The 104,539-nt window shown below is 72.4% G+C and carries 101 protein-coding genes, 3 tRNA genes and 2 pseudogenes; 42 read left to right on the top strand and 64 right to left on the bottom strand.

The window, feature by feature from the left end:
- Nucleotides 1-199: 199 nt before the first annotated feature.
- The 5 genes from AB0C22_RS29175 to AB0C22_RS29195 all read right to left on the bottom strand — a co-directional run bounded on the left by AB0C22_RS29175 (nt 200) and on the right by AB0C22_RS29195 (nt 6,953).
- Complete coding sequence (locus tag AB0C22_RS29175; protein WP_357538133.1) at nt 200-3,394, bottom strand: UvrD-helicase domain-containing protein; 3,195 nt, start codon at nt 3,392-3,394, stop codon at nt 200-202.
- Nucleotides 3,395-3,521: 127 nt separating this feature from the next.
- Complete coding sequence (locus AB0C22_RS29180; protein WP_357538135.1) at nt 3,522-4,769, bottom strand: metallophosphoesterase; 1,248 nt, start codon at nt 4,767-4,769, stop codon at nt 3,522-3,524.
- Between the two features lie 12 nt (nt 4,770-4,781).
- A complete protein-coding gene (locus AB0C22_RS29185) occupies nt 4,782-5,027 on the bottom strand; it encodes a MoaD/ThiS family protein (RefSeq protein ID WP_088643614.1) in 246 nt (81 codons plus the stop codon).
- A gap of 1 nt (nt 5,028) precedes the next feature.
- The gene (gene moaA / locus AB0C22_RS29190; RefSeq protein WP_357538137.1) at nt 5,029-6,042 is read right to left on the bottom strand and encodes a GTP 3',8-cyclase MoaA; all 1,014 of its coding nucleotides are present in this window, start codon (nt 6,040-6,042) and stop codon (nt 5,029-5,031) included.
- Nucleotides 6,039-6,953: a fructosamine kinase family protein gene (locus tag AB0C22_RS29195; RefSeq protein ID WP_357538139.1), complete on the bottom strand. Its 915-nt coding sequence runs from the start codon at nt 6,951-6,953 to the stop codon at nt 6,039-6,041. Before AB0C22_RS29195 ends, moaA begins: the two co-directional genes overlap by 4 nt.
- A 153-nt stretch (nt 6,954-7,106) precedes the next feature.
- On the opposite strand from AB0C22_RS29195, the gene AB0C22_RS29200 reads away from it, so the two are divergent.
- Nucleotides 7,107-8,153: a DUF4192 domain-containing protein gene (locus AB0C22_RS29200; protein ID WP_357538141.1), complete on the top strand. Its 1,047-nt coding sequence runs from the start codon at nt 7,107-7,109 to the stop codon at nt 8,151-8,153.
- Between the two features lie 384 nt (nt 8,154-8,537).
- On the opposite strand, the gene AB0C22_RS29205 is transcribed toward AB0C22_RS29200, so the two are convergent.
- The 3 genes from AB0C22_RS29205 to AB0C22_RS29215 all read right to left on the bottom strand — a co-directional run bounded on the left by AB0C22_RS29205 (nt 8,538) and on the right by AB0C22_RS29215 (nt 9,804).
- Nucleotides 8,538-8,729 (bottom strand): DUF397 domain-containing protein, encoded by a 192-nt coding sequence (locus tag AB0C22_RS29205; protein ID WP_219465334.1) that lies wholly within the window; start codon nt 8,727-8,729, stop codon nt 8,538-8,540.
- A gap of 146 nt (nt 8,730-8,875) precedes the next feature.
- Entirely contained in the window at nt 8,876-9,070 is a 195-nt protein-coding gene (locus AB0C22_RS29210) for a DUF397 domain-containing protein (RefSeq protein ID WP_219465332.1), read from the bottom strand.
- Nucleotides 9,058-9,804 (bottom strand): helix-turn-helix transcriptional regulator, encoded by a 747-nt coding sequence (locus AB0C22_RS29215; RefSeq protein WP_219465330.1) that lies wholly within the window; start codon nt 9,802-9,804, stop codon nt 9,058-9,060. Before AB0C22_RS29215 ends, AB0C22_RS29210 begins: the two co-directional genes overlap by 13 nt.
- Nucleotides 9,805-10,218: 414 nt before the next feature.
- On the opposite strand from AB0C22_RS29215, the pseudogene AB0C22_RS29220 reads away from it, so the two are divergent.
- Nucleotides 10,219-10,398: pseudogene (locus tag AB0C22_RS29220) on the top strand (hypothetical protein); the annotation flags it as partial.
- Nucleotides 10,399-10,568: 170 nt separating this feature from the next.
- On the top strand, nt 10,569-10,823 hold the full coding sequence (locus AB0C22_RS29225; protein WP_219465329.1) for a flavin reductase: 255 nt from the start codon (nt 10,569-10,571) through the stop codon (nt 10,821-10,823).
- 291 nt (nt 10,824-11,114) lie between these two features.
- Here the strand turns inward: AB0C22_RS29225 and fdhD are convergent, their stop codons facing one another.
- Nucleotides 11,115-11,969: a formate dehydrogenase accessory sulfurtransferase FdhD gene (gene fdhD, locus AB0C22_RS29230; protein ID WP_219465327.1), complete on the bottom strand. Its 855-nt coding sequence runs from the start codon at nt 11,967-11,969 to the stop codon at nt 11,115-11,117.
- 221 nt (nt 11,970-12,190) lie between these two features.
- Between fdhD and AB0C22_RS29235 the strand changes: the two genes are divergently transcribed.
- The 3 genes from AB0C22_RS29235 (at nt 12,191) to AB0C22_RS29245 (ending at nt 14,564) form a co-directional block, all read left to right on the top strand.
- Complete coding sequence (locus tag AB0C22_RS29235) at nt 12,191-12,988, top strand: NTP transferase domain-containing protein (protein ID WP_357538145.1); 798 nt, start codon at nt 12,191-12,193, stop codon at nt 12,986-12,988.
- Complete coding sequence (locus tag AB0C22_RS29240) at nt 12,985-13,281, top strand: DUF6457 domain-containing protein (RefSeq protein ID WP_219465323.1); 297 nt, start codon at nt 12,985-12,987, stop codon at nt 13,279-13,281. The genes AB0C22_RS29235 and AB0C22_RS29240 overlap by 4 nt, the downstream gene beginning before the upstream one ends.
- 170 nt (nt 13,282-13,451) lie before the next feature.
- Nucleotides 13,452-14,564 (top strand): YbjN domain-containing protein, encoded by a 1,113-nt coding sequence (locus tag AB0C22_RS29245; protein WP_219465322.1) that lies wholly within the window; start codon nt 13,452-13,454, stop codon nt 14,562-14,564.
- A gap of 133 nt (nt 14,565-14,697) precedes the next feature.
- Here the strand turns inward: AB0C22_RS29245 and AB0C22_RS29250 are convergent, their stop codons facing one another.
- The gene (locus AB0C22_RS29250; RefSeq protein WP_208565114.1) at nt 14,698-15,156 is read right to left on the bottom strand and encodes an Lrp/AsnC family transcriptional regulator; all 459 of its coding nucleotides are present in this window, start codon (nt 15,154-15,156) and stop codon (nt 14,698-14,700) included.
- Between the two features lie 59 nt (nt 15,157-15,215).
- On the opposite strand from AB0C22_RS29250, the gene ddaH reads away from it, so the two are divergent.
- Nucleotides 15,216-16,049 (top strand): dimethylargininase, encoded by an 834-nt coding sequence (gene ddaH, locus AB0C22_RS29255; protein WP_357538147.1) that lies wholly within the window; start codon nt 15,216-15,218, stop codon nt 16,047-16,049.
- A 167-nt stretch (nt 16,050-16,216) separates the two neighbouring features.
- Here the strand turns inward: ddaH and AB0C22_RS29260 are convergent, their stop codons facing one another.
- Together AB0C22_RS29260 and AB0C22_RS29265 are read right to left on the bottom strand one after the other, a co-directional pair.
- Nucleotides 16,217-17,431, bottom strand: a complete 1,215-nt coding sequence (locus AB0C22_RS29260) for an ABC transporter substrate-binding protein (RefSeq protein ID WP_219465321.1) — start codon at nt 17,429-17,431, stop codon at nt 16,217-16,219.
- A gap of 29 nt (nt 17,432-17,460) precedes the next feature.
- Nucleotides 17,461-18,306, bottom strand: a complete 846-nt coding sequence (locus AB0C22_RS29265; protein WP_208565112.1) for an alpha/beta hydrolase — start codon at nt 18,304-18,306, stop codon at nt 17,461-17,463.
- Between the two features lie 149 nt (nt 18,307-18,455).
- Here AB0C22_RS29265 and AB0C22_RS29270 point away from each other — a divergent pair, with 149 nt between their 5' ends.
- The gene (locus AB0C22_RS29270) at nt 18,456-19,055 is read left to right on the top strand and encodes a bacterial proteasome activator family protein (RefSeq protein WP_208565111.1); all 600 of its coding nucleotides are present in this window, start codon (nt 18,456-18,458) and stop codon (nt 19,053-19,055) included.
- A 129-nt stretch (nt 19,056-19,184) separates the two neighbouring features.
- On the opposite strand, the gene AB0C22_RS29275 is transcribed toward AB0C22_RS29270, so the two are convergent.
- The 3 genes from AB0C22_RS29275 to AB0C22_RS29285 all read right to left on the bottom strand — a co-directional run bounded on the left by AB0C22_RS29275 (nt 19,185) and on the right by AB0C22_RS29285 (nt 21,814).
- Nucleotides 19,185-19,997, bottom strand: a complete 813-nt coding sequence (locus AB0C22_RS29275; RefSeq protein WP_219465319.1) for an HAD family hydrolase — start codon at nt 19,995-19,997, stop codon at nt 19,185-19,187.
- Nucleotides 19,997-20,818: an HAD family hydrolase gene (locus tag AB0C22_RS29280; RefSeq protein WP_208565109.1), complete on the bottom strand. Its 822-nt coding sequence runs from the start codon at nt 20,816-20,818 to the stop codon at nt 19,997-19,999. The genes AB0C22_RS29275 and AB0C22_RS29280 overlap by 1 nt, the downstream gene beginning before the upstream one ends.
- A 285-nt stretch (nt 20,819-21,103) precedes the next feature.
- Complete coding sequence (locus AB0C22_RS29285; protein ID WP_219465318.1) at nt 21,104-21,814, bottom strand: hypothetical protein; 711 nt, start codon at nt 21,812-21,814, stop codon at nt 21,104-21,106.
- A gap of 118 nt (nt 21,815-21,932) precedes the next feature.
- On the opposite strand from AB0C22_RS29285, the gene AB0C22_RS29290 reads away from it, so the two are divergent.
- The 3 genes from AB0C22_RS29290 to AB0C22_RS29300 all read left to right on the top strand — a co-directional run bounded on the left by AB0C22_RS29290 (nt 21,933) and on the right by AB0C22_RS29300 (nt 23,789).
- A complete protein-coding gene (locus AB0C22_RS29290; protein WP_208565107.1) occupies nt 21,933-22,364 on the top strand; it encodes an OsmC family protein in 432 nt (143 codons plus the stop codon).
- A 211-nt stretch (nt 22,365-22,575) separates the two neighbouring features.
- A complete protein-coding gene (locus tag AB0C22_RS29295) occupies nt 22,576-22,920 on the top strand; it encodes a metallopeptidase family protein (protein ID WP_208565790.1) in 345 nt (114 codons plus the stop codon).
- A gap of 149 nt (nt 22,921-23,069) precedes the next feature.
- Nucleotides 23,070-23,789 (top strand): AIM24 family protein, encoded by a 720-nt coding sequence (locus tag AB0C22_RS29300; RefSeq protein ID WP_208565106.1) that lies wholly within the window; start codon nt 23,070-23,072, stop codon nt 23,787-23,789.
- A gap of 79 nt (nt 23,790-23,868) precedes the next feature.
- On the opposite strand, the gene pheA is transcribed toward AB0C22_RS29300, so the two are convergent.
- From pheA to AB0C22_RS29320, 4 genes are all read right to left on the bottom strand, one after another.
- Entirely contained in the window at nt 23,869-24,825 is a 957-nt protein-coding gene (gene pheA, locus AB0C22_RS29305; protein ID WP_357538151.1) for a prephenate dehydratase, read from the bottom strand.
- Between the two features lie 10 nt (nt 24,826-24,835).
- Nucleotides 24,836-25,405 (bottom strand): hypothetical protein, encoded by a 570-nt coding sequence (locus AB0C22_RS29310; RefSeq protein WP_357538153.1) that lies wholly within the window; start codon nt 25,403-25,405, stop codon nt 24,836-24,838.
- A 52-nt stretch (nt 25,406-25,457) separates the two neighbouring features.
- Nucleotides 25,458-25,919 (bottom strand): hypothetical protein, encoded by a 462-nt coding sequence (locus AB0C22_RS29315; protein ID WP_208565103.1) that lies wholly within the window; start codon nt 25,917-25,919, stop codon nt 25,458-25,460.
- A 176-nt stretch (nt 25,920-26,095) separates the two neighbouring features.
- On the bottom strand, nt 26,096-26,833 hold the full coding sequence (locus tag AB0C22_RS29320) for a hypothetical protein (protein ID WP_219465316.1): 738 nt from the start codon (nt 26,831-26,833) through the stop codon (nt 26,096-26,098).
- 164 nt (nt 26,834-26,997) lie between these two features.
- Here AB0C22_RS29320 and AB0C22_RS29325 point away from each other — a divergent pair, with 164 nt between their 5' ends.
- On the top strand, nt 26,998-28,215 hold the full coding sequence (locus AB0C22_RS29325; protein WP_208565101.1) for an arginine deiminase: 1,218 nt from the start codon (nt 26,998-27,000) through the stop codon (nt 28,213-28,215).
- A gap of 50 nt (nt 28,216-28,265) precedes the next feature.
- Here the strand turns inward: AB0C22_RS29325 and AB0C22_RS29330 are convergent, their stop codons facing one another.
- The 12 genes and pseudogenes from AB0C22_RS29330 to AB0C22_RS29385 all read right to left on the bottom strand — a co-directional run.
- Nucleotides 28,266-29,147, bottom strand: a complete 882-nt coding sequence (locus tag AB0C22_RS29330) for a DUF5926 family protein (RefSeq protein ID WP_219465315.1) — start codon at nt 29,145-29,147, stop codon at nt 28,266-28,268.
- A 163-nt stretch (nt 29,148-29,310) separates the two neighbouring features.
- Nucleotides 29,311-29,724, bottom strand: a complete 414-nt coding sequence (locus AB0C22_RS29335; RefSeq protein WP_307799007.1) for an ATP-binding protein — start codon at nt 29,722-29,724, stop codon at nt 29,311-29,313.
- A gap of 94 nt (nt 29,725-29,818) precedes the next feature.
- Nucleotides 29,819-31,276, bottom strand: a complete 1,458-nt coding sequence (locus AB0C22_RS29340) for an ATP-binding protein (protein ID WP_208565098.1) — start codon at nt 31,274-31,276, stop codon at nt 29,819-29,821.
- Nucleotides 31,277-31,469: 193 nt separating this feature from the next.
- The gene (locus AB0C22_RS29345; protein ID WP_357538155.1) at nt 31,470-32,261 is read right to left on the bottom strand and encodes a glycerophosphodiester phosphodiesterase family protein; all 792 of its coding nucleotides are present in this window, start codon (nt 32,259-32,261) and stop codon (nt 31,470-31,472) included.
- Between the two features lie 10 nt (nt 32,262-32,271).
- A complete protein-coding gene (locus AB0C22_RS29350; protein WP_208565789.1) occupies nt 32,272-32,607 on the bottom strand; it encodes a rhodanese-like domain-containing protein in 336 nt (111 codons plus the stop codon).
- A 121-nt stretch (nt 32,608-32,728) separates the two neighbouring features.
- The gene (locus tag AB0C22_RS29355) at nt 32,729-33,670 is read right to left on the bottom strand and encodes an LCP family protein (protein WP_357538157.1); all 942 of its coding nucleotides are present in this window, start codon (nt 33,668-33,670) and stop codon (nt 32,729-32,731) included.
- Between the two features lie 196 nt (nt 33,671-33,866).
- Nucleotides 33,867-35,075: an LCP family protein gene (locus AB0C22_RS29360; protein WP_208565095.1), complete on the bottom strand. Its 1,209-nt coding sequence runs from the start codon at nt 35,073-35,075 to the stop codon at nt 33,867-33,869.
- Nucleotides 35,076-35,325: 250 nt separating this feature from the next.
- Complete coding sequence (locus AB0C22_RS29365) at nt 35,326-36,558, bottom strand: LCP family protein (RefSeq protein WP_219465310.1); 1,233 nt, start codon at nt 36,556-36,558, stop codon at nt 35,326-35,328.
- A 77-nt stretch (nt 36,559-36,635) separates the two neighbouring features.
- Nucleotides 36,636-37,613, bottom strand: a complete 978-nt coding sequence (locus tag AB0C22_RS29370; protein WP_219465308.1) for an NAD-dependent epimerase/dehydratase family protein — start codon at nt 37,611-37,613, stop codon at nt 36,636-36,638.
- A 186-nt stretch (nt 37,614-37,799) separates the two neighbouring features.
- On the bottom strand, nt 37,800-39,473 hold the full coding sequence (locus AB0C22_RS29375) for a cation acetate symporter (protein WP_219465307.1): 1,674 nt from the start codon (nt 39,471-39,473) through the stop codon (nt 37,800-37,802).
- Nucleotides 39,451-39,822, bottom strand: coding sequence for a DUF485 domain-containing protein (locus AB0C22_RS29380; protein WP_208565091.1), 372 nt, complete (start codon nt 39,820-39,822; stop codon nt 39,451-39,453). Before AB0C22_RS29380 ends, AB0C22_RS29375 begins: the two co-directional genes overlap by 23 nt.
- A gap of 333 nt (nt 39,823-40,155) precedes the next feature.
- A pseudogene (locus AB0C22_RS29385) lies at nt 40,156-40,686 on the bottom strand (flavin reductase family protein); the annotation flags it as partial.
- Between AB0C22_RS29385 and AB0C22_RS29390 the strand changes: the two are divergent.
- Both AB0C22_RS29390 and AB0C22_RS29395 read left to right on the top strand, forming a co-directional pair.
- On the top strand, nt 40,575-41,423 hold the full coding sequence (locus tag AB0C22_RS29390) for a DUF5753 domain-containing protein (protein ID WP_357538159.1): 849 nt from the start codon (nt 40,575-40,577) through the stop codon (nt 41,421-41,423). The pseudogene AB0C22_RS29385 and the gene AB0C22_RS29390 overlap by 112 nt on opposite strands.
- On the top strand, nt 41,420-41,620 hold the full coding sequence (locus AB0C22_RS29395; RefSeq protein ID WP_357538160.1) for a DUF397 domain-containing protein: 201 nt from the start codon (nt 41,420-41,422) through the stop codon (nt 41,618-41,620). Before AB0C22_RS29390 ends, AB0C22_RS29395 begins: the two co-directional genes overlap by 4 nt.
- Nucleotides 41,621-41,633: 13 nt before the next feature.
- Here the strand turns inward: AB0C22_RS29395 and AB0C22_RS29400 are convergent, their stop codons facing one another.
- The 5 genes from AB0C22_RS29400 to AB0C22_RS29420 form a co-directional block, all read right to left on the bottom strand.
- Nucleotides 41,634-42,152, bottom strand: coding sequence for an SRPBCC family protein (locus AB0C22_RS29400; protein WP_357538162.1), 519 nt, complete (start codon nt 42,150-42,152; stop codon nt 41,634-41,636).
- Nucleotides 42,152-43,840: an ABC transporter permease gene (locus AB0C22_RS29405; RefSeq protein WP_219465300.1), complete on the bottom strand. Its 1,689-nt coding sequence runs from the start codon at nt 43,838-43,840 to the stop codon at nt 42,152-42,154. The genes AB0C22_RS29400 and AB0C22_RS29405 overlap by 1 nt, the downstream gene beginning before the upstream one ends.
- Nucleotides 43,825-44,589: an ABC transporter ATP-binding protein gene (locus AB0C22_RS29410; protein WP_208565085.1), complete on the bottom strand. Its 765-nt coding sequence runs from the start codon at nt 44,587-44,589 to the stop codon at nt 43,825-43,827. Before AB0C22_RS29410 ends, AB0C22_RS29405 begins: the two co-directional genes overlap by 16 nt.
- Nucleotides 44,590-44,746: 157 nt before the next feature.
- The gene (locus tag AB0C22_RS29415) at nt 44,747-46,387 is read right to left on the bottom strand and encodes a cation acetate symporter (protein ID WP_357538164.1); all 1,641 of its coding nucleotides are present in this window, start codon (nt 46,385-46,387) and stop codon (nt 44,747-44,749) included.
- Between the two features lies 1 nt (nt 46,388).
- A complete protein-coding gene (locus AB0C22_RS29420) occupies nt 46,389-46,739 on the bottom strand; it encodes a hypothetical protein (RefSeq protein ID WP_208565788.1) in 351 nt (116 codons plus the stop codon).
- A 320-nt stretch (nt 46,740-47,059) separates the two neighbouring features.
- Here AB0C22_RS29420 and AB0C22_RS29425 point away from each other — a divergent pair, with 320 nt between their 5' ends.
- Nucleotides 47,060-48,445 carry a hypothetical protein gene (locus tag AB0C22_RS29425; protein WP_357538166.1) on the top strand — a complete coding sequence of 462 codons (1,386 nt, stop codon included), beginning with the start codon at nt 47,060-47,062 and terminating at the stop codon, nt 48,443-48,445.
- A gap of 289 nt (nt 48,446-48,734) precedes the next feature.
- Entirely contained in the window at nt 48,735-50,816 is a 2,082-nt protein-coding gene (locus tag AB0C22_RS29430; protein WP_357538168.1) for a choice-of-anchor D domain-containing protein, read from the top strand.
- Between the two features lie 235 nt (nt 50,817-51,051).
- On the opposite strand, the gene AB0C22_RS29435 is transcribed toward AB0C22_RS29430, so the two are convergent.
- The 4 genes from AB0C22_RS29435 to AB0C22_RS29450 all read right to left on the bottom strand — a co-directional run bounded on the left by AB0C22_RS29435 (nt 51,052) and on the right by AB0C22_RS29450 (nt 55,795).
- Entirely contained in the window at nt 51,052-51,813 is a 762-nt protein-coding gene (locus AB0C22_RS29435; RefSeq protein WP_088643667.1) for a LytTR family DNA-binding domain-containing protein, read from the bottom strand.
- A gap of 17 nt (nt 51,814-51,830) precedes the next feature.
- Nucleotides 51,831-53,054 (bottom strand): histidine kinase, encoded by a 1,224-nt coding sequence (locus AB0C22_RS29440; RefSeq protein ID WP_208565080.1) that lies wholly within the window; start codon nt 53,052-53,054, stop codon nt 51,831-51,833.
- Between the two features lie 40 nt (nt 53,055-53,094).
- On the bottom strand, nt 53,095-54,606 hold the full coding sequence (locus tag AB0C22_RS29445; protein ID WP_219465297.1) for a sugar transferase: 1,512 nt from the start codon (nt 54,604-54,606) through the stop codon (nt 53,095-53,097).
- A gap of 328 nt (nt 54,607-54,934) precedes the next feature.
- Nucleotides 54,935-55,795 (bottom strand): DNA-formamidopyrimidine glycosylase family protein, encoded by an 861-nt coding sequence (locus AB0C22_RS29450; RefSeq protein WP_357538171.1) that lies wholly within the window; start codon nt 55,793-55,795, stop codon nt 54,935-54,937.
- Nucleotides 55,796-55,931: 136 nt separating this feature from the next.
- Between AB0C22_RS29450 and AB0C22_RS29455 the strand changes: the two genes are divergently transcribed.
- From AB0C22_RS29455 to AB0C22_RS29465, 3 genes are all read left to right on the top strand, one after another.
- The gene (locus AB0C22_RS29455) at nt 55,932-57,206 is read left to right on the top strand and encodes a glycosyltransferase (protein ID WP_357538173.1); all 1,275 of its coding nucleotides are present in this window, start codon (nt 55,932-55,934) and stop codon (nt 57,204-57,206) included.
- A gap of 79 nt (nt 57,207-57,285) precedes the next feature.
- Nucleotides 57,286-57,570, top strand: a complete 285-nt coding sequence (locus AB0C22_RS29460) for a type II toxin-antitoxin system Phd/YefM family antitoxin (protein ID WP_308290950.1) — start codon at nt 57,286-57,288, stop codon at nt 57,568-57,570.
- Nucleotides 57,567-57,959 carry a type II toxin-antitoxin system VapC family toxin gene (locus AB0C22_RS29465; RefSeq protein WP_219465291.1) on the top strand — a complete coding sequence of 131 codons (393 nt, stop codon included), beginning with the start codon at nt 57,567-57,569 and terminating at the stop codon, nt 57,957-57,959. Before AB0C22_RS29460 ends, AB0C22_RS29465 begins: the two co-directional genes overlap by 4 nt.
- A 229-nt stretch (nt 57,960-58,188) precedes the next feature.
- On the opposite strand, the gene AB0C22_RS29470 is transcribed toward AB0C22_RS29465, so the two are convergent.
- Genes AB0C22_RS29470 through AB0C22_RS29480 form a run of 3 tightly spaced genes read right to left on the bottom strand, consistent with a single transcriptional unit; the run spans nt 58,189 to nt 59,763 of the window.
- Entirely contained in the window at nt 58,189-59,388 is a 1,200-nt protein-coding gene (locus AB0C22_RS29470) for a helix-turn-helix domain-containing protein (protein ID WP_308290949.1), read from the bottom strand.
- On the bottom strand, nt 59,375-59,545 hold the full coding sequence (locus AB0C22_RS29475; protein ID WP_219465289.1) for a hypothetical protein: 171 nt from the start codon (nt 59,543-59,545) through the stop codon (nt 59,375-59,377). The genes AB0C22_RS29470 and AB0C22_RS29475 overlap by 14 nt, the downstream gene beginning before the upstream one ends.
- Nucleotides 59,542-59,763, bottom strand: a complete 222-nt coding sequence (locus AB0C22_RS29480; RefSeq protein ID WP_219465286.1) for a hypothetical protein — start codon at nt 59,761-59,763, stop codon at nt 59,542-59,544. The genes AB0C22_RS29475 and AB0C22_RS29480 overlap by 4 nt, the downstream gene beginning before the upstream one ends.
- A 146-nt stretch (nt 59,764-59,909) precedes the next feature.
- On the opposite strand from AB0C22_RS29480, the gene AB0C22_RS29485 reads away from it, so the two are divergent.
- On the top strand, nt 59,910-60,788 hold the full coding sequence (locus tag AB0C22_RS29485) for a helix-turn-helix transcriptional regulator (RefSeq protein ID WP_308290948.1): 879 nt from the start codon (nt 59,910-59,912) through the stop codon (nt 60,786-60,788).
- Between the two features lie 14 nt (nt 60,789-60,802).
- On the top strand, nt 60,803-60,985 hold the full coding sequence (locus AB0C22_RS29490) for a DUF397 domain-containing protein (RefSeq protein ID WP_219465284.1): 183 nt from the start codon (nt 60,803-60,805) through the stop codon (nt 60,983-60,985).
- Nucleotides 60,986-61,240: 255 nt separating this feature from the next.
- On the opposite strand, the gene AB0C22_RS29495 is transcribed toward AB0C22_RS29490, so the two are convergent.
- The 4 genes from AB0C22_RS29495 to AB0C22_RS29510 all read right to left on the bottom strand — a co-directional run bounded on the left by AB0C22_RS29495 (nt 61,241) and on the right by AB0C22_RS29510 (nt 64,220).
- Nucleotides 61,241-61,645 (bottom strand): type II toxin-antitoxin system VapC family toxin, encoded by a 405-nt coding sequence (locus tag AB0C22_RS29495; protein WP_219465282.1) that lies wholly within the window; start codon nt 61,643-61,645, stop codon nt 61,241-61,243.
- The gene (locus AB0C22_RS29500; protein ID WP_088642370.1) at nt 61,642-61,839 is read right to left on the bottom strand and encodes a hypothetical protein; all 198 of its coding nucleotides are present in this window, start codon (nt 61,837-61,839) and stop codon (nt 61,642-61,644) included. The genes AB0C22_RS29495 and AB0C22_RS29500 overlap by 4 nt, the downstream gene beginning before the upstream one ends.
- A 268-nt stretch (nt 61,840-62,107) precedes the next feature.
- Nucleotides 62,108-62,917, bottom strand: a complete 810-nt coding sequence (locus AB0C22_RS29505) for a pectate lyase (RefSeq protein WP_219465280.1) — start codon at nt 62,915-62,917, stop codon at nt 62,108-62,110.
- Nucleotides 62,918-63,089: 172 nt separating this feature from the next.
- Complete coding sequence (locus AB0C22_RS29510) at nt 63,090-64,220, bottom strand: tetratricopeptide repeat protein (protein ID WP_357538178.1); 1,131 nt, start codon at nt 64,218-64,220, stop codon at nt 63,090-63,092.
- Between the two features lie 370 nt (nt 64,221-64,590).
- On the opposite strand from AB0C22_RS29510, the gene AB0C22_RS29515 reads away from it, so the two are divergent.
- Entirely contained in the window at nt 64,591-66,870 is a 2,280-nt protein-coding gene (locus AB0C22_RS29515) for a CHAT domain-containing protein (protein ID WP_357538180.1), read from the top strand.
- On the top strand, nt 66,860-67,957 hold the full coding sequence (locus AB0C22_RS29520) for a tetratricopeptide repeat protein (protein ID WP_357538182.1): 1,098 nt from the start codon (nt 66,860-66,862) through the stop codon (nt 67,955-67,957). Before AB0C22_RS29515 ends, AB0C22_RS29520 begins: the two co-directional genes overlap by 11 nt.
- A gap of 67 nt (nt 67,958-68,024) precedes the next feature.
- Here AB0C22_RS29520 and AB0C22_RS29525 read toward each other — a convergent pair whose 3' ends face one another.
- The 4 genes from AB0C22_RS29525 to AB0C22_RS29540 form a co-directional block, all read right to left on the bottom strand.
- Complete coding sequence (locus AB0C22_RS29525) at nt 68,025-68,744, bottom strand: CDP-alcohol phosphatidyltransferase family protein (RefSeq protein WP_357538184.1); 720 nt, start codon at nt 68,742-68,744, stop codon at nt 68,025-68,027.
- Nucleotides 68,719-69,786, bottom strand: a complete 1,068-nt coding sequence (locus AB0C22_RS29530; RefSeq protein ID WP_357538186.1) for an iron-containing alcohol dehydrogenase family protein — start codon at nt 69,784-69,786, stop codon at nt 68,719-68,721. The genes AB0C22_RS29525 and AB0C22_RS29530 overlap by 26 nt, the downstream gene beginning before the upstream one ends.
- Entirely contained in the window at nt 69,774-70,505 is a 732-nt protein-coding gene (locus AB0C22_RS29535; protein ID WP_204925428.1) for a phosphocholine cytidylyltransferase family protein, read from the bottom strand. The genes AB0C22_RS29530 and AB0C22_RS29535 overlap by 13 nt, the downstream gene beginning before the upstream one ends.
- Nucleotides 70,506-70,627: 122 nt before the next feature.
- Entirely contained in the window at nt 70,628-71,437 is an 810-nt protein-coding gene (locus AB0C22_RS29540) for a hypothetical protein (RefSeq protein ID WP_308290946.1), read from the bottom strand.
- A 256-nt stretch (nt 71,438-71,693) separates the two neighbouring features.
- Between AB0C22_RS29540 and AB0C22_RS29545 the strand changes: the two genes are divergently transcribed.
- Together AB0C22_RS29545 and corA are read left to right on the top strand one after the other, a co-directional pair.
- Nucleotides 71,694-72,788 (top strand): PLP-dependent aminotransferase family protein, encoded by a 1,095-nt coding sequence (locus AB0C22_RS29545; RefSeq protein ID WP_219465275.1) that lies wholly within the window; start codon nt 71,694-71,696, stop codon nt 72,786-72,788.
- 411 nt (nt 72,789-73,199) lie between these two features.
- Complete coding sequence (gene corA, locus AB0C22_RS29550; protein WP_219465274.1) at nt 73,200-74,348, top strand: magnesium/cobalt transporter CorA; 1,149 nt, start codon at nt 73,200-73,202, stop codon at nt 74,346-74,348.
- Nucleotides 74,349-74,429: 81 nt separating this feature from the next.
- Here corA and AB0C22_RS29555 read toward each other — a convergent pair whose 3' ends face one another.
- Together AB0C22_RS29555 and AB0C22_RS29560 are read right to left on the bottom strand one after the other, a co-directional pair.
- The gene (locus AB0C22_RS29555) at nt 74,430-75,356 is read right to left on the bottom strand and encodes a polysaccharide deacetylase family protein (RefSeq protein WP_219465273.1); all 927 of its coding nucleotides are present in this window, start codon (nt 75,354-75,356) and stop codon (nt 74,430-74,432) included.
- Between the two features lie 260 nt (nt 75,357-75,616).
- Nucleotides 75,617-76,468, bottom strand: a complete 852-nt coding sequence (locus tag AB0C22_RS29560; RefSeq protein ID WP_357538190.1) for a hypothetical protein — start codon at nt 76,466-76,468, stop codon at nt 75,617-75,619.
- An 84-nt stretch (nt 76,469-76,552) separates the two neighbouring features.
- On the opposite strand from AB0C22_RS29560, the gene AB0C22_RS29565 reads away from it, so the two are divergent.
- Both AB0C22_RS29565 and AB0C22_RS29570 read left to right on the top strand, forming a co-directional pair.
- Nucleotides 76,553-77,083 (top strand): peptidylprolyl isomerase, encoded by a 531-nt coding sequence (locus tag AB0C22_RS29565; protein WP_208565059.1) that lies wholly within the window; start codon nt 76,553-76,555, stop codon nt 77,081-77,083.
- A gap of 27 nt (nt 77,084-77,110) precedes the next feature.
- Nucleotides 77,111-78,058, top strand: a complete 948-nt coding sequence (locus AB0C22_RS29570; RefSeq protein WP_219465269.1) for a rhomboid family intramembrane serine protease — start codon at nt 77,111-77,113, stop codon at nt 78,056-78,058.
- A gap of 33 nt (nt 78,059-78,091) precedes the next feature.
- Here AB0C22_RS29570 and AB0C22_RS29575 read toward each other — a convergent pair whose 3' ends face one another.
- Nucleotides 78,092-78,517: a PH domain-containing protein gene (locus AB0C22_RS29575; protein ID WP_357019037.1), complete on the bottom strand. Its 426-nt coding sequence runs from the start codon at nt 78,515-78,517 to the stop codon at nt 78,092-78,094.
- Nucleotides 78,518-78,667: 150 nt separating this feature from the next.
- Here AB0C22_RS29575 and AB0C22_RS29580 point away from each other — a divergent pair, with 150 nt between their 5' ends.
- The 6 genes from AB0C22_RS29580 to AB0C22_RS29605 all read left to right on the top strand — a co-directional run bounded on the left by AB0C22_RS29580 (nt 78,668) and on the right by AB0C22_RS29605 (nt 84,509).
- Nucleotides 78,668-79,840 (top strand): acetyl-CoA C-acyltransferase, encoded by a 1,173-nt coding sequence (locus AB0C22_RS29580; RefSeq protein ID WP_208565055.1) that lies wholly within the window; start codon nt 78,668-78,670, stop codon nt 79,838-79,840.
- A 108-nt stretch (nt 79,841-79,948) separates the two neighbouring features.
- Nucleotides 79,949-80,953 (top strand): phosphotransferase, encoded by a 1,005-nt coding sequence (locus AB0C22_RS29585; RefSeq protein WP_357538194.1) that lies wholly within the window; start codon nt 79,949-79,951, stop codon nt 80,951-80,953.
- Between the two features lie 119 nt (nt 80,954-81,072).
- Entirely contained in the window at nt 81,073-81,585 is a 513-nt protein-coding gene (locus tag AB0C22_RS29590) for a hypothetical protein (RefSeq protein WP_208565053.1), read from the top strand.
- Between the two features lie 68 nt (nt 81,586-81,653).
- Complete coding sequence (locus AB0C22_RS29595) at nt 81,654-82,349, top strand: response regulator transcription factor (protein ID WP_208565052.1); 696 nt, start codon at nt 81,654-81,656, stop codon at nt 82,347-82,349.
- A complete protein-coding gene (locus AB0C22_RS29600; RefSeq protein ID WP_357538196.1) occupies nt 82,342-83,859 on the top strand; it encodes a HAMP domain-containing sensor histidine kinase in 1,518 nt (505 codons plus the stop codon). The genes AB0C22_RS29595 and AB0C22_RS29600 overlap by 8 nt, the downstream gene beginning before the upstream one ends.
- 56 nt (nt 83,860-83,915) lie before the next feature.
- Nucleotides 83,916-84,509: a hypothetical protein gene (locus AB0C22_RS29605; protein WP_219465259.1), complete on the top strand. Its 594-nt coding sequence runs from the start codon at nt 83,916-83,918 to the stop codon at nt 84,507-84,509.
- A 96-nt stretch (nt 84,510-84,605) separates the two neighbouring features.
- Here AB0C22_RS29605 and AB0C22_RS29610 read toward each other — a convergent pair whose 3' ends face one another.
- Complete coding sequence (locus AB0C22_RS29610) at nt 84,606-86,915, bottom strand: phospholipid carrier-dependent glycosyltransferase (RefSeq protein ID WP_357538198.1); 2,310 nt, start codon at nt 86,913-86,915, stop codon at nt 84,606-84,608.
- 155 nt (nt 86,916-87,070) lie between these two features.
- Between AB0C22_RS29610 and AB0C22_RS29615 the strand changes: the two genes are divergently transcribed.
- Nucleotides 87,071-87,775, top strand: a complete 705-nt coding sequence (locus AB0C22_RS29615) for a glycosyltransferase family 2 protein (RefSeq protein ID WP_219465255.1) — start codon at nt 87,071-87,073, stop codon at nt 87,773-87,775.
- Between the two features lie 57 nt (nt 87,776-87,832).
- Here the strand turns inward: AB0C22_RS29615 and AB0C22_RS29620 are convergent, their stop codons facing one another.
- Complete coding sequence (locus tag AB0C22_RS29620) at nt 87,833-88,732, bottom strand: transketolase (protein ID WP_219470463.1); 900 nt, start codon at nt 88,730-88,732, stop codon at nt 87,833-87,835.
- A gap of 2 nt (nt 88,733-88,734) precedes the next feature.
- Entirely contained in the window at nt 88,735-89,457 is a 723-nt protein-coding gene (locus tag AB0C22_RS29625) for a transketolase (RefSeq protein ID WP_219465253.1), read from the bottom strand.
- A 45-nt stretch (nt 89,458-89,502) separates the two neighbouring features.
- On the opposite strand from AB0C22_RS29625, the gene soxR reads away from it, so the two are divergent.
- Complete coding sequence (gene soxR / locus AB0C22_RS29630; protein ID WP_219470461.1) at nt 89,503-89,964, top strand: redox-sensitive transcriptional activator SoxR; 462 nt, start codon at nt 89,503-89,505, stop codon at nt 89,962-89,964.
- Between the two features lie 163 nt (nt 89,965-90,127).
- Here the strand turns inward: soxR and AB0C22_RS29635 are convergent, their stop codons facing one another.
- Entirely contained in the window at nt 90,128-91,105 is a 978-nt protein-coding gene (locus tag AB0C22_RS29635; protein ID WP_219465251.1) for an NAD(P)H-quinone oxidoreductase, read from the bottom strand.
- Nucleotides 91,106-91,431: 326 nt separating this feature from the next.
- On the opposite strand from AB0C22_RS29635, the gene AB0C22_RS29640 reads away from it, so the two are divergent.
- Nucleotides 91,432-91,518 (top strand) — tRNA-Ser (locus AB0C22_RS29640).
- Nucleotides 91,519-91,750: 232 nt separating this feature from the next.
- Here AB0C22_RS29640 and AB0C22_RS29645 read toward each other — a convergent pair.
- Both AB0C22_RS29645 and AB0C22_RS29650 read right to left on the bottom strand, forming a co-directional pair.
- A complete protein-coding gene (locus AB0C22_RS29645) occupies nt 91,751-92,185 on the bottom strand; it encodes a hypothetical protein (protein WP_357538201.1) in 435 nt (144 codons plus the stop codon).
- 1,271 nt (nt 92,186-93,456) lie between these two features.
- Nucleotides 93,457-93,837 (bottom strand): nuclear transport factor 2 family protein, encoded by a 381-nt coding sequence (locus AB0C22_RS29650; protein ID WP_219465244.1) that lies wholly within the window; start codon nt 93,835-93,837, stop codon nt 93,457-93,459.
- A gap of 145 nt (nt 93,838-93,982) precedes the next feature.
- Here AB0C22_RS29650 and AB0C22_RS29655 point away from each other — a divergent pair, with 145 nt between their 5' ends.
- Nucleotides 93,983-94,516: a YbhB/YbcL family Raf kinase inhibitor-like protein gene (locus tag AB0C22_RS29655; protein WP_357538203.1), complete on the top strand. Its 534-nt coding sequence runs from the start codon at nt 93,983-93,985 to the stop codon at nt 94,514-94,516.
- 51 nt (nt 94,517-94,567) lie between these two features.
- On the opposite strand, the gene AB0C22_RS29660 is transcribed toward AB0C22_RS29655, so the two are convergent.
- Entirely contained in the window at nt 94,568-95,278 is a 711-nt protein-coding gene (locus AB0C22_RS29660) for a methyltransferase domain-containing protein (protein WP_357538205.1), read from the bottom strand.
- 418 nt (nt 95,279-95,696) lie between these two features.
- Here AB0C22_RS29660 and AB0C22_RS29665 point away from each other — a divergent pair, with 418 nt between their 5' ends.
- Nucleotides 95,697-97,385: a hypothetical protein gene (locus tag AB0C22_RS29665; protein ID WP_357538211.1), complete on the top strand. Its 1,689-nt coding sequence runs from the start codon at nt 95,697-95,699 to the stop codon at nt 97,383-97,385.
- A gap of 15 nt (nt 97,386-97,400) precedes the next feature.
- Here the strand turns inward: AB0C22_RS29665 and AB0C22_RS29670 are convergent, their stop codons facing one another.
- The gene (locus AB0C22_RS29670) at nt 97,401-98,180 is read right to left on the bottom strand and encodes a hypothetical protein (protein ID WP_357538213.1); all 780 of its coding nucleotides are present in this window, start codon (nt 98,178-98,180) and stop codon (nt 97,401-97,403) included.
- Nucleotides 98,181-98,519: 339 nt separating this feature from the next.
- Between AB0C22_RS29670 and AB0C22_RS29675 the strand changes: the two genes are divergently transcribed.
- Nucleotides 98,520-100,022 (top strand): peptide deformylase, encoded by a 1,503-nt coding sequence (locus tag AB0C22_RS29675; protein WP_357538207.1) that lies wholly within the window; start codon nt 98,520-98,522, stop codon nt 100,020-100,022.
- Between the two features lie 99 nt (nt 100,023-100,121).
- On the opposite strand, the gene AB0C22_RS29680 is transcribed toward AB0C22_RS29675, so the two are convergent.
- Nucleotides 100,122-101,240, bottom strand: coding sequence for a globin domain-containing protein (locus AB0C22_RS29680; RefSeq protein WP_219465239.1), 1,119 nt, complete (start codon nt 101,238-101,240; stop codon nt 100,122-100,124).
- Between the two features lie 145 nt (nt 101,241-101,385).
- Here AB0C22_RS29680 and AB0C22_RS29685 point away from each other — a divergent pair, with 145 nt between their 5' ends.
- A complete protein-coding gene (locus tag AB0C22_RS29685; RefSeq protein ID WP_219465237.1) occupies nt 101,386-102,159 on the top strand; it encodes a CPBP family intramembrane glutamic endopeptidase in 774 nt (257 codons plus the stop codon).
- Between the two features lie 125 nt (nt 102,160-102,284).
- On the opposite strand, the gene AB0C22_RS29690 is transcribed toward AB0C22_RS29685, so the two are convergent.
- Nucleotides 102,285-103,301, bottom strand: coding sequence for a hypothetical protein (locus AB0C22_RS29690; protein ID WP_219465236.1), 1,017 nt, complete (start codon nt 103,299-103,301; stop codon nt 102,285-102,287).
- A 987-nt stretch (nt 103,302-104,288) separates the two neighbouring features.
- Here AB0C22_RS29690 and AB0C22_RS29695 point away from each other — a divergent pair.
- Together AB0C22_RS29695 and AB0C22_RS29700 are read left to right on the top strand one after the other, a co-directional pair.
- Nucleotides 104,289-104,379: transfer RNA gene (locus AB0C22_RS29695), tRNA-Ser, on the top strand.
- Between the two features lie 35 nt (nt 104,380-104,414).
- Nucleotides 104,415-104,487: transfer RNA gene (locus AB0C22_RS29700), tRNA-Arg, on the top strand.
- Nucleotides 104,488-104,539 lie beyond the last annotated feature (52 nt).

The following is a 104,539-nucleotide window of genomic DNA, read 5'->3' on the forward strand; positions in this document are numbered from 1 at the left end:
GATCAAACGCTGCCTCAAGCGCTACATCGCCCGAGACCTCTACCGACGCCTCGAAAACCCACCCCACCCACTTGACACGCCATAGGAGCGTCCGGCCTGTCGGGCCGGCTGGGGCGGGCGGGCAGCAACGTCACGCATCAAGCGGTATCAGCGCGGGCGGATACCGCTGCGGCGACCCCGTAGGTCGGTCGACGGACAGTCAGATCAGGCGGAGCTGCCGGTCCTTGGGTCGGCGTGGCTCGGCCTCGCCGAACCGTTCGAACAGCCCCGGGTCGACGACGTCCAGGAACGGCGACGGTCGGCAGTCGCGTTCGGTACCGTGCCGGACCCGGCGGGCGGCGTGGCTGACGTAGAGCCGGTCCTGGGCGCGGGTCAACCCGACGAAGAACAGCCGACGTTCCTCGGCGATCGCGTCGTCGTCCGGTGTCGAGCCGGGCCAGCGCAGCGGCAGCAGACCGTCCTCCACGCCGACCAGGAAGACCACCGGGAACTCCAGCCCCTTCGCGGCGTGCAGGGTGAGCAGGGTGACCGCTTCGGCGCGCGGGTCCAGTGCGTCCACCTCGGCCCCGGTGGCGAGCTGGGAGAGGAAGAGTTCCAGGTCGTCGCCGCAGCGTCGGGCCAGCGGGGTGAGCAGGTCGACGGCGGTCCGGACGTCCTCGGGGCGGACGGTGCCGGCGGCGTCCAGGGTGGGGGCGGCGAACCGTTCGGCGAGCACCTGGCCGGCGAGCCGGACCCGGGCGGGCAGCCCACCGGCGGGACCGTCGGCGTGCCGCAGTTCCCGGGCGATCGCGAGGACACCGGGCCGGTCCCGGAGCCGGTCGTGGGACCGCTTCTGCACCGGGATGTTGGCCCTGGCCAGCGCGTCCACGATCGGGGCGGCCTGCGCGTCGGTGCGGTAGAGCACCGCGATGTCGGAGAAGGACAGGCTGGTGGACCGGCCGTCGATGCGCCCCGAGTCCAACGACCGGTGGGAGAGGCCGCCGACCAGGTCGTCGACGGTGCGTACCACGAAATCGGCCTCGTCGGCGACGGACGCCGCCGGGTAGCGGCCGACCAGCGGGGCCTCCGGGTCGAGCCGGGCCGGGTCGAGCCGGCGGCCCCGGACCAGCGACGACGGCGCGATGGCCTGGACGGCGGCGGCCAGGATCGGCGCGGACGAGCGGTAGTTGCGGTTGAGCCGGACCAGCCGGGCGTCGGTGAAGTCCTCGGAGAACCGCAGGAAGTAGCCGACGTCGGCACCCCGGAACGAGTAGATAGCCTGGTCCGGGTCGCCGATCGCGCAGATGTTGCCGTCGGCGGGGCTGAGCAGGCGCAGCAGGTCGTACTGGACGGGGTCGACGTCCTGGTACTCGTCGACGAAGATCCACCGCCAGCGTTCCCGGTATTCCCGGACCAGCTTCTTGTCGCCCTTGAGCAGTGCGACCGGCAGGGTCAGCAACTCGTCCAGGTCGACCAGGTCCTGCTTACGCAGCAACGCCGTGTAGCGGGCCGGGTCGTCGCCGGCCTCCGTCCGGGCGGCCGACCGCTCGGCGTCGTCGGCGATCCGGAACCCCTCCGGCAGGCCGGCCGCGGCGGCGTTCTCCCGCAGGATGGCCAGCCCGAGCGAGTGGAAGGTGCCGACGGTGACGTCCTCGGCGACCGGGCCGAGCAGCCCGTCGAGCCGGTGCCGCAGCTCCTCGGCGGCCCGCCGGGTGAAGGTGATCGCCAGGCACTGCTCGGGGAAGACGTTCAGCTCGGCGCAGAGGTAGGCGATCCGGTGGGTCAGCGTGCGGGTCTTGCCGGTGCCCGGCCCGGCCACGATCAGCAGCGGGCCGCCGGGCGCGGAGGCGGCCACCCGCTGCATTGCGTCCAACCGGTCGAGCAGGCCGGTACCGACCTCCTCCATCCCGGCGAGCATCGGCTCGAACGGCTCGTGCGGCGAGGGGGTCGAGGCGATCGGTGGCGGTGGCGGGGTCGGCGCGGGCTTCGGCTTCGGCTCGGCCTTCGCCGCCGCCGGCCGCTTGGCCTTCGGTTTCGCCGCCGGCTCCGTCGGCCTGCGCTGCGCCGGCACCGGTACGTCGAAGAGCGTCTCCTGCCCCGACCCACCGGCCCCGCCCAGCTCGGCCGGGTCGAAGAGGGTGATCACGCCGTACTCGCCGTCGTAGCCGGGGACCCGGCGCACGTCGCCCCGGCGCAACCGGCCGATGCCCTCGGCGAGCAACTCCCCGCCGACCCGGCCGATCTCGTCGACCGGGGTACGGGTGAGGATCTCCAACTCCGGGCCGAGCGCGGCGACCAGCTCGTTGAGCTTGCCTTCGACCTTCTTGGACCGGGGCCCCACCTTGTTGATCTCACCGAGGATCTCGGCCAGCGGCACCAGGTGGGTCACCTCGCGGGCGTGCTCGGGGCGGTGCCCGTCCGGCCGGTCGGCCAGCTCCTCGATCCGGCTGAGCACCCCCACGGTCAACGGCTTGCCGCACTCCGGGCAGCGCCCGCCGGCCGCCCTGGTCCGCTCCGGCGACCAGTTGACGCCGCAGAGCCGGTGCCCGTCGGCGTGGTACTTGCCCTCCTCGGGGAAGAACTCGATCGTCCCGGCCAGCCCGTCACCGGTCCGCAGCGCGTCCCGGATGGCGAAGTAGTCGCGGGCCGACGAGAAGACGGTGGCCTCCCGGGCCAGGGCCGGCGGGGAGTGCGCGTCGGAGTTGGAGACCAGCCGGTAACGGTCCAGGCTGCCGACCCGCCAGTTCATCGCCGGGTCGGAGGAGAGCCCGGTCTCCACCGCGAAGACGTGCTCGGCCAGGTCGGCGTAGCAGTCGGCGATCGCGTCGAAGCCGGACTTCGAGCCGAGCGCGGAGAACCACGGTGTCCAGATGTGCGCCGGCACCAGGTAGCCGTCTTCACTGGCGTCGAGGGTGATCTCCAGCAGGTCCCGGGAGTCCAGGCCGAGGATCGGCCGGCCGTCCGAGCCGAGGTTGCCGATCCGGCCCAGCGCCGTGTTGAACCGGGCCACTGCGTCCAGGTCGGGCAGGTAGATCAGGTGGTGCACCTTGCGGGTCCGGTCGTCCCGCTTGTAGATGGTGGAGATCTCCACGCTCAGCATGAACCGGACCGGGTCGGCCTCCGCCGAGTCGGCCAGCCGGGGTGGCAGCCGCCGGGCGATGTCCGCCTCGGCCTCCGGGCCGAGCCGGTACAGGCCAGGCTCGGCCGGTTGCAGGGTTTCCCGCAGGTGGTCGTACCAGGCGGGGTGGGTGAAGTCGCCGGTGCCGAGCACCCCGATGCCCTTGCGTCGGGCCCACCAACCGAGGTTGGGCAGGGTGAGATCGCGGCTGCACGCGCGGGAGTACTTCGAGTGGATGTGCAGGTCCGCGACGAACGGCGGGACGCCACCAGGGGGAGCGGCGCTGAACGGAGGCACGCCGCATCCTGTCACGGCCGGTCCACTACCCGCCTGCCGCCACGCGTACGCGTGAGGAGGGCAATCCGGTGCTGGACTACCGCGGCCGGACGCGGTATGAGCCGGGCTCTCCGTCCATCCGGGCAGGTCACGGGGCGCGCAGTTCGACCAGGGTCACCTGCGGCGGTGCGCCGACCCGGACCGGGGGACCCCAGAAACCGGCCCCGTTGGTGACGTAGACCTTGGTGCCGTCGATTTCACCGAGCCCGGAGACCACCGGCTGTTGGAGCTTGACGGCCAGGTTGAACGGGGCGAGTTGACCGCCGTGGGTGTGCCCGGACAGTTGCAGGTCGACGCCGAACTTCGCCGCCTCGTGCACGGCGATCGGCTGGTGGGCGAGCAGCACCACGGGGCGGTTGACGTCCCGGCCGCCGAGCGCGGCGGTGAAGTCGGCAGGGCCGGCGACGCCGGTGCCGTCGGCGGTGACGTCGTTGATCCCGGCCAGGTCGAGCACCCCGCCCCGGGCCTGGATCTCCTGTCGCTCGTTCTGGAGCACCCGCAGGCCGAGCCGGTCGACCTCGGCCACCCATTCCTCGACCCCGGAGTAGTACTCGTGGTTGCCGGTGACGAAGAAACTGCCGTAGCGGGAACGCAGGTCACGCAGTGGCTCGGCGGCCTCGCCCAGCTCGGCGACCGAGCCGTCGACCAGGTCACCGACGACCGCGACCAGGTCGGCGTCCAACCGGTTGATCATCTCGACGATCCGCTCGGTGTGCACCCGACCGCGTAGCGGACCGAGGTGGATGTCCGACACGGTGGCGATGCGCAGCCCGTCCATGCTGCGGGGGAGCTTCGCCAGCGGGATGCGTACCCGGTCGAGCTGTGGCGGTCCCAGCGCGGTGCGGACCCCGTACCCGGTGATGCCGGCGGCGGTGAGCCCGGCGAAGATGGCGGCCCCCCGGGCGAGCAGCAACCGGCGGGACTCGTCGTGGTCCGGCCGGTCCACGGCCTCGGCGGCCGGCGGGTCGGCGCTGCCGGCCGCACCGACCAGCGCCGGTTCCGGGGCGGCGGTGGTGGCCTCGGCGGCGGTGCTGCGCCGTCGCAGCACCAGCCGGGTCACCGCCATCGGCACTTCCAGCACCACCAGCACGATCAGCAGGTAGAACATCACCGCGAGCCAGAGGTAACCGGGCCAGGCCAGCCAGAACGCCCCGGCGATCTGGGTGCCGGCCATGGTTGCCGGGACGAGCACCGCCAGGAGTAGGGCGACGACCGTGCCGACCCGGCGCCACCGGCCCGGTCCGGTGGTGTCCTTGACCAGCCGTTTCCACAGGTAGAAGTGGATCAGGCCGGTGACCAGGGCGAGCGTGCCCACGAACCCCAGAATCGCCAACACGGCAGCCCTTCCTCAGCCGCCCGCGAAGGGAGGCAGCACGTCGATCGTGGCCCCGGCCGGCAACGGCGTCTGCCGATCATGGCAGGCGACGCCGTCGACCAGGAAACTCGCCACCTGGAGCACCGCGGCCAGCCGGGGGCCGTGCCGGTGGGCGAGTTCACCGAGGAGTTCGTCCAGCGGCCGGCCGGCGGAGGCGGTCTCCTCGCTGCGGCCGGCGGCGGCCCGCGCCCCGGCGAAGTACCGGACGGTGAGGTCCACCTCAGCCTCCGATCGCCGACATGGGCCGGACGGGTTGCAGGAAGGTCGGGTCGTCGATGCCGTGCCCGGCCCGCTTGACCACCGTGGCGGCCTGCCAGCGGCGGGCGAGGTCGGCGTCGTCCGCGCCGGCCCGCAGCGCGCCCCGCAGGTCGGACTCCTCGGTGGCGAACAGGCAGTTGCGGAGCTGGCCGTCGGCGGTGAGCCGGGTGCGGTCGCAGTCGCCGCAGAACGGCCGGGTCACCGTGCCGATCACCCCGACCCGGGCCGGTCCGCCGCCGACCAGCCAGGTCTCGGCCGGGGCGGCGCCCCGGTGCGCCGGGTCGGGGGTGAGGGCGAAGTCGGCGGCCAGCGACGCCAGGATCTCGTCGGCGGTGACCATCGTGGCCCGGTCCCAGCCGTGCTGGGCGTCCAGCGGCATCTGCTCGATGAACCGCAGCTCGTAGCCGTGGTCGAGGGCGAACCGCAGCAGCGCCGGTGCCTCGTCGTCGTTGACCCCGCGCATCAGCACCGCGTTGATCTTCACCGGGGTGAGCCCGGCGGCGGCGGCCCCGGCCAGCCCGGCGAGCACGTCGGCCAGCCGGTCCCGCCGGGTCAACGCGGCGAACCGGGCCGCGTCCAGGGTGTCCAACGACACGTTCACCCGGTCCAGCCCGGCGTCGCGCAGCGCCGGGGCGAGCCGGTCCAGGCCGAGACCGTTGGTGGTCAACGAGATCCGGGGGCGGGGGGTGAGCGCGGCCACGGCGGCGACGATGCCGACCAGCCCCGGCCGGATCAGCGGCTCGCCCCCGGTGAACCGCACCTCGGTCACCCCGAGCCGCTGCACCGCGACCCCGACCAGCCGCACGATCTCCGCGTCGGTGAGCAGCTGCGGCCCGGCCAGCCAGGGCAGCCCTTCGGCCGGCATGCAGTAGGTGCAGCGCAGGTTGCACTTGTCGGTCAGCGACACGCGCAGGTCCCGGGCGATCCGGCCGTACCGGTCGACGAGGACGCCGGCGGTCGTCGGGGCGGCGGTCACCCGTCGACCGTAGCGCGGCCGACGCCCCGCAGCGCCGCTCGGGCGGCACCGACGACCGCATCGCGGTACGCCCCGCCGAACAACGCGGTGTGCACGAGCAGCAGGTGCAGTTGGTGCAGCGGCACCCGTTCCCGCCACCCGTCGGCCAGCGGCCACGCCTCCCGGTAGCCGGCCATGATCCGGTCGAGGTGCGGCGGACCACCGAAGAGCGCCAGCTGGGCCAGGTCCGTCTCCCGGTTACCGCCGTGCGCCGCCGGGTCGACCAGCCACACCCGGTCGTCCGCGCCCCAGAGCAGGTTGCCCGGCCACAGGTCGCCGTGCAGCCGGGCCGGCGGCTCGTCGCCGCCGAACTCGCCGACCCGCGCCACCACCTGCTCCACCAGCGCGGCGTCCGGGCCGTCGAGCGCACCGCCGTCGACCGACATCCGCAGGTACGGCAGGAGCCGCCGCCGGGCGAACCAGTCCGGCCACGGCCCGTCGTCGGGGGTGTTGTCCTGCCCGAGGGTGCCGATGAACCCGGGCCACGCCGCCCCGAACCGGTCGGCGCCGGCCCGGTGCGTGCCGGCCAGCTCCCGACCGAACCGCTCGGCCGCGTCGGGCGTCGGCTCGCCGGGGTCGACCCAGTCGAGCGCCAGCAGCTCCGGCAGCGCCACCACCACCTCCGGTACGGCCACCGCGCCGGCCTCGCGCAGCCAGCGCAACCCGGCGGCCTCGGTGTCGAAGAAGCCTTCCGGCACCGGTCGACCGGCCCGCTCCGGCCAGGTCTTGGCGAAGACCGAGTGGCCGTCGTCCAGGGTCAACCGCGAGGCCGCGCAGCTGTCCCCGCCGGCCACCGGGGTCTCCCGGATGCGCTGGTGGGTCAGGAAGGTGGGCAGGTGCTCCGGGTGCGCCCGCAGGTACGCCAGGTCCATGAGCGCAAGGTAGCCGCTCGGACCGACCCCGGTGGGCCGCGTCGCCTCCCGGATCGCGGTGACCTGCACGACTACCGTCCGTATCTGTGGATAACCCGCGTGTCGTCCACAGGGCCTGTCGAGGATGTTCCCGCCCGCCGCAGGCTGCCGGACATGAACGCGACCGACCGCCCCCGGCTCACCGTCCGCTCGCCCGCCGACCTGATCACCGCCGTGCCCTACCTGATCGGCTTCCACCCCGTCGACAGCATCGTGGTGGTGGCGATGCGGGGCCGACGGATCGTCTTCGCCGCCCGCGCCGACCTGCCCGAGTCGGGCACCGACCCGGCCCTGCCGGCGCGACATCTCGGCGACGTGATCGGCCGGCAGGACGCCGAATCCACCACGGTCATCGGTTTCGGCCCGCCCGAACGGGTCACCCCGGCGGTGGACGCCGTTCGGTCGGCGCTGGACGACATCGGGCTGCCCGTGCTCGACGCGCTGCGGGTGACCGACCGCCGCTACTGGTCGTACCTCTGCGAGGCGCCGGACTGCTGCCCACCCGACGGCACCCCGTACGACCCGGAGGCCAGCCAGGTCGCCGCCGCCGCGGTCTACGCCGGTCAGGTGGCCCTCCCCGACCGGGCGGCGCTCACCGCGCAGGTGGCCCCCGCCGAGGGCGTCGACCGGGTCGCCCTGCGCCGAGCCGGAGACCGCGCCGAACGACGCCTGCTGGGCCTGCTGGAGGCGGCCCCCGCCACCGACGAGTTCGGCGAACGGGCCATCCGCAGGGCCGGCGTGGCAGCGGTACGGCAGGCCCAACGTCGGCACCGGCGCGGCGACCGGCTCACCGACGACGAGCTGGCCTGGCTGACCCTGCTCCTGACCCACCTGCCGGTACGCGACCACGCGTGGGAACGCACCGACGGGCGCGAGGAGGACATCGCCTTCTGGAGCGAGGTGCTGCGCCGCACCGAGGAGGAGTTGGTCCCCGCCCCGGCCTGCCTGCTCGCCTTCGCCGCCTGGCGGGCCGGCCAGGGCGCGCTCGCCGCCGTGGCGCTGGAACGGGCGCTGAGCCTCCGCCCCGACTACACCCTCGCCCAGATCCTCGACGACCTGCTCCGGCGCGGTGTACCACCGTCCGACCTGGACGGATGGCCGGCCGTGACCGAGCCGGGAGTGCTGCGCCGCCGTCGTCGCCGACCCCGCCGGCCCCGCTGACTCGGCTGCGTTGTCTCAGCCGTGCTGAAACTCGGCTGTGCTGTCTCGGCCGTGCTGCGAGCGGCACGGCGCTTCGGCCTTCCCCTCTCGCCACCCGGGACTACGGCGTCCTGCCGGTCGGGGGTATGTGTTCGCCGAGATGAGTATGCCCAGCAGTCATATTCATGCCTCTGAGTCATAAGGCTGTCGGTGGCATGTTGTCGGGCAGCCACGGTCGACCGGTGACGACGGCGGCGAGACGGTGAATCTGGCCCGATCGTGGCGACGGACGCCCAGGCTCTCCATCGACCGGGTCGGGTAGGTCGGGGGCGGGAGACCGGGTCGTCCCCTGACGCGAAGTGCCTGCCCCAAGCCTCGGGGCAGGCACTTCGTCGGGCAGCTCGGTCAGGCGCGATCGGCCAACCCGGCGACGAACGTGCGCCACGAGGTCGGGGCGAACGTCAGGGCCGGCCCGTCCGGGTCCTTGGAGTCCCGCACCGCGACCGCGCCGGGAAGGTTGCCGGCAACCTCGACACAGTTCCCGCCGCTGGTCCCACTTCGGGTGGACTTCCGCCACTGCGCATCAGTCAGGTCCATTGGTCCGCCACCTCTCGCAGGTAATCGGCCAGGCTGCTGTTATCCCGGCTGATGGCTCTGGTTCCGCGTCATATCGCCTGACTCGGAAGGGAAAGAATGCTCCTGCGGTAGGCCGACGTGGGCCCGGTCCACGGTGGACCAAGGGGTCAAGCTCGATCAATCAGCCCGGCGACGAACATGTGCCATGCCGTCGGTGTGAACGTCAGGGCTGACCCATGTGGGTCCTTGGAGTCGCGGACCGCGACCGTTCCGGGAAGGTTGTCGGCGACCTCGACACAAGCTCCACCATTGGAGCTGCTGCGGCTGCTCTTACGCCAGCGCGCCCCGGTCAGCTCATCCATGATCGTGCCCTCAGAAATTCGATGGTCTGGTCGCGCGGCAACGCTACCGACCTGACTGTATCCCAGACCTCCCAAAGGGAAGCAACGTCCTTGGTGATGCGTCCTGCGGCCTGATCGTCCAGATAGCCGACCTCTTCACCCTCCGGTGTGTTCGCGATGATGAACGGTCCTGCCTGACCTGGATGAAGTCCGGCGCGTAGCGGCAGGACGTGGACCATCAGATTCGGTCGCTGGGCAAGCTCTACCAGGTGGTCCAACTGGGCATTCATGACGTCTGGGGTTCCCCGGCGTAGAGCCGCCTCGTCGATCACGAACACGAGCAAGGGCGGCCGTGCTCGGTTGAGCACGACCGCCTGCCGTTGTAGGCGAGATTCCACGTGATCTTCGGCATCGTCGGCGAGCGGGCCGCTGGCGATGATGGCGCGGGCGTAATCAGGGGTCTGGAGTACGCCTGGCAGGACGGCATTCTCGAACCACCGCAGGCCGGACGCCTCCCGCTCGATCTCGGCCCACGGTCTGAACCATGCCGGCTCGAGCTTCTTCAGAATGTCCGGCCAAAGTTCCTCAATGTCCTTACGCAGGATCTCGGCAACCTTGGCGCGGTGGCGCGTTTGGGGAATCCGTCCCTGGTTCACCCACCGGGCTGCCGTCTTCGGATCAACTCCGATCTGAGAGGCGAGGCTTTCGGCGGTCTCGCCAACCGCAGCCATCGCTCTCTGAACTGCCCGATTCATCCACGCTCCTCCGAGTGAACGTCCCGAATGTCTGCGGTACAGACTGCTACGCGGTGTCATCGATCCGCAACCCTGGGCAAGGTCTATTCGGGGCGGCGCTGTCGGTAGTGGTCGAGAGCTGGCGACGGCGTCTGCCGGAGGGGCCGTCCCGTGGGAGGGCGGGACGGCCCCTCCTCCACGTCGACGCAGAGGAGACCCCGTGCCCAGGGAGAAGCCGAAACCCGAGCAGAGCCCGAAGCCCGTACCCGACCCGACGCCCGTACCCGACCCCGGACCGCCCGCGCGCCCGATCGTGCCCGGACCGATCGGGCCGTTCGTTCCGCCGTACCGGGGGCCGGGGCGGATGACCGGCGTCGTGCCGACGCACCGCTGGGCGTTCAGCCGGAACCAGGGGCCACGGTGACTCCGCCGGAGATCAGGTCGGGAGACGTGCTGCACCTGTCGCGTACCGCCAGCGTGCAGTTCATCCGGCCGATCACGGTCCGCGTCATCCGGGTGCTGACCGACTGGCACACGTACGACGGGTGGGTGTGGATCGATGCGTACCAGCTGAATGCTGTCGGCGACGCGGTGCGGCGGCGGACCCTGTTCCTGATGCCGGCGGGTGCGCGCCGGCCCGCCCCGCAGTCGGACCGCGCCCCCACCCGGACCGTCCCGGCTCCCCCGGCCCGGCGAGGTGGGGCGACGGTCTCGCGGCGGGGGATGGCGGTCCCCCGGGACGCGCGGCCCGGCCGGGGGCGGGCGTCCCGGTCGGCGGGGACACCGTGACCGGGCCGCTGCCCGGCCGGCACACGCCGCTGCGGCCGATCTGGTTGTGCCGGGTCGATGCGAACCCGTGGCCGTGCGGGGCGGCGAAAATCGCCCTCCTCGCCAGGTACGACGGCGACCGGCCGGGCCTGCTCGCCCTGCTGGCCCGGTTGTCGACGGAGGCGACCGATCATCTGACGCAGCTCGACAACGGTCGCCAGATCGACGTGACCGACCGCTTCCTGAGCTGGGCCCGCCCGCCGGGTCGTTGATTCTCCCCGCCGGTCCGGGTCGGCGCAGCAGGCCGGCGCTGCGCGGGTTCCTCGCCGCCTCGATCGCGGTAGCGGGGCTCGGCTGTCCATCGATTGTGGAGAGTTGTTGCTGCCCTGGCGACAAGAAATCTCCACAATCCTCGCCCCACTCCCACCAACCCCGTGCCGGGCCGACCGCACCGCCGACGCCGCGCCAACCGCACCGCCGACGCCGTGCCGGGCCGACCGCAACGCCGACCCCGGTGGGGCCGCCGGTCGCGACACGGGCAGCGATCGGATCCCCATGAGAGATCAGGATGTGACGCGGTGCGCGCCGGTGTAGACGTTCATCGTCCGGCCGCGCAGGAAGCCCACCAGGGTCAGGCCCGCCTCGTCGGCCAGGTCGGCGGCCAGGGTGCTCGGGGCGGAGACCGCCGCCAGCAGCGGTACCCCGGCCATCCACGCCTTCTGGGTCAGCTCGAAACTCGCCCGGCCGGACACCATCAGCAGGTGCCCGGCGAGCGGCAGCCGCCGTTGCCGCACCGCCCAGCCGATCACCTTGTCCACGGCGTTGTGCCGGCCGACGTCCTCGCGCAGCACCACCAGCTCACCGTCGGGGGTGAACAGGCCCGCCGCGTGCAGGCCGCCGGTGCGGTCGAAGGCACGCTGCGCGGCGCGCAGTCGGTCCGGCAGCTCCGCCAGCAGCTTCGCCGGCACGGTGAGCGGGTCGTCCGCGACGGGAAAACGGGACCGGGTACGCACCGCGTCGATGCTGGCCTTGCCGCACACCCCGCAGGAACTGGTGGTGTAGAAGTTGCGTGTCGGGTCCGTCTCCGGTGCCGGCACACCGGGGGAGAGCACCACGTCGACCACGTTGTACGTGTTCGGTGTCTCCGCCCCGGAGCAGAGCTGGGCGGTGTGCACGTCGGCGTCGCTGCGGATCAGCCCCTCGGTCAGCAGGAAACCGATGGCCAGGTCGAGGTCGTCACCGGGGGTACGCATGGTCACCGCCAGCGGGCGGCGTCGACCCGGGCCACCCGGACCGACCCGGATCTCCAGCGGTTCCTCCACGGCGAGCGTGTCGGGCCGGCGCAGCGCCACCCGGGCGTCGTCCGCCGCGTCGAGGTCGATCCGGAGCACGCTCCGCCGGTCAGTGGCCCGTCCCATCCCGCCATCCTGCCCCGCCCACCCGGCCTCCCGCACGGTGACCACCCTGGCTGCGCGGTCGCATGCTCGGCCGGTGACCCCGTCGGCCTGCCGGGTGCCCGTCCGGCGGGGCACCCGGTGCCGGCGCCGGCGACCGTGGAACGCGACAGGATCGACCGATGAGGGCAGTGACCGGATCATGATGCCGGGCCGGGTGGGAGCCAAACCGCTACCGTGACCGGATGACGGCGTACGCGGCGGTGGTGCTGGCCGGTGGTGCGGCCCGCCGGATGGGTGGGCGGGACAAGCCGGCGGTGCCGGTGCACGGGCTGTCGATGCGCGACCGGGTGCTCGCCGCCGTTGCTGACGCCACGCCCCGGGTGCTGGTCGGGCCGGGCGGGTCGCTGCCGGTCGACGTGCTGGTGACCCGGGAGGAGCCGGCGGGCGGTGGCCCGGTGGCCGCGACGGCGGCCGGACTGGCCCTGCTCCACCCGGGTACGACGGTGGTCGCCCTGTTCGCCGCCGACCTGCCGCTGCTCACCCGCCCGGCCGTCGGCGTGCTACTCGACGCGCTCGCCGCCGAGTCCGGCCCGCAGGCACCGGACGGCGTCTGTCTCCTCGACGACCGGGGCCGGCGGCAACCGTTGTGCGGGGTGTGGCGGGTGCCGTCGCTACGTGCCGCGCTGGCCCGCGTGGCCGCCCGCCGATCCGAGGCCGCCAAGGCCGCCGGGAGTGTCGGGGCTGCCGGGGTCGCGGAGCTGCCCGGGACCGCCGGGGCTGCCAGGAACGCCGAGCTGCCCGGCAACGCCGAGCTGCCCGGCAACGCCGAGCTGCCCGGAAGGGCCGGCGGGACCGGGGGCGTCCGGGTTGTCGGGCGGGCCGGCGGCGGGGGAGCCGAAGCCCTCGCCGGGGCGTCGATGCGGGAACTCCTGGGTGAGCTGACCGTACGCGAGTTGGTCTGGTCCGCTGCCGGCCCGCCACCGTGGTTCGACTGCGACACTGACTCCGACATTCGCCGGGCGGAGGAGTGGACGCGATGACGGTGCTGGACGACTGGGTGACGGCGGCCTGCGCCGAGCTGGGTCTCGACCCGGCCGAGGTGTCGGTGCCGACCGTGCTGGACCTGGCCCGGGACGTCGCCCACCAGGTGCTGCGGCCGGGTGCGCCGGTCACCGCGTACCTGCTGGGGGTGGCGGTCGGGCGCGGTGCGGACCCGGCAGCGGCGGCGGCCCGGCTCAGCGGACTGGCCGCCCAGTGGCCGGTGGAGCTGGGCGGCGAGCGCCCCGACCGGCTGGCGTCCGAGGTCGGCCGGCAGGCACCGCCGGCACCCTGAGCGGCCCGGCAATGACCGTCGCGGCCGGCTGACCGGCCGCCCCACCGGTGATCCCGTCACGTCGTGATCTCTCGCCGCCACGATCGTCGGCGACGGTGTCCGATGCCGGTCGCGGTGGATTCGTTCTCCGGCCCGCCTGGGTAGGGTGACCTTGACGGACGGAGGCGATCATGACGGCGGACCACCCCTCGAAGCCGACCGGTGATCAGCCCGGCACCTCGCCGGCGCACCACGACCACCACGAGTCGGTCCTGCTGGACGAGCCGAGCACGGCCGATCTGCGGGCCAAGGTCACCGAGGCGTGGCGGGAGTTCGCCCGGGCGCTGGCCGCGCGGCTGCGTGAGCTGCCCGCCGGGGCGCAGCTCGAACTCACCCTGGACCCGACCGCCTCCGGCACGGGTGACGCGGTCTATTCGATCAGCGTGAGCATCGACGAGGGGGGCCGGATCTCCGCCCGGGCGGTGGGCAACGCCACCCTGCCGCAGGGCTTCCGGCTGGACCGTGCGGCGGTGGCCGACATGATCGCGCTCGGCTGGTCGCCGCCCGGCGTGGTGGCGGGCTCCGGCGAACACTTCGGCCTGGACGGGGTGGCCGACGACGCCAGCAAGCTGGCCGGGCTGCTCTCCCGCACCCTGCGGGACGTGTACGGCGCACCGCACCCGGCCTTCCTGGTCTATCTCAGCCAGGACGCCGAGGGTGAGTCGTTGCCGATCGAGGCGCTCGGCACCGCACGCAGCGAGTTCGGCCCCGACCAGGACGTCGAGGCCGACCTCGACGAGGCACTGGCCGCTGCGGCGAGCGCGCAGAACGGTGAGCAGGAGGTCCTGGACCTGCCCGAACGGGTCCGCACGGTGGTGTCGACCATGCTGAAGTCGACCTCCGACCACCTTCAGATCGACTCCGACGGCGACATCAACATCCGGGCCGGGTCGGCGATGGTCTTCGTCCGGGTGCGGGACAACCCGCCGCTGGTCGACGTCTTCTCGCCGGTGCTGACCGAGGTCGAGCCGACCGAGCGGCTGTACGTGAAACTCTCCGAGCTGACCAACCGGATGCCGATCGGCCGGTTGTACTGCGCCGACGACACGGTGTGGGCGTCCATCCCGGTCTTCGGGCGCAACTTCCAGGCTACCCACCTGATGCTGGCGGTGCAGGTGATGACGGGGCTCGCCGACGAGTTGGACGACCGGCTGCACGGTGAGTTCGGCGGGAAGCGGTTCTTCGGCGAGGGTGACAAGCCGGGCCGGGGCGACAGCGAACACCGCACCGGCATGTACCTCTGATCCTCCGCCCACCAGACAACCGCGCCGCCGCCGCCGGCGGCCTGCCGCCGCGCTGCTGCCCGGCTGCTGGCTACGCCGCCGGGTACGGCCCGACCGGCCCGACCGGCCCGACCGGCATGGGCGGCGCGGGCGGTCAGGGGGTGGACGGGCCGACGCCGGGCGACTCGACCAGTCGGGACAGCACGATGGTGCTCCGGGTGGAGGTGACGAACGGCTCCGCCCGGAGCCGTTCCAGTGCCTCCTCCAGGTGGGAGATGTCGGCGGCCCGCAGGTGCACGAGCGCGTCGGCCTCACCGGAGACGGTGTAGGCGCCGACCACCTCGGGGTGCCGGCGGGCGGCCACCCCCAGCTGGGTGGGTGTGGTCCGGCCGGCGCAGAACAACTCGACGAACGCCTCCGTGGTCCAGCCGACGGCGGCCGGGTCCACCACGGCGGTGAAGCCCCGGATCACCCCGGTGGCCCGCAGCCGGTCCACCCGTCGCTTGACCGCAGGAGCGGAGAGTGACACCCGGTTGCCGATGTCCGCGTACGAGGTTCGGGCGTCCGCCACGAGCAACGCAATGATTCGCTGGTCGACCGCGTCTATCTGCAACGTTCCGCCTCGTGGAAGCAATGGTTGTGGCTGTTACCAACGTTCTACGCTACCTACCCTTGGTGACCGTGAACCAGCAGCGCGCCCCGCGAAAGCGGACATATCTGATGTGTGCCCCGGAGCACTTCGCGGTCGAGTACGCCATCAACCCGTGGATGGACGTCACCGTCGGCGTCGACGTGGCACTGGCGGTCAAACAGTGGGACCGGCTGCGGGACACGCTGGTCGGGCTCGGGCACGAGGTGCACGTGCTGACCCCGCAGGCGGGGCTGCCGGACATGGTCTTCGCGGCCAACGGTGCCTTCGTGGTGGACGGGACGGTCTACGGCGCGCAGTTCAAGCACGAGCAGCGGGCCGCCGAGGCCGCCGCGCACCGGGCGTTCTACCAGGAGCACGGCTGGCACTTCATCGCGCCGAGCGAGACCAACGAGGGGGAGGGCGACTTCGCCTATCTGCCGGAGGCGCACGGCGGGCTGATCCTCGCCGGGCACGGGTTCCGCACCGAGTTGCCGGCGCACGCCGAGGCGCAGGAGGCGCTGGGCCGGCCGGTGGTGTCGCTGCGCCTGGTCGACCCGCGTTTCTACCACCTGGACGTGGCGCTCGCCTCGATCGACGACGGCAACGTCGCGTACTTCCCGGGGGCCTTCTCGGCGGCCAGCCAGCGGGTGCTCACCCAGCTCTTCCCGGACGCGGTGCTCGCCGACGACGAGGACGCGTTGGCCTTCGGCCTGAACCTGGTCAGCGACGGGGCGAACGTGGTGCTCAACAGCGAGGCGACCCGGCTGGCCGGGAAGCTCAAGGCGGCCGGGTACACCCCGGTGCCGGTGGAGTTGGCCGAGCTGAAGAAGGGCGGCGGCAGCGTCAAGTGCTGCATCGCCGAGCTGCGCCCCTGACCGCCGCGCCCACCACCACGCCACGGCCTGCCCTGACCGGTGCCATGCCGCGAAGGGCCGACCCCGCCACGGCCGACCCCGCCACGGCCGACCCCGCCACGGCCTGCCCCGCCACGGCCTGGCCTGCCCGCCACCGCCTGCCATGCCGCGGCCGGCTGTGGGGCGGCTCAGCCGAGGGTGGCGATCTCGTTGATCAGGACGTTGGAGAGCAGCCGGCCGTCGAACTGCACCTTGCGCAGGTACCACTTCTGCTGCGGGGTACGCGGCTGGTTGAACTGCCACGGCCCGCGCGGGCTGTCGATCTGGCCGATCTTGCCCAGCGCCAGGTTGACCTGCTGCGCGGTGGGTTCCGCGCCGGCCAGCCGGATCGCCTTGTCGAGCACCTGCGCGGCGTCGTACGAGGCCATCGCGTAGGTGGTGGGCGAGACGTTGTAGGTCTTGCGGTATGCCGAGGCGAAGATCCGGTTGGCGTTGTTGTTGAGGTCGGCCGAGTAGTTCAGCGAGGTCTGGATGGTGCCGGCCTTGAGGCTGTCGTCCGCGTTGACCAGGGTCGAGCGCAGGTCGGTGAGGATGTTGCCCTCGGTCAGGAAGCCGGGCGCGTAGATGTCGCCGAACCAGCGGCTGCGGCGCAGTTGCCTGATGAACTGCTCACCCGCGGTGCCGGAATAGAAGCAGAAGATCCCGTCGGGCTGGCGGCTGAGCGCCTCGTTGATCTGCGCGCTGAATTCGTTCTCGCCCGGGGTGGGGTTGGCGGTGGTGAGGATGGGGTCGCCGATGATCCGGGGGTCGTCGGTGCCGAAGCCGTCCCGGAACCCGTTGATCACGTCCTGGCTGGCGGTGCCCTCCGGGGTGACGATGGCGAGCCGGCTGCCGGCGGGAAGTGTTCGCCGCAGGTACGACCCGAGCGCGCGGCCCGGCTCGTCGAGCACGTACGACGTCCGCCAGATGTAGACGACGCTCTGGAGGCTGGGCGGGGAGGCGTTGGACCCGATCAGCGGCACCCGGGCCTTCTCCACCGCGTCGCGGATGCCGGACATCACGGTGGAGTTGACCACGCCGCTCATGGCGAGCACGTTCTGGGCGAGCAGGGAGTCGACGGCGGCCTGGCCGCTCTTGGCGTTGTCCCCCTCGTCGACGGTCACCACGGTCACCGGGTGCCCGCCGAGCTGCTGCCCGTTCATGGCCAGGAAGAGCTGGAAGCCGTTCTCGATGTCCTCGCCGATGGCTTTGCCGACGCCGCTCTCCGGCCGGATCAGCCCGATCTTGATCGGTTTGCCCACGACCGGCGTCTCGGTGTCGTCCGTGCCGCAGGCGGCGGCCAGTCCGGTCGTACCGAGCGCGGCCAACAGTTGGAGGGCCCGCCTGCGGTTCATCTGCGACACCGAAATCCTTCCGGGAGCATTGCCGGGCGTCACCGCCCCTCCGGCGTTCTACCTGGTGAGCGGCCTTGCGTCAATGGATCTTGATCTTCAAGCAGCGACTGCAACGCAGCCCTTACCTCGGGCCAGGCCGCCGAGAGCGGGTCGATCAACCCGAAGTGCTCGCATTCCGGCAGCTCAACGAGGGTGACCGGGGCTCCGGCGGCTTGTGCGGTGGCAGCATATGACCTGCTCAGAGCGATCGGCACCTGCCGGTCCCGCATCCCGTGCACGATCACCGTCCGCGTCCGTGCCGGCACCGAGCTGCGGGGGTCGGCCACCGCGTACCGCTGCGGGTGTTCGGCCGGGCCGCCGCCGAGCAGCGCGGCCACCGCCCCCGAATCCAGATCCAGCCGGTACGCCTCGACGAGGTCGGCGACCGGTGCCAGCGCCAGCACCCCGCCCACGGCCTGCGGGACGTGTGCCGCCACGTGCAGCGCGAGCTGCCCGCCCGCCGAGTGCCCCAGCAGCAGCGGCGGCCCCTCGGCGACCTGCCCCGGCAGGGCGCGCGCCGCCAACCCGGGCAGCGCCGCCACCCCCGCCCGCACGTCGGCGAGGGTGTTCGGCCACCCCCCGTCGGGCTGACCGGTGCGCCGGTACTCCAGCTGGGCCACCGGCCACCCCAGGTCGGCCAGCGCGGCGGCGAGCGGGCCGGTGTGGGTGCGGTCGTACCCGGCCCGCCAGAAACCGCCGTGCAGCACCGCCACCAGCGGGCGGACCGGACCACCCCCGGCCGGCCGGCGCAGGTCGACGAGCTGCTCCGGCCGGTCGCCGTAGCGGACGGTCAGGTCCGGCGGTGGGGCGGGCCGGGTGAGCACGGCACGCGGGTCGGTGGGCATGCCGGCGACGGTAGCGCGGCCACCGCCGCGACGGCGTCCCCGCCGGCCGCGCCCCGTGAGCGACCTCACCGAGGGTGTTCCCGCTGCCCATGGGCGATGTCGGGGCCGGTGGCGGTCCGGGCGCGTGCGGCGGGACCGGGTGGGTAAAGATGGGTGCCATGACCGAAGCGCATTCCACTGGACAAGATGACGAGCCGGGCCGCGCGGACGGGCAGTCGGGCACCGTGGTGGTGGTCGGCCCGGACGGCCGCCCGGTCGGCACCGTGCAGACCGACGAGACCGGCGAGGACCCGACCCGCCTGGTGGAGCAGCCGGCCAAGGTGATGCGGATCGGCAGCATGATCAAACAGCTGCTGGAGGAGGTCAAGGCCGCCCCGCTCGACGACGCCAGCCGGCACCGGATGCGGGAGATCCACGCTCGGTCGATCGTCGAGCTGAAGGACGGCCTCGCCCCCGAGCTGCGTGAGGAGCTGGAACGGCTCTCGCTGCCGTTCGCCGAGGACCAGGCCCCCAGCGAGGGTGAGCTGCGGATCGCCCACGCCCAGCTGGTCGGCTGGCTGGAGGGGCTCTTCCACGGCATCCAGGCCGCCCTGGTGGCCCAGCAGATGGCCGCCCGGGTGCAGTTGGAGCAGATGCGTTCCGGTGGCCGTCCCGCCCTGCCCAGCGGCCCCGGCGCGATGATCCCCGGCATGCCCGGCATGGGGCAGCAGCCCGGTGGCGAGGGCCACAACACCGGCCAGTACCTCTGACCCCCGGCCGGCCCCGGCCGGCCTCTGACCCTCGGCCCTGCCTCCGGGTCGGTGGCCCGCCCCCGGGTCGGGGCCGCCGGCCCGGGGTCGGGCGTCGGGGCGTCGCCGCGCGGTGACGCCCCGGTCCGCTCAGCCCACCCCGAAGACCTTCTCCAGGTACGCCGCCACGCCGTCGGCGGTGTTCGCCCCGGTCACCTCGTCGGCGATCTCTAGCACGGCGGGGTGCGCGTTGGCCACCGCCACCGCCCGCCCCGCCCAGGTCAGCATCGGCACGTCGTTGGGCATGTCACCGAAGGCGAGCACGTCGGCCTGCGCCACCCCGAGCCGGGCCGCGTACCAGGCCAGCCCGGCGGCCTTGGTCACCCCGGCGGCGGAGATCTCCACCAGCCCGCTGTACGACGAGTGGGTCGCCTCGGCCAGCCCCTCCAGCGCCCCCGCCACCACCTGCACGAAGGCGTCCGGGTCCTGGGTGCCGGCGCGGGCCAGCAGCTTCACCGCCGGCACCGAGGCCAGCTCCTCGGGCGACTCGACGGCCCGGATGGCATCGTGGTCGGCGTCCCAGCGCAGCGGGTAGTGCGCCTCGTGCCGCATCTCCCGGCTGTCGACGATCTCCACCGCGAAGCTGACCTCCGGCACCGCCGCCCGCAACCGCCGGGCCACCTCGGCGAGCAGTTCCGGGGCCAGCGGGTCGGCCCGCAGCACCTGGTCGGTGTCCGGGTCGTAGACCACCGCGCCGTTGGCGCAGATCGCCGGCAGTGGGGCGGAGAGCTGGTCGTACACCGTCTGGAGCCAGCGGATCGGGCGGCCGGTGACCAGCACGACCGGCGTGCCCGCCGCGGCGATCCGCTCCAGCACCGCCGTGGTGCGGGCGCTGAGCCGGCGGTCGTCGCCGAGCAGGGTGCCGTCGATGTCGCTGGCGACCAGCCGTGGTGTCTCTCCCATCACCGGGAGAGTAGTCGGTCCAGGTAGACCGCCACCCCGTCGTCGTCGTTGCGCAGGGTCACCTCGTCGGCGGCGGCCCGCACCAGCGGGTGGGCGTTCGACACGGCCACCCGGGACCAGCCGGCCCAGGCGAACATCGGCAGGTCGTTGGGCATGTCCCCGAAGACCAGCACGTCGGCCGGGTCGACGCCGAGCCGTTCGGCGACCACGGTCAGCCCGCTGGCCTTGTCCACCCCGGCCGGGGTGATCTCGACGAAGCCGAGACCGGCCTGGGTGAGGGTGGCGACCTGCGGCGGGACGATCCGGCGGGCGGTGGCCAGCAGCTCGTCCACGTCGTGGTCGGCGGTCCGGACGAACGCCTTGATCACGTCGAGGGCGAGACATTCCGCCCGGGTGCGCGCCTCGAACCGCTCGGGGTAGGGCCAGGCCGGGTGGTAGTCGCCCCAGAGCGGCGCGTCGTGCTCGTCGGAGCCCTCGACCATGACGGTCAGCGGGCCGACGGCGGCCTCCAGGTCGGTCAGCAAACCGGCCAGCACCTCGGCAGAGAGCCGTTCGTCGCGCAGCACCACCGGGCCGGCCGGGTCGCTCTGGTCGACCACGCAGCCGCCGCCGGCCATCACCAGGTAGTCGGCGGCCCGGATGTCGTTACGGGTGAGTTCCTTCAACCGGGGGCCCCGGCCGGTGGCGCCGACCACCGGGATGCCGGCGGCCCGCACCCGGTCGAGCACCCCGTGGGTGTACGCCGAGACGGTGTCGTCGCTGCGCACCAGCGTGCCGTCGAGGTCGGTGGCGATGAGTTTCGGTAGTCCCGGGCGGGTCATCGTTCCTCCTTGCCCGCCGCCGTCCGTACCGGTCGTCCGACCCGGTGTGACGGCGGGCAGCAACCGTACCTCGCCGGAAAGGTCGTCACCACGGCTTCCCGGCGAACCGGGCGGCAACGTCCGATGGCCGCCGGACCGCCACCCGGCGTGCCGGTTCCGGCGCCGGGCGGGAGCGGGTCGTGGCCGGTGGCGGGAGCGGGTCGTGGCCGGTGGCAGGGCCGACGGGGGCCCTGGTCGAGCTCCGCTCCCGGCGACCGGCGGGGTGGGCCGCGGTGGGTGGGGCGCTCAGGCGTCGGGTTCGCGACGGGCGAACGGGACCGTCGGGGTGACGGTCAGGTCGGCGGGTACGGCCGGCCGGTCGTCCCCGCCGGGGCCGAAGCCCGTCCGCTCCGCCACGTCGCCGTCGCCGTCCGGCCGTTCGGCCGGCTGCTGCGGGACGACCGTGAGCAGTGCCGCCCCGACGAGCGTGACGGCCACGAAGGCCATCACCAGGCCCCGGCCGTAGTCCACCCGGAACCCGTCCTCGGCGGAGTAGAACACCGCCCGCTGCCCGGAGTCGTCCAACGAGAAGGCGGTGACGGTGAGCAGGACCAGCAGGGCACCCGCCACGGCCAGTCCGGCCACCCGGGCGTCGTGCCGGACCGCCGCGCTCCCCCGCAGGGTCAGCGCCACCGCCGCGCTGAGTAGTAGCAGTCCCACCAGGTACGCGATGCCGAAGCCGCCCACCTCGGCGACCCCACCGGGCACCCGGATGGTGCCGCTGCCCTCCGGACCACCGTTCGGGAGGGTCATCACCAGCCATTCCCCGGCCGCCGACGCCGTGGCGGCGACCGCGCCGAGCAGGGTCAGCACCGGGGGCAGCCGGTGGTCGCGGCGCAGCGCGGTGGGCCAGGGCCCGAATCGCCGGCCGGTGGGTCCTTCGGGGGCGTCCCACTGCGGCACGGGGCTGTCGTCCGAGCGGTCGTCCTGTCTCGGGATGGGGAGATCCTGGGACATCGGCTACCTTCCGCGTCGCGGGCCTGACCCGCATCATCCCACGTCGGAGGGCCACCGGCCGGGAGCGCCCGCCCCCGGAAGGTCGGCAGTGCGGTGCGGGTTCGACTAGCGTTCGGGTATGCCTATCCGTACCGCATCCGCACGTTGGCAGGGCAACCTCACCGAGGGCGCCGGGACCGTCCGCACCGGCAAGGGTGGCCTGGAGGGGAACTACTCCTTCAAGTCGCGCTTCGAGGAGGGCGAGGGGACCAATCCCGAGGAGCTGATCGGGGCCGCCCACGCGGGCTGCTTCTCGATGGCGCTCTCCAAGCAGCTCGCCGACGCCGGCCTGTCCGACACCTCGGTGGAGACCACCGCCAAGGTGCACTTCGACAAGACCGACGCGGGGATGACCGTCACCCGGATCGACCTGGAGACCGTCGGTCAGGCCCCGGGCCTGGACGAGGCCCAGTTCACCAAGCTGGCCCAGGCCGCCAAGGAGGGCTGCCCGATCTCCCGGCTGCTCTCCCCCGGCGCGCAGATCAGCCTCACCGCCCGCCTCGCCTCCTGACCCCGAGCCCCGGCCCCACCCCGCCCCGGGGTGGGGTCGGGGCTCACCCTCGATCCCGGTCGTCGTGGTATCCGGGCGATTCGTCGCCCCGGTGACCAGGATCGAGCGAGATCACGGTGCGGTGGTTCGAGGTGCTCCCGGTGGGCGGTCCGAGCGTGGGTGATCGGGCCGGTGGGTGGGCGGCGGGTCGGGCACAATGGGTGAGGTGCCCGTGGAGATGAGCCGTGAACGCTTCGAGGAGCTGGTCGGCGAGGCCCTCGACGAGGTGCCCGAGGAGCTGCTCCGGTTGATGAGCAACGTGGTCATCCTGGTCGAGGACGACCCGCCCGCCGGTGAGAACCTGCTCGGCCTCTACGAGGGGCACGCGCTGACCGAGCGCGGCTGGAGCTACTCGGGTGTGCTGCCCGACCGGATCTTCATCTACCGTCGGCCGATCCTGCACATCTGCGCCACCGAGGACGACGTGGTCGACGAGGTGGCGGTGACGGTGGTGCACGAGATCGCCCACCACTTCGGCATCGACGACGAGCGGTTGCACGCGTTGGGTTGGGGCTGAGCCCGCCACCCGCCTGCTCCGGCCGGTCACCTCCGCACAGGTGACCGGTTCGGTGCGTGGAGCCGGGCTTGTGCTCCACCCGGCCGATGCGGCTGTTGCGGGGGCTGCCTACCGTGGGGCGAGCACACCCCCAATCAGGAGGAAACCCAATGCGCAGCGCGCTGTTCTCCGCGGAGAACCTGGAGAAGGAGTCCGCCCAGCCCGGCATGCGGCTGCAGAACTCCAAGATGCTCAAGATCGAACTCAACGGTGAGGCGATGGCCCGGGTCGGGTCCATGGTCGCCTACCAGGGGCAGGTGCAGTTCCAGGCGCTCGGCTCGGGCGGCATCGGCAAGTTCATCAAGCAGCGGCTCACCGGCGAGGGAGTGCCGCTGATGAAGCTCAGCGGCCACGGCGACGTCTTCCTCGCCGAGCTGGCCAAGGACGTGCACATCATCGACCTGGAGCCGGGCGACGCCCTGTCGATCAACGGGTCCAGCGTGCTGGCCTTCGACTCCAGCCTGTCGTACGACATCAAGATGGTCGGCGGCGCGGGGATGGCCTCGTCGGGCCTGTTCAACTGCGTGTTCAGCGGCCACGGCCGGATCGCCATCACCACCAAGGGCACCCCGGTCGTGCTCAACGTCGACGCCCCCACCTACGTCGACCCGCAGGCCGCCGTCTGCTGGTCGGCCAACCTCCAGACCGGCTACCACCGCGCCGAGCAGCTCGGCCTGGGCACCCTGCTCGGCCGCAGCACCGGTGAGGCGTTCACCATGAGCTTCGCCGGCCAGGGCTTCGTCGTGGTCCAGCCGTCGGAGGAGCCGCCGGTCCAGGGCAGCGGCGGCCAGCAGCAGCAACAGGGCCTGCTCGGCGGCCTGCTCAGCTGACCTTCGCCGAGATGGGGGCGGTCCCGGCCGGGACCACCCCCATCCGTCTGCGTGCCGTCGGGCGCTGCGGCAGGCGGGGTCAGCTCAGTTCGCCGGAGCGCAGCCGCGCCAGCCAGGCCGCCGCGTCGGTGTAGTCGGCGTCCGACAGGCCGGCCGGTGCCGGGACCGGCCGGTCACCCACCGCGTCGGTCCAGCGGTGCCGGGGGTACGACCCGAGGAAGCGCACCTCGGCGCAGACCCGACGCAGCCCCTGCAACGCCTCACCGAGCCGGGCGTCCGCCACGTGACCGGTGCAGTCGAGGAAGAAGACGTACCGACCGAGCGCCTCACCGGTGGGGCGGGACTCGATCCGGGTCAGGTTGACCCCCCGGACGGCCAGCTCCATCAGCACCGACAGCAGGGCGCCCACCCGGTCGTGGGCGATGTAGACGGCCAGCGAGGTGAGGTCGTCGCCGGTGGGCGGCGGGGGCGGGCCGGGGCGGGACAGCAGGGCGAAGCGGGTCACCGCGTCCGGGTGGTCGGCGATCTTGTCGGCGAGCAGCGTCAAGCGGTGCCGGGCCGCCCCGATCGGGGCGCAGATCGCCGCGTCGAACTCGCCGTTGGCCGCGCCGGCCGCCGCCGCGCCGTTGGAGAGCACGTCGATCACCGTGGCGTCGGGTAGGTGGGCGCGTAGCCAGTTGCGGCACTGGGTGGACGCCTGCGGGTGGGCGGCCACGCTGCGCACCCCGGCGAGTTCGGTGCCGGGGCGCGCGCCGAGCACGAACTCCACCGACAGGATCACCTCCCGGGTGATCACCAGCGGGCCTCCCTCGGCCAGCTCGTCCAGCGTCACCCCGACCGCGCCGCCGATCGAGTTCTCCATCGGCACCAGCGCCGCGTCCGCCTCGCCGGCCCGGACGCTCTCCAGTGCCTCGCCGACACTGCGGGCGGGCGTACGACTGCCGTGCTCGGCGGCCGGGACGGTACGCAACGCCTGTTCGGCGAAGGTGCCCTCCGGGCCCAGGTAGACGTATCGGGTCGGCGGTGTTCCGGGCATGTCGCCCAGCCTACGCACCCGGTGGCAGCCCGGTCCCGGCGTCGCAGGCCAACGTCCGGATGGCGGACGGCGCGACGGCCTTGACCTCGATCGAGCAGACGTCCGTGCCGGCGGTGACCAGCCGCAGCGCCCCCGGCTCCCCCCGGCTGACCGCCTGGAGCTCCTCGTGCCCGCTGACCGCCAGCACGGTGTAGTGCCAGCCGTCGGCGCAGAGCGGCCCCTCGACTGCCCGCACCGACACGTCGCCCGGCAGCACGTCGCTGCGCAGCAGCCCGATCACCGAGTTGGCGGAGGGCCGGCCGGCGCAGGCCGTGGCGACCGTCGCGGCGGTGGGGGTCGGCTGCGGCGGGGTCGACGGCCGTGTCGGGATCACCGGCAGCGTGGGGGTCACCGGCGGCATGCCGGGCGACGTTGCCGGCGGCGCGCTGACGGCGGGTGTCGGTGGGGCGAGGGGGACCGGTGGCGGGTCTGGCGGCGGTGCGGCGCAGCCGGTGGCCGGCAGCACGGCGAGCAGGGCCACGACGATCCGACCGGTGACCGGCCGGTGGTACGGGGGACGGTGTGCGGGGTAGGGCGGCACGGGCCGATCCTCGGGGGAGTCGCGCGCGGGGGCGTCGGGACGGGGGAGCCGGTCAGATCGCGGAGAAGAAGGTGAGTGAGCCGGCGACCGACCCGTCGGTGAGCATCGGCGTGGAGATCGCGTCGACGGTGGCGTAGGTGGTGTCGTCGCCGGCCGGTTGCACCCTCAGCAGCCCCCGGGCGAGTCGACCGGAGTGCAGGGCCAGCAACGGCGGGATCTTGTCGGTCTCCTGCTCGGGCAGCTCGTGGCGGGCGGCGGTGAAGTCGAGCAGCCGCAGGCCCCCTTCGAGCAGCGGCAGGCCGACCACCTCCTCGGGAGCGCCGAGACAGAGCAGCTCGCAGCCGGCGGCGGAGATGGCGACCACCCGGGTGTCGGCGGCGATCAGGAGGCAGGGCTCCTCGGCGTGGGAGACGGTGGCTGACCACTGCCCGACGTTGTCGCCTCCCGGCCCTGTCGGCGTCGTCCGTGCGGCCGGCACGAACACGTCCGAGAGCGAGAGTTCGACGTGGGCCACCGCGCCTCCTAGGTACACCGACGGACTGTCCACGCTAGCCGGTCTTGATGACGGTCGCCGACCGCGCGGGAGCCACCGGCCGCCGGTGGGTGGATCGGGTGCCTTGGTGGGCGGCCGGCGACGGCGCGGACCGGAGATGTCGGGGGGACCGGTGCCGCGGGGCGTCGCCGGTGACGTTACCGGCGACCTGCCGGCTTGTCAGCGGCCGTTCGGCCCTCGTCGTACCACCGGTAGTCGCCGGTGGGACGGTAGGTGCCGTTGTGCCAGGTCTGCGGTGCCTGGGCGACCCGGGACAGCTTCTCGGCGGTGGCCGGGCTGATCCGGTTGCCTCCGGCGACGAGGAGCCGGTCGAGCTCCCGGTGGGTCGCCATCATACAGTCCTTGGGCAGGCCGTAGACGCTGATGACGCCGGAGCCGACGAAGGTCAGCACCGGCGTCACCGGGATCGGCAGGCCGACCGCTGCGGTGAGGGCCTTGCTCGCCCGCTTGGCGTCCTTGCGGGCCTCGGCCACGTACGGCGGGCGCTTGCCGTTGATCTGTACCACGTCCCCGGCGACCAGCACCCGGGCCCGGCCGTGGTCGGCGATGCTCACCGCGAACAGCCCGCTGGGGCCGATGGCGAGGAACCCGGCGCGTTCGTCCTGGCCGTGGTCGCGCAGGACGTCGGAGACGTCGGTGCGCGGCCACTCGATGACGTGCCAGGCGGGGCCCAGGTGGTCGAGCTGACCGAGCGCCCGCGCCCCGGCGGCCTCCAGCCGGCGGGCGCCCCGCTCGGCGCGGCGTCGACGCGCCCACTCCAGTGGGGTGGGACGGGCCGGATCGAGTGCCGCGGACCCGTCGGGACGGGGGTGCGGCACCGCCACGGGCGGCAGTGCCCGGGTGGGTACGGCTCGACGAGCGGGAAAGACAGTCATCGCGACCTCCGGCAAAAGGTCCCTCGAAAGTTATGGTCTCACTACCCTACGTCGCCACTGTGGGGGTACGGCAAGTTGGAACGCCGGAATGAGTGCGGATGAATGCCATATTCATCCGCTGTTCTTCCGCTGAAGATCGTTCATCACTGCCCTACGCTGCGGAGGTGACCCACTACGTGGACAGCGAGGTCGGTCGACTCGGCACGGTGCTGTTGCACCGGCCGGGTCCGGAACTTGCCCGCCTCACCCCCCGCAACAACGACTCGTTGCTCTTCGACGCTATCCCATGGGTCGGCCGGGCCCAGGAGGAGCACGACGCCTTCGCCGCCGAGCTGCGCGGGCGCGGTGTGGAGGTGCTCTACCTCGCCACCCTGCTCGCCGAGACGCTCGCCGTCCCCGAGGCCCGCGCCGAGCTGACCGAGCAGGTGCTCGGTTCGCCCCGGCTGGGCGACACCCTGCGCCGCCGGGTCGCCGACCACCTCGCCTACCTCGACCCCGCCGCGCTCGCCGACGTGCTCACCGCCGGGCTCGCCCACGAGGAGGTACGGATCAGCGCCGAGCGCCCCGGCGGTCTGGTCTGGACGATGATGGACCGGCACGAGTTCGTCATCGACCCGCTGCCCAACCTGCTCTTCACCCGCGACTCGTCACTGTGGATCGGCGACCGGGTCGGGGTCACCAGCCTCGCCATGCCGGCCCGCCGCCGGGAGACCACCCTGACCGACGCGATCTACCGTTACCACCCCCGCTTCGTCGGCACCCGGGCCGTCTACCACCCGGGCCTGGAACACCTCGAAGGCGGCGACGTGCTGCTGCTCGCCCCCGGGGTGCTCGCCGTGGGGGTGGGCGAGCGAACCACCCCCGCCGGTGCCGAGCGGCTGGCCCGGCAGGTCTTCGCCGCCGGCCTGGCGCACACCATGCTGGTGGTGCCGATCGCCCAGGAACGGGCCACCATGCACCTCGACACCGTCTGCACCATGGTCGACGTCGACACGGTGCTGATGTACCCCAACGTGGCCAGCACGCTGTCGGCGTACACGGTGATCGCCGGCCCGGACGGCGAGCCCCGGGTCGACGGCCCCGCGCCGTTCCTACGCGCGGCGGCCGACGCGATGGACCTCGACCAGCTCCGGGTGATCGACACCGGCCTGGACCCGGTGACCGCCGAACGCGAGCAGTGGGACGACGGCAACAACACCCTCGCGCTGGCCCCCCGGCTCTGTGTCGGCTACGAACGCAACGTGGAGACCAACGCCCAGTTGGAGCGCGCCGGCATCGAGGTCATCCCGATCGCCGGTTCGGAGCTGGGCTCCGGCCGGGGCGGCCCGCGCTGCATGTCCTGTCCGCTGGTCCGCGAGCCACTGCGACCGCCCGCCGGCTGACCCGCTGTCCGCCTCCCCCGGCGTCGTCGCCCCGGACCGGTGGGGGTGGCTCAGCGGAGGGTGAGCTGGCGGCCGAGCAGGCCCTGGCGGGCCCGGCGACCGGCGGCGTCCAACGGCTCCTTCTCGGCCAGCGCGTCGGCGTACCGCTTGGCGAACGCGGCGACCGGCTCCTCCCACTCGGCGGCCGGAACGTCCTCCGGCAGGTCCCAGACCGGCGCGAGCCGGCCGTGCGCCCGGAACATGCCGGCGAACTTCGTGCCCTCGCCCAGGGGGAGGGCACCGGCGGCGGAGAGCCGGGAGAGCGCGTCCAACGCGGCGTCCTCGTCGTCGCCGAGCACCCAGCGCACGTGGGCCTTCTCCGGCACCTGACACCAGTAGGCGGCCCGGGCGGCGGCCAGCTTCACGGTCGGATAGATCGCGGCGTTCGCCCGCTCCAGGGACGCCTGCACGGTCGGGTCGTCGGCGGCGCCGGGATCGAGCCAGAACTCGAAACCCTCGTGCATCGTGATGTCCAGCGTGCCGTCGACCAGGATGTCCTGGAGCCGGGGGCCGGGGCCCGGCAACGGCGGCACCGTCACCGCCCCACCCGGCTCGGTACGCAACGCGCAGAGCAGCGCGTCGGCCAGGTCCCGGGAGACGTCACCGGACTGCTGGTGGCGCTGGAGACCGATGAACACCCGACCGTCCGGCTTGGTCATCGCCGGGGCGGCCATCGGCAGCACGGTCGCCAGGGTGACCGGGCGGTCGCCGTGCTCCTCGACGAGGTCCGGGGTGAGTCGCAGCGGTGCCGAGGCGGCCGGTACGAGTTCGCGCAGGGCGATCCACTCCGGTTCGTCCACCAGCCCTTCGAACGGACGGGGGACGAACACGTCCCGGATCTTCTCCCGGCGGGGGGCGGCCTCGGCGCGCTGGTTCTTTCGACGCTTGCTCACGGCGAGACAGCCTAGAGCCCGATCGGCGGCGGTGGGGGCAGGACCCGCCCCGCGCCTGCCGGGTCGCCGGTGCCGCCGACGTCGCCGACGTCGCCGATCCCGACCCGGCTGGTGGAGGGACAGGCGGACCGCGGCTCGGCCGGCGGCCGACGGCGGTGACGGGTCAGCCGGCGGCGATCAGATCCGGGCGGCAGTCGGCCGGGTCGAACTCGGCCCAGACGCTCTGCCCCAGACCGTCCCGGTCGACCCCCCACCGACTGGCCAGGCCGGCGACGATGTGCAGGCCCCGGCCGTCGACCGCGTCCGTGCCGGCGGCCCGCATCCGGGGCCCCACGCCGGCGCCGCCGTCGGTCACCCGGACGGACAGACCCGGACCGGTCGACGTGGGCCGCAGCCGCCAGGCGACCCGGACCACCCCGCCGGGCAGCGGGTCGGCGTGCCGGACCGCGTTGCCGACCAGTTCGGCCAGGACCGCCACCAGGTCGGCGAGGAGCGGCGGGGGCACCAGGCCGGCCAACTCGTCGGCGAGCCGGTGCCGGGCCAGCCGCGCGCCGGTGGCGTGGTGGGGAACCACCACACACCACGAACGCTCGACCCGTCCCGTCGACACCCCGGCTCCTTCTCGACCCGTGCCTGCTGGCGGGGTGGACCACCCCGGGTCCACCGACGGCTCACCCGCGCGGCAGCCGCACCTCTGCGACGGTACCGCCACCATCTCGTGGACGTAGGGATACCCATCCATTCTGCTGTTCAACGATCCGGCGGACGAGATAGAGACCCAACCCGGCCCCGGGATAACCCCGCCGGTCGCCGGACTCGCCCTGCCAGAACCGGTCGAAGGCGCGTTCCACGTGCTCCGGCCGGATGCCCACCCCCCGGTCGGTCACCCGGAACGACACGGTCTGCCCGTCGGCGGCCGCGAACACCTCGATCACGGCGTCCGGAGGTGACCACTTGCCCGCGTTGGTGCACAGCTCGGTCAGCACGGTGGTGAGGCTGTGCCGGTCCCCGAGCGCCTTGGGCAGGTCGACGGGGACGTGCAGGAGCAGGCGGCGGCGCAGGTCACCGGGGAGGTCCAGCACCGCCGCGCGCAACGCCCCGCCGAGGTCGAACGGCACGGCCGGCTCGTCGCCGGGGCGTACGTCGGTGGCTGAGGCGAGCAGCCGGTCGACCAGCCGGGCCAGTTCGTTGGCCCGTTGACCGATCACCCGGGCCGCCTGCCGCCGGTCGTGGTCGGTCAGCGACTCCCAGTGGTCGGTGAGGGTGTCCGCGTACCCCTTGATGACGGTGACCGGGGTACGCAGCTCGTGGCTGGTGACCGCGACGAAGAGGTCCCGGTCGGAGTCCCGGCGCTGCTGGTCGGTGATGTCGCGGAAGGTGACCACCCGCAACGTGCCCGGGTCGACCAGCTCGCCGGAGGTGATCCGCAGCCACCGCCCGTCGGGAAGTTGGTGGTCGAGCACCTGGCCGGTCGGGGGGAGCGGGAACGGCAGTGGGCGGTTCAGCGCCTCACCGGCGCTGCGGCCGGTGACCTGGGCGGCGGCGGGGTTCCAGAGCCGGACCCGGCCGTCCCGGTCGACCACGGCCAGACCGTCGGCGAGCGCCGCCACGACCGGGCCGTCGCCGTGCACCGGCAGGCCGCTCTGGTCGCCGTACATGTGGGCGATGCAGGAGGCGAGGTAGCCGAGGGTGGCGTGCTGGACCCGGTCCTCGGAGTCCTCGCCGTCGGCGTAGAGGGCGTGCAGGCTGCCGACGGTCAGGCCGTTGAGTTCGGCGCGGGCGACGATCATGCGGCGCAGGCCCCGCTCGGCCAGCTCTCCGGCGAGCGGACCGTCGAGGTGGTCCAGCCGGGTCTGCCGGACCCGGGGACCGGTGAGCAGACAGACGGTGGCCGGGTCGGAGGCGGGCAACGGGCGGCCGATGGTCCACTCGGCGCAGCCGCTGGCGGCGATCACCCGTCCCCCGGTCGGGGCGAACTCGACGAAGGCCACGCAGGCCGCGCCGAGCGCGGGTCGGGCTGCCCGCAGCAGCGCGGTGAGCACCGGCAACCCGGCCTCTCCCGAGTTGATCATCTCGATCACCGCGCCGTGGTCGGTGATGAGGTCGGCGAGATCGGTGCGCTCCGGCATGCCCCGAGTGTGCCCGGTGCACCGCCCGTCGGACATCCCCGGGCGGGGGCCGACCCGCCGCTGGGACGCCCCGGGCGCGAGCGGGCCGGTCGGGCGACGGGCCGCACCGGCCGGGTCAGTGAGGCGGCGACGGGCCGCACCGGCCGAGCCGGTCGGGCGGCGACGGGCCTCACCGGTCGGGCGGCGACGGGCCTCACCGGCCGAGCCGGGCCAGGGTGTGGGCGGGCCGGTCGGTGATCACGCCGTCCACCCCCGCGTCGAGGACCAGGTCCAGGTCGGCCGGTTCGTTGACCGTCCAGACGTACACCGGGTGGCCGGCGGCCCGCAGCGCGGGCACCAGCGTCGGGCGGGCCCGGACCAGGCCGATGCCCGGCCCGGCGATCCGGGCCCCGAACGGTAGCCGGCCGAGCGGCAGCCAGCGGGGCAGCACCTCCAGCAGCAGCACCGTCGGCAGCGCCGGGGCCAGCTCACGGACCCGGCGGACGGCCAGGGGGGAGAACGACATCACGGTGACCTGGACCGGGTCGTCGGGGCCCGGTTCGGCCAGCCCGTGCCGCCGCAGCATGGTCACCAACCGGCGCTCGACGTCCCCCCGGTAGCGGGACGGGTGTTTGGTCTCCACCAGCAGCCGGACCGGGCGGCCCGCGTCCCGTACGGCGGTCAGCAGCCGGTCCAGGGTGAGCAGCCGGGTGTGCGCGTCGTCCAGCGCCTCGTCGCCGTCGGCCGGTGTGCACCCGGGATGCCAGGAGCCGAAGTCCAACGTCTCCAGCTCGGCCAGGGTGCGGGCGCTGACCAGGCCGTGACCGTTGCTGGTCCGGTTCAACCGCCTGTCGTGTACGCAGACCAGGTGCCCGTCGCGGGTCAGTCGGACGTCGCACTCCAACCCGTCGGCACCCTCGTCGAGGGCCCGTAGGTAGGCCGCCAGGGTGTGTTCGGGGAGGTCGGCCGACGCGCCACGGTGCGCGAAGACCAGTGGATCACCCATGCTCGGTCGCTCAGATGACCTGGCCGGGTTGCCCGTCCCCGGTGACCACCGGTTTGCCGACGGCCACCCACTGCCGCATCCCGCCGTCGGCGTTGCGCACCTGCTCCCACCCGTTGCCGAGCAGGTAGCCGACCACCTGTGCGGAGCGCCCGCCGGAGCGGCAGATCACCGCCACCTCGCGGTCGGTGGGCACCTCGGCGAGCCGGGCCGGCAGCTCCATCATCGGCACATGGTGGGCGCCGGGCGCGTGGCCCGCCGCCCACTCGTCGTCCTCCCGGACGTCGAGCAGGTAGGTGTCGTCGTCGATCGCGGTCACGGGGACGCTGGGAACCTGGGATCCGAACACGGTCACCAAGCCTAGATCCTCGGTGCCGCCGACGGCACGTCGGCAGCCGGCGTGGCGGCTCCCGGCACCTCGGTGGCTTCCGGGACCCCGGTGGCGCGGGATCCGGTGGTCGGGGTGGTGGTCACAGCCGGTTGACCCAGCGCGGGTTGGCCCGCGACCAGTCGGGCAGCCGGTCGGTGCGGACGGCGTCGAAGAGCCCGCCGCCGCCCTGGTCCAGCACCACGTAGGAGATGCCGTCGATGGTCTGCGGGTAGGACGGCAACTGCACCCCGTGCAGCGCGTCGGCGGGCAGGGAACGCAGCGCGAACACCAGGTCGTCCAGGGGCACCCCGTTGGTGTCGACGGTGAGCGAGCTGCCGACCGCCCGCAGCACCCGGTCCAGTTGCACGGGGTCGCTGCGCAGGTGGGACTGGGCGGCCCGGTCCAGCATCGCCCGCAGCATCTGCTGCTGGTGTCGTTGCCGGTCGTAGTCGCCGTTCGGGAGGTCGTAGCGTTGCCGGGCGTAGTCCAGCGCCCTGGCGCCGTCCATCTGCTGGCAGCCGACCGGGAAGTTCGTCCCGGTGTGGATCGACCGGACCTCGGTGTCGACGCACATCCGGATGCCCCCGAGCAGGTCGATGACCTGGCGGAAGCCGGCGAAGTCGACGAGCGCCGCGCCGTCGAAGCGGATGCCGGTGAGTCGGGTCAGGGTGGCCGAGAGCAGTCGGGTGCCGCCCTCGCCGCCACCGCCGTGCTCGTACGCCGCGTTGATCTTGTCCTGGCCCCCGCCGTAGCCGGCGGCGTCGGGTGGGATCGCGACCAGCAGGTCGCGGGGGACGGAAATCAGGTACGCCTGCCGTAGGCCGGGCGGAACGTGCACGATCAGGATGGTGTCCGACCGCTGGTCCGCCCCGGCTGCGCCGGGGCGTCGGTCGGAGCCGACGATCAGGTAGTTCAGCCCGGTGTCCAGCTCGGTGCGGGCCTGCCGGGCGTCGGGGGAGAGTAGTTGTTCCCGGCTGACCGTCCGGTCGTAGCGGTGGGCGAGCAGCCGTACCCCGACGACGGCGAGCCCGGCGAGCAGCACCAGGGTCAGGCCGACGCCGAGCAGGATCCGCGACCAGCGTGTCCCGCGCCGGGCGGGAGGCGGTGTGCCCCGCCCCCGAACGGATCGCGCTGACCTGGCCGTGACGCCCTCCCGTGGCCGAAACGTGAGTGCTTCTCACGTCAGGCTACGGTGGGACCACGGGTCCCCGGGGCGGTTCGCCGGGACTACCGGCGGGTCACTTCCGGGTGGACAGCACGCTCGGGTTGGCGTAGACGAACTCGGCCAGCTTGTCTTCCTTGATCGCCTGGAACATGTCCAGCGTCTGCTGGCTGAGCGCCTCACGGTTGTTGGCGTTGCCGTTGAACGTGCCACCGTTGGTGCGCAGCATGGTCAACTCGTTGGCGGTGACCCCGCGCATGGTGAAGACCAGGTCGGCGACCGGCACCCCGCCGGTGTCCAGGATGAAGGCCTTGCCGGCCGCCTTGATCAGCTGGTTGACCTTGACCGGGTTGGTCATCATGCCCTTGTCGGTGGCCTTGCGGGCCATCGCCTTGATCAGCTGCTGCTGGTTCTGCTGGCGGTCGTAGTCGCTGTTGGGCAGGCCGTAACGCTGCCGCGAGTAGTCGAGCGCCTGGAGGCCGTTCATCTCCCGGCAGCCCTTCTTGTAGACCACCGGGGTCATCGGCCGGCCGGTCTTCTTGGCGTCGGCGTTCCACATCTGCTTGCCGTCGACCATCATCATGTGGTGCGACTTCACCTCGTGGCTGACGCAGATGCGCACCGTGCCGAGGGTGTCGATGACGTTCTTGAAGCCACCGAAGTTGATGATCGCGGCACCGTCGAAGCTGACTCCGGTCATGTTCTTGATGGTCTGGGCCATCAGCTGCGCGCCGCCCTCCCAGCCGCCGCCGTTGCGCGCGCCGGCCTGGAACGCCGCGTTGATCTTGTCGGTGCCGCCCTTGAACCCGCTCTTCTTGAACGCGGGGATCTGTGCCTCGGTGTCGCGGGGGATCGAGATCAGGTACGCCTGGTCGTGGCTGGCCGGGATGTGCAGCACGATGATGCTGTCCGACCGGACGTCGTCGGCGGCCCAGCGCTCCCGGGCGTCCACGCCGAGCAGCAGCATGTCGATCGGGCCGTCCAGGTTGGCGCCGCCCTCCGCCTCGGTCTTCCCCGCCCCGCCGAGCAGGTTGCGCTGGGCGATGTTGCCGGTGGCCTGGCTGATCAGCGCCTTGCTGCCGACGATCGCGATGCCGCTGGTCACCATCAGCACCGCGCCGAAGATGACGGTCAGCCGCGCCCAGAGCGGGTCCTTGCGCCGGGTGCGCTTGCGGGCCGTGCCGGAGGGCCGACCGCCGCGACCGCCCGGTGACGGGACGGCGGCCGACGCCCGGTAGGGGTCGGCGTTCAGCGACGAAGGGCGGGGGCTGGTCTGAACCGGCATGCATGCTCCAGCTCGCGTGATCGGGGGGCGGGACCACTTTACGTACCGCTTCCCGTCAAGGCGAGGTCGTCACACGCACAAATCCCAGACAACCCGACCTTTTCCTCCGCGATTTGTCCGAACGGATGAATCGATGAGACCGGACGGCTGTTGGCTTTTGATGATCAAGCCTTCGGTAAAGACCTCTGATGACGCTCGTCGAAATCTGCCCGACATCCGGGGTCGGGCCGACCCCGGATGCCGGGCCGGCTCAGTTCCCGTTGCCCGGCGTGTCCGCCTTCTTGTCGGCGGCCACCCAGTCCGCCATCGTGTCGGCGGACATCGCCTTGTACATCGCCAGCGCCTTCTCCCGGTCCGACACCACCACCGACTCGCCGTTGATGGTGTCGCTGCCGGTGTTCGGGCTGGTGAGGAAGGTCAGGTTCTCCCCGCGCAGGTTGCGGAACTGGATCGCCATGTCGCCGAGGGAGAAGTCGTTGTCGACGGTCACCGCGGCGGTCACCGACTGGAGGAACGCGTTCAGCTTCTTGGGGTTGGTCAGCGTGCCCGTGCTCGCCGCCTTGTCCATCAGCGCCCGCAGGAACTCCTGCTGGTGGCGCATCCGGGCGAAGTCGCCCTGGGGGAACTGCTTGCGCTGGCGGATCCAGTCCAGGGCCGTCGCGCCGTCCATGTGCATGGTGCCCTTGGTGAACTTCCGGTACGGCTTGTGGATCGAGGTGATGCTCCGCTCCACCTTCAGGTCGACCCCGCCGAGCGCGTCGGTGACCTCCTTGAAGCCGCCGAAGTCGATCGCCATCACGTTGTCGATCCGGACGTCGGTGAAGCACTCCACGGTGCGTACCGCCAGCGGCAGGCCACCGAAGGCGAAGGCAGCGTTGATCTTGGCACGCCGACCGGAGTCGCAGGCCGCGCCCGCGCTCTCGGGGATCGGCACGTACAGGTCACGCGGGACGGAGACCAGGTAGGCCGACTTGTGGTCGGCCGGGATGTGCATGACGATCAGCGTGTCCGCCCGCCACTCGCCCGGCTTGTCGACCGCCGCGTCCGGGTCCCGCGAGTCGGTGCCGACCAGCAGGATGTTGAGCGCCCCGTCGACCGCCTTCGCCGGCCGCCCACCGGTGATCTCCGAGAACGGGTCGGTGCGGGCCAGGTCCTCGTTGAGGTTACGGGTGTAGAACCAGGCCCCGATCCCGCCGAGCAGCGCCACCACCAGCACCGTCACGCCGGCCACCAGGGCCATCCGCCCCCAGCGCGGGCGCGGCCCACGCCGGCCGTAGTTCCCCGGCCCGCCCGGCCCCGAGGGTGTGCCGGGGCCACCCGGCCCGCCCGACCGGGGCTGACTCTCCTGGTGCGAGGGGTACCACTGCGCGTCGGACTGGCGGGTGCGCCCGGTGGCGCCCCGGTCGGAGCCGGGCACCGAGGCACGGCCCGCGCTGCGGTGCAGGTACGGGAGCGAGGCGCCGGCTGACGAGGTCGCTGACATGCGTTTCAGCGTACGTAGGCGGGTCGAGCGTTCGCTGAATGTGAAGCCTCCCGAGCGCCCCGCGTGGCGTGGGAGAGCTACCCTAGCCGGCTGCGGAAATGGTCGATGGTGCGTCGCAGGCCCTCGTCGGGCGACACCTGCGGCTGGTATCCCAGCAGGTCCCGGGCGAGGGTCAGGTCGGGGCGGCGCATCTCCGGATCGTCCGAGCTGCGAGTGACGTAGGTCACCTGTGACGTACTGCCGGAGAGTGACGCGATCGTCTCGGCGAGTTGCCGCATGGTCAGCTCGTGTTCGGTGCCGCAGTTGATCGGGCCGGTCTGCGTCGAGTCGAGCAGCAGCAGGATGCCGCGCACCAGATCGTCGACGTAACAGATCGACCGGGTCTGCTCACCCGTGCCGTGCACGGTGATCGGCTCGCCACGCAACGCCTGGGAGATGAACGTCGGGATGGCCCGGCCGTCGTCCGGCCGCATCCGGGGGCCGTACGTGTTGAAGATCCGGACGATCGCCGCGTCCAGCCCCCGACTGCGGTGGTACGCCATCGTGGCCGCCTCGGAGAACCGCTTCGCCTCGTCGTAGACGCTGCGCACCCCGATCGGGTTGACGTTGCCCCAGTAGGTCTCCCGCTGCGGGTGCTCCTTCGGGTCCCCGTACGCCTCGGAGGTGGAGGCCATCAGGAACCGGGCGTCGTCGGTGACCGCGCGGTCGAGCAGGTGCAGGGTGCCCACCGAGCCGACCCGGAGGATCTCCACCGGCAGCTTCGCGAAGTCCGTCGGGCTGGCCGGGGAGGCCATGTGCAGGATCGCGTCGAACCGCTGGGCCAGGGCCGGGTGGTGGCTGGGCAGACCCTCGGAGATGTCCGCCTCGACCAGGGTGAACCGTGGGTGCTCCGCCAGGTGCGCGACGTTGTCCTTGGAGCCGGTGACGAAGTTGTCCAGCGCGACGACCGTGCACCCGCGCTCGATCAGGGCGTCCACCAGGTGCGACGGGACGAACCCGGCACCGCCGGTGACGAGGACGCGGTGACCGCTACCGAACCGCTGGGCAACCTTCATGGCGGTCAGCCTACTCAGCGCGACCGCCGCAGGTCATTTCGACCTGGGTGACGCCCGTGCCCCGTACCCTGCCCGTCTCTGCCTCGGGGCCTGCCACGACGCGGCCGTCGGGGTCGGCGGGCCCCGGGCGACGGCGGAGGCCCCCGCCGCGATCGCTCGCGGCGGGGGCCTCGTGGTGCCGGTTGCTCAGTGCGCACCCGCGCCGGTGAGGGCACGCACCTCCAACTCGGCGTACTTGTCCTCGTCGTGCTCCTTGGAGATGACCGTGCCGATCCAGCCGCAGAGGAACCCGAACGGGATGGACAGCAGCCCCGGGTTCGACAGCGGGAACCACTGCCAGTCGTGCTCCGGGAACATCGAGGTCGGTGCGCCGGAGACGACCGGCGAGAAGAACACCAGGAACACGGCCGAGATCAGGCCGCCGTAGATCGCCCAGACCGCGCCCGAGGTGTTGAACCGCTTCCAGAACAGGCTGTAGAGGATCGCCGGCAGGTTGCCCGAGGCGGCCACCGCGAACGCCAACGCCACCAGGAAGGCCACGTTGAGGCTCTGCGCGAAGATCGACAGGGCGATCGAGACCGCGCCGATGACCAGGGCCGAGATCCGGGCCACCCGGACCTCCTGGCGTTCGGAGGTCTGCCCCTTCTTGATCACGTTGGCGTAGAAGTCGTGCGCCAGGCTGGACGACGAGGCCAGGGTCAGGCCGGCGACCACCGCCAGGATGGTGGCGAACGCGACCGCCGCGATGATCGCCAACAGGGTCGCCCCGCCCAGGTTGCCGCCGAGGAAGGTCTTGCCCAACTCCTCGGCGAGCTGCGGCGCGGCCGTGTTGCCGGCCTTGTCCTGCGCGACGATCGCCTTGCCGCCGACCAGCGCCGCCGCGCCGAAGCCCAGCGCCAGCGTCAACAGATAGAAGGTGCCGATGATGCCGATCGCCCAGAGCACGCTCTTGCGGGCCGCCTTGGCGGTCGGCACCGTGTAGAAGCGGATCAGGATGTGCGGCAGGCCGGCGGTGCCGAGCACCAGGGCGATGCCCAGCGACAGCAGATCCATCTTGTTGTAGAAGGTCTGCGTCGAGTTGCCGGCCACCTCGACGCCGTAGCGGAGCCCGGGTTCGAGGAACGCGCTGCCCTTGCCCGACGTGGCGGCGGCGTCACCGAGCAGCGCCGACAGGTTGAAGTTGTACTTGGCCAGCACCAGCACGGTCATCACCAGCGCGCCGGTCATCAGCAGGAACGCCTTGACGATCTGGACGTAGGTGGTGCCCTTCATGCCACCCACGGTCACATAGATGATCATCAGGGCGCCGACCATGATGATGGTGGCGATCTTGGCGGTGTCGGCGTCCATGCCGAGGAACGTGGTGCCCGGCTTGATCCCCAGCAGCAGCGCGACCAAAGCGCCCGCCCCGACCATCTGGGCCAGCAGATAGAAGATCGACACCGTGATGGTGGAGACCGCCGCCGCCGTACGCACCGGGCGCTGACGCATCCGGAACGCCAGCACGTCGGCCATCGTGTAGCGGCCCGAGTTGCGCAGCAGCTCCGCCACCAGCAGCAACGCCACCAGCCAGGCGACCAGGAAGCCGATCGAGTAGAGGAAGCCGTCGTAGCCGTACAGCGCGATGATGCCGGCGATGCCGAGGAACGACGCGGCCGACATGTAGTCGCCGCCGATCGCCATGCCGTTCTGGAAACCGGAGAACGACCGGCCGCCGGCATAGAAGTCGGTGGCCGTCTTGGTCTGCCGACTGGCCCAGATCGTGATCGCCAGGGTCACCGCCACGAAGACCAGGAACAGCGTGATGGTCAGGTTGCGGGCGGTGCCGCCACCCGCCTCAACCGCGAGGACCGTGTTCATGGGTCACCTCCCCGATCTCGGCGCGGATGCGGTCGGCGGTCGGGTCGAGCTTGCGGTCGGCGTACCGCGAGTAGAGCCAGGCGATGAGGAACGTCGAGACGAACTGGAGCAGCCCGAAGATCAGCGCCACGTTGATGTTGCTGCCGAAGAGCTTCGTGCCCATGAAGTCCCGCGCGTAGGCGGAGAGGATCACGTAGAGCGCGTACCACAGGAAGAACGCGACGGTCATCGGGAAGACGAAGCTGCGCAGCGCGCGGCGCAACCCGACGAACTCGTCCGACCGTTGTACGGCCAGATAACGCTCCGCCGCCGACTCGGCCGGGGCGGGCGTGGGTGTGTCCGTGGACATCTGTGGATCACCACCTTCACAGGCATCGGGAGTTTCGCGCACCGTAGAGAGCGGCCTGCCTGCGAGAAAAGGTGCAGATCGATCCCGGCAGTCCCCTGCGCCGAACGGTCCCCCACCTGCGCCCAGTGACCCACGTCACCCCGCTCACCGGCCCCTGCCGCCCGCTTCCCGCCGCCCGCCCCGACCCGCCCCGCGCCCGGGACCATGACCCCGCCCCGCCGGCCGCCCTGGCCCCGCCCGGCCGGCCATGATCCACTCTCTTGGGTCGATATAGCAGTATCCGCCGGCCAGGAAGCCGCTATATCGGTGACATTGCGACGCCACCCCGCCCGGTCAGGGGAGTTGGTGGTAGCGGCCCCGGTGGTGCAGGAGGGGCGGGGTGTCGGTCAGGATCTCGACCGTTTCGACGGTGGCCTCGACGAGCAGCGCCCAGCCGTACTCCCGGGCGGTGTCCAGGCGGCAGCCGGCCCAGCTCCCGGCGTCGGCGGGCACCGGCCCGTAGGGCGTGTCGGTCCACGTGTCGGTGGCGAACAGGCCGCCCGGCGAGGGGAAGAGCCCGGCGAACCGGTCGGCGAGCTGCCGGTGGGACGGCCCGAGTGGGGCCACCGCGAACCGGCCGGCCTCCTCGATCGCCGCCCAGAGGTCGGCCTCGGGGTCGATCAGGCCGAGCAGCCGGTCCGGCTCCCCCTCGGCGACCAGGGTGGACGACACGGTCAGCCCGGCCGGGCCGGGTGCGGTCCAGAGCGTCACCGGTGCGGCGAGCCGCCCCCGCAGCCGACGGGCCGGCGAGCGTTGCCCGGTCGGCACCGCGAACGGGTCGGTGTGGTGGATCTCGGCACCCGGTTCTGGATTCACGTGAAACATTGTGGCCCCCGCCCCGTCCCGCGTTGCCAGGTCGGGGCGAGAGACGGCCTCGCTTTCATGATCGTCCACGGGTAAACGACTACGACACGCCGGTTCGGTGCCGCTCACGCGTAGACGATCGTCGGACCTTCCCGCCGACCGGGCGCGCGCCCAGAGACCAGGAGGGGGAGCGGGCACCGTCATGGTTCCTGCCCTGGCAGAGCTACGAGGCTCAGGCAACCCGGCTGCGCAACTTCGAGCCGTGTCTGGTGCCCGGGCTGCTCCAGACGGAGGACTACGCGCGGGCCGTCTTCTCGGCCGGCGGGCTCCAGCGCGACGAGCGGGTGGAGGAACTCCTCGCGCTCCGGATGAGCCGACAGGCGGTACTGGGGCGGGACGACCCACCCGAGTGTGTCTTCGTCATCGACGAGAGCGCACTGCGGCGGTCGATCGGTGGGCCGGCGGTGATGGACCGGCAGCTCGGACGGCTACTGGAGGCTGCTGAGCTGCCTCATGTGCGGCTCCATGTGCTGCCGCTCGATGCCGGTGCGCACGTCTCGCTGGGCGGTGGGTTCGTGCTGGCGGAACTGCCCGGGAGCGAGCAGGTCCTGTGTCTGGACAACACCGCCCGAGGGCAGATCGCGGACCATCCGGAGTGGATTCGACTGATGCTACGCAAGTGGGAGAGCCTGCTGGGTGAGGCGCTCGCCGAGCGCGCCTCACTCGATCTGGTCAACAAGCTGAAGGTGACGCCATGACCCCTGACGAGCCGCGCTGGCGGACCTCGTCGCGTTCCGACGACTCCGGCAACTGTGTCGAGGTGGCGGACAATCTGCCCGGGGTGGTGCTGGTCCGGGACAGCAAGGACCGCGCTGGCCCGACGCTCCACTTCACCCCCGACACCTGGCGTTCCTTCGTCGGCACCGTCAGGGTCGGCCGTACCCGCCGCCCGTGACGGCGGTGCGGCGCTAGGGCGTACCCGTGCCGGTGGGTGGAGGGTCGACGGACAGGGCGGCACGGGCGGCGGCCAGCACCTGCGGGTCGGCGCAGCCGGCCGCGTAACCGGCGATCCGGCGGCGGATGTCCCGGGTGAGCAGCCGGACGCCGATCCGGTCGGCGACCGGGCGCAGGAACGCCGGCCGGCAGCGGAAGCTGTACCGCCAGGTGGCGACCGTGTGGCCCGGCTCGGGTGCCGCGGCGAACCGCCAGCCACCGGCGAACATCTCGAAGAACCACGGGCCGCGCACCATCTTCATCCCCACGTTCGTGGGCGGGGCGAAGGAGACGTACTCGCTGATCATCACGAGGCCGTGCCGGGAGCGGGTGAAGGTGCGCACGCCTTTGCCGGGGCGGGTGGCACCGTCGACGAAGTGTTGCTCGCGGACGAACGGGTCCCACCGGTAGCGCACCGGCGCGACGGTCTGCGACACCGCGAATGCCACCTCCGGTGGGACCGCGACGGTGGTGACCGCCTCGACGACCGGCATCAGCGGCGGGGGGTGACGGTCGACAGCAGCTCCGGCATCCGGCGGTCCAGCACGTCCCCGGCCAGGTACGCCCCGAGCAGCGCCGCCCCCACCCCGTACGCCGCGCCGACCGGCAGGGCCAGCCAGAGCCAGACGTCGCCGAGCAGGCCCGCGGCCACCACCATCGGTACGGCGGCAGCCGCCGAGCCGACCATGGACAGCAGGGTGAGCATGCTCTTGGCGACCCCGGAACCGCCGTTCATCGCGAACGGGTTACTCGTCTCCGGCAGCGAGTACGCCCCGAGCACCGAGATGAACCCGTTGATCGCCAATCCCACCCCGTACGAGGCGAGCAGTGCGCCCGCCGCCACCCCGAACCACTCCGGCCGGCCGAGCACCCCGCTGATGATCAGGGAGACGAGACCGAGCATCGGCAGCACGTACACGGAGAAGGCGGTCATCCGGGCGCGCAGTTCCAGCCGACCCGGGACCCCGGCCACGACGTTCGCCGCGTAGGCGCTGCCGTCGAAGCCGAACTGGTTGGCCAGGGTCACCGAGGCGAGCACGCCGACGAAGATCATCGAGATGCTGAGCAGCACCGGCGACGGGTCCCCGGTGGATTCGAAGCCCTCCTGGCCGACGGCGAAGCCCGCGCCACCGAGGTTGACCATCACCGGGACGAAGATCCCGACCACGGCGATGGTGATCAGGTTGGCCCGTCGTCGGGCGTCGCGCCACCAGTAGCGGCACTCGCGGGCCACCAGCGCGCCGAACCGGTCCCGGCGGGCCCAGCCGACCGCGCGGGGGAAGAGTTGGGCGATCGCGCCGCCGGTCGGTGCCTGGCGGGTCTTGGTCGGGGCGGCGCTCGCCGCGCCGACCATCGCCGACTCCAGCGACCGGGACCACCAGAGCAGCAGCGCCCCGATGGTGACCGCGGTGATCAGCAGCTTGACGGGCACCGCCCAGGCCCGGCCCTCGGCCACGTCCAGGCCGATCGTCCAGGGTGCGCCGAACGGGGTCCAGCCGACGATCCGGGCCACCCCGACGAGCCGGTCCCAGTCGGCGGTGCGTACCGCGGCCAGCACCACGAGCTGCAACGGGCCGAGCAGCGCGGCGACCACGGCGAGCAGCACGGCGGCCAGGTCGCGGACCCGGCGGGACCGCAGCATGGTGGCGAATGCGCTGGTCACCGCGCGGCTGGCGGCGACGCAGAGCAGCACCCCGGCGACCACGCCGACGGCGGCGACGACGCCGGCCGCCGCGCCACCGAGCAGCGCGGCGCTGACCACCAGCCCGGCGACCGCGACCAGCACCGCGAACACCGGCACGCTGATCAGCGCCGCCGCGAACAGGCCGGTGACCAGGGTGCGGCGGGACAGCGGCAGCAGGGCGAACCGGGCCGGGTCGAGGGTCTCGTCGACGCCGAAGAAGACCAGTGGCAGCAGCAGCCAGCCGAGGACGAGCACCCCGCCACCGAACGCCGCCGCCATCACCGCGTAGCGGGGTTCGTCGGCGAAGCCGGGGGCGGCGAACATCAGGAAACCGCCGGCCGCGAACCAGAGCCCGACCACCACCCCGACCACGAAGAGCGCGATCCGCCAGCCCTGGCCCCGGAAGTTGTTGCCCATCACCCGCAGCTTGAGCCGGACGAAGTGGCGCGGGGAGACCGGGCGGACCCGCTCGGCGGGTGTGCTCACCGGGACAGCCACGCCAGCTCCTCACCGGTAGCGGTCCGGCCGCCGACGACCTCGACGAAGACGTCCTCCAGGGAACGCTCGCCACGCACCTCGGCGAGGGTGCCGACCCGCTTGATGGTGCCGTCGGCGAGGATCGCCACGTGCGAGCAGAGCCGCTCGACGACCTCCATCACGTGGCTGGAGAAGACGACGGTCCCGCCGCCGACCACGTACCGGTGCAGGATGTCGCGGATCAGCGCCGCCGACACCGGGTCGACCGCCTCGAACGGCTCGTCGAGCACCAGCAGCCGGGGGCCGTGCAGCAGCGCGCAGGCCAGGCCGATCTTCTTCTTCATGCCGGCGGAGTAGTCGACGACCAGGGTCCGGCCGGCGTCGGTGAGGGCCAGCACGTCGAGCAGCTCCGCCGCCCGCTGGTCGACCACCGCCGGGTCCATCCCGCGCAGCAGCCCGTGGTACGCCAGCAGCTCCGCGCCGGTGAGCCGGTCGAACAGCCGGACGCCGTCGGGCATGACGCCGAGCAGCCGTTTCGCCTCGACCGGGTCACCCCAGACGTCGTGCCCGAGCACCCACGCGTTGCCGTGGTCGGGTCGGAGCAGTCCGACGGCCATCGACAGGGTGGTGGTCTTGCCGGCGCCGTTGGGGCCGAGGAGGCCGTAGAACGAGCCGGCGGGGACGGCCAGGTCCACCCCGGCGACCGCCACCTTGCCGTCGAACTGCTTGGCCAGGCCGCGGAGTGCCAGCGCAGGGTGTTCACCAGTCATGTGTCGACCGTATCCGGGCCGGGCGAGTGGCTGCTCCCGCCGGGGGACGATCCGGGCTCATCCCCGAGACGGACGGTCGCGCACGGTGAAGGATCCGAGACGTGACGTGACCGCCCCGTCGATCCTGGCATGACCCCGGACGACCGGGACGAAACGGTCAGGAGCGCAGTGACTCGGGCGTGTGCAGGCGGAGCATGGTGGCCCCGACGTCGACGGGGGTGCGACGGCGGGTCGCCATCGACACGGCGATCATCACGGTGAAGGCGAGCGGCACCGTCCAGGCGGCCGGTTGGGTGGTGAGGGTGGCCGGCCAGCCGGACAACGGGGGGCCGAGCACGGTGACCAGCACCGCGCCGATCGCCGCCCCGCCGCCGACCAGCACCCCGGCCGCCGCACCGAGGTCGGTCAGGCCGCGCCACCAGATGCCGAGCACCAGCAGCGGGCAGAAGCTGGACGCGGCGACGGCGAAGGCCAGCCCGACCACCTGGGAGACGTCCAGCCCGGAGACGTTCAGCGCGAGCACCGCCGGCACCCCGCCGGCGATCACCGTGGCCAGCCGGAAGCCGCGTACCGAGCCGCGTCCCAGCACGTCGGTGGAGATCACCCCGGCGACGCTGGTGAGCAGCCCGGACGAGGTGGACAGGAAGGCGGCGAACGCCCCGGCTGCGACCAGGGCGGCAAGCAGCCGCCCGGTGACGCCGCTGCCGAGCGCCGCCTCGGGAAGCAGCACCACCACCGCGTCGGTCTGCCCGCTGACCAGCAGTTGCGGGGTGTAGATCCGGCCGAGCACGCCGTAGAGGGTGGGTAGCAGATAGAAGACGCCGACCAGCGCCAGCACCACCAGGGTGGTCCGCCGGGCCGACGCGCCGTCGGGGTTGGTGTAGAAGCGCACCAGCACGTGGGGCAGTCCCATGGTGCCGAGGAAGGTCGCCAGGATCAGCGAGTAGGTGGCGAACAGCCCCCGGTCGTCGTCCCCGGCGGCGCTGGGCAGCAGCCAGTCGGCGGCCCCGGTGGCGGCCCCGGACACCTCGGGCACCGGGTCACCGGCGGCGAAGCTGAGCTGGTCGCCGGGGCGTACCTCACGGATGGTGCCGTCGGGGAAGGTGAGGGCCGCGCGGTGCTCGACCACGACGGTGGTCGCGGTGCGGAACGCCGGCCCGTCGGGCGGGGTCACCGCCGGGCGGGCGTCGGCCTGCCACTGCAGGGCCAGGAAGATCGCGGGTACGGCGAGCGCGGTCAGCTTCAGCCAGTACTGGAAGGCCTGGACGAAGGTGATCGCGCGCATCCCGCCGAACGCCACGTTGGTGGTGACCACCGCCGCGACCAGCAGCGCCCCCACCGGGTAGGGCGAGCCGGCCACCGTGGCCAGGGTCAGCCCGGCACCCTGCAACTGCGGCACCAGGTAGAGCCAGCCGATGAAGATGACGAACACGGTGGCCAGGGTGCGCAGCCGGCGGGAGCCGAGCCGCAGCTCGCAGAAGTCGGGCAGGGTGAACGCCCCGGAGCGGCGCAGCGGCGCGGCGACGAAGAGCAGCAGCGCCAGGTAGCCGGCGGCGAAACCGACCGGGTACCAGAGCACGTCGACGCCGTACTTGAGGATCAGCCCGGCGATGCCGAGGAAGCTCGCCGCCGACAGGTACTCCCCGCCGATCGCGGCGGCGTTCCAGGTCGGACTGACCGTCCGGGACGCCACCAGGAAGTCGGAGGTGGTCCGGGCCAGGCGCAGACCGTAGAAGCCGATACCGACGGTGACCAGGGTGACCGCGACGATCGCCGGGACGACGTACCCGTTGCCCATCTCAGCGTTCCGGCCGCTGGACGAGGTCGACGAAGTCCTGTTCGTTGCGTTCGGCGAGCCACACGTACGCCCAGCCGACGGCGATGAGGAACGGGAAGGAGACCACCCCGAGCAGCAGCCAGGGCAGGTTGACCCCGAGCACGGTGACCCGGCCGACCGGGGGTGCGATGGCGAACAGCCAGGGCAGCCCGCCCAGCCCGACCAGCACCAGCAGGCTCAGTCGCAGGGCGAGGGTGAGTTGCGCCCGGACCAGGCCCCGCACCAGCGCCTCACCGACCCGGGTCTGCTGGGCCAACTCGGTGCGGGTGTGGTCGGCCCGGGTGTCCCGACGGGAGACGCCGGCCAGCACGATCCGTACCCGCCCGGTCGGCCGGGCGGCCGGTGGCCCGGGGTCCCGGGGTGTCGGTTCGGGATCGTGGTGGGCGGTCACCCGGGCAGTCTCGCGGGCCCGGCCCGAATGTCAAGTGTCGTCCACCGGGGGGTGTGGACAACCTGTGGACAAGGCGGCCATCCTGTGGACGACAGCGACGGGCCGAGGATGCCGGTGGCATTTCGTGTGATTCGTCCTCACCGGAACGTCACCGGGCGGTCATCTGTATCGGCCTTGCCGGCATTGACCCGGGCCCCTACGCTGGGGCGGCCAATCCTTTCCTCTTCGAACACGGGGTCTCTATGCGCAAAATTCGCACTATCCTCGGCGTCACTCTCGCCGGAGCATGTGCACTGGCCGTGGTGCCGGGTACGGCCTCCGCGGCTCCCGTCTCCGCACCGCTGCAGAAGGCGGCGGCCCTCGACGACGTGACCGGTGCCTACTACCCGGTCGCCCCGGCCCGCCTGCTGGACACCCGTAACGGCACGGGTGCCCCGATCGGCAAGATCGGTGCCGGCAAGAAGGTCGACCTCCAGGTCGCCGGCCGTGGTGGCGTACCGGCCAGCGGCGTCGGCGCGGTCGTGCTGAACGTGACCGTCACCGGTCCCAGCGCCGCCAGCTTCCTCACCGCCTACCCGACCGGTGAGTCCCGCCCCACCGCCTCCTCGGTCAACTTCGCCAAGGGCTGGCTGGGCTCCAACAACGTCACCGTGAAGCTCGGCTCCGGTGGCAAGGTCTCGGTCTTCAACAACAGCGGCTCGACCGACGTGATCGTCGACGTGGTCGGCTTCTACGCGGGCGACAACAGCCTCACCAACCGTGCCGGCGGCCAGTACGAGTGGTACCTGCCGGAGCGCATGTGGGACAGCCGCGAGGACCCGGAGGGTAAGCCCCCGGCGGGTCAGGTGCTGGAATACTCGCTCGACTTCGGCGACGACTACAACCCGCACGTCAAGTCGTTCGTCTTCAACGTCACCGCGGTGTCGCCGGCCAAGTCCGGCTTCCTCACCGCGTGGTCCGGCAAGGGCGCCCGGCCGACCGCTTCGACGGTGAACTACCTCGCCGGCACGAACGTGCCCAACCTGACCTTCGTGCAGACCACCCCCTGCACCGGCAGTGAGCTGAACGGTTGGTGCACCACGGGTGCGCCGAAGTTCCACATCTACACCTCGCAGGCGGCGCACGTCCTGGTCGACCTGGTCGGTGTGGTCGACGACGGTGAGTCCCCGTACGGCATGCGGTTCGCGCCGCTGAGCCCGACCCGGATCGTGGACAGCCGCTCCAACCTGGGTATCTCCGGGGCCATCCCGGCCAACGGCACCCGTAAGGTCACCGCCCCGGGCGCGCTGGTCACGCCCGACACCGAGGTGCTGGCGATGAACGTCACCGCCGTCACCCCGACCAAGAACACGGTCATCACCACCTGGCCGGCCGACCTCGACAGCGTCGAAAAGCCCGCCACGAGCAACCTGAACCCGTACGCGGGCCAGGTCGTCTCCAACGGCGTGCTCGGCGTCATCGGCCCGGAGTACGCGTTCAACGTCAACAACCTGTCCGGCAGCACGCACCTGGTCGCCGACGTGGTGGGCACGTTCTACTACCCGCCGGCGTCCACGGCCAAGTCGGCCACGTCGCTGAAGGGCGGCAAGGCCAAGCCGAGCGCGGTTCCGGCCGCGAACCGGAGCTGACCGACAGCCACCCCGACGGCTGACCGTCAGTCGTCACCCGCAGAGCGCCCCGACCACCCGGTCGGGGCGCTCTCGTGTTTTCCGACGATGAATGGCGGACGCCTGCCATGCAGGGCGAACGAGCTTCGGACACGGTGCCGGTCGTCGATCCGGTAAGGGCGCAATGCCCTTTCTTGGCATTCCGTCGATATGGCCTTGCCGCTCGTGATCACCGCCCATAGTGTGTGGTCCACAATCACTCTTCCTTCTTCACGGGGTATTCATGCGCATTTTTCGCGCTCTACTCGGCATGAGCATTGCCGGGGCCTGTGCGCTGGCCGTACTGCCGGGGATGGCGCTGGCCGCGCCCACCGCGCCGTACACGGTCCTCACCGTCGACGTCGGCGACCAGACCGGCGGCTATCCGATCTACCAGTCCGACGTCTTCGACCGCGACAACTCCACCATCTCCGTGGTCGCGCAGAGCAACGACCGGCTGGCCGTCGATACCAACCGGGCCGGCTCCTACGTGCGACTCAGCATCCAGCCGCCGGCCGGCGAGCAGTGGACCGCCGGTCAGACCTACCAGGCGACCTGGCAGGGCGACGGCGGCACCGCCGCCATGGACCTGGCCTCCGACGGGCGCGGCTGCGGCCACGTCTCCGGCTGGATCAAGGTCCGGCAGGCCGACCGGGACAGCGACACCGGCCGGGTCGACGCCTTCGCCGCCGCGTACGAGTACAGCTGCCGGGACAGCACCAACTACACCGGCACGGTCAGCGGTGAGCTGCGCTGGAACTCGTCCGTGGACTACGCGGTCGCGCACGGCGAGCCCAACCCGGTCAGTTTCAACTACCAAGAGATCGCGGTACCCAGCGCGGCCCGGACGGTGACCTTCCGGTCCGTCGGTAGTGCCCCGGTCACCTTCGGGGCGGCCAGCCTCGGTGGCCCGACGCCCGGGGCGTTCGCCCTGCTCGGCTCGAACTGCACCGGTCGGACGCTGGCCCCGGGCCAGACCTGCACCGTCTCTGTCGCGGCCAACCCGACAAAGGAGGGGGTGCAGCAGGCGAGCCTGCTGCTCGCCGATGACAGCGCCTCCGGCACCCGCCGGGTGCAGTTGGCCGTGGAGGGCTTCCGGGGTGTCACCGGCAGCTACTACCCGCTGACGCCGAAGCGGTTGATGGACACCCGTTCCGGGCTGGGTGCGCCCAAGGCCAAGATCGGCCCGGGTAAGAAGGTCGACCTCCAGGTCACCGGTCGGGGCGGCGTGCCGAGCAGCGGTGTCGGCTCGGTCGTGCTGAACGTGACAGTCGTCGGCCCGACGGCGGGGAGCTTTCTGACTCTCTACCCTGCCGGCCAGAGCCGCCCCACCGCTTCCTCGATCAACTTCGCGAAGTCGTGGCTCGGCTCGAACAGCGTCACCGTTAAGGTGGGCTCGGGCGGCAAGGTGTCGGTCTACAACCACGCCGGGTCGACGGACGTCGTGGTCGACGTGGCGGGCGTCTGGGCGGGAAACAACTCGCTCTCCAGCCGGGGGCCGGGCGGCCAGTACCAGTGGATCAAGCCGTACCGCCTCTACGACACCCGGGACGACGGCGCTCCCCTGCCCGCCACCTACTACATGGAGAGTTGGCTCAGCTTCGGCAACGTCAACGCCAACATCCGGGCGCTCGTCGTCAACATCACCGCCGTCTCGCCCCGCAAGGCCGGCTACCTGACGGCCTGGACCGGGCAGGGGGACGTGCCCACCGCGTCCACGGTCAACTACCCGGCGGGCAAGGTGGTGCCGAACCTCGCGATCGTGGAGACGGTCGAGTGCACCGAGTGCGGTGGCAAGCGGGCCCCGCAGTTCGCGATCTACACCTCGCAGACCACCCACCTGGTGGTGGACGTGGTGGGCGTGATCGACGACGGCACGGTTCCGGACGGCCTGCGGTTCACGCCGATGTCGCCGACCCGGATCGCGGACAGCCGGATCGGCCAGGGCCTGCCGAGCGTGCTCGGGCCGACCGCGGTCGGCAAGGTCACCGCGCCGGCGAGCATGCTGACCCCCAGCACGCAGGTGCTCGCGATGAACGTCACCGCGGTCACCCCGACCAGCAACACCGTGCTCACGGTGTGGCCGGCCGACTCGGCGATGACCCGGCCCACGGCGAGCAACCTCAACCCGGCCGCCGGGCAGACGGTCTCCAACGCGGTGCTGGGCATCCTCGGCCCCACGCAGGGATTCAACGTCTACAACCACTCCGGTAACACACATGTGGTCGCCGATGTGGTCGGCACGCTCTGGGTCTACCCGGGCACGGCCACCCCGCCCACGGGCCGGGCCACGTCCCCCGGCAGCAGGTTCAAGGTGATCGACTCAGGCGTGGGTACCCACTCCCCGCGCTGACCCGCCCCAACGGCGAAGGGCGCCCCGGCCAGACCGGGGCGCCCTTCGCCGTCCCCAGGCCAGGGGGCTGAAGTCGCGGCCTCCCGGGCACTCCGTCACCGACGTCGCGTGTTCCGGGCCGGCAGTCACCGCGACCTCGCCGACAGCGCGGGTTATAGGGGTCGGCCGTCTCCGCGACCTCGCCGACAGCGCGACGATCAGGGCCGGCCGTGCGGTGGCGGCAGCGCGGGCCTGCTCAGCGGTTCCAGTCCTGTTTGGCGGCGCGGACCAGTTTGTCCTTCAGCTCCCGGGTGTGCCGGCGGCTCACCGGCAACTCGGCGGCGTCGATCAGCACCACGTACCCCGAGTTGACCAGGCGCAGCTCCGCGATCAGCCGCAACTGCACCAGGTACGACCGGTGGATGCGCACGAAACCCGCGTCCGCCCAACGTTCGGCGAGGGTGGCCAGCGACACCCGGACCAGGTGCGACCCGTCGGCGGTGTGCAGCCGGGCGTAGTCGCCCTGCGCCTCCACCCAGCGCACCGCCGAGCGGGGCAGCATCCGGGTCGTCCCGGCCAGCTCCACCGGGATGGTCGGGTCCTCCTCGGCGCGGGCCAGCGCCGCCGGATGCGACGGCACCACCCGGGAACCCATCACCCGGCGCAGCGACTCGGCGAGCCGTTCGGCGCGTACCGGCTTGCGGACGTAGTCGGTGGCGCCCAGGTCGAACGCGTCGACCGCCCCGTCGTCGTACGCGGTGACGAAGACGATCGCGGGCGGCCGGGCGAACCGGCGCAGCACCCGGGCCAACTCCATCCCGTCCAGTCCGGGCATCCGGATGTCGAGGAAGACCACGTCCACGTCGGTGTCCCGCAGCACCCGCAACGCCTCGGTGGCGTCCCCGGCCGTGTGCAGCCGGGCCACCCGGGGATCGGCCCGCAGGTGGTACGCCAACTCGTCGAGCGCCGGTGGTTCGTCGTCGACGGCCAGCACCCGCAGGAACCCGGACGCGTTCACCGTGCCGGCCCGCTCGTTCACGCGCCGGCCCGTACGCCCGGGTGGAACTTCGGAATCCGCAGGCTCACCTTCGTACCCGAGCCGGGGCCCGTCTCGACGACCAGGCCGAACCCGTCGCCGAAGACCGAGCGGAGCCGCTCGTCGACGTTGGACAGGCCGACGTGCTGGCCGGGGTCGTCGGTCGGGTCGCTGCCGGCCCGGGTCAGCTCGGCGATCCCTGCGGTCAGCGTGGCCGGGTCCATCCCCACTCCGTCGTCCTCCACCGTGATGTGACACTCGGCACCCGCGTCCCGGGCCTCGATGCTCACCATGCCGGTACCGGGCTTGCGCGACAACCCGTGCCGTACCGCGTTCTCCACCAACGGTTGCAGGCACAGGAACGGCAGGGTCACCGGCAGCACCTCCGGGGCGATCTGCAACCGCACCTGCAACCGGTCACCGAACCGGGCCCGTTCGATGGTCAGATAGCGGTCGATGGAACGCAACTCCTCGGCGAGGGTGGTGAACTCCCCGTGCGCCCGGAAGGAATACCTGGTGAACTCGGCGAACTCCAGGATCAGCTCCCGGGCCCGCTCCGGGTCGGTGCGCACGAACGACCCGATCGCGGTCAACGCGTTGTAGATGAAGTGCGGGCTGATCTGTGCCCGCAACGCCCGGATCTCGGCGCGGGCCAGCCGCTCCCGCGACGAGTCCAGCTCGGCCAGCGAGAGCTGGTTGCCGGCCCAGTGCGCGGTCTCCAGGGTGGCCTGCACCAGGCCCGGCTCGGGTGGCCCGTCGGCCACCGCGACGAGTGCCCCGACCACCCGGCCGTCGGCTGACAGTGGCGCCACCACCGCCCCCCGGACCAGGCAGTCCACCCGGTCGCAGTGCAGCTCCGACTCGCCCAGCACCGTCGACCGGCCGGTTTCGGCCACCCGCCGGGCCGCCGCGAGCAGTTGGTCGCCGTGGTGCCCGCCGCGCCCGTCGAGGGCGAGCAGCGTGTCGGCGTCCGTCAACGCCAGCCCGGCCGCCCCCACCAACGCCCGCAGATGGCGTACGGCCTTCGCCGCGCCCGCCGGGTGCAGCCCGGTACGCAGTGGTTCGGCGGCCAGCCCGGCGGTGTGCAGCACCTCGTAGGTGGCCCGTTGGGTGGCGGTGGCGATGCCCCGTCGACCACGTAGCCGCAGCGCCGCCCAGAGCGCGGCGGCGAGCGCGGTCACCAGCGAGACGACGCCGACCACGGCGGAGAGGTTGCCACCCACCCCGCGATCCTGACCTGTCCGGGCCGCCACGCCAAGGGGTTCAGTACGCGCCCTTGCGGGCCAGCACCACACCGACCGTGCGCCACAGGATGCTCAGGTCGTACGCCAGCGACCAGTTGTCGACGTAGTAGAGGTCGAGCCGGACCGCCTCGTCCCAGGACAGGTCGGAGCGGCCGGAGACCTGCCACAGCCCGGTCATCCCGGGACGGACCAGCAGCCGACGCCGTACGTCGCCGAGGAAGTCGCCGTCGTCGGCGGGCAGCGGACGCGGCCCCACCAGCGACATCTCCCCCCACAGCACGTTGATCAGCTGGGGCAGCTCGTCCAGCGAGGAGGCCCGCAGGAAACGGCCCACCGGGAACACCCGGGGGTCCTGCTTCATCTTGAACAACATGCCGTCGGTCTCGTTCTGGTCGACCAGGCCGGCCAGTCGTTCCTCGGCGTTGACGTACATGGTGCGGAACTTCCAGACCCGGAATGTCCGCCCCTCGTGGCCGACCCGGGGCTGGCGGAAGAAGACCGGCCCGGGGTCGGAGAGCCGGATGGCCAGCCCGACGGCGAGGAAGACCGGCACCAGCAGCAGCAGGCCCAGCCCGGCGGCGACCCGGTCCATCAGGTTCTTGGCCAGCAGCGCCGGCCCGGACAGGGTCGGCTCCTCCACGTGCAGCAGCGGCAGGCCCTCGATCGGGCGGATGTGCACCCGGGGGCCGGCGATGTCGGTGAGCTGCGGGGCGACCACCAGGTCGACACCGGAGCCTTCCAGCTGCCAGGCCAGCCGGCGCAGCTCACCCGGCTCGGCGCTGGCCGAGCCGCAGACCGCGATGGTGTCCCCGCCGACCTCCCGGACCAGGGCCAGCACGTCCCGCCCGGCGTACACCGGGACGGGGGTCTCGATGCCCCGGGCGGCGGCGTACCCGTCGGTGATGTGGATGGCCACCGGCACCAGGCCGGCGCTCGGGTTGCGGGTGACCGCGATGTAGACCTCCAGGCACTCCGGCAGGGTGCCCACCAGCACCATCCGGTGCCCGGCGTGCCCGGCCCGACCCCGGATGCGGTGCAGCACGAACCGCGCGGTGATCCGGAAGAGGAGGACCAGCACCAAGGCCCCGGCGAGGGCGAACCCCACCGTGTAACGCGAGAGGTCGGTCTTGGTGGCGAACGCGACGAACGAGACGGTCGCGGCGACCGCGACACCACCCCGGATGACCCGCTTGTATTCCTCCGGGCCGAGTCCGAGGTAACGCCGGTCGTAGGCCCGGTTGCCCCAGAGGGCCACCAACCAGCCGAGCGGCACCAGCAGGAAGACCACCGTGTAGAACCAGGTCGGGTCCGCCTGCGCGTTGTAGAAGCCCGCGCGTGCCTGGCCGAATGCCTCCTGGGCGACCCAGTCCGCCAACACCACGGCGGCGAAGTCGAGCAGCAACAGCGCGGCGATGTACGGGCGGTGCCAGCGGGACACCCGGCGTCGGGCGCGAGCCCAGGCCGACCGGGGCACCCCGTTGTGTGACGGCGGTGTCGGCGGCTGGATCTCGAAGCTGTCCACGTGCCGCACGAGTCTGCTCCGGCCTGTGTTGGTTACCGGGCGCTGGAGGCTTGTCGTCACCTCAACCCATGTCCTCCCGCATGACACGCGCCGCTCACTCGCCGTGAGGGGCCCGGGTCGCCCACCGTTCCAGTCTCCCACGCTGGCGGCGGGTCAAACGCGGAGCCGGGGGGCTTTGCGTCTGGGGTCGCCAACGAGGAACCGGCCGACTTCACGTCAGTTTTCGAAGCCGGGGACCGAGCCACTATACCGATGGACGGCCACCGGGGTAGAGCGCGGACGGGGAGGTTCCACGCGCCGCAGGCGATACCTCTCCGTAACAATGGCGGGTTGTGACTCAGCGTACGAGGCGGGACAACCGACGGTCAGCGAGCGGTTTGCCGCCGGTCTGACACGTCGGGCAGTACTGGAGGCTGGAGTCGGCGAACGACACTTCCCGCACCGTGTCGCCACAGACCGGGCAGGGCAGCCCGGTGCGGGCGTGCACCTTCAGTCCGGAGCGTTTCTCGCCTTTCAGCTCCGCCGCCCGGTGCCCGGCGGAGCGGCGTACCGCCTCGCCGAGCACCGCCCGGGTGGCCGCGTGCAGGGTGGCGAGCTGGTCGTCGGTGAGCCGGTCGGTGATCGCGAACGGGGACAGCTTCGCCGCGTGCAGGATCTCGTCGGAGTACGCGTTGCCGACCCCGGCCAGCACCGCCTGGTCGGTCAGCACCCCCTTGACCTGCCCCCGTCGGCTGCGTAGCCGTTCGGTAAAGGTGGCCAGGTCGGCGTCGAGCGCGTCCGGCCCGAGCTTGGCGACCCCGGGGACCTGCGCCGGGTCGGTCACCAGGTAGGCGGCCAGCTTCTTCTGGGTGCCGGCCTCGGTGAGGTCGAACCCGGAGCCGTCGTCGAGGCGTACCCGCAGGGCGATCGGACCTTTGCCGGGGCGCAGCGGAGTGGTCGACGGGAACGCCTCGCGGTAGTGCAGCCAGCCGGCGCGGGCCAGGTGCACCACCAGGTGCAGGTCACCGTCGAAGATCACGTCGAGGTACTTGCCGTGTCGCCGGGCGTCCACGACCGCCTGGCCCGACACCGCCGTGGGCGCCGGGTCGTACGTCTTGAGGGCGTTGATCGCGGCGACCTCGACCCGGTCGACGCGTCGCCCCACGGCACGCTCACGTAGGTAGCCGGCGAGCGCTTCCACCTCCGGTAGTTCGGGCATCACATCACGGTAGCCTTCCTTCCCGTGAGCGCGAGGAATGAGCTTGCGAGTCCCTGCCGTGAGTGCGAGGAGTGAGCTTGCGAGCCCCGCAGTCGCGAGCAGAAACCGGCACAGTCGCGAACGAAGGACAAGCTCTGTGAGAATCGTGGTGGCGCACAACCGGTACCGGGAAGCCCAGCCGTCGGGTGAGAACACGATGGTGGACTCGGAGATCGGGCAGCTCACCGCCGCCGGGGTCGAGGTGTTGCCGTTCATCCGCAGCTCGGATGAGATCCCGTCGATGCCGAAGTCGGCCAAGGCGCTGCTGCCGATCTCACCGATTTACGCCCCGCGCGCCCAGCAGGAGCTGTCCCGGCTGCTCACCGAGCACCGGCCGGACGTGCTGCACCTGCACAACCCGTACCCGCTGCTGTCGCCGTGGGTGGTGCGGACCGCGCACAAGCACGGGGTGCCGGTGGTGCAGACGGTGCACAACTACCGGCAGGTCTGCTCGTCGGGGATCTATTTCCGCGACGGCGTCATCTGCCAGGACTGCAAGGGCCGGGCGCTGGCCGTGCCGTCGATCGTGCACCGCTGCTACCGCGACTCGCGGGCGCAGAGCGCGCTGATGGCGGCCACCCTGGCCGTGCACCGGGGCACCTGGCGTTCGGTGGACCGGTTCATCGCGCTCACCTCGGCCATCGCCGACCACCTGACCGACTACGGCATCCCGGCCGAGCGGATCGTGGTCAAGCCCAACGCGGTGCCCGACCCGGGTGCACCTACCCCGCTCGGCGACGGCTTTCTCTTCCTGGCCCGGCTGACCCCGGAGAAGGGTGTCGACCTGCTGTTGGACGCGTGGCGGCGGCACCCGGTGGGCAGCCTCGGCACGCTGCGGGTGGCCGGTGACGGTGAGCTGCGCCCGCTGGTCGAGGCCGCCGCCGCCGAGCGCGCCGACGTCGTCTACCTGGGCCAACTCGACCGGGACGGGGTACGCGCCGCCGTCGAGGCGAGTGCCGTGGTGATCGCCGCCTCGATGTGGCACGACGTGCTGCCCACCGTGATCATCGAGGCGTTGGCCAGTGGACGGCCGGTGCTCGGTACCGCGCTCGGCGGCATCCCGTACCTGGTCGGCGCGGACGCCCCGCACGAGCCCGCCGGCACCGGCCCGGCCGCGGTCGCCTCGGCGGTCGCCGGTCACGCCCCGCCGCCGGCCGGTCCGCCGGCGGTCCCGGCCGGCCTACTCGGCGGCACCGCCGGCTGGGTGGTCCCGCCGGACCCGGCCGCGCTGGCCGCCGCGCTTCCGGTCGCGCGGGCCGGTGCCGCGCTGCTGTCCGCCCCGGCCCGGCTGCGGTACGAGCAGACCTTCCATCCGGACGTGGTCCTCAAGCGGCACCTGGCCATCTACGCCTCCCTCACCCGCGCCAACTGACTCCGATCGCGCGGCGTGCAGGCAAGCGGCCAGCCGTGTAGGTACAATGATGGCGTTGTCGGCACAAGGGAGGCGTGTTGTGAGCACCGTTTCCGTGCGTGAGTTCTCCTACAACCCGAGCGCGATGTTCGCCCGGGTCGAGCGGGGCGAGTCGATCGAGGTGACGCGGCACGGCAGCGTGATCGCCGTCCTGCTGCCGGGTTCAGGGACACTCGGCAGATACGCGTCCCTGGTGGCCAAAGGCGCGATCCGCCTCAAGGCGACCACCACGAGCGATCTCGATCGGTTGCCCCGTTACGACGTGCCGTCCGACGTGTCGCCTCTCGATCTGCTCCTGGCAGACCGTGAGGACGATGATCGGTGATCTACCTCGACTCGTCCGCCTTGATCACGCTGCTCTCCGGCCGCACCCACGTGACGCAGCTGAAGGAGTTTCTGGCAGACCGGGCCGGCATGCCGATGGCGACCAGCTCTGTCGGGTTCGTCGAGACGGTACGCACCCTCGACCGGATCGGAGACTATCCGGACGCCATGCAGATGCTGGCTCGTAACTTCACCGAGATCCTGTTGACCGAGGAGGTCCGGGATTCCGCAGCAGCGCTTCCTGCCGGGATTCGAACATTGGACGCATTGCACGTGGCAAGCGCCCAGATCCTTGGCGATGCGCTCGACGTGCTGGTCACATACGACAAGCGGATGGCGGATATCGCCGCCTCGGTGGGCCTGCCGGTGGCGGCTCCCGGCACCGATTAGCCAGTCTGCATTCCTGGCCGGGCGGAGCCGGCTTGCCGGCCAGGGTTTTCCCGGCAGGCAGCGGCGGCGGCGAGGACGTCGCGGGCGGCGGCCGACACCCGGCAGTCCGCGACCCGGCAGACCCGGCAGCGGCCATCCGGGTCGGGCCGGTGGTCGCGGAGGACCGCGCGGGCGGTGAGGACCAGCCGATTGCGGATCTGCGCCAACGACAGGTGAGGCGCGGTCATGGTCAGGTCACCCCGAGGGCGGCGGCGAGCGTGACGATCGTGGCCGGGGCGTGCGGGGCGCGGGCCACCTGGCCGAGCACTTCCCGGGCGGCGGGCCGGTGGCGTACCTCGGCGGGTGCCATCCGGTCGGCGTCGGCCAGCACCCGGCCCGCGTTGGTCGGGTCGTCGGCCTGGAGGTAGGCGCGGGCCGCATCGATCAGGTGCGCCGCCCGGTGCTCCAGTGGCAGCCACCGCCAGGCGTCCCGCCGGGTCGTCTGCTCGTGCCAGGCCACCGCCTCACCCGCGTGGCCCAGCTCCAGGGCGGCGGCGGTACGGGCGAGGTCGACCGCCGTCGGCCCGAACGCGGTCCGGTGGTGGTCGTGGCCCTCACCGACCTGCGCGGCCATCCCGGCGGCCTCGTCGAGGAGGTCGGCGACGGCCCGGTCGTCACCCAGGCGGGCCGCCCCCAGCGCGGCCTGCACCAGCAGCGCCCCGCACAACGACAACTCACCAGGGCCACCATCGCCGGGTCCGAGCAGGGCGATCCGGTACGCGCCAGCGAGCGCCGCCGACTGCGCCGCCCGGGCCCGCCCCGACGCGCGGAACACCTGGCCGAGCTGCACCGTGGCGGCGGCCACCAGCAGGGGATCGCCGGCACCGGTGGCCATGGACCGATCGGCGGCCAGCCAGCCCAGGTCGGCCTCGCCGAGCTTCACCAGCAGCGCGGCGGCGAGCCGGTACACCTCCACCAGCAGCGGGCGGCTCCGCTCGTGATCGTCGGCGGCGACCCGTTGCACGCCGGCCAGCAGACCAGGCAGGACGGTGGTCACCTGCGGGTACCGGGCATGCTGGAACTGCACCCAGGCGTGCCCGACGTCCCGCACCACTCGGTCGGCCGGCGCCGCCGGGCGGGTCGCCGGGCGACCGAGCGCTATGTCGTACGTCGACAGGGCCTCCCGGATCCGCTCCACCCCTTCGATCCGGGCGGTCGTCGTGGCGGGTCGGGCGTCCCGGCCGAGCAGCACGGCGGTGTCGATCCGTAGCACGGCGGCGATGTCCCGCAACGTCGACATTTTGTCCAGCGACCGGACACCCCGCTCGACCTTGTCGACCCAGGATTTCGACCGGCCGAGCCGATCGGCGAACACCTGCTGCGACAGTTTCCGGCGCCCCCGCCAGTACGCCACCCGCCGGCCGACCGGCAGCAGCTCACTGCTGTCCACGACGCCACCGCCGGTCCGGCACCGCCCGGGTGGTCTCCTCGGCCGGTATCCGCTCCGCCTCGGCCTGGGCGAGGATCCGTTGCCGGGCCGCCTCGCGTTCCGCCGCCTGGATCTGCTCGCCCCGGTCGTCGTGGTCGGGCCCGCGCCGCGCCGTCACGACCAGCACCCCGCCCGGTATTCCCCCGCCAGCGTCAACAGCGGCCGTTCCGGCAGGTCGGGCACCCGCGCCACCCCTGTCACCCGGTACGCCGCGACGCGCTCGGCGTGGTTCGTCGCCGGCCGGAGCCGGTCGAGCGGGTTCACCCGACGACGCCCGAACGGCCAGAGCTTCGCCAGCAGACCAGAGCGCGTCAGATGCTTCGCATGCCGAGCCATGGGGGGACCTCCGAGTCGTAGTTGCTTCCATACAGAGAGTGGCAAAGGCGATCGGCGAAGTCTAGACTTCCATGGAAACTTTCCATGGAGGAACAGGGCTCGCCTTGCGCTCCTTGATCTCGGAGATGGAGGGGAGAACACTGACGGTGTTCGCAACCCTGGAGGTAGACGTGGCGAGGGCAAGCGGGCCGACGATCGCGCGATGGCAGCTCGGCCGAGAGTTGCACCGGCTCCGTGAGGCTGCCGGTGTCTCGCACAAGGAGATCGCAACCGAGCTGGGCTGCTCGGAGTCGAAGATTTACAAGATCGAATCAGGGGTGGTCGGCGTCAGCCGGCCTGACGTGATCGTCATGCTCACCCGCTACGGCGTCAGTGACGACCGGATACGGCAAACCGCACTTGACCTTCAGCGCCAAGGCAAGGAGCGCGGCTGGTGGGCGAAGTTCGGCCAACTCCCGAACCCGTACAGCATGTACATCGGGCTGGAGTCCGCAGCGACGGCAGTCCGGAACTTCGAGCTGGCCGTCGTGCCAGGACTGCTTCAGACCGAGGCATACGCCTATGCGATCGTCAGCGCCGCCTGGCCGGGTCAGAGCGAGGAAGTGCGTCGTCGGGTCGAGGTGCGGATGACCAGGCAGGATCACCTGATCGAAGAGCCAGCGCTGAAGTTCTGGGGCATCGTGGACGAAGGCGTGCTGCGTCGTCAGACCGGCGGTCCGGACGTGATGCGCGCCCAACTCCGTCACCTCATCGAGATGAGCGAGCGGCCGAACATCGAGCTTCAGGTGCTGCCGTTCGGCGAGGGCTGGCACCCCGGCACCGTGGGCTCCTTCTCGATCTTGGAGTTTCCCGAGGACATCCACAGCCCAGTCGTCTACGTGGTGAGCCAGGCGGGAGACGCCTATCTCGAACGCGAGGATGACTTGCGACGCGTTACGCTGGCGTATACGCACCTGCACGCGGCAGCGCTCAGCGTCAGCAAGTCCCGAGACCTGATCGCCGCCGTAGTGAAGGACATGACGTAGGGGGAGACGCGGTAATGGACCGTTCACGCGGCGTGTGGCGTAAGAGCAGCCGAAGCGACGCCAACGGTCAGTGCGTCGAGGTGGCCGACCTCCGCAACGGAGTGGCCGTCCGGGACAGCAAGGACAAGTCCGGCCCCACCCTCGCCTTCGACACCCACGGCTGGCGCACCTTCGTCGACTCCCTCAAGAGCAACTGACGTTGCCCGTCGTATCGACTGCGACAGTAACCTGCCCCGGCTCCTGTCTCGGGAGTCCGGAGCACGCTGCGGTGGGGACGAACAGCCGTCCGAGAGCTGAGCGGCCAAACCCGTGGGCTGAAGTAGCGGTATTCCTGCACGGTTGACACCCCAACTTCGCCCCAACTGAGTCAATCAAGGTGGGTGCGGCGGTCGAAGACGCCCAAGAACATCTGGGCCTGACCTGGGTTGACGGACTTCCCGCTTCCGTACCACCTACGAGACGTCGAAGAGCCGGCGGCCGTCGTACTCGGCGAAGTCGGCGTAGTCCTTGTCGTTGAAGGTCGCCAGCGGCAGCCGATCGACGAGACAGCACGCCGCGATCCAGGAGTCATTCGTCGGCCGGGGCCGCCCGCGATGCTGCGCCCGAGCCTGAAGATGGCCCCAGGTCGTCGCTACCGCCTCGTCGAAGGGGAGCAGCACCACGCCGGACCGCCACTGCGCGAGGTCGGCCAGCTTGCGTGGCCCCCAACTCCTCATCGCAGTCCACTTGGTCAGCTCCCCGAGCGTGACGAAGGTGATGCACAGGGTCTTACCCACCAGTCGGGTGCGGAGCCTGTCGTGTAGCCGGCCGCGCAGAATGGCCGATGCGACGTCAGTGTCCAGGACTACCAGGCTCACGCGGCGTTGGCCCGGCGGGAGGCATAAAGATCAGCGAGAAAGTCGTCCAGCTCGTCGTCGGACTCGAACAGGCCCGGCCGTGCGAGGTCGTCGACGGAGGCGATCGGCCGGACACCCTGGCGACGGGCAATCTCCTCGGCCGGTACGTGCTCAGCGGTCGGCCACTCAGGCATCTGCTCGGCGCTGCTCGACATCCCGGCTCACCTCCTGTGTCTTGGATCGTCGCCTATTCTCGCACCTCCGACGTCCAGGCGTCCGCATGTCACGGCCAACTGTCAGTCGTCTTCCGTCATACTCTCCGCGCGGCTGTGACCTGGCCTGTTGTCGTGGGCGACAAGCTGGCTGCCCGCTCGCTGGGGGCGTCGGTGCCAGCGACGGCGACGGGCCGCGCACGCCCACCTCGGTGCGTGCGCGGCCCGCCTCGGCAGGGGCTGAGCTTTCGATGCCTGAAGAGCGTCGGCCCTACTTGTAGACGATGTTCGACGACGTGTACTTGCAGTACGTACCGTCGGGGCCGCTGCCGGTCTTGACCGGCTCGGCACCGGAGCTGTTGCCCGTGTAGCGGTCGCAGATGGAGATCTTCCTGCTGCTGTCGCCGTAGATGGTGATGCCCGAGAACGTCGCGGTGTCGCCGTAGTTGGTGTTGATGCCGGCGAGCACCTTGCCGGGGGCGGTCACGGTGACGTTCTGGATGACGACGGTCCGCTTGTACTGGGTCGAGCAGTTGCCGCACGACCGGTACAGCTTGCCGAAGTTGCTGACGTCGAAGTTCTTGATGGTCAGCTTGCCGCCGCCGTTGTGCTGGAACACCTTGTCGGAGGCGGACCGGGCACCGCCGCCGTCGACCGTGTAGTTCGCCGACGAGCCGCCCTTGAAGGTGGCGGCGTCCTCGCCGACGTCCTCCCACCACACGTTGATCAGCGTGCAGGTGCCCTTGCAGTGGATGCCGTCGGCGGCCGGCGAACCGATGATCACGTTTTTGATCGTCGCGCCGTCGGCCAGCTCGAAGATCGGCTTCTGGCTCTCGCTCTGGCCGCCGTCGCCCATCGCGCCGCCGGCCTTGTAGCGCACCAGGCCGTAGTCCTTGGTGCCGCTGACCGACTGGGTGGTGGTGACGGTGGTGGTGCTCTTGGCGGTGGGCCAGGTGGCGGCCTGGGCGCCGGTCTGGGTGACGACCAGGCCGGCGGCGACCAGCCCTACGGTGGCGAACGGCAGCAGGGCGACCTGCCAGCGTCGGCGGCGCGACGTCGCGCCGTTCTCACGTGTGCTCACGTGTCCTCCGAGACGGGTGATGGGACGGGGTGGTGGCGGACAGGCGTCCGCGCCGCAGGAGCACCCGCCGACGTGTCGTACACGACAGGAAAGCGCTTGCCTGCGACCGCCACACTACGACACCTTTCGATGTATCGAAAGGGTCTCGCTCGGCCGTGGCCGAAGTGCTTCCCTACTGGCTTTCCGTGCGTTCCTGTCGGAGCTGTTCGAGGACACGGGTGTCGTCTTCGAGGTCGGGGTGGTCGACCTGTCGGTCGAGGTCGACGACGTGTTCGAGTTCCTGGATCGCCTGGTCGAGGTCACCGCCTGCCCTGAGGAGCATCGCGATGTTGAACCGGGTGACGGCTTCGCCGGCCCGGTTGCCGACCTCCCGCTGGATGGATAGGGCCTGGTCGAAGTAGTCCAGGGCCCGCTGCCGATCCCCCAGGCTGTGGTACACGTGGCCGATGTTGTTGAGGGTGGTGGCTTCGCCGGCCCGGTCGCCGACCTCCCGCCGGATGGGTAGGGCCTGGCGGAAGTGGTCCAGGGCTCGCTGCCGATCCCCCAGGCTGTGGTACACGCTGCCGATGTTGTGGAGGGTGACGGCTTCGCCGGCCCGGTCGCCGACCTCCCGCCGGATGGGTAGGGCCTGGCGGAAGTGGTCCAGGGCCCGCTGCCGATCCCCCAGGCTGTGGTACACGTGGCCGATGTTGTTGAGGGTGACGGCTTCGCCGGCCCGGTCGCCGACCTCCCGCCGGATGGGTAGGGCCTGGTGGTAGTGGTCCAGGGCTCGCTGCCGATCTCCCAGGTTGTCGTACACGTGGCCGATGTTGTTGAGGGTGGTGGCTTCGCCGGCCCGGTCGCCGACCTCCCGTGTGATGGGGAGGGCCTGGTGGTAGTGGTCCAGGGCCCGCTGCCGATCCCCCAGCCTGTCGTACACGCTGCCGATGCTGGTGAGGGTGGCGGCTTCGCCGGCCCGGTGGCCGGCCTGTTGGTACAGGGTCAGGGCCTGCTGGTAGTCCTCCAGCGCCGGCCGGGGTCGGCCGGTCGCCGACCGCGCCCAACCCCGCTGGTGGAAGGGGCTGGCGTCCGGGCCGAGGGTCAGGGTCGCGGTGGCCATGGCCTCGACGGCGGCGAACCGCGAGGTACGCAGCCACACCCGACACACCCGGGAACCGACATCCCGGGCGATCACCGGCTGCCGACCGGCCACCGCGAGCCGGTGCACCTCGACCCACCGGGCAACGGTGACCGCCGCAGTGGGAGTGACGGGTCGGAGTCGTGCTGCTTCCCGATCCTCGATCCCCGACTCCACCTCGGTCATCCTGATGCTCCTTGTTGCCGACGCGGTCGCCACCGGACCGTGGCACCACCCGGCGGGCGGCAGCGCATCGGTCGTGAACGTTCTTACCCCCGATGGCAGGGAGCCGGTCAGTAAGTCGGAAAGTCGTCACCCGAGCCGGGTTCACGAAGCGGTCGCGCGACGCGAAGGAAACGTACAGTAGCCACCCAAGGTCCACCGTCGATCACCTGGCCGGGCCGGCGGTGGGCGGCCTCGGACCGGCTTGACCAGGCGCATCAGGGGAGACGTGGTCATGGAAAGCGCCACAGTGGAGGTGTCCGGGGCGCGGGCCGCGAGCTGGGCGGCGGAGCTGCGGGCCGGACTGACCTGACCACCATGACGGGGATGGCAGATGAGTACCTTCGACCTGGAGGTCTTCGAGCAGACCTCCAACCACTACGAGCTGCGGCTGTCCGCCGACGGCCAGCCACCCCGGGTCCGCAGCCTGGACCGGGCCGCGGTCGACGAACTGATCACCCTGGTACGCCGCGACTACAGCACCGACACCACCGCACAGCGGGTGTACGGCGCGACCCGGCTGGCCGAGTTGGGGACCCGGCTGGCGGAGTTCCTCGACGGCGACGAGCGGTGGCTCACCCCGATGCTGGCCCATCCCGCCGGGGCGGTGCTGCGGATCACCGCCGAACAGCGGCTGCGGCACCTGCCGTGGGAGTTGCTGGCCCGGGAGGGCGCCTTCCTGACGGTGGCCGGGCGGGCGCCGCTGTTGCCGGTCCGGGCGGCCGGCGAACATGCGGCGTTGACCGGCCCGGTCGCGCCGGGTAACCGGCCGTTGCGGGTGTTGTTCATGGCGGCCTCGCCCGAGGGTGTCGAGCCGGTGCTCAACTTCGAGGCCGAGGAAGCGGCGATCCTGTCCGCGACCCGACGCACCGGCACCGATCTGGTGGTCGAGGAGAGCGGCACCCTGGAGGGGCTACGTTTCCTCAGCCGCGACTACGGGCCCGGCCACTTCGACGTGCTGCACCTGAGCGGGCACGCCACCACCGCCGGTGGGCAGCCGGTCTTCGTCCTGGAGGACGAGTTCGGCGCACCCACCAGGGCGACGGCCGACCAGTTGGCTGAGGCGATGCAGGGTCACTGGCCGAGGCTGGTGTTCGTCTCCGGCTGCCTCACCGCCGACGCCCCGGAGGGCGGGGTGTTCCCGTCGATGAGTGAGAGCCTGGTGCAGGCTGGTGCCCCTGCGGTGCTGGGCTGGGCGCTGCCGGTCGGGGACGTCTCCGCCACCGACTTCGCCGCCGCGCTCTACCAGGCCCTGGCCGACGGCGGGTCGTTGGACCGGGCCGTCGTCCAGGCCCGCCGCCATCTGTTCCACGACAGGAAGAGCAGCTACTGGCATCTGCTCCGGGTCTACGCCGACCGGTCCCCGCTGGCCCCCATGGTCACGCCGCTGCACACCAAGGGCCGTAAGCGGTTGCAGGTGCGGGCCGCCGACCAGCAGTTCCTGGACCCGCAGACCCAACTGTCCCGGGTCGCGTCCCGCGCCGAGTTCGTCGGCCGGCGGCGGGTCATCCAGCGCTGCCTACGCGTACTGCGGCAACCCGCCGACACCCCCGGCGCGGCGCAGGGCCTGCTGCTGGCCGGCATGGGCGGGCTCGGCAAGAGCAGCCTCGCCTCCCGGCTCCTGGAACGCATGCCCACCCACCAGCGTGCCGTCTGGTACGGCCGGGTCGACGCCATCAAGTTCCGCGAACTGCTCGACAAGGTCCGCTTCGACGACCCTGACCAGAGGACCGAGGCCGCCAAACTCCTCGACAACGAACAGCTTCCGCTGCTGGTTCGGCTGCGGTACCTGCTCGACGCCGACGGGCCGCTCGGCGACACTCCCTGCCTGTTCGTCTTCGACGATTTCGAGACCGGCAACCTCGACACCCGCGACGACGGCAGCCGGGTGCTCGCCCCGGCGATGGCCGAGATCCTGTCTGCCCTGCTCACCGCCATCCGCGACACCGGCAGCCCGAGCCGCGTCGTCATCACCAGCCGCTACCGCTTCCCCACCCCGGCCGGCACCACCCTCGCCGTCGAAGCGCTGGAAACCCTCACCCCGGTCGAACAGACCAAGAAGATCGCCAATCTGGCCAAGCTGCGCCCCGACTCCACCATCGACCCCGTCATCCGGGACCGGGCGATCATGGCCGCAGCGGGCAACCCCCGGCTGCTCGACTGGCTCAACCGGATCGTCGACGATGCCAACCGCGACGTCGGCGGTGCCAACCTCGACGTCGACGGCCTGCTCACCGCTATCGAGAACGAAGCCGACAAATTCCGCCGCGAGACGGTCCTCGCCGACAACCTGCTCGACTCCCAACCCCTCGAACTGCGCCGCATGCTCGCCAAGGTCAACGTCGTCGAACTACCGGTCCCCGCCGCCACCGTCCACGCCCTGCACCAGCAGCCCGACGCCACCCGGCACATCCAGCGGGCCGTCCAACTCGGCCTGCTCGAAGAGGGCACCGACCCCGAGACCCACCAGCCCCGCTACTACGTCTCCAACGTCCTACACCCCCTCGTCCGCCCCCTACTCACCGACGACGAACACACCCAGGCCTGCGCCGACGCCGCCCAGTCCCTCTACCAACTCTGGGTCCTCGACCCCACCGCCTCCGATGGCCACTGACCCGAGGACCATCGCCCGCTGGGTCGAGGTGCATCGACTCGCTGTCGCCGGTCGGCAGCCGGAGATCGCCCGGAACGTCGGTGACCGGGTGGGTCGGGTGTGGCTGCGTACCTCGCGGTTCGCCGCCGTCGAGGCCATGGCCACCGCGACCCTGACCCTCGGCCCGGACGCCAGCCCCTTCCACCAGCGGGGTTGGGCGCGGTCGGCGACCGGCCGACCCCGGCCGGCGCTGGAGGACTACCAGCAGGCCCTGACCCTGTACCAACAGGCCGGCCACCGGGGCAACGAAGCCGCCACCCTCACCAGCATCGGCAGCGTGTACAACAGGCTGGGGGATCGGCAGCGGGCCCTGGACCACTACCACCAGGCCCTCCCCATCACACGGGAGGTCGGCGACCGGGCCGGCGAAGCCGTCACCCTCAACAACATCGGCAGCGTGTACGACAGGCTGGGGGATCGGCAGGGGGCCCTGGACTACTTCGACCAGGCCCTCCCCATCCGGCGGGAGGTCGGCGACCGGGCCGGCGAAGCCACCACCCTCAACAACATCGGCAGCGTGTACGACAGCCTGGGGGATCGGCAGCGGGCCCTGGACCACTTCCGCCAGGCCCTCCCCATCACACGGGAGGTCGGCGACCGGGCCGGCGAAGCCACCACCCTCAACAACATCGGCCACGTGTACCACAGCCTGGGGGATCGGCAGCGGGCCCTGGACCACTTCCGCCAGGCCCTACCCATCCAGCGGGAGGTCGGCGACCGGGCCGGCGAAGCCGTCACCCTCCACAACATCGGCAGCGTGTACCACAGCCTGGGGGATCGGCAGGGGGCCCTGGACCACTTCCGCCAGGCCCTCCCCATCCAGCGGGAGGTCGGCGACCGGGCCGGCGAAGCCGTCACCCGGTACAACATCGCGATGATCCATCGGGCGGGCGGTGAACTCGACCAGGCGATCCGCGAACTCGAACACGTCGTCGACCTCGACCGGCAGGTCGACCACCCCGACCTCGAAGCCGACACCGCCGTCCTCGAACAACTCCGCCGACAACGCGCCGGAGAGCGCGGTTCCGCAGGGACTGCGGGACCGTGAGGGCAGCACCGCCGCCGACGCAGGCGAGATGTCGTGACGCCAACGGGTGGCGACGCGCCGCAGGGCCCTACATCGAGGCGCGGGCCGAAAAGGCGATGCTGGCCAGCAGGAACCCGCCGTTCACCACCGTGAACGCCACGACCACCCAGAACACCAGCGCCGGCACCAGCATCAGCACCAACCCCGCCACGAAAATCACCGCGCCGTAGTCGCGGACCAGCTTGACCAGGCGTACCGGCAGGGAGGTGGAGGTGACCATGCTGGCGGCGTTGGGGCCGGCCTGCATCACCGAGGTCACCAGGTTGACCATCCAGGTGCCGGCGAAGGTCGCCACCAGCCAGGTCGGCGTGGATGGGCGTTGCGCCACGGCGGTGGCGGACAGGGCGGCGACCAGGGCGATCTGGGCGGCCACGTCGCAGAGCACGTCGACCCGGGCACCTGCCGCGCTGCCCTGCCCGGTCACCCGCGCGAGCTGCCCGTCGGCGCAGTCCAGGGCGTACGCCACCTGCCAGCCGACCAGCGCGACCAGCCCGACCACCCACGCCGGGACGTCACCGGCGGCGACCCGGTCGGCGAGCGCCACCACGGTCACCGAGGCGGCCAGGCCGAGCACCAGGTTGGTGATGGTCAGCGCGGTCGGGCGCAGCCCGAGGCGCTGGGCGACCAGGGCGAAGACGGCACCCAGCCACTGGCTGACCGACTCGCTGAACAGGCCGCCGCCCCGGTTGACCCGGTGGAAGTCGGCAACGGTGGGGCGGGGTTCAGCCACTGTGGTCGCGGAGTGCACCGGCGTAGTCTGCCAGCCGCTCCCGCGTCTCGGTAACCGACATGGCCAGGTGCTCCAGGATGGTGTACCGGTCGGGGCGGGTGGCCGGGGCGAACTGCACCGCCTCGACGAACTGGTCGTCGCTGAGCCCCACGTCGGCCGGGTGCCGGGGCAGCCGGTGCCGGCCCAGGCAGGCCGCCATCTCGGCGAAGCGCCGCTCGTCACCGCGCAGGAACGTGCAGAACAACGCGCCGAGCCCGGCCAGCTCGCCGTGCGACGAGGTGCCGGGGAAGAGGGCGTCGACGGCGTGCATGATCTCGTGGCAGCCGCCGCTGGCCGGTCGGCTGCTGCCGCAGACGGCCATCGCCAGGCCGCTGGAGATCAGCGCCTCGGCCAGCACCGTGACGAACGCGTCGTCGGTCATGTCGCCGCCGTGCGCGAGCACCGCCTCCGCGCCCATCCGGGCCAGCGACGCGGCGAGGCCGTCGACCGGTTCGCCGCGTACCTGCCGGGCCAGTTCCCAGTCGGCCAGGGCGCTGATGTTGCTGACCACGTCACCGATGCCGGCCCGGTTGTGCCGGTCGGGGCCGGCGGCCACGAAGTCGAGGTCGACGATCACCGCGATCGGGATGTGCACCCCGTAGGAGCCCTTGATGCCGCCGGTGATCAGGCTGGCCACCGGGGAGGCGATACCGTCGTTGGCGAGGCTGGTCGCCATCGTCACCATCGGCAGGCCGCGCCGGGTGGCGGCGTACTTCGCCACGTCGATGGTCTTGCCGCCGCCGATGCCGACCACCGCGTCGTACGACCGCTCGCGGAGCTTGCCGCCCAGCTCGTCGGCGGCGTCGAGGGTGCCGCCGGCCACGGTGAACACGTCCGCCGAGCGCAGCGACGGCCGCAGCAGGTCGGCGATCTGCCCGCCCTGACCGGGGCCGACCACCACCGCCACGTCACCTCCGGCGGAGATCCGCCCGTCGGCGAGGATCGTGGCCAGGTCGGCGACCGCGCCGCGCCGCACGTCGATGTGCAGCGGGGTCAGGATGGTACGGGCTAGTAGCGGCACGCGATCTCCCGCGCCCGGGTCAGGTCGTCGTGGTTGTCGACCTCGACCCAGGAGACGTCCCCGATCGGCGCGGCCCGCACCTCACCGCCCCGGTCGGCGAACTCCTGGTAGCCGTCCTCGTAGTAGAGGTTCGGGTCGCGTCGCCAGGTCGCCTCCAGCGCGTCGGCGAGCGCCCCGGCCACCTGCGGCTCGATCAGCGTCGCGCCGATGTACTCCCCGTACGCCTCGCCCGGGTCCATCAGCTTGGTGATCCGGGTGAGCTGGCCGGCGGCGTCGAAGGTGGTCTTCATCTCCTCCTCGGCCAGCGCCTTGAGGGTGTCGACCGCCAGCAGGATGCCCGGCCCGCGCTCGGCGAGCAGGGTCTTCTCCACGCTCACCGGGTGCACGGTGTCGCCGTTGACCAGCAGCACACCCCGGGCGAAGTGCTCCCGGGCCAGCCACAGCGAGTAGGCGTTGTTCCACTCCTCGGCCTTGTCGTTGTGCACCAGGGTGAGGGTGACGCCGTACTTCTCCTCCAGGGCCGACTGCCGCTGCACGACCGCGTCGGCGGCGTAGCCGACCACGATGACGATCTCGGTGAGCCCCACCTCGGCCAGGTTGCGCAGCGCGATGTCCAGGATGGTGGTCTCACCGTCCACCGGCACCAACGCCTTGGGCAGGGTGTCGGTGTACGGGCGCAGTCGGCGTCCCGCACCGGCCGCGAGCACCATCCCGATCATGCGGGCCTCCCTCGTACGACTCCAGGTCACCGTGGAGGATAGCCCCGGGTGACCGGGCAGCCGCCGCCAACCGTGAGTTCGGCCGGGCCGGGCAGGGGTTCCAGGGCTGGCCGGGCAGCGGTTCAACCGGGCAGGGCGGCCAGGTCGGCGAGCACGCCCAGCCGCTCGTCGGCGGTCAGCGTGGCGTACGGGCCGGCCGCCCGACGGTCCGTCTCCAGCTCGATGGCCCGTCGCTCCGGCCCGTCCGGCAGCTCCCCGACGCTGGTGGCGGTGTGCCCGGCGGCGGTCCACGCGGCGGCGTGCGCGTCCGCCCGGTGGTACCGCAGCGTGCCGAGGCGGTTGAGCAGCAACACCCCCGACGGGATGCCGTCCGGCTCGTACGGCGGGGCCATCGCGGCGAACGCCGGCCCGGGCTCGGCGTCCGGCTCCCCGGCGAGCAGCACCGCGTACGCCAGCACCCGACCGTACGCCTCGACGAGCCGGTGCACCCGGTCGTCGTGCCCGGCCCACAGCTCCTCGGTCACCTCGGCGTGCACCTGGTACAGCTCGGTGAGGAAGTCGACACCGCGTTCGGTGGCGGTGAAACCGCCGTCCGGCCGGCGGGCGATCATGCCGTGCGCGACCTGCTTGTCCAGCGCCCGGTGGCAGGTGGCCGGGTCGCGGTAGCGGTTGACCGCCGCGAAGCCGGCCCGGTCGACGGCACCCCCGGGTGCGGCGAGCCGGGTGCGGAACTCCACCAGGAAGCCGGTGGCGGCCGGGCCGCCGTACCGCTGGCTCAGTTCGGCGCCACCACCGTCGCGGCCGGCGAGCATCCCGGCCACGAACGCCCGCTCGACCGCCGGGGCGACCAGCCCGGTGAACCGGTGCGGTGCCAGCTCGACGCCATCGCCCACGGTCAACGCGCCGGCGCAGCGGGAGGGCTCGGTGGGCACACTTCGACAGTAGCGAGCGCCGGCCGACCGCGCCGATGTCCGGTCCCGTCCCGACCTGCACCGGAGTCGACCGGTTCGCCCCGGCCCCGGCCCGGACGCCCGGTGCACCCCGCCCCGGACTCCCGGTGCGCCGGCCACCGTCGGGAGGCCGCCGGGCTGGACCGCCGCCACCGCCGGGGCGGGTGGGACTGCCCGCATGTTGAACTTGGCGTGTATGCCGGCCGGAGCGGGCCGGGCAGGCCCTAGGCTCGTGCGCATGACCGCCGAGCAGCTGATCTCGTTTGCCCGTGGCGCGCCCTCGCTGGACATCGTGGATGTCGAGGGGCTCAAGGCCGCCGCCGTCCGTGCCTTCGACGCCGACCCCGCCGGGGTCACCGCCTACGGCACCTCCGTCGGGTACCCACCCTTGCGGAAGTGGATCGCCGAGAAGCACGGCGTCGAGGCGGATCAGGTGCTGGTCACCAACGGCTCGCTCCAGGCCGACGCGTTCCTCTTCGACCACCTGGTCCGGCGCGGCGACGCCGTGGTGGTGGAGCGGCCGACGTACGACCGGACCCTGCTCAACCTCCAGCGGATGGGCGGCGAGATCCACGGCGTGGGCATCGAGCCGGACGGCCTGGACACCGCCGAGCTGCGCAAGCTGCTGGAGTCCGGGGTACGCCCCCGGCTGGCCCACGTGATCCCGAACTACCAGAACCCGGCCGGTGTGACGCTGTCGCTGGACAAGCGCCGGGAACTGCTCGACCTGGCCGCCGAGTACGGCTTCACGATCTTCGAGGACGACCCCTACGCCGACATCCGGTTCCGGGGTGAGCCGCTGCCGTCGATGCTGTCGATGGACACCCGGGGCGTGGTGGTGCACGCGTCGAGTTTCACCAAGACCGTCTGCCCCGGGGTGCGGGTCGGTTACCTGGTCGGGCCGGCGAGCCTGATCGCGGACATCGCCAAGTCGGCGACCAGCCTCTACATCTCGCCGGGCATGGTGGCGCAGGCGATCGTGCACCAGTTCTGTGTCTCGGGTGACATCCAGCGGTCCATCGCCACGGTGTCGTCGGCGCTGGGTGAGCGGGCCGGGGTGCTGGCCGAGTCGCTGCGCCGGCACCTGCCCGAGGTGACCTTCGTCGAGCCGGACGGCGGCTACTTCCTCTGGGTGGAGTTCCCCGACGACGTGGACGTGGACCGGTTGGCGCCGGCCGCCGCCGAGCGGGGCGTCGCCGTGGTCAAGGGCAGCGACTTCATGGTCGACGGTGGGCGGCACGCGTTGCGGTTGGCGTTCTCCGCGGTGACCGCGGACCGGATCGACGAGGGTGTGCGTCGGCTGGCGGACGCGGTGGCTGCCGTACGCGGCTGAAAATCTGTCGGGTTTCTGACAGAAGCGCGACCTGGGCCGGTCGAGGGCTCCCCTCGGCCGGCCCGACGCCCCACAATGCTGCGAGCGTCACTCACGTTTGGCTGGTGACCCGCTCAGGGCCCCTGCCACCGGCCGGCCGGGTGACGCCGCAGCTTTGCCCCCGCCCCCAACGGTGCCGGGTGGGTCGGGTCGCCCCTCACCCCCCTGGACGCGGCCCGACCCGCCCGGCACCACCCCCCACCTGCTCCCCGGCATCCGCCCCGCTCCCGGCCCGGCCCGGGTGACCAGGATCACGGCCACCCACCTGCCGCCGTCCGTCCCGCCGCAGGGGCCGCCGATCGTCCGAGGGCCGCCGGCCCGGCGGCGGCGTAGCCTGCAAGCCGCAGCACGCACACCGGGAGGGGGTACGCCATGACGGACCGGGCGGAACGGGAACGGTCGACGACACCCCACGGCGGTCGGGTGCTGAACCCCCGCGCCTGGGTGTCCCCGGTCCGGGCGATGTCGCGCATCCTCAACGCCGACGGCTCCCCCCGCACCCCCGCGCCCACCGGCCCCGGCCGCAGCGGCGTGGTCGACTGCGGCCTCTACGTCGACGGCGAACGCCGCCCCGGCCAGTGGCGGTACGCCGAAGCGCTGGCCGCCGCCCGCGACGAGCGCGGCGGGTTCGTCTGGCTCGGCCTGCACGAACCGGAACTGGCCGAGATGACCGCCATCGCCGAGACGTACGGGCTGCACGAGCTGGCCGTCGAGGACGCGGTGAAGGCCCAGCAGCGGCCCAAGCTGGAGCGCTTCGGCGACGTCAGCTTCCTGGTGCTGCGGACCGCCCGGTACTGCGAGCACACCGAGCTGACCGAGACCTCCGAGGTGGTCGAGACCGGCCAGGTGATGCTCTTCATCGGCCCCAACTTCCTGATCAGCGTCCGGCACGGGGACGCCTGCCGGCTGTCGCCCGTCCGGGCCGACCTGGAGGCCAAGCGGGACCTGCTGCGGCACGGCCCGTGGGCGGTGGCGTACGCGATCACCGACCGGGTGGTGGACCTCTACCTGGAGGTGGCCGACCAGCTGGAGGACGACCTCGACGTGCTGGAGGCCGACGTCTTCGACCGGCAGAGCAGCGGGCGGATCCAGCGCATCTACCAGATGAAGCGGGAACTGGTCGAGTTCAAGCGGGCGGTGATCCCGCTGCAACGGCCGCTGATGACGCTGACCGCGCAGGTGCACCGGGAGGTGCCGCAGGAGGTACGCCGCTACTTCCGCGACGTGCAGGACCACCTCAGCCGCACCGTCGAACAGGTCAACTCCTACGACGACCTGCTCAACTCGATCCTCCAGGCCCGGCTGGCGCAGGTCACCGTCGACCAGAACAACGACATGCGCAAGATCGCCGCGTGGGCGGCCATCGCGGCGGTCTGGACCGCGTTCGCCGGGGTCTACGGCATGAACTTCGAGAACATGCCCGAGCTGAAATGGACGTACGGCTACCCGGGTGTGCTCGCGCTGATGCTCGCCATCTCGCTGGCGCTCTACCGGTGGTTCCGCCGCAACGGCTGGCTCTGACCGCCGCCCGGTCGTGGGCCGGGGTGGCGGCCGGTCAGTGGCCGGTGTGCCGCCCGGTCGGTGGGCCGGGGCGGCGGTGGGTCAGTGCGCCGGGGTGGCCGCCGGGGTCGCCGCCGCCATCAGCTCGGAGACGGTGACGAACTCGAAGCCCCGCCGCCGCAACCCGATGATCATCGCGGCCAGCCCCCGGATCGCCACCAGCCGGTCCGCCGGCCCGGTGTCATGGGCGAGCAGGATCGTGCCCGGGTCACAGGACTCGACGATGTAGTCGACCAGGCCGTCCGGATTCTGGGTGAACCGGGATTCGAGCATCTGCCGGTTCCACAGGACCACCTGGTAGCCGAGGTCGTTGGCGGCCAGCAGGGTGCTGCCGGCCAGGTGCCCGTAGGGCGGGCGGAGCAGGGTGGGCTCCCGCCCCCAGAGCCGGGTCAGCTCGTTGTGCGCCCGACCGATCGCGGTGCACGCCTGCTCGTAGGTCATCTTCGCCAGGTCCTGGTGGGCCCAGGTGTGGTTGCCGATCTCGTGGCCGTCCAGCCGGTGCGCCACCAGCCGACCGTACTCACGGGCGCGGCGGCCGACCATGAAGAACGTGGCCGGGGTGTCGGTCTGGGCGAGGATCGACAGCACCCGGGGGGTCCAGTTCGGGGCCGGACCGTCGTCGAAGGTGAGCGCGATCAACCGTCGGGTGGTGTCCACGCTCCACACCACGTCGACCCGGGACGACCGGGGCGGGGTACGCCGGTCGGCGTGCACGCTGGCCGCGTACCCGCCGTAGACGGGCAGCTTGCTGTCGGCGGTGGCCTCGGCGTAGCCGAACTCACCGGTCAGCGCCACACCCGCGCCGGCCAGCGCGGCGGCGGTGCCGGAGAGCACGCGCCGCCGGGACAGCGCCCGGTCACGCCCGGCCGGGGGCTCCTCCGGACGCTCGGCGGACTGGTCCCAGCGCCCCGTCGAGGGGGCGCCGTTCGGCTCCGGAGCCGGGCGCTCCGGGTCGGTGGTCGACGACATACGAGCACTGTAGGAGCCGGAAGCCCGCCGGGTGGGCCCGTAACGGTCGGGGAGAACCCTGAAAAATCCTTACGTTCTCGTGGGGACCGCCGCCCCGGGCAGGCCGGATGACGGTGCCGGGCCGTACCGTGCCGAGGGCTCCGGGTGCCAGCGGCGCGTCCCGTTGTCGGGCGACCCGGGACCCGACGGGGTCCGGAAGTCGGCTGCGGCGCGGGACGACCGGTCAGGTCGTCACCGCGCCGCCGACGTGGTGCGGGGGATCAGCGCCGGGTGCCGGACTGCGCCGCGTTCCGACCGGCGTCGAGCGCCTTGCCGAGGTCGTCGGCCGGCCGGCCGGAGACGTCGGTGGCGCCCTCGGCGACCGAGGGGACCTTGTCGTTCGGGTGGATCACCGGCTTGCCGGCCGGGGTGCCGGCCACCGTGGAGCTGCCGACACCGGTGGACGGGGGCACCGGACCGGTGGTGGCGGGGTCGTCGGCCGACGGGGTCTCCACGACCAGGATGTCGACCTCGTCGCGGGGGGCGTCGATGCCGGCGGTGACCGAGCCGGCGGAGACGCCGGCGGCGGGCGGCGTGACGGGGGCGGTGCCGATGCTGCGGGTCGGGTCGTACTCGGCCCACTCCTGCTGCTCACGGCGGCGACGCATCGCCATCGCACCGGCCACCCCGGCCACCGTCCCGGCGACCAGCAGGCCGGCGAGCATGCCGCGCGACGTGCGCTTCCTCTTGCGGGCCTTCGGGCTCTTCGCCTTGATCTTCTTGCTCACCGCGGCCTGCTTCGCGGCGGCGGCCTTCCTGCCGGCCACCGCCTTACCGGCGGCCTCGGCCTGGGCGTTGCGCACGGCCAGGGCCACCGGGGCGAGGGCCGCGACCGTCGTCGCGAGGCCACTGGAAGCCCGGTCCCGCACCACGACAGCGGTCGGCGCGACCGCCCCCCGGGCCGCCTGGACCCGCGGGCCGACCGTGGCGCCGGCACCCTTCGCCGCGTGCGTGGCAGCCTGCCTCAGGTGACCGATGCCCTGGTGCAGCTCCACCTTTGCCAGCTGCCCCTGGGTCTTGCGTCGCCCGATTCCCAACACGGTCCCACCTCCTGGGAGTTGTTCCTTCGTCATCCTCCACCAACGGATGCCTCCGCACTGCCAGATGGGGCACATGGGAGGATCCGCATGGAACTGACCAACGAGTGAGGAGTACCCGTGGCCGAGGCTGTCTACGCCACCTTGCACACCAACGCTGGCCCGATCCGGCTGGAGCTCTTCGGCAATCACGCTCCGAAGACGGTTCGTAACTTCGTGGAACTGGCCGAGGGCAAAAAGGAATACACCGATCCCCGCACCGGTCAGCCGGGCAACGGGCCGTACTACGACGGCACCATCTCGCACCGGGTGATCAGCGGTTTCATGGTCCAGATGGGCGACCCGACCGGCACCGGCCGGGGCGGCCCGGGCTACACGTTCGCCGACGAGTTCCACCCGGAGCTGCGCTTCGACCGGCCCTACCTGCTGGCGATGGCGAACGCCGGGCCGGGCACCAACGGGTCGCAGTTCTTCATCACCGTCGGGGCGACCCCGCACCTGAACAACCGGCACACCATCTTCGGCCAGGTGGCCGACGAGCAGTCGGCGAAGGTGGTCGACTCGATCGCGAACACCCCGACCGGTCCGAGCGACCGGCCGTTGCAGGACGTGGTGATCGAGCGGGTCGAGATCGAGCGCACCGAGGCCTGACCGCACCCGCGAGGTACCTTTGCACGCATGACTGAACGCTCCGGGCCGGCCGGCGACGCCACCGGTGGGCCGGTGCCGACCACCCCGGTCTGCTACCGCCACGCCGACCGGGAGACGTACCTCAGGTGCTCCCGCTGCGACCGGCCGATCTGTCCGGACTGCATGCGGGACGCTCCGGTCGGCCACCAGTGCCCGGAGTGCGTGAACGAGGGACGCCGCAGCGTACGGCCGGCGCGTACCGCCTTCGGTGGCGGTGCCGCCGGCCGTCGCGGCGTGGTCACCCGCGTCCTGATCGCCCTGAACGTGCTGGTGATGATCGTCTCGGTGCTCAGCGACCGGGGCGGCGACTCGATGATCGGCGGGTCCGGCTTCGGCGGCCTGCTCGGTGGCGGCACCCCGCTGACCCAGTGGGGCTCGGTGCTCAGCTACGCCTCGTACGTGCCGTTCGGGGAAGCGCACGGCGTCGCCTCCGGTGAGTGGTACCGCCTCGTCACCGCGATGTTCCTGCACTACGGCGTGGTGCACCTGCTGCTCAACATGTGGGCGCTCTGGGTGCTGGGGCGGGAGTTGGAGGCCCTGCTCGGGCCATTGCGCTTCCTCACCCTCTATCTGGTCGCCGGGCTCGGCGGCAACGTGGCGGCCTACCTGTTCAGCAGCCCCAACACCGCGTCGGCCGGTGCCTCGACGGCGATCTTCGGGCTGTTCGCGGCGATCTTCGTGCTGATGCGCCGGCTGGGTCGGGACACCTCGGCGATCCTGCCGATCCTGGTGATCAACCTGATCTTCACGTTCACCGTGCCGGGCATCTCCATCCCGGGCCACGTCGGCGGGCTGATCGTCGGGGCACTGATGGCGCTCGTGCTGGCGTACGCCCCCCGGATGCGACGCTCGGTCTTCCAGGCGGCCGGTACGGCGGTGATCCTGGTGGCGCTGCTCGGCCTGGTGATCGTCCGCACCGTGATGCTGCTCGGCTGAGCGGTGCCGGTGCCGGCGCGGGCCGCGCGCCGGTCAGGGGCGGGCGGCCCGGACCGCCTCGGCCACCTCGGTCGGCCACGCACCCAGGTCGGCCCGGCCGAGCAGGTGCAGGGTCTCGCCCGCGTCGATCTCCAGCGTCTCCCCGGTCAACCCGAACCGGGTCCGCCGGTCCACGGTGACCGCCTCCACCACGCCCCACGGCAGGTGCCGCCGCCCGGCGTACCCCCGCACGACGGTGATCCCCTCGGCGTCGACCGCGAGGCGGACCGGGGCGAGCAGGTCGCGTACCGCCCAGGCGGCCAGGCCCACGGCGGCGGCGACGGCCAGTGCCAGCGGGACCGGGTCCCCGGCGGCGAGCAGCAGCCCGAGGGCGACCAACCCGACCGCACCGACCAGCTTCACCGCCGGGAGCGCCGGGGGGACCCGCCACTGGCGGGCCGGAGACGATGGTGGATGCACCGTCCCAGCATGCCAGCTCCGCCCGCCCCCCTGCGGCGACCGCTCGCCCCGCGCCGCCCGCCCCTCTGCGTCGGGTCGGGTGCGCCGGGCAGGGCGGACCGGCGGTCGGGGACGTAGGATCGAGGCAGCCGAAGTTACCGGGGAGTAGTCATGAGCGACGCAGTCATCGTCGGTGCGGTCCGTACCCCGGTCGGGCGGCGCAAGGGTGGCCTGGCCGAGGTGCACCCGGTCGACCTGTCGGCGCACGTGCTGCGCGCCCTCGCCGACCGCACCGGCATCGATCCCGGCCAGGTCGACGACGTGATCTGGGGCTGCGTGTCCCAGGTCGGCGAGCAGTCCTGGAACGTCGCCCGCAACGGCGTGCTCGCCGCGGGCTGGCCCGAGTCGGTGCCCGGCACCACCCTCGACCGGCAGTGCGGCTCCAGCCAGCAGGCCCTGCACTTCGCCGCCGCGACGGTGCTCTCCGGGCAGGCCGACCTGGTGGTGGCCGGCGGTGTCGAGTCGATGACCCGGGTGCCGATGGGGTCCAGCGTCGGCGACGGCATGCCGTTCAGCGACCAGCTCCGGGCCCGCTACCGGGGGGTCGAGGGCTTCGCCGACGACCAGCCGCTCCCGTTCAACCAGGGGGTCGGTGCCGAGCTGATCGCCGCCCGGTGGCGCTTCTCCCGCAGCCAGCTCGACGAGTTCGCGCTGGCCAGCCACGAGAAGGCCGCCGCCGCGCAGGACGCCGGGGTGTTCGACCCGGAGCTCGCCCCGGTGCCGCTGGCCGACGGTGGCACCTTCACCGCCGACGAGGGCATCCGCCGGGACACCTCCCTCGCGGTGCTCGGCGGGCTGAAGACCCCGTTCCGCGCCGACGGCGTGGTGACCGCCGGGTCCGCGTCGCAGATCTCCGACGGCGCGGCGGCGCTCGCCGTCACCACCAGCGACTGGGCCAGCCGGCACGGCCTGCGTCCGCTGGCCCGGGTGCACACCGCCGTGGTCGCCGCCGACGACCCGGTCACCATGCTCACCGCCCCCATCCCGGCCACCGCGAAGGCGCTGCGCCGCGCCGGCCTGGGCATCGAGGAGATCGGCGTGTACGAGGTGAACGAGGCGTTCGCCCCGGTGCCGCTGGCCTGGCTGGCCGAGACCGAGGCCGACCCGGAACGGCTCAACCCGCGCGGCGGGGCGATCGCGCTGGGTCACCCGCTCGGGGCGTCCGGCGCCCGGATCATGACGACGCTGCTCCAGCACATGCGGGACAACGACATCCGCTACGGCCTACAGACCATGTGCGAGGGCGGCGGCATGGCCAACGCCACCATCCTCGAACTGCTCTGACACCGCCCGTCCGCGATCCCAGGTCGATCCGGCCACCACCCGACCAGCGGGCCGGCCCGGTGGAAAATGGCGGGTGCCGGGGTGGGATGGTGGCCTACTCTGCGCGGCGTGACGACCATTCCCGTAGCCGCCGGTTGGGCCGATCCGCAGTGGCGGTCCGCCGCCCTCGACTGGGTCACCGGGCACCTGGACCGGCACGGTCGCCGGGTCACCGGCCCGGTGGAGGCCCGGCTGCGCCCCTGGTCGTCGGTCTGGCAGGTGCCCACCGACGCCGGGTCGTACTGGTTCAAGGCGAACAATCCCGGCACGGCGTACGAGGTGGTGCTCCTGGCCGAGCTGGCCCGGCGTACCCCCGGTCGGGTGCTCGACCCGGTCGCGGTGGACCCGTCCCGGGGTTGGTCCCTGCTGCCCGACGGCGGCCCCACCCTGCGTGAACTGGCCGAACCCGAGCCCGCCCGCTGGGTCGACGTGTTGGCGGCCTACGCCGAACTCCAGCGGGAGCTGGTCCCGGCGGCGGACGAACTCGTCGCGCTCGGCGTACCCGACCAGCGTCCGGCGGCGATGCCGGGCCTCCTGGCCGACCTCCTCGACGACCGGGCCGCCCTGCTCCTCGACGCCGGTGGCGAAGGTGGGGGCGGTGGCCTGGACGCGGCGACCCACGACCGGTTGCGGGCGCACCTGCCGCGCTTCGCCGAGGACTGCCGGCGGCTCGCCGACAGCGGCATCCCGGCCAGTGTCCAGCACGACGACCTGCACGACGGGAACGTGTTCGCCGCCGCCGACGGCTACCGCTTCTTCGACTGGGGGGACGCCTCCGTCGCGCACCCGTTCGGCACCCTGCTGGTGACGTTGCGCTCGGCGGCACACACGTTCTCGCTGCCGGAGGGGGACCCGGTGCTGGTCCGGCTGCGGGACGCCTATCTGGAGCCGTGGACCGACCGGCACGACCAGGCGACCCTGCGGGAGGTCGCCGGGCTGGCCATGCGGGTGACCACGGTAAGTCGGGCGTTGTCCTGGCGGCGGGCCCTCGACACCACCGACCCGAGCCGCACCGAGTACGCCGACGCGGTGCCCGGGTGGCTCGGCGAGCTCTTCGCCCCGATGCCCGTCTGACCGGGTGTCGGGCGGGCGGGAGGTCCGGAAGACACACCGGTGGTGCGACACGGGGGAGTGGAACTTCCAAAAGTCGACAGTGACCCACATCACCCCTGGTCACGGCTCGTTGGCCAGGTATGGACGTCTTCTCGCGCACCTTCCTCCCGGCCGCCGCCGAGACCGGGCTGGCGGTCCAGACGGTGAGTCGGCACATGCCGGTCTTCCGGCAGTGCGTCGGCTCCGGCGACGCCACCATCCTGGTCGCCCGGTGCGCCCGCCCCGACCGGCCGGTCGACGGCGACTACCTCCTCCTGCTCACCCACCGCCGGCTGGTGGTCACCCAGCAGACCCGGGTGCTGCACCGGCTGCGCCTGCACCTGAACACCGAGCTGCGTGAGCTGAGCAACGTCACCTGGAGCCCCGATCCCCGGGCGCAGGCCGTCGAGTTGGCGGCCACCGCGATCGACGGGGTGCGGGAGCGGTTCGTCATCCGTACCCAGCACCCGAAGCAGGTGTGGCAGCTCGACACGCTGCTGCACCACGCGTTCCGCACCCGGCTGCGCAAGCCCGAGGAACGGGTCGTCGCCACCATCGGCGACGCGCCGGCCGTCGCACCGGCCCCGCTGCTGCGCCCGCTGCCGACCCGCTGACCACATCCTTACCTGACCCGAACACCGGCCTACGTTTCGGTCGGTCCAGGGTCGGTCATCATGGGCCGGTGACCGCTGACGCCACCGGCCAACGTGGGCTCGTCCTCGTGGTGGAGGACGAACCGGCCATCGCCGACCTGGTCCGGCTCTATCTCAGCCGGGACGGGTTCGGCGTACACCTGGAACGGGACGGCACGGGCGGGTTGGCCGCCGCCCGACGGCTGCGCCCGGTGGCCTGCGTCCTCGACATCACCCTGCCGGGCCTGGCCGGCACCGAGGTCTGCCGGCGGCTGCGCGAGGCCGGTGACTGGACCCCGGTCCTCTTCCTCACCGCCCGCGACGACGAGGTCGACCGGATCGTCGGCCTGGAGCTGGGCGCGGACGACTACGTCACCAAGCCGTTCAGCCCCCGGGAGTTGGTGGCCCGGGTCCGGGCGGTGCTGCGGCGCACCGCCGGCGCCCCGGACGGGCCGGACCGGCCCCGCACCGTCGGCCCGGTCACCCTCGACCCGGCCCGCCGCACGGTGCTCGCGGCCGGCTCCCCCGTCCAGCTCACCTCCACCGAGTTCGACCTGCTCGCCCACCTGATGGCCCGCCCCGGCCGGGTCTTCACCCGGGAGGAGCTGCTGGCCGGGGTCTGGGGTTACGCGGCACACGCCGGCACCCGCACCGTCGACGTGCACGTCGCCCAGGTGCGGGCCAAGCTCGGCCCGGCCAGCGTGATCCGCACCCACCGGGGCGTCGGATACGCCGCCAATGGCTGAGCCCGCCCCCCGGCCGCCGACCACCCCGCTGTCGGCCGCCCTGCCGCCGGCCGCCCCGCTGTCGGCCGCACTGCCACCGGCCACCCCGCCGCCGGGCGGGGCCCGGCGGCGTCGCCGTCGGCCGCGCCGCCGGTTCACCCACACGCTGACCGCCCGCGCGGTCCTGGTCACCTGCGCGGTGTCGCTGGTGTCGGTGCTGGTCACCGCGCTGGTCGCGGTCCCCCTGGCGGTACGCGGGGTGGAACGCCGCGACCAGGCCGCGCTGGCCGCCCAGGCCCGTCTCGCCGCCGACGTCCTGCGGGTACGCCCCAGCCGCCAGCGCGACGCGGCCGGCGACCGGCTGATCCGCCAACTCCGGGAACAACAGATCGAGGTGTACGTCGTCCAGGGTGGGCTGGCCGACCGCCCCGGCCTGCCCCGGCAGGTGGTGAACCGGGTCTCCGGCGGTCGGGACGTCTCCGGCCGACGGTTCGTCAACGGCCAACGGACCCTCGTCGAGGGGCGGGCACTGCCCGGCGGTGAGGGTGTGGTGTTGACCCGGGCCACCCCGCAGGGGCCGTGGCGGCAGGTGCTGCGCGCCCTCTGGCTGCCGCTGCTCGCCGGGCTCACCGCCGGGGCGGCGGCCGGGCTGCTGCTCGCCCGCCGGCTGGCCCGCCCGATCCGGCACGCCGCCACCGCCGCCGCCCGGTTGCGCGCCGGTGACCGGGCCGTCCGGGTGCCCGTCGAACCCCCCGACGAGGTCGCCGACCTGGCGTACGCGTTGAACGGGCTGGCCGCCGCGCTGGCCACCAGCGAGGGCCGGCAGCGGGAGTTCCTGCTGTCCGTCTCGCACGAGCTGCGTACCCCGTTGACCGCGATCCGGGGGTGGGCGGAGGCGCTCGCCGACGGGGTGATCGGCGCGGACGAGGCCGCCGCCACCGGCCGGACCATGCTCACCGAGGCCCAGCACCTGGACCGGCTGGTCGCCGACCTGTTGGCGCTGGCCCGGCTGGAGGCGGTGGACTTCCCGTTGGAACCGGTGCCGGTCGACCTCACCCGGCTGGCCGCCGACGCCGAGCGCACCTGGTCGGAGCGGTGCGCGGCCGTCGGGGTGCCGTTCCGGCTGGAGACGCCGGGCACGGCGGTGCCCGCGTACACCGATCCGGGGCGGATCCGGCAGGTGGTGGACGGGTTGTTGGAGAACGCACTGCGGGTCGTACCGCCGGGGGCGCCGGTGGTGCTCGCGGTCCGGGCGGCCGGTGCCGACCCGACCGCCGATGGGCTGATCGAGGTCCGTGACGGCGGGCCCGGCTTCACCGACGACGACCTGGCGGTGGCCTTCGAGCGGGGGGCGTTGCACCAGCGCTACCGGGGGGTCCGCAAGGTCGGCAGCGGGTTGGGGCTGGCGTTGGCCGCCGGGCTGGTCCGCCGGCTCGGCGGGGAGATCGTCGCCGGGCACGCCGCCGAGGGCGGCGCGGCGTTCACCGTCCGGCTGCCCGCCCATCCTTACCCGACCCGAACATCGGCCTGACCCCGCGCCCATCGGGCTCCGCGACGCTGGTGGCACCACGGACCAGAGGGAGAGTCATGGCACATCGGGGAATCGCCGTCACCGCCACGTCGCTGCTCGCGGCGCTCACGCTCGGCGTCGCCGGCTGCGGTACGGCCCAGGTCGCGCAGGACGGCACGAAGGTCGCCGTCGTCGAGGTGGCCGCCGCGCTGGGCGTCGAGGGGCAGGCGTTGGCCGCGCTCGGCCTCGACCCGGTCGAGTTGGACCTGCTCGCCGCGCCCGCCGCGTCGACCACCCCGTCCCCGCAGGCCGGGGCGAAGGGCAAGCGGAGCGAGCGGGTGAAGGAGCTGCGGCAGCGCCGGCAGGCCCGGGTGCAGCTGGGCCGCAACGGCCTGCACGGCGAGGCGGTGGTACAGACCAAGGACGGCACGAAGACCGTCGTCGTGCAGCGCGGCGAGGTCACCGCGATCGACGGCGACTCGGTGACGGTGAAGTCCACCGACGGCTTCACCCTCACCTGGAAGCTGGGCGAGCAGCTCCGGGTGGTCGAGCGGCGCACCACCATCAAGGCCAACGACGTCAAGGTGGGTACGAAGGTCAACGTGGCGGGGGCCAGGGACGGCGACGCCAGCGTGGCCCGGCTGATCGTGGTGCCGGTCAAGCAGAAGTGACCCGTGGGGACGGTCGGGCCGGCGTTGGCCACCACGCCGGCCCGACGTCCCGCCGACCGGTTCAGCTGGCCGGCGCTGCCGGCGGTCGGATCGCGCTCAGCGGGGCGGGGGCAGCGCGTAGCCGACGTGGTCGCGGTACTCGATCGTCCAGCCCGCCGGGACCAGCCGGGCGCACTCCGTGCGGGGGCCGGTGCAGACGATCGCGTCGACCGAGGTGGGGTCGGCCGGCGGCCGGTCCGGCAGCACCGACTGCAACGCCACCAGCTCGGGCGAGCGGCCGTCGTCGCCGCGCAGCAGCAACCACCAGGGGTACTCCCAGTTGTCGTTCTGCTGCACCAGGCCGATCCGTCGGGCGTCACTCGCCCGCACCGCCGAGGCGGCCCACCGGAACTCGTCGGCCCACTGTGGCCGGCGCAGGAACCGGGTGTCCCACTCCGAGGTGGTGAAGACCGAGCCGGCACCGACCAGCCGGCGCGGGAAGCCGTACGACAGGGCCAGCACGCCGGCCAACGCGGAGGTGGCCAGCACGGTCACCACCAGCCCGGCGGCCACCGACCCTCGTCCCGCCCCGGGCCGCCGCCGCAGCACCGCGTCCACCCAGAGCCCGGCCAGCGGTACGGCCAGCACCAGCGCGTACAGCAGCAGCCGGTTCCCCCACGGCTGCCACTTGATCATCGCGGTGTGCAGAACCACCGCGAGCACCACCACGGCCGCGTACGCCCGCAGTGTCCCCGGTCGACCGGGGCTGACCCGGCGGGGGCGGGCCAGCGCGAAGAGCGCCCCGAGCAGCGCCAGCGACCCGGCCAGCGGGAAGGCCACCCGGTCCTCGTCGGGATACCAGGAGGGCACCGGGAAGACCTCCCGGCCGAAGGTGATGGCCCGGTCCTGCGGGTCGACACCGACGGCGCGGGAGCCGGCCGTGATCGCCCCCGCGGTGCCGGCGCGCAGCGGGGCGAGCGGGGTGTCGAACGCGGTGTGCCCGATCCGCAGCGCGTTGACCAGCACGGACGCCGGGTCGTGCCGTTCCATCGGGATGGACTCGCGCAGTCGTGGCGGCCCCAACGGGTGGCCGAACTCGGCGGTCTCCCGGGCCAGGAACGGCCCCACCACGGTCGCCGCGACCAGCAGCACCAGCAGCGAACCGCCCACCGTCCGGGCCACCTGCCGGGTCCCGGTGGGTGCCGGCCGGTCGGCCGCCCGGGTCGCCGGATCCGACCCGACACCGTCGACCGCCCGGCCGGTCCGGTCGGTGCCGGCCCCGGCGGAGCGACCGGTGCCGGCCCCGGCGGAGTGACCGGTGCCGCCTCCGGCGAGGCGGAGCTGGGCCAGCCCCCAGAGCAGCAGCAGGGGACCGACGGCGATCAGCCCGCTGGTCTTGGTCAACGCGGTCAGGCCGGTGGCCGCGCCCAGCGCCAGCGCGGTGGTCAGGTCGGCCCGGCGGCGCAGGCCGTCGAGCACCAGGGTGGCGGCGCAGGCGGCCCAGGCGGCGGCCACCAGGTCGGTCTGGGTGCTGGTCGCCTGGAGGGCCACCATCGGCGTGGTGGCGAGCAGGAACGCGGTGAGCAGTTGGGCCCGCCGGCCGCCGCCGAGCTGGGCGGTGATCCGGGTGGCCGCCAGCAGGCAGCCGATCCCGGCGGCCCACTGCACCAGGTTGTGCAGGGCGTCCCCGCCGGTGAACAGGCGCAGGTGCAGCAGCAGGTATTCCGCGCCGGGCGGGATGGTCACCTGCCGGTGGATGGCGGTGGGCCAGAACTCCAGGCTGCCCTGGGCCACCCAGTGCTCCACCTTCGGCAGGTGGTAGGTCTGCGAGTCGAAGTTGTTGGGCTCGGCCAGCAGCGCCACCACCAGCTCGATCGACACCATCGCGAGCACCCCGCCGGCGAGCAGCCGCTCGCCCCGGGTCGCCGTACGCCGCAGGTGGGTCAGGCGGCCCGCCCAGTCGGACAGCACCGCCGCGACGCCGCGCCCGGCGGTGCTCGGCAGTTCCGCGCGGGTGCCGGCGGCCGGGTCCCCGGTGAGGTGGTCCGCCCTCGGCCCGTCCCCGCCCGGGCCCTGTGCCGTCGGGCCGCCCACTGCCGAGCCGACCAGCGCCGCCCGGCGGGTCCGGGCGGCGGTGGCGCCGGGCCGGCCGGCATCCCGCCCGGACCGTCGGTGGGTCGCCGCCGCGACCGCCACCCCGGCGACGAAGAGCAGCCAGGCCAGGGCGAAGGCGGGCAGGGTGAGCGCGTCGAGGGCGCCGAGCACCTCTACGGTCAGCACGGCGAAGACGCCGGTGAGCAGGGCGGCCCGGACGACGCCGAGGCGGTGCGGGGCGACAACCCCGGCGGCTCGGGGCCGCAGCAGAGCGGAGAGCACCACGAGCGAGGCGACGGGGGCCGCCACGAGCATCCAGCCGGCTGCCGACATGGGCGGAAGTAAACACCATTGCGCTGAAAGACCGGGTGCCGGCCGGTACGGTGGCCGCGGATGACGGGAACCCGCCGCTGCGGTGGCGACCCTCGCGGGGCCGATCTGCCAGGCTAGGCTAGGCCCGACTCACTGTCGCCACCGTGGAGATTCCCGTGAAGCTCTCGATCCTCATGCCGGTCTACAACGAGGAAGAACGCATCGCGGATGCCCTCAAGCAGGCATTGGCGGTCGATTATCCGTGCGAGATCGAGCTGGTCGTGGTCGACGACGGCAGCCGGGACGGTACCGGGGAGATCCTCGGCCGGGCGGACGACGCGCGGCTGCGGGTGATCACCCACTCCCGCAACGCGGGCAAGGGCGCGGCGATCAAGACGGCCGTGGACAGCGCCGAGGGCGAATACATGGTCATCCTCGACGCCGATCTGGAGTACGACCCGCAGGACATCCCCCGGCTGCTCGCCCCGGTGCTCGACGGGCGGGCCACCGTGGTCTACGGCAACCGCACCTTCGGCAGTCACAGCGCCTACAGCTTCTGGTACGTGATGGGCAACAAGGGCGTCACGATGGCGGCGAACGTCCTGTTCAACTCCTACATCGGCGACCTGGAGACCTGTTTCAAGCTGATGCCGGTCGAGCTGTACCGGTCGCTGGGCATCCGGTCCCGGGGGTTCGGGATGGAGGCGGAGGTGACCGGCAAGCTCCTGCGCCGTCGCATCCGCCCGTACGAGGTCCCGATCAGCTACCGGGCGCGCGGGCGCGAGGAGGGCAAGAAGATCACCTGGAAGGACGGCGTCGAGGCGATCTGGATCCTCGGCCGGGAACGCACCCGTTCCCGGCCGTCGCGCGCATCCCGCTGAGCGCGACGGCCGGGCCCGCCGTGGCCTCCGGTCGGCGTGTCGGAGACCGCCCGGTCGTCAGGAAGGGCCGGTGTGGTGGCCCGCCGCCAGGAAGTCGCCGATCGCCCGGCGCAGCCCGGCCGGATCGAGGCCGTGCCACCGGTCGTGATCCTCGGCGGTGCCGTAGCGCCGCAGCTCCGCCCGGCCCACGCCGAGACTGAGCTGCCGGTGCGGCCGGTCCGCCAACGCCTCGGCCACCACCCGCGTCGAGGTGCCGGCCAGGTAGGGCTCCACCACGATCACCTCGCCGCCGGCCAGCGCCCGTAGCCCGGCCACGTCGAACGGCCGGGGCCGGTGCGTGTAGGCGACCGTCACCGGTAGCCCGGCCACCGCGGCGAGCGCGGCGTCGAGCACCGGACCGACCGCCACCAGCAGCGCCGCGCCCGGCCCGGCGTCGCGCAACACCTGCAACCCACCCGCCTGCGGGTACGCCCGCGTGTTGCTGCGCAGCGACAGCCGCAGGTAGCTCGAGTGCTGCCCGCAGACCGCGTCGCGCAGCAGGTCGGGGACCTCGTCGGGGTGACCGGGCACGTGCACGGTCCAGCCGTCGAGGGTGTCGATCAGGGCGACGTCGGCCGGGGCGAGGTGGGTCCGGCCGGCCTCCGCCCGGTCGTAGGACGCGCCGATGCTGACCAGCACCGCGCCGACCCCCTGGTGGTCGAGGTCCAGCTTGATCTGCTCGTACGCCCGCTCGACGAGGAACGGGGCGTAGCTGTGCACGATCGGGCGCTGCCCGGTGAGGGCGAGCCCACCGGCCACCCCGACCATCAACTGTTCCCGGATGCCCACGTTGACCACCCGGTCCGGATACCGTCGGCCCGCCTCGGCGAAGGCGTCGGCGGAGATGTCGGCCAGCACGATCGTGGTCCGGGGGTCGTCGAGGAACCGGGTGGCGCTGGCGACGAAGGTGTCCCGCATGGTCATGACCGGCTCCCCGGGGTCGGTCCGTCGACCGCGACGACGACGTGCGGGCGGTGGCCGTCGTGGCCGGTGAGGGCGGCGTGCAGGGCGTCGTGATCGTGCCCGTCGACGGTGGCGGCGGTCCAGCCGTTGACGGTGAACCGGCTGGCCACCCCGCCCGGCCAGCCGTGACTGGCCGACGCGTTGTCGACCACGATCGCGGTGAGCCCGGCCAGGCCGGTCGCCCCGGCGTACGCGATCGCCTCGTGGTTGGAGCCCTCGTCGAGTTCGGCGTCGCCGAGCAGGACGTACACCCGGGGGGTGGTGCGGCCCTGGGCGCGTAGGCCGAGCGCGGTGCCGACGCCCAGCCCGAGGCCGTGGCCGAGGGAGCCGGAGCCGATCTCGACGCCGGGGACGAGGGTGCGGTCGGGGTGGCCGCCGAGGCGGCTGTCGGGCCCGCCCGCGTCGTCGAGCCAGTCGACGGGGATGAACCCCTTGGCGGCGAGCACCGCGTAGTAGCCGGCCACGGCGTGCCCCTTGGAGAGCAGGAAGCGGTCCCGGTCCGGGTCGTCGACGGTGGCCGGGGTGACCCGCAGGACCCGGTCGTAGAGCACCCAGTGCACGTCGACGGTTGAGTACACGTTGTCGTCGTAGGCGTTGCCGGCGCGGATGCGTTCCAGCGGCGCGACGACCGGGGCGGGGAGGGTGCGGCCCCACGGGCGGGTTGCGGTCGGTGTGGTCATATGGCTAGCGTGCAACCTGAAGTTGACTTCAACTCAAGGGTCATGATGCACGAGTCACTCACCATCGGGCAGCTCTCCGCGCGCAGCGGGGTGGCCCAGTCGGCGCTGCGCTACTACGAACGCCTCGGGCTGATCAACGCCGACCGCACCGGCGGCAACCAGCGTCGGTACGCCCGTACCGAGCTGCGCCGGGTGGCGTTCATCCGGATCTCCCAGCAGGTCGGCATCTCGCTGGAGGAGATCCGGACCGCGCTGGACTCGCTGCCCTCGTCCCGCGCCCCCAGCCCGGACGACTGGGCCGCCCTCTCCCGCACCTGGCGGGAGCGGCTGGACGAGCGGATCAAGCTGCTCGGCAAGCTCCGCGACGACCTGGACGGCTGCATCGGCTGCGGTTGCCTGTCGTTGCAGCGCTGCACCCTCTACAACCCGGGCGACACGCTGGCCGGCGAGGGCCCCGGCGCCCGCCTGGTGCTGCCCCGCCGCGACGGCCCGCGTCCGCCGGCCTGAACGCTCCCGGGCTCTGGGCTGCGCTGCCGGCCTGCTCACCGCCGAGCCGACCGACCAGCCGTAACCCCCGTACCCCCGCCTGGCGTGGGCCGTGCCGCCGGGCCTGGTCCGGGGTCCGTGCGGTGCTCCTGCCGCCGCACCACCTCGTGGTCCGGCCGGGCCGTCACCCGGTGGTGAGCAGCACCTTGCCCACGTGGTCGCCCGACTCGACCAGCCGGTGCGCCTGCGCGGCGTCGCGCATCGGCAGCCGCCGGTCAACGATCGGTCGGACCGCGCCGGACTCCACCAGTGGCCACACCTGCTCCCGGACGCCCCGGACGATGTCCGCCTTGTCGGCCAGCGGACGGGAGCGCAGCGCGGTGGCCGCCACCGACGCCCGCTTCGCCAGCAGCGCGCCCAGGTCCAGTTCCGCCTTGCGCCCGCCCTGCATGCCGATCACCACCAGCCGGCCGCCGTCGGCCAGCGCCGCCACGTTCCGGCCCAGGTAGGAGGCACCCATGATGTCGAGGATCACGTCCGCGCCCCGCCCGTCGGTGACCCGCCGGACCTCCTCCACGAAATCCTGCTCCCGGTAGTCGACGGTGTGCGCGGCACCCAACTCCCGCAGCTTGCCGTGCTTGGTCGACCGGGCGGTGGCCACCACGGTCGCGCCCAGCGCCGCACCGAACTGCACCGCGAACGTGCCGATCCCGCTCCCGCCGCCGTGCACCAGCAGCGTCTCGCCCTTGCCGAGGTGGGCCACCCGGACCAGGTTCGACCAGACCGTACAGGCCACCTCGGGCAGCGCGGCGGCGTCGACCGGGTCGACGCCGGCCGGCACCGGCAGTAGCTGCCCGGCCGGCACGGCCACCCGTTCGGCGTACCCGCCGCCGGCCAGCAGCGCGCACACCGGCTGACCCACCGCCCAGCCGGTCACCCCCGCACCGAGCGCGCCGACAACCCCCGAACACTCCAACCCGGGGTACGCGGGCGCACCCGGCGGCGGCGGATACTGCCCCTGCCGCTGGAGCAGATCGGCCCGGTTCACCGCGCTGGCGGTCACCTCGACGACCACCTCACCCGCACCGGGCTCCGGGTCGGGCACCTCCGCCCAGACGAGCGCGTCGGGTCCACCGGGTTCCGGGATCGTGATCGCGTGCATGGCCCAGTCTTACCCGATCCGATCCAAAAACGCAGTCGTCGACGGTGGCGGTGCGGTGACACACGTCGGTCTGACGACAACTGCCACTGCGGCCACCTTCGGTCGGCAAAATCCACCACCCGTCGTCCGGGGCGGGCCACCGCTCGCCCAGGACGGCCGGAAATTCGGCCACAGTGGACCGACCGGGTGAGGTCACGCTGGTCATGCCATGGATCAAGGACCCCTTTCCGGTACGCCGAACCCCGCCCGACGGTGATGGGCCGGCTCGCCCGGACGCGGTTCGTGGCAGACTAGGCACAGGCCGCGCACCCGTGGGTGGCGGTCCGGGAGGGTTCGCCTAGTGGCCGATGGCGCTGGTCTTGAAAACCGGTAAGGCAGCGATGTCTTCGTGGGTTCGAATCCCACACCCTCCGCGTCCAGAGCCGCAGCAACGCACCCTCACCAGTGTTGACCCTGCCAGGTGGCGTCTCGCAGTGTGCGCCGTCCATGCGTGCCCGCCTTCAGCCGCTCATGGAGCCTGCTCGAACGGCGCGGGCACGTCCTCGGCTGACCTTTCGTGTCACCAGAGGTCGCGAAGCGTCACCGGAGTGCTTCTCGGGGCGCGTGCCGCTTCCTGCCGGTCGGCAGGAAGCGGCAATGAGGTGGTCAGCAGGCCACAAGATGGCGGACAGCGTCCTGCGCCTTCTTGAAGTTCTCTTTCCTGCCGGGCGGAAGTCCTCCATCGATCGCAAGCTGAAGGGCCGCCGTTACATCCTCGATCAGCGATCGAAGAATCTGGCCGTGCTTCGCGTTGGGCGGAATGCTCCACTCGCGCTCGAAGATGAGCCGGTAGTAGTCGGCGACGCCGACAGTCACCCAGCGCTGCCTTGCCGATTGGTAGACAATTCCGTCCAGCAGGCCGGGACCCTCGTCGTCACCGAGGGCCTCCTGATCTCCGTCTGACAGCGGAACATAAAGCCAGAGGGAGATGTCCCCGGTGTAGCCGAGTGTGCGCCAGAACAGATGAGCCTGGCCGCCCGTTCTGAATATGCCGAGGGTGGGTACGCCGTTGTAGCGATCGAATATCTCGACCTCCTCCACCGAGGTGACCGGTGCCCACGCTAGATTGCCCAACTTTGGGAGAACCGACTTACTCACGAGTATCACCTCCCGTGGACTCAGTGAAGCACTTGTCGAAGCTCATCGCCATACCGTCATCCCACTCGGTAGGCCCATATGGCCCAGACGGTGGGAAGACCGAGACATGGAGGGGATTCCCCCGGGTGGGTGAGTGGACGACTTCGAAGCCGGCTTGACGCAGCGCGCCGACGGTGGTGTACCGAGCCTTGGCCCAAGGTGGTGCAGCTTTTGTAACGAGGAGCGCCACCGCCATCTTGGACTGCCTGCCGATGATCAATGACATCTCGGTCTCACCGATGTCTACCCGCAGGAAGTTGCGGAAATCCTCTCCTTCCTCTCCGTACTGAGTGAGTTCGACGCCGTCTCGCAGGTACTGGACCTCGGCTGCGCTGCCTTTTCCACGGGGCACTCAGGGTCCGCCTTTGGTAACTTCATCGAGCAGGGGTTGCATGAAGTTACCGAAAGTGCACCGGTAGTAGTGTCGGAAGTCCGACACTTGGAGCTGCGGGGTGACAGTTACCCTCCTTCTTGCTGTCAAGGTGCAACCTAGCGGTTCTATCGCTTTTAAGTAGTGAATCAGACAAAATGCCCGCAGTGGTGTGATGCGGTGCTCTGCGCTGACACCGCCGTACCGCCACCGTCGACGGTCTTCGCGCCAGCCTGGGTACAGTCGGCTCGGCTATTGGCGGCCAGTGGTCGACAAGATGGAGTCGATCGGTCCCGACAGGGTCGAGTGGATTACGGATCGCTTCCCGCTTCCGGCCATTCCAGCCCGACGAGTCTGTCGGGCAGGACCTTTTCGCGTTTCGCGGTGCGTCCGAGTCGATCAGCGCACGTATCGAGCCGCTGCGCCGCGTCGAGTCGAGCGGGGAACCGTATGACGAACTGCGCCAGATCGGTCGAACATCAGCGATGTGTGGCGGCGGAAGAGTCATTCTTGCTCCGGCGCGACTACATTTGTTTGCTGGCCGGATGTGTGCAGCTTGTTGTCTGGCCGGATCGTGCAGCACCAGGAGCCCGCGGATGAGGGCTCGGGGTGGCAGGACACGCGCAGGCGGGCGTGGCGTGCGCACCTGCACTCCGGTGGGCCAGTGAATCAGGCAACGACGCTCATTGACGCACGTCAGTACCTCCCATTCCGGGAGACCTTCCCCGATGGCCGCCAGCACGACGGGTCACGTCCGTCCCGCGTGGCGGCTGACGGCGCTGGATGGGTGCCCGCACGTCAGCAGTCAGGGGACGGGGCTGAGGTGGGCGGCGAGGATGCGCCAGCCGTACCCGTCGTCGTAGGCCCAGGTGCGGGTGTAGCGCAGCCGCGCCGCGAACGGCGAACCCTCGAAGGTGCCGCTGACCCGCCCCCGGAAGAACGTCACCCCCGTCGTCCCGGCGACGAGCAGCTCCAACTCCTCCTCCACCAGCTCGTCGAGCACCGAACTGCCACTGCGGTGCGCGGCCAGGTCGTCGGACTTGCCGAAGGTGCGACCGTCCGGCCCGACGGCGATCAGCCGGTCGTCGAGCAGGGCGTCGAGTGCTGCCACGTCGCCGGCCCGTTGGGCGGCCTGGAGGCGGCGCTCCGCCTCCAACAGTTCCGCCTCACGTTCGGTGTCCCGCATGTGCCCTCCCGGTCGTCGACCGGCCCGTCGGCCGCGTCCCCTCATTCTGGCGGCCCGACGGTGCGCGGTGCTTCCGGTTCGTCGTCCCCGCCCGGCGGGGTAAGAAGGGGCAGAGGAAAACGCGCACACCGGAAGGACCTTCCCGATGACCCTGGAACGACCGATCGCCCCGGACCCGTACGAGCTGCTGCCGACCGTGTCGTCGTTCGACCTGACCAGTGACGACGTGCACAACGGCGAGCCGATGGACGCCCGGTACGCGCACGGCAGCACCGGTGGCGAGAACGTCTCCCCGCACCTGGCCTGGTCGGGTTTCCCCGCCGGGACGAAGAGCTTCGTGGTGACCTGCTTCGACCCGGACGCCCCGACCGGCAGCGGTTTCTGGCACTGGGTGCTGGTCGACGTGCCCGCCTCGACGACCAGCCTGCCGACCGGCGTGCAGGAGGCCGACCTGGGTGGGGCGTTCAGCGTCCGCAACGACTACGGCGACACCGGTTACGGCGGCGCGGCCCCACCGCCGGGTGACCGTCCGCACCGGTACGTCTTCGCCGTGCACGCGGTCGGCGTCGACACGCTCGGCGTGGGGCCGGACGCCAGCCCCGCGTACGTCGGCTTCAACCTGGCGTTCCACACCCTGGCGCGGGCGGTCATCCGGCCGACGTACCAGATCAAGGAGTGAGCGGTGCCCCGCCGGTCCCGCGTGGGCGGGGCCGGCGGGCGGGCGGCACGGTCAGCCGGGTACCCGGGCGACGGCGAAGACGGACTGGCCGAACGGCGGCCGGACGAGCTGCTCGACGGCCTTGGTGGCGGGCAGCACGAGGGTGTCGTACACCTTGACCATCGGGCCCTCCTTCGGCATCAGCCGGAAGACCTTGGTGGCCATGAAGTAGCCGATCAGGCCGAGGGCGTTGGCGTAGTGCATCGTCTCGACCCGCAGCCCGGCCGCGGTCATCGCGTCGCCGAGGGTCTTCTTGGTGTAGCGGCGCACGTGGCCGGTGGCGATGTCGGCGGGGCCCATCGCGAACTGGAACGCCGGCACGATGATGATCACCGCGCCGCCGGGCCGGACCAGGTCGCGCATGCTGCGCAGCGCACCCACGTGGTCCTCGATGTGCTCCAGCACGTTGTACGACACGGCCGCGCTGTAGTCGCCGCCGCCCGGGTGCGGCAGCAGCATCTCGCGGACCTCGATCGTCGGCTCGTCGACCAGCCGCTCCTTGAGCAGGATCAGCCGGTCCGGATCGGCCTCGGTGGCGGTGAAGCGGGGGACGTGCCGCGCCCACTCCAGGGCGTAGTCGCCCAGGCCGCTGCCGATCTCGATCGGGTCGTCACCGAGGTGGGGCACCGCCAGTTCGACGAACCACCGGCGGTGGTTGACCGCGGTGGCGAGGCCCTCCAGGACCTCTGACTGGACGCGCTGATCCCCAGTGATTTCTACCATGCGTCGATTCCTCACGATATGACTGACCCGCGCCTGGACCGACAGAGTGAATCATCCGCGCGAGGGGCGGAGGAAACGGGGCACTGTGAAGGCCGAATTGTGGTCGGGGGAGGGCACGTGATCGGCGGTCGGCGAACCCGGCACATAGTACGGCAGTACCCGAAACATGTCACGTGCCCGCCATAGGCCAACTACGCTGTGAATTGTCATGACTACTTCTGAATCGGAGCCTGTCGCCGGCCGGTCCGGCGTCGGGGACGCCGAGCCGGTGCCGACCCGGCGTGTCGTCCGGCGGAGGTGGCGGCGGGTGTTCCCGACGGGCCGCCCGCGTCGCCCACCTGCCCCGGCGGCGGGGGGTCCGGCGAGGGCGGGGTGGCGGTGGGACGCGCTCGCCGTGGCCAGCTATCTCGCGCTGGCGATGTGGGTCACGGCCCGGTTGTGGCGCGACCCCGGGGCCGGGGTGCGGGACAACCGGTCGGACCAGGCGCAGTTCGAGTGGATGATGGCGCACGGCGCTCGGGTCGTCACGGAATGGAGTTATCCGTTCGGTTCGGACCGGATGAACGTGCCCGACGGCGTGAATCTGATGGCGAATACCTCCGTATTATCCATCTCAATACCAATGACCCCGGTCACCATGCTCTTCGGGCCGCACTGGTCCTTTCTTCTTTTCCTCACCCTCGGAATGGCGGCCACCGGCACCGCCTGGTACTTCTTCCTGTCCCGGGTGGTGACCCGGTCCCGGGGGCCGGCCTGGCTCGGCGCAGCCTTCTGCGCGTACGCCCCGGCGATGGTGTCGCACGCCAACGCCCACCCGAACATCGTCTCCCAGTTCGTCGTACCGCTGATCATCTGGCGCACCCTGCGACTGACCGAGCCGGGCCGGTGGCTGCGCAACGGGCTCCTGCTGGGCCTGCTGATCGTCTGGCAGGCCTTCCTCAACCTGGAGATCCTGCTGATGACGGCGATCGCCCTGGCCGCGGTCACCGGCGCCCTGGTCATCGGCCGGCCGCAGCTGCGTACGGCGGCCCGACCGTTCCTCGCCGGGCTGGGCGTGGCCGCGCTGCTGTCCGCCGTGCTGCTCGCCTACCCGCTGTACGTGCAGCTCTTCGGGCCGGGTTCCTACCACGGGTTGTCCCGGCTGATCCGGGGCTACCGCACCGACCTGGGGGCGTTCGTCGGCTGGTCGCGGGAGTCCCTGGCCGGTGACGCCCGGTCCGCCGACCCGCTGGCGCGCAACCCCACCGAGGAGAACGCGTTCTTCGGCTGGCCGCTGGTCGTCCTCACGGTCGCCCTGGTCTGGTGGCTGCGGCGCAACGCCCTGGTGCTCGGCCTGGCCGCGCTCGGGCTGCTCTTCGCCGTCCTGTCGCTGGGCCGGGAGGTGCAGCTCAACGGGCGTAACACCGGCGTCCCCGCCCCCTGGGCGCTGCTGGAGGAGTTGCCCCTGCTGCACTCCGTGGTGCCCACCCGGTGGTCGCTGGCGATCACCCCGGTCATCGGCGTGCTGCTGGCCCTCGGCGTGCAGCGGGCCCGGGATCTCGCCCACCGGCACCCGACCGCCAGGCGACAGATCCGCTTCGTCACGGCGACCGTCCTGCTGATGGCCCTGCTGCCGCTGCTGCCGACCCCGCTGCCGGCGACCCGCCTCGACCCGGTGCCGGCGTTCGTCACCTCCGGCGGGTGGCGCCCCTACGTCACCGGGGGCCGCAGCGTGGTGACCCTGCCGCTGCCCGACAACACCTACGCCGACCCGCTGCGGTGGTCGTCCCGGACCCGGCTGGAGATGCCGCTGGCCCGGGGCTACTTCCTGGCCCCCGACACCCGGCCGTGGTCGCCCGAGCCGGACGCCGCCCTGTTCACCGCGCCGTACCGGCGGACCAGCAACTTCTTCGGCGGGATCGCGCGCACCGGCACCATCCCACCGGTCACCGCCGCCGACCGACGGGCCGCCGTGACCGACCTGCGCTACTGGCGGGCCGGCGTGGTGATCCTCGGCCCGCACCCGCACGCCGACGCGCTGCGCCGGGCGATGACCGCGGTGACCGGCATCACCCCCGTCTGGACCGGTGGGGTGTGGCGTTGGGACGTCCGGCCGCTCACGGGCTGAGCGGGGGCGGGCCGGTCAGGCCGCGCGGACGCAGCAGCCCTGGCAGACCTTGGGGCTGGGCAGGGTGAAGGCGAGACAGCAGGTGCGCCGCTGCACGGTCGGCTCGCCGCCCCGGCCGGGCACCAGCTCGACCAGGTCGGCCATGCCGAGGGTGTCGAGCAGGGTGTCGATGGTGCGCACCGACGGGCCGGGCAGGGCGTCCGCCGCCCGCAGGATGCCGTGCGCGATGCCCGAGGCCACCGAGCCGAGCAGGGTACGCGCGCCCACCCGCACCTCCGCCTGGATCGCGGTGACCATCGGGGCGAGATGGGCGTCGAGCAGTGAGGCGCGCAGGAGGCCGAGCAGCTCGGCCTCGTCGGCGGCGACCCGGACCCCGGGCTGGCCGGTGAGGGCGAGCGGGTCACCGGGCAGCACCGCGACGGTCGTCGAGCGGCGCAGGCCCATCGTGAGCAGCTGCCGGTGGTCCTCGAAGTGGATCAGCACGTCGGCCGGGTCGAGCAGCGGCACCCGGCGGGCCGAGGCCCACCCGAGCACCACCGGCAGCGCCGTCCAGTAGCTGTAGGACTTCCAGGCCAGCGCGGCGCAGGCGTGCGGGGTGCCACCCCAGCGGCGGGCGGCGGCGCGCAGGAACTCGGGCATCCGGGTGCCGTCGACGAGGGTGGTGGCGGGGCTCCAGCCGAACTCGTCCGCCACCACCAGACCCGGCGCGAGGCCGGGCAGCGCGTCGGTGCCGAACATGGCCCGCAGGGTGGTGGTGACCGGGGCGAGCCGGCCGGCGAGATCCTGGCCCGGCATCACCGCCGTCATCCCGACCCCCTCCCGTCACCGCTCGTCCGCCGTGGGTGGCGGAGGTCTCGTCGGCCACTCCGGTGCCGGAGGGGTCGCCCGTGAAGCTAAGGCTAGCCTAACCATGCTTGGGGTCCTGAGGGAAGCCTCTCCGGCAGCGGATCGGGAGGTCGGGATCACCATGGCCGTCCGGTCGGCACGGATCAGCCCGGTTCGGCTACTACCCGACCGAAGGCGCGGAAAACGCCGGCGGTGTCAAGGCATATGTCGACAACGTGCCAGTTCGGTACGGGGAAACGGAGAAAACGTGAAGACTTGTCGTCCCGGCTGCTTTGCGTGAGGAAGCTGATGACGACCTCTCCCCTGGAGCGGGCCGCCGATTCGTTCGCGGCGGAACTCGCCCGGCACCGGACGGGGCGAGGGCTGACCAAGAAACAGCTCGCCACGTTGATGGGTTTCGACCCGTCGTACGTGAGTCACGTCGAGGGGCGTCGGCACCGGCCCACCGAAGACTTCGCCCGCCGCGCCGAAGCCGTCCTCGACGCCGGCGGCGTCATCTGGCAGTGCTTCCGCGAGTACGACCAGCTCCGCCAGGCCCGTGCCGTTCCCGGGCAACGTGAACCGACACCCCCCGGGCGGTGGCTCCCGCCGGGCACCGGGCTCGTCGTCGAACAGGAGACCGCCACCCTCACCCTGGTCGACGGCACCTACCGGTGCGTGATCCGTCGTCGACTGCACAACGCCGGCACCGAACCGGTCACCCGCTACCTCGTCCGGGTCGCCGTCGACCGGTGGCCCGACGATCCGGGGCGCTCCAACCGGCACCACCGGGAACACCCGCTCACCTTCGCCGAGCTGCGCTTCCGGGCCATCCACCACGACGACGGCGGCCGCGAACCGATGCACTGGCGGGTCCGCCACGACCGGGACGCGTACAAGGAGATCTGGCTGCTGTTCGAGAACGCCGACGGGCCGTTCCCGCTGCACCCCGGCGATCGCGCCGAGGTCGAATACGCCTACCGGGTCGGCCGGGTCAAGTGGGGCCCCTGGTTCCAACGGGCCGTCCGCCTGCCCACCCGGCACCTGGCCGTGCGGCTCGACCTCCCGGCGGCCCTCGACCCCCGGGTCTGGGGGGTCGAGACCTCGCTCTCCGCCGACGAGGGGCCACTGCGCACCCCGGTCCGCCGACACGACCGGGGCGACCGGGTGGTCTTCGACTGGTCCACCGACGACCCGCCGCTCAACACCCGCTTCCGCCTCCAGTGGCGGTTCCGCCAGGAGCCGGCGGAGACGACGCCGCAGGTGCCGGCCCGCCCCGCCGACCGGCTGCGCGCCCTCGGCGTGCTGCCCCCCGACGCCACCGCGTCCGGCCGGCCGGCCCGCCCCTTCGACCTGCCCCGGGAAGCCGCCGCCGCCCGCGAAGTGGCCGGCCGGCTCACCGACCTGCTGGCCCAGGCAGACGAGGTGCACACGTTCAGCGCCGGGATGGGCCTCGCCGCACCGCAGCTCGGCCTGGACGTCGCCGTCGCCGTCGTGCGCCCCCCCGACCGGACCGCCCCGCCGGTCGTCCTGGTGAACCCCCGGCTGGTCGCCGAGAGCCCGGAAACCGTCGAACAGTACGAGGGCTGCCTCGCCACCGCCGACCACCGCGGCCTGGTGCCCCGCCCACTGCGCATCGACGTGGAACACGCCCGCTGGGACGGCAGCCGGATGATCACCTCGTTCGCGTACGGGATGGCCCGGTTGGTCGCCCACGAGATCGACCACCTCGACGGGCGGGCCTGGACCGACCGGATGGCACCCGGCGTGCCGCTGGTCCCCGTCGAGGAGTACCGCGACAGCAACGCCTGAACCCCTGCCCCGGACGCTGATCCGGGTGGGCACGGAGGGGACCGGGGCGCGTGCCCCAGGGGGCGGGGGCACGCGCCCCGGTTCGGGGGGAGTAAAGCTCTACAGGTTGCCGAACGTGTCGTACCGGATGTGCTGCGGCGGGACGTCGTCCTCGGCGAGCGCCCGCAACGTCGCCCGGACCATCGCGGCTGAGCCGGAGACGTAACAGTCGTGCGACGTCCACGGGCCGTACCGGGCCACCACCTCGGGGACGTCCCCACGCTCGCCGTCGAAGCCCGGGTCGTCACTGCACGACGGGGTCACCGACAACCAGGGATGCGCGGCGACCAGCTCCTCCAGGCCGGCCAGGCCGTACAACTCGTCGGCGTGCCGGGCACCGTAGAACACGTGCACCCAGCGGGCCCGGTTCCAGCCGGCCAACTCCTCCACCATCGCCTTCACCGGCGCCAGGCCGACCCCGCCGGCCACGCAGAGGATGTCCCGCCCGGAATCCCGGTCCACCGTCATCGACCCCATCGGAGCGGCCACCCGCAGCAGGTCACCCGGCTTGGTCCGGCGCACCAACGCCCCGGACACCCAGCCCGCGCCGGCCGGCGTACGGACGTGGAACTCCAGCACGTTGTCGTCGTTTGGGGCGTTCGCCACCGAGTACGTCCGCCACACCCGGGGCAGGTGCCGGGGCACCTCGACACTGACGTACTGGCCGGCCCGCCAGACCAGCGGGTGCTGGAGGGCGCGGACGGTCAACACGGCGGTGTCGGTGCCGTACCGCTCGTGGGTGAGGACCTCCGCGTGCCAGAACGGCGGATTCTCGTCCGACTCCGCCCCGGCCAGCATGGTCGCCGTGATGGCCGCGTACGCGTCCCGCCACGCCTGGTCGTACTCCAGGCTCCAACCGTCACCGGCAGTGGTACGCAACGCGTCGAGCAGCGCCACCCCCATCGTCGCGTAGTGCGCGGCGTCGACGTGGTACTTGCGGTGGTCCCGGCCCAGCGAGCGCAGGTACTCGTCGAAGCTCTCCGGATCGTCCATCACCTGGGTCGCGGTGACGATGGCGTCCAGGATCCGGTCACCCTGGCCGGTCATCTCCGCCGGGAACAGCCGGCGCAGCTCCGGATCGAGCAGGAACAGCCGGGCGTAGAAACGACCGCTCAGCCGGTTCCGGTCCTCCTCGACCAGGGTCCAACTCTCCTTCAACAGCCGAGCGAAGTTGTCCACGGGGGGCGGTCCTCCTCCTGACGGCGGATCGGGCCCCGATAGAATGTCCACGGAGCGTATATAGCGGTCGCACAGACTGTGCGATCGGCTCGTCCGGGGCCACCGGCCGGTGCCATCGGGCCACCCCGTCGGGCAGAGTGGTGCGGTGACCGATGAGCAGCCCACCCGCCCCGTGACCCGGCGGGTCCTCGGCACCGAGACCCTGCTGGTGCTCGGCCTGTCGCTCGGGCAGTCGGCCGTCTACGCCGTGGTGTCGCTGACCGCGAAGCTGACCGCCGACGGGCCGCTGTCGAAACAGACCGCCTCGCTCAACACCTCGCAGTCCGCCCGGCCCTGGCTCGACCTGACGTACCAGTTGCTCGGCATCGTCTTCGCGCTGCTGCCGGTGCTGCTCGCCGTACACCTGCTGGCACGGGACCCCGGCGACCCGGCGCGGACCCTCGGCGTGGACCTGCGACGGCCCGGGTCCGACCTGGCCCGGGGCGCCGGGCTGGCCGCGCTGATCGGCCTGCCCGGCCTGGCCCTGTTCTGGGTGGCGGCGCAGCTCGGCATCAACGCCACCCTGGTCCCCGCCGGCCTGCCGCCGCTGTGGTGGGCGGTGCCGGTGCTGGTCCTCGCCGCCGTGCAGAACGCCGTGCTGGAGGAGGTGATCGTGGTCGGCTACCTGGTCACCCGGCTACGCCAGCTCCAGTGGCGGATCGGCGCGGTCATCGCGACCAGCGCGCTGCTGCGCGGCTCCTACCACCTCTACCAGGGCTTCGGCGCGTTCGTCGGCAACGCCGTGATGGGCGTCGTGTTCAGCCTGTTCTACCTGCGCACCCGGCGGGTGATGCCGCTGATCGTGGCGCACACCCTGCTGGACGTGGTCGCCTTCGTCGGCTACTCGCTGCTGCCCAAGGACTGGTTCGACTGGCTCTGACCGCCGCCACCCACTGCCCGCGCCGCCCTCCTGTCGCCGCGCCGCTCCGCTGTCGATGTTCCGGCGGTGGTCACTGAAGTGCCGCGGAGGCCGCCGACGGTGAGCGGGTTCGGTGGGGGCCGGCCCTACCGGCCGACCCGGGCCGGCCGGTAGGAGGCCACCGCCCGGGCAGCGAGCCGTTCGGTTGCCGCCGCGTCACCCGCCGCCGTCGCCAGTACCGCCGCCCCCGGCAGCAGCCGGGCCGCCAGCCGGAGCGCAGCCCAGCCCCCGGCCTGCGCGGCCAGCGGAGCCGCCAACCGCCAGGCCGCCTCCGCCGCACGCGGCCATGGCCCGTCACCGGGCCCGTCCGCCGCCCGCGCCGAGTCCAATGCGGCACGGGCGCTGTCCGCGTCCGGGTGCACCTGGGTCAGCACCAGCAACTCCACCGCCCGGTCCGGGTGGAGCGGGTCCCGCCCGTAGGCCGCCGCCACGTGCAGCACCAGCGCGGACTGCGTCCAGAGCACCGCCGTCAGCTCCGCCACCGGCGCGAACAGCCCGGCCACCGCCGCCGTCGCCCCACCCACCCCGGCCCACCTGACGAACCGCCGGGTGGCCAGCCGGGCCAGCCCGTCCGGACCGGCATCCGGGTACGCCTCCCGCAGCCCGCGCGCCCACGTCTGCGCGCGCGGCCCGATCCCCTCGACCGCCGCCAGGGCCAGCAGCTCCGGGGCGAATCCCGGGTGGGCCAGCAGCCGGGCCCGGAGCACCGCCAGCTCGACCCGCTCCGATGGCACGCCGTCCGGGTCCGCTGCCGCCTCGGCAGGTGCGTCGGTGGCGTCGGGCTGTGGGGGCACGGCTCGTGGGCCGTGCTCCGCCAGGTCGGCGGTGGCCGGCCCGGGGGCGGTCGGCGCGGTGCCGAGTTCCGATCCGGCGGGCGGACGCTGCCCGCCCGCCAGGTCGGGCCCTGCTACCGGGTGCTGCCCGATGGTCGGGTCGGGTTCCCCGGTGGGGTTGGTGGTCGCCGCCGGGGCGGGTTCCGGCGGTGCCGGTTTCTTCGGTGAGGTCGCCCGCTTGCGGGGCGCAGCCCGGCGGGTGGTCGGGCCGGCCTCCTCCGCCGGCGCCGCCTTCCGGGGGGCCCGCTTCCGTGGCGGCGTGCCCGGCACCACCGGCGTGGTCGTCGTCGGTGTGGCCGCTTGCGAAGCCGTGGACTTCTGTGCCGGTCTGGCCGTTTTCGGTGGCGGAACCGGTGCCTGTGGAGCGGCTGTTTCTGTCGGCGTGCTCGTCTCCGCCGAGACAGCTGACTCCGGCGTCTCCGCCGAGACAATCGTCTCCGGCGTCTCCGGCGTCTCCGCCGAGACAGCGGTCTCCGGCGGTGGATCGGGGGTGCCGGGGACTGTGGTGGGCCCCTCGGCCGGGTCGGGCCGTAGTTCTCGCCGGGGTGGGGAGGTGGTGCTGCCGGCGGCCGCCCCCGCCGCCCGGCTGCGGGCGGTGCGTCGCGCGGCAGGCGACCCGGGGATCGCGGCGGGTGCCGGCGCGCTGCCCGCGGCGGGGGCGGCGTCGCGTACCGACCTCTCGTCCCCTCCGCGCTGCGCGGGTGCGGTCGGCGGACCGCCCGCCGTGCTGGTCGGCTCCTCTGCCGGCGGACCGCCCGCCGTGCTGGTCGGCTCGTCTGCCGGCGGACCGTCGGCCGCGCGGCGTGGTCGGGCGGCAGGCGGCGGCGATGGTACGGGCGACCCGTCGGCGGGGGGTTGGAACAGCACGGCCGGTGCCGCCTTCGTGGGGCGACTCCGCTTCGGCCGGGGCGTCGCCTCGTCATCGGAAGGTTGTTGCTGCCGGGGCGGTACGGGCGGCGGCGTGAAGGTCGCCTCCGGCGAGCGGCGACGCGCCCGGTCGCTGGCGGGGCGACGGGGCGGGTCGCTCGGCGGCTGCTCCTGCATGGGACAGGAGCGTAGCCGCGAACGTGACCTGGCACACGCGGGAATACGCGTGCGGGGCGGTGTCGTGGGAGGGCGGCCGCCGCCCCGCAGCCACCTCCGGGCTGACCCTCCGGCACGATCCCCAGCAGCGCTTGCAGTCGGTCGGGATAGTCGCTTTGCCCCGGGTGGGGGCGGACCTGTATCCTCGTCCGCGGTGGTCCGCAGGGTCACCGAGGAGACTTCGCCTAGTCTGGTCTATGGCGCCGCACTGCTAATGCGGTTGGGGTCTTAAAGCCCCTCCCGGGTTCGAATCCCGGAGTCTCCGCGCAAAACCGGTTGTGTAGACTGGTCGAGCACCGGGCGCCCGTAGCTCAATGGATAGAGCATCTGACTACGGATCAGAAGGTTAGGGGTTCGAGTCCCTTCGGGCGCACAAGATCATGAGGGGTCTGGCCTGCCGAAACGGCGGTCAGACCCTTCTTGCT

The sequence above is a fragment of the Micromonospora sp. NPDC048894 genome, from assembly GCF_040649765.1.
GTDB classification, from domain to species: domain Bacteria; phylum Actinomycetota; class Actinomycetes; order Mycobacteriales; family Micromonosporaceae; genus Micromonospora; species Micromonospora antibiotica.

Coding starts and splice junctions, on each gene's coding strand:
- AB0C22_RS29195 (WP_357538139.1), bottom strand. CDS start 6,953: ATGGACCTGGCGTACCTGCGGGCGCACCCGGAGCACCTGCCCACCTTC.
- AB0C22_RS29200 (WP_357538141.1), top strand. CDS start 7,107: ATGAACGCGACCGACCGCCCCCGGCTCACCGTCCGCTCGCCCGCCGAC.
- AB0C22_RS29205 (WP_219465334.1), bottom strand. CDS start 8,729: ATGGACCTGACTGATGCGCAGTGGCGGAAGTCCACCCGAAGTGGGACC.
- AB0C22_RS29210 (WP_219465332.1), bottom strand. CDS start 9,070: ATGGATGAGCTGACCGGGGCGCGCTGGCGTAAGAGCAGCCGCAGCAGC.
- AB0C22_RS29215 (WP_219465330.1), bottom strand. CDS start 9,804: ATGAATCGGGCAGTTCAGAGAGCGATGGCTGCGGTTGGCGAGACCGCC.
- fdhD (WP_219465327.1), bottom strand. CDS start 11,969: ATGGGACGGGCCACTGACCGGCGGAGCGTGCTCCGGATCGACCTCGAC.
- AB0C22_RS29235 (WP_357538145.1), top strand. CDS start 12,191: ATGACGGCGTACGCGGCGGTGGTGCTGGCCGGTGGTGCGGCCCGCCGG.
- AB0C22_RS29240 (WP_219465323.1), top strand. CDS start 12,985: ATGACGGTGCTGGACGACTGGGTGACGGCGGCCTGCGCCGAGCTGGGT.
- AB0C22_RS29245 (WP_219465322.1), top strand. CDS start 13,452: ATGACGGCGGACCACCCCTCGAAGCCGACCGGTGATCAGCCCGGCACC.
- AB0C22_RS29265 (WP_208565112.1), bottom strand. CDS start 18,306: ATGCCCACCGACCCGCGTGCCGTGCTCACCCGGCCCGCCCCACCGCCG.
- AB0C22_RS29270 (WP_208565111.1), top strand. CDS start 18,456: ATGGGTGCCATGACCGAAGCGCATTCCACTGGACAAGATGACGAGCCG.
- AB0C22_RS29275 (WP_219465319.1), bottom strand. CDS start 19,997: ATGGGAGAGACACCACGGCTGGTCGCCAGCGACATCGACGGCACCCTG.
- AB0C22_RS29280 (WP_208565109.1), bottom strand. CDS start 20,818: ATGACCCGCCCGGGACTACCGAAACTCATCGCCACCGACCTCGACGGC.
- AB0C22_RS29285 (WP_219465318.1), bottom strand. CDS start 21,814: ATGTCCCAGGATCTCCCCATCCCGAGACAGGACGACCGCTCGGACGAC.
- AB0C22_RS29290 (WP_208565107.1), top strand. CDS start 21,933: ATGCCTATCCGTACCGCATCCGCACGTTGGCAGGGCAACCTCACCGAG.
- AB0C22_RS29300 (WP_208565106.1), top strand. CDS start 23,070: ATGCGCAGCGCGCTGTTCTCCGCGGAGAACCTGGAGAAGGAGTCCGCC.
- pheA (WP_357538151.1), bottom strand. CDS start 24,825: ATGCCCGGAACACCGCCGACCCGATACGTCTACCTGGGCCCGGAGGGC.
- AB0C22_RS29320 (WP_219465316.1), bottom strand. CDS start 26,833: ATGACTGTCTTTCCCGCTCGTCGAGCCGTACCCACCCGGGCACTGCCG.
- AB0C22_RS29340 (WP_208565098.1), bottom strand. CDS start 31,276: ATGCCGGAGCGCACCGATCTCGCCGACCTCATCACCGACCACGGCGCG.
- AB0C22_RS29345 (WP_357538155.1), bottom strand. CDS start 32,261: ATGGGTGATCCACTGGTCTTCGCGCACCGTGGCGCGTCGGCCGACCTC.
- AB0C22_RS29360 (WP_208565095.1), bottom strand. CDS start 35,075: ATGCCGGTTCAGACCAGCCCCCGCCCTTCGTCGCTGAACGCCGACCCC.
- AB0C22_RS29365 (WP_219465310.1), bottom strand. CDS start 36,558: ATGTCAGCGACCTCGTCAGCCGGCGCCTCGCTCCCGTACCTGCACCGC.
- AB0C22_RS29370 (WP_219465308.1), bottom strand. CDS start 37,613: ATGAAGGTTGCCCAGCGGTTCGGTAGCGGTCACCGCGTCCTCGTCACC.
- AB0C22_RS29375 (WP_219465307.1), bottom strand. CDS start 39,473: ATGAACACGGTCCTCGCGGTTGAGGCGGGTGGCGGCACCGCCCGCAAC.
- AB0C22_RS29380 (WP_208565091.1), bottom strand. CDS start 39,822: ATGTCCACGGACACACCCACGCCCGCCCCGGCCGAGTCGGCGGCGGAG.
- AB0C22_RS29395 (WP_357538160.1), top strand. CDS start 41,420: ATGACCCCTGACGAGCCGCGCTGGCGGACCTCGTCGCGTTCCGACGAC.
- AB0C22_RS29400 (WP_357538162.1), bottom strand. CDS start 42,152: ATGCCGGTCGTCGAGGCGGTCACCACCGTCGCGGTCCCACCGGAGGTG.
- AB0C22_RS29410 (WP_208565085.1), bottom strand. CDS start 44,589: ATGACTGGTGAACACCCTGCGCTGGCACTCCGCGGCCTGGCCAAGCAG.
- AB0C22_RS29415 (WP_357538164.1), bottom strand. CDS start 46,387: ATGGGCAACGGGTACGTCGTCCCGGCGATCGTCGCGGTCACCCTGGTC.
- AB0C22_RS29425 (WP_357538166.1), top strand. CDS start 47,060: ATGCGCAAAATTCGCACTATCCTCGGCGTCACTCTCGCCGGAGCATGT.
- AB0C22_RS29430 (WP_357538168.1), top strand. CDS start 48,735: ATGAGCATTGCCGGGGCCTGTGCGCTGGCCGTACTGCCGGGGATGGCG.
- AB0C22_RS29450 (WP_357538171.1), bottom strand. CDS start 55,795: ATGCCCGAACTACCGGAGGTGGAAGCGCTCGCCGGCTACCTACGTGAG.
- AB0C22_RS29480 (WP_219465286.1), bottom strand. CDS start 59,763: ATGGCTCGGCATGCGAAGCATCTGACGCGCTCTGGTCTGCTGGCGAAG.
- AB0C22_RS29490 (WP_219465284.1), top strand. CDS start 60,803: ATGGACCGTTCACGCGGCGTGTGGCGTAAGAGCAGCCGAAGCGACGCC.
- AB0C22_RS29500 (WP_088642370.1), bottom strand. CDS start 61,839: ATGTCGAGCAGCGCCGAGCAGATGCCTGAGTGGCCGACCGCTGAGCAC.
- AB0C22_RS29510 (WP_357538178.1), bottom strand. CDS start 64,220: ATGACCGAGGTGGAGTCGGGGATCGAGGATCGGGAAGCAGCACGACTC.
- AB0C22_RS29515 (WP_357538180.1), top strand. CDS start 64,591: ATGAGTACCTTCGACCTGGAGGTCTTCGAGCAGACCTCCAACCACTAC.
- AB0C22_RS29520 (WP_357538182.1), top strand. CDS start 66,860: ATGGCCACTGACCCGAGGACCATCGCCCGCTGGGTCGAGGTGCATCGA.
- AB0C22_RS29535 (WP_204925428.1), bottom strand. CDS start 70,505: ATGATCGGGATGGTGCTCGCGGCCGGTGCGGGACGCCGACTGCGCCCG.
- AB0C22_RS29545 (WP_219465275.1), top strand. CDS start 71,694: ATGACCGCCGAGCAGCTGATCTCGTTTGCCCGTGGCGCGCCCTCGCTG.
- corA (WP_219465274.1), top strand. CDS start 73,200: ATGACGGACCGGGCGGAACGGGAACGGTCGACGACACCCCACGGCGGT.
- AB0C22_RS29555 (WP_219465273.1), bottom strand. CDS start 75,356: ATGTCGTCGACCACCGACCCGGAGCGCCCGGCTCCGGAGCCGAACGGC.
- AB0C22_RS29560 (WP_357538190.1), bottom strand. CDS start 76,468: ATGACGAAGGAACAACTCCCAGGAGGTGGGACCGTGTTGGGAATCGGG.
- AB0C22_RS29570 (WP_219465269.1), top strand. CDS start 77,111: ATGACTGAACGCTCCGGGCCGGCCGGCGACGCCACCGGTGGGCCGGTG.
- AB0C22_RS29580 (WP_208565055.1), top strand. CDS start 78,668: ATGAGCGACGCAGTCATCGTCGGTGCGGTCCGTACCCCGGTCGGGCGG.
- AB0C22_RS29590 (WP_208565053.1), top strand. CDS start 81,073: ATGGACGTCTTCTCGCGCACCTTCCTCCCGGCCGCCGCCGAGACCGGG.
- AB0C22_RS29600 (WP_357538196.1), top strand. CDS start 82,342: ATGGCTGAGCCCGCCCCCCGGCCGCCGACCACCCCGCTGTCGGCCGCC.
- AB0C22_RS29605 (WP_219465259.1), top strand. CDS start 83,916: ATGGCACATCGGGGAATCGCCGTCACCGCCACGTCGCTGCTCGCGGCG.
- AB0C22_RS29610 (WP_357538198.1), bottom strand. CDS start 86,915: ATGTCGGCAGCCGGCTGGATGCTCGTGGCGGCCCCCGTCGCCTCGCTC.
- AB0C22_RS29620 (WP_219470463.1), bottom strand. CDS start 88,732: ATGCGGGACACCTTCGTCGCCAGCGCCACCCGGTTCCTCGACGACCCC.
- AB0C22_RS29625 (WP_219465253.1), bottom strand. CDS start 89,457: ATGACCACACCGACCGCAACCCGCCCGTGGGGCCGCACCCTCCCCGCC.
- soxR (WP_219470461.1), top strand. CDS start 89,503: ATGCACGAGTCACTCACCATCGGGCAGCTCTCCGCGCGCAGCGGGGTG.
- AB0C22_RS29635 (WP_219465251.1), bottom strand. CDS start 91,105: ATGCACGCGATCACGATCCCGGAACCCGGTGGACCCGACGCGCTCGTC.
- AB0C22_RS29650 (WP_219465244.1), bottom strand. CDS start 93,837: ATGCGGGACACCGAACGTGAGGCGGAACTGTTGGAGGCGGAGCGCCGC.
- AB0C22_RS29655 (WP_357538203.1), top strand. CDS start 93,983: ATGACCCTGGAACGACCGATCGCCCCGGACCCGTACGAGCTGCTGCCG.
- AB0C22_RS29660 (WP_357538205.1), bottom strand. CDS start 95,278: ATGGTAGAAATCACTGGGGATCAGCGCGTCCAGTCAGAGGTCCTGGAG.
- AB0C22_RS29665 (WP_357538211.1), top strand. CDS start 95,697: ATGTGGGTCACGGCCCGGTTGTGGCGCGACCCCGGGGCCGGGGTGCGG.
- AB0C22_RS29670 (WP_357538213.1), bottom strand. CDS start 98,180: ATGCCGGGCCAGGATCTCGCCGGCCGGCTCGCCCCGGTCACCACCACC.
- AB0C22_RS29675 (WP_357538207.1), top strand. CDS start 98,520: ATGACGACCTCTCCCCTGGAGCGGGCCGCCGATTCGTTCGCGGCGGAA.